Raw genomic sequence first — 114,608 nt, forward strand, 5'->3', positions numbered from 1 at the left:
GTGCTCGGCCTCTGGGACCAGCTCTCCGCGCACTGGGGACCGGCCCGGGACGTACGCCCGAACCAGCCGTTGCTGGCGACCGGGGCGACCCCGGCCATCGCGCCCGACCCGCACGTGCGTCCGGTCCGGCCGGGCGAGGTGGACCTGCTCTTTCCGGCGGCGGTGGCGATGTACACCGAGGAAGTGGGCGTCTCGCCGCTGGCGGAGGATGGCGGTCGCAGCTACCGGCGCCGGGTGGCCGACCTGGTCCGGTCGCGGCGGGCGTACGCCCGCGTCGTCGACGGTCAGGTGGTCTTCAAGGCCGAACTCGCGGTCGTGACCCGGCGTACCGCGCAGATCCAGGGCGTCTGGGTGGCGCCCGCCTGGCGCGGGCGGGGGATCGCCGCCGCGGCCATGGCCGCTGTGGTCTCGGACGCGCTGACCCGGGTCGCCCCGACCGTCAGCCTGTACGTCAACGACTACAACGTGCCGGCCCGCCGGGTGTACGAGCGCTGCGGCTTCCGTCCGGTCGGTACCTTCGCCACCATCCTGTTCTGAGCCGTCGTCCTGTTCTGGGCCGTTGCCCTGTTCTGAGCGACCGTCCGGGTCCGGCCACCATTGCGGTCCCGGCCGCGTACGGGGCCGGCTCGGTCGTTCACGTGCCGATCCCGTTCGCCATCGGCTGATGCTGGCAAAGCAGCTCCAAAGACTGCTTACTTCCGCCAAGCTGACAAGCAGGGCAAATGTGAATCCGCTGCCACGGTGGTGGGTCGGCGGGGTCGGCTAGGCCAGGAGGTAGACGTGTCAACGAGACTTCGTGCCGCCGTGCGCGTGACCAGCGCGCTGCTCGTGGCCGGGCTCGCCGTCGCCGGCTGCGGCGGCGGCGACGACAAGGACGGCGGGAGCGGCACCGCGACCGGCAACGCGAACGTCAACGACGGCTTCAAAATCGGCCTGCTGCTGCCCGAGTCGAAGACCACCCGGTACGAGACCTTCGACCGGCCGCTGATCCAGGCCAAGCTCGGCGAACTCTGCCCCAAGTGCCAGGTGCTCTACCAGAACGCCGACCAGGATCCGGCCAAGCAGCAGTCACAGGCCGAGGCGATGCTGACCCAGGGCATCAAGGTGATGATCCTCGACCCGGTCGACGCCAAGGCGGCCGGCGCGATCGTGAACAACGCCCAGGCGCAGAAGGTGCCGGTGGTGTCGTACGACCGGCTCGCCTCCGGGCCGGTCAGCTTCTACGTCTCCTTCGACAACCGCCGGGTCGGGATGGTGCAGGGGCAGGCGCTGCTGGACCAGTTGAGTGCGAACGGGCAGGACCCGAAACGCGGCGACATCGTCATGATCAACGGTTCGCCGACCGACCCGAACGCCGCCGACTTCAAGGCCGGGGCCCATTCCGTACTGGACGGAAAGGTCAACATCGGCAACGAGTTCGACACCCCGGACTGGTCCCCGGACCGGGCTCAGCAGGAGATGGACCAGGCGATCACCGCGATCGGACGGGACCGGGTGATCGGGGTCTACGCGGCGAACGACGGCATGGCCGGTGGTGCCATCGCCTCCATGAAGGGTGCCGGATTCGGTACGCCGTTGCCGCCGGTCACCGGACAGGACGCGGAACTCGCCGGGGTCCAGCGAATCGTCTCCGGTGACCAGTTCATGACCGTGTTCAAGTCGATCAAACCCGAGGCGGACGTCGCCGGCCAGATGGCGATCGACGCGGCGACCGGGAAGGACTTCACCGCCCAGTCGACCACCATGCGCAACAACGGGACCAAGGACGTCGCCTCGGTGCTGCTGGAACCGGTTGCGGTGACCAAGAGCAACATCAAGGACACGGTGATCAAGGACGGGTTCTACACCGCGGCGCAGATCTGCACCGGCGCGTTCGCCCAGCCCTGCGCGGCCGCCGGAATCTCCTGACCGGCCGGGCGGCCAGCATGATCGTCCGGGATCACCTCGTGATCGCCGCCGGGCGGTCGCCGGTGCCGGGTCGCCGGATCGCCACGGACAACTCCTGATTTTCGCAGGCGTCTCCTGATCTGAAACGGGGTGAGGGCGGTGGCCGACACACCGGTGCTCGCCATGTCGGGCATCTCCAAGCGGTTCGGCGCGGTGGAAGCGCTCGCCGACGTCGGGCTCGATGTCTACCCCGGCGAGGTGGTCGCGCTGGTCGGCGACAACGGCGCCGGTAAGTCGACGCTGATCAAGGTGATCGCTGGCGTCAATCCCGCCGACAGCGGGGAGATTCGCTGGCAGGGCAGGCCGGTGCAGATCACCAAGCCGGCCGACGCCACCGGGCTCGGCATCGCCACCGTCTACCAGGACCTCGCCCTCTGCGACAACCTCGACGTCGTGGCCAACCTGTACCTCGGCCGCGAACTGACCCGGAGCCTGGTGATCGACGAGATTGCGATGGAACGGCGGGCCAGGGAACTGCTGGTCAGCCTCTCGGTGAAGATCCCCTCCGTGCGGCTGCCGGCCGCCGGGCTCTCCGGTGGTCAGCGGCAGTCCGTCGCCATCGCCCGCTCGCTGCTCGGCGACCCGAAGCTGGTGCTGCTCGACGAGCCCACGGCCGCGCTCGGGGTGGCCCAGACCGCCGAGGTGCTGGACCTGATCGAACGGCTCAAGCAACGGGGTCTCGGCGTACTCCTGATCAGCCACAACCTGGCCGACGTCAAGGCGGTCGCGGACCGGGTGGTGGTGCTGCGGCTCGGTCGCAACGCCGGGATCTTCGACCAGCGGCGGACCAGCCAGGAGGAGATCGTCCAGGCCATCACCGGTGCGCTCGACAACGCGGTGACCCGGCGCCGGGCCCGCTCGGCGGCGACCGGCGGCGGTGGGCTGGCCGGCGCGCCGGAACCCGGCGCCACGGCGACCGGCGCCACCGAGCCCGGCTCGACTCCGGCTGGTTCCACCGGGCCCGGCTCGCCCGCGTCTGGTTCCGGGCCGGGTGGCACGGGCGGGCCGGCTGGCACGGGCGGGCCGGCTGGCACGGACGGCGGGGCCGACTCCCCCAAACCGGAGGAGCGGACGTGACACGGCGGGAGGTCTCGGCATGAGTACGGCGACCACGAGCCCGGAGCCGCCCGCTGGGGACGGCCTCCAACACCCGGCCGACCAGGGGGCGTCCGGACCGCTGGACGTGATCCGGCGCCGGTTGCGCGGTGGCGAACTCGGTGCCTGGCCGGTGGTGATCGGCCTGATCGTCATCTGGGCGGTCTTCCAGTCGCTCAACGACGCCTTCCTCAGCCCGCAGAACCTGTCCAACCTCGCGTTGCAGATCGCCGCCACCGGCACGATCAGCGTCGGTATCGTGCTGGTCCTGCTGCTCGGCGAGATCGACCTGTCGGTCGGCTCGGTGGCCGGCGTGGCCGCCGCGCTGCTGGCCGTACTGAGTGTGCGCAACAGTTGGGGCGATGTGGCGGCGATCATCGTCGCCGTACTGTTCGGCATCCTGATCGGCATCTTCCAGGGCAGCATCTTCGCCCGGCTCGGCGTACCGGCGTTCATCGTCACCCTGGCCGGAAACATCGGCTGGCAGGGTTTGCAGCTCTACCTGCTCAGCCCGGAGGGGACGATCAACCTTCCGTACACGGGTCTGATCGGCGGACTGACCCACACCAACCTGGACGAGATCTCGGGCTGGGTGATCGGCGCGGTCGCGGTGACCGTCTACGCCGCGGCGGTGCTGGTGGACACCCGGCGCCGGATCAAGGCCGGACTCCCGACCCGGGGTGTGCTGGCCTCGCTGCTGCGGGTGCTCGGGCTGGCGGTGCTGATCTTCGCCGCGGTCGGCGTACTCAATGCCTGGCAGGGCGTACCCGTGGCGTTGTTGATCTTCGTTGGTCTGGTGATCCTGGTCGACCTGGTGCTCCGCCGGACCCGGTACGGCCGGAGCATCTTCGCCGTCGGCGGCAACGTCGAGGCGGCGCGCCGGGCCGGCATCAACGTCTCGCTGATCCGGATCTCGGTCTTCGCCCTCTCCTCCGCCTTCGCCGCTTTCGGCGGAGTGCTGACCGCCTCGCGCGGGTTCTCCGCCGGCCAGTCCACCGGGGCCGCCGACACCCTGCTCATCGCGATCGCCGCCGCCGTCATCGGCGGGGTGAGCCTCTTCGGGGGCCGGGGCTCGACCTACGGCGCGCTGCTCGGCAGCCTGGTGCTCGGGTCGATCACCTCGGGCATGTTCCTGCTCCAGCTCAACTCGTCGGTACGTTTCATGATCACTGCCGGGGTGCTGCTGGCCGCGGTCATCCTCGACTCCCTCTCCCGCCGGGGTCGCCGGACCACCGGCCGAGGCTGAGCACCGCCGAAGGTGTTTGGAAGGGCCCCTTCCTCTACGGAATCCGATAACAAGGGGCCCTTCCTTACCTCCCGGAGGGGGGTGGTGGCGGGGGTGGGGCGGCGCTGCTGGAACTGGCCGCCAGCGTGCTGGTGATCAACCAGAGCGCGATCACCCCGAGCAGCGCCCGCTCGACCACCCCGACCAGTGTCGACCGGCCGACAGTCAGCATCGCCACCCCGATCGTCGCGGAGAGCGGGAGAGCCAGCGCCACCCCGACCAGGCCGAGTCGGCGCAGCAGCGGTGACACCTCGGCGGACCAGGCCACCATCAGCATGGCGAAGACCACGCACGCGACCGCCGCGATGCTGGCGCTGCCGTGCACCAGGCCGGCGGCGGTGGTCGGTTCGAACGGCGGGAGCGGACAACCGGCGCTGCACGGGACCGAGGCGGACAGGCCCGTACCGGCGGCGCCCGCGGCGAGCAGCCCGGCCGCCGGACGCAGCACCTGGACCAGTGCGGTGGCGAAGAGGAGCAGGGCGACGGCCACCCCGAGAACCCCGAGCCGGTACGCGGTGACGTACCCGCTGGCGCCCACGCCGGCCTCGCTGACGTACCCGGTCAGGGCGGAGGTGGGGCCGACGACGACGGCGAGGGTCACGGTGACCGTGCCCGCCAGCACGCAGGCCGCGGCGCCGCGCGCGACCATGGTCCGGCGCATGGGAACAAACTATCCCCGGCGTCCCGGCCGCCGCCGGTGAGCCCGACAGTGGATCGTTATGCTGCCCGGCGTGACAGTGGCATATCTCGTTTCCGGTGTCCGTACCCCGATCGGCCGGTACGCCGGCGCACTCGCCGGGGTACGCCCGGACGACCTCGCGGCGCACGTGATCCGGGAACTCGTGGCCCGTCACCCGGACGTCGACTGGACGGCGGTGGACGACGTGGTGCTTGGCTGCGCCAACCAGGCCGGCGAGGACAACCGCAACGTGGCCCGGATGGCGACCCTGCTCGCCGGTCTCCCGGAAAGCGTGCCCGGCACCACGGTCAACCGCCTCTGCGGATCGGGCCTCGACGCGATCGGGATCGCCGCCCGCGCCGTCATCGCCGGTGAGGCAGACCTCGTGCTGGCCGGCGGGGTGGAGAGCATGAGCCGCGCCCCGTTCGTGCAGCCGAAGGCGACCACCCCCTACTCCCGCGCGGCCGAGATCTACGACACCACCCTGGGCTGGCGCTTCGTCAACCCGCTGATGCAGCGCGGCTGGGGCACCGACGCGATGCCGGAGACGGCCGAGAACGTGGCCGCCGAGTACGGCGTCGACCGGGCGGCACAGGACGCGTTCGCCCTCCGGTCCCAGCAGCGGGCCGCCCGCGCGCAGGCCAGTGGCCGGTTGGCCGAGGAGATCGTGCCGATCGAGGTTCCGGCCGGTCGTCGGGAGACCCGGCTGGTCACGCTCGACGAGCACCCACGGGAGACGACGATCGAGCGGCTCGCGGCACTGCCGACGCCGTTCCGGGACGGCGGCACGGTGACCGCCGGCAACTCCTCCGGGGTCAACGACGGTGCCGCGGCGGTGTTGGTCGCCAGCGCCGAGGCGGTCCGGCGGTACGGGCTGACCCCGCTGGCCCGGATCACCGGATCGGCGGCCGTCGGGGTGCCGCCCCGGGTGATGGGGATCGGTCCGGTGCCGGCCACCAGGCGGCTGCTCGACCGGCTCGGCCTCACCCTGGGCGAGGTCGACGTGGTCGAACTGAACGAGGCGTTCGCCGCCCAGGCGGTGGCGGTCCTGCGGGAACTGGGGCTGCCGGAGGACGCCGAGCACGTCAACCCGAACGGTGGGGCGATCGCGCTCGGGCACCCGCTCGGTGCCAGCGGTGCCCGGCTGGCGTTGACCGCCGCGCTGGAACTGCGACACCGGGGAGCACGGCGGGCGCTCTGCGCGATGTGCATCGGGGTCGGTCAGGGAATCGCGCTGATGCTCGAGGCGGCGGACCAGCCACCAAGGGGCTGAGCGTCGCGGTGGACCGGCACCGAAGGGCTGAGCGTACGGACTTTTGGTGGGGCCACGGGCGGCCCGTCCACGCGTATGCTCGATGGCTCCACGGGCCGGTCGGGGACCGGCGGAACGAGCTGAGGCGGACCATGCAACTGCCTGACGAACTTCGCCCGGAGGTAGATCCGTCCACTGGGGACGCCGAGCCGGCGCTTGCCGGCGACCGGGTGGACCACCCGGAACAGCTCGGCGGGTAGCGGTGCCGGCCCCCGTCCCACCGACCAGCGGCGAGGAGTTCAGCCGGGCCGGTGTGCAGCGGTACGCACAGCAGTGGGCCGCCGCGATGGCCCGTCTCGGCTTCGTGCCGATGAGTGGCGCCGAGACCGAGCGGCTGCTCGCCGTACACGCGGTGCGCCTGGCGCAGGCGTTGCTCGCCGAGCCGTTCAGCGCCGACCCGGCCGACGACGTGGGCCGGGAACTGGTCGGTGCGCACCTCACCGACCCGGCCATGCTTGACTGGTCGGTCCGCGCCCTCGGCGCCGGGTTCGCCAACGCGGTCCTGCCCGAGCAGCCCGATTCACCGGCGGTACGGCACCGGATCGCCCGGTTGCAGGGCGGCCTGGCGGCCGGCTTCGCGCGGGCGCTGCGCGAGCTGACCTTCAGCCAGCAGGAGCGGATCAGCCGGTCGGCCTGGCAGGCACGGGACGAGACCGAGCAGGCGTTGCGGGACAGTGAGGCGCGGTTCCGGGCGGTTTTCTCCGGCGCCGCGCTCGGCATCGGCATCGCCGACACCAGCGGCCGGATCATCGACCTCAACCAGGTCTTCGCCGAGATGCTCGGTTACGCCGTCACCGAGCTGCGTGACCGGCAGGTGACCGAGTTCTGCCACCCGGAGGACGTCGGGCCGTTGGCCGAGCTCTACCAGGAGCTGGTTGAGGGCAAGCGGGAGGCGGCCCGGGTCGAGAAGCGCTACCGCCGCAAGGACGGCAGCGTCGTCTGGACCGACCTGGCGCTCTCCCTCATCCGGCACGACGACGGCCGGCCCAGGTTCGTCGTGGCCATGGTCGAGGACATCACCCAACGGTACGAGCTCCAGCAGCGGCTGCGCTTCCAGGCGCTGCACGACCCGCTGACCGGGCTGCCGAACCGTACCCTCTTCTTCGATCGACTGGCGGCGGTCTTCGCCGACGGCAAACCGACCGACCGGGTCGGCCTCTGCTTCCTCGACCTCGACGGCTTCAAGGCGATCAACGACAGTCTCGGACACGACCTCGGCGACCGGCTGCTGGTGGTGGTGGCGCAACGGTTGGCCGCGTCGGTCTCCGCCCGGGGTCACCTGGTGGCCCGGATGGGTGGCGACGAGTTCGTCATCCTGGTTGAGCGCAGCGATGGCCCGGACGAGGTGGTCGACGTGGCGAAGGCGGCGCTGTCCACCGTGGCCGAGCCGGTGCAGGTGGGGGACCAGCAGCTCGAGGTCTCGGCGAGCATCGGCCTGGTCGAGGGGCCGCTCGCCGACACCTGCCCGACCGATTTGATGAAGGCCGCCGACGCCACCCTCTACTGGGCCAAGGCGGACGGCCGGGGGCGGTGGGCGGTGTACGACGCCGAGCGGGGTGCCCGGGACAACGCCCGCGCGGGGCTCGCCGCGGTGTTGCCGGCCGCCCTGGAGCGTGGCGAGTTCACCGTGGACTACCAGCCGATCGTGGCGTTGACCGACGGCTCGTTGCGCGCGGTCGAGGCGCTGGTCCGATGGCGGCATCCGGAGCTGGGACTGCTCGGCCCGGACCAGTTCATCGGGCTGGCCGAGGAGACCGGTCTGATCATCCGGCTCGGCCGGTGGGTGCTGCACCAGGCGTGCGCGTACGGCAGTCGCTGGCGGCGCGAGTTCCCCGACACCCGACTCGTGGTCAGCGTCAACCTGGCCGTACGGCAGGCGAACGACCCGGGTGTGGTCGACATGGTCGCCGAGGTGCTGCGGGACACCGGGTTCCCGGCCGAACTGCTCCAACTCGAAATCACCGAGAGCGCGGTCATGGCCACCGGCGGCGAGCCGGTACGTTCGCTGCGCCGACTCGCCGCGCTCGGCGTACGCCTCGCCATCGACGACTTCGGCACCGGCTACTCGAACCTGGCGTACCTGCGGCGGCTGCCGATCCACTCGCTCAAGCTCGCCGCCCCGTTCGTCGAGGGGATCCGGTCCGGTGACGCGCTCGCCCTGGTCGACGAGCGGATCGTGGACGCACTGGTCCGGCTGGCGCACGCGCTGGGCCTGTCGGTGACAGCGGAGGCGGTGGAGACGGCCAGGCAGGCCGACCGGTTGCGGGCGCTGAACTGCGACACCGGGCAGGGGCTCTTCTACGGTGCGCCGGTGGCGGCCGAGGGCATCACCGCGCGGCTACGCGAAACCGCCCCGGGTAGGGCAGGCTGACCGGGTGGATCTGATGGACACCGATTCCCTCGTCACCCTCGTCGCCGGGCTGCTCATCGTCGCCGGCATCGTCGGCGTGCTCATGCCGGTGCTCCCGGCCCTTCCGCTCTGCTGGGGCGGGGTGCTGCTCTGGGCGATCTTCGACGACGCCGGCTTGGGCAGGTGGGTGGTGCTCGGGATCGCCACCGCGTTGACCCTGATCGGCACCGTGATCAAGTACGCCTGGCCGGGCCGGAACCTGAAACGGACCGGGGTGCCGAACAGCACTCTGCTCGCCGGTGGCGTACTCGGCCTGGTGGGGTTCTTCGTGGTGCCGGTGGTGGGCCTGATCGGCGGGTTCGTACTCGGGGTGTGGCTGGCCGAGCGGTTGCGCCTGGGCGATTCGCGGCTCGCCTGGCCGTCCACCAAGGACGCGCTCAAGGCGGCCGGCCTGGCCATGCTGGTCGAACTCGGCGTCGGTCTCGCCATCGCCCTGACCTGGGTGATCGGTCTGGCGGTCGTCTGACGTCCCGCTGTCGCGGGCAGGCGAGCCGGACCCCGGGTGGCGTTCGGGGCGGCACGGTGATGGTGGGTGCGACGACGCGGGACGGGCGTTGGCACGGCGACGCCGTGCGGGAGAGAGGTGACCGCGTCCCGCGCCGTCGCGTACGCCGGGTCGTCCGAGGACCCGACGTGGGCCCGGGTGTACCGGGCGGCGCGGGTGACCGGTGGCCGCCGCCCCGGCATGTCCACCAGGATGCGCCGCCCTCCGCTGGTTCGGCAACGCGATTACCCCGGCGGCGGCGATCATCGGGGTGGCCGCCCGGTCCGCCTGCCGGGAACGGGACCACAGGTCGCGTACCGGACATGTCACCATCGCGTGATGGGGAAGATATACCCGGGAATCGACGCCCGACTTCGTGACTTCATCCAGGCACAGCCGATGTTCTTCGTGGCCACCGCGCCCTCCGGGCCGGACGGCCATGTCAATCTCAGCCCGAAGGGCATGAGCGGCACCTTCACGATTCTCGGCACCGACCGGGTGGCGTACCTCGACTACCTGGGCAGCGGCGCGGAAACCCTCGCGCATCTGCGGCAGAACGGTCGGATAACGATCATGTTCTGCGCCTTCGACGGGCCGCCGAAGGTGCTCCGGCTGCACGGTCGCGGTGACGCCGTACTGGTCGACGACCCGCGCTGCGCCGCACTGCTGGACGCCTTTCCCGAGGCGCCCGATCTGCACGCGCTACGGTCCGTCATCACCGTCGAGGTCGAACGGGTCAGCGACTCCTGCGGCTTCGCGGTGCCACTGATGAGTTACCAGGGGGACCGCGACCTACTCATCCAGGCGCATTCCCGGCGCGGCCCGACCGAACTGGCCGAATACCGGGCCAGCCGCAACAGCACCAGCATCGACGGGCTGCCGGTCCTCTCCTGACCGGTCGGCCTCCCGGCCAACTCACCTCGGTCAACGCGTTACGGCGCTGGTCGGATCGGGTACATGGGCGGGCACGGTGAGAGGGCGCGAGGGCACCCCCACGCACCCACCGAAGCGGGAGGCGAAATGAGTTCGGGCCCGGCGACAGACGGCAGGTGGCGGCACGCCCGCCCGGTGTACGGGCTGCGGCAGGTCGCCGACGAGGCCGACCTGGTGGCGGGCGGCGACTGGTACGACGCGGTCACTCGCGGTGACGGCCATCTGGTGCTGGTGGTGGGTGAGGTCCTCGACACCGGCGTGCTCGCGATGGCCGCGATGGGTCAGCTCCGTACGGCGTTGCTGGCCCACCTCCTCGCCGGCGTCCCTCCCGGATCCGCCCTCACCCGCCTCAACCACCAGTTCGGCCACGCCCGTCGCCGGTGGGACGCGATCGTGCTCTGTCTCCAGTTCGACCCGGGCACCGGGCAGCTCTGCTACGCCAGTGCCGGACATCCGTCGCCGCTCTGCCTCGGCCCCGAAGGGCAGATCGACCTGCTGCACCGGCAACCGCTCGGCCCCCCGGTCGGGGAGCGGTCGGACACCAGCTACGAGACGGTCGAGACCCGTCTGGCGTCCGGGGCGCGACTGCTGTTCCACCAGCCCAACCAGGTCCCGACGCACTCCACCGTCAGGGCGGGGGGCCGTCGTGGCCCGGTCCCCGGGAGCCCCGGTCAGGTCGCGAGTGACCTCGTCACCCGGCAGGAGGGTGGGGGGCCGGTCGCGGCGATTCCGCACGGGCCGGCCGAGGAGGAGATCGAGGAACTGGTCCAGGTCCGTTTTGTCCAGGCACCGCGCCGCCCCCGGGCCGAGGACGTGGCAGTTCTGCTGCTCGCCGACACCGCCCCCGAGCGCCTCGCCCTGCGCCTGCCGGCGGATCCGACCCGACTGGCCGCACTGCGCAAGCGGCTGGTCGATTTCCTCACCGTGCACGGGGTGGGCGAGCCCGATCTGTTCGATCTGGTCGTCGCGGTCTCCGAGGCGGCGGCCAACGCGATCGAGCACCCCGTGTCGCCCGCCGAGCGGAGCATCACCGTCGAGGTGACGGTCGCCGACGGCACGGTGGTGGCGACCGTACGCGACAGCGGCCAGTGGCGGGAGTCCGACGACGACCCGGGGTTCCGCGGCCGGGGACTGGCGCTGATCCGGGCGCTCGGTGAGCTGAGCGTCCAACGCACCTCGGCGGGAACCGAGGTCACCTTCTGGCGGCGGTTGGCCAACTGATTCCGCTCGCGGGCCGGCCCGACGGGGCCGGAGCGACGTACGTGCGACCGTGCTGCCGGCGCCGCTCGTGGCGGGGTGTCACGGTGCGGTGAGCGCTCCAGGGCCCGGCGATAGGCTGGACGTCATGACCGTCCGCGCACCCCTCACCCCAGGCACGCTCTCGCCGTGGCGGCCGGTGCCGCCGCACATCGCGCGACCGGAATACGTCGGCAAGACGCGCCCCAGGCAGTGGCGCGGGTCGCACGTCCAGACGGCGGAGACGATCGAGAAGATGCGGGTCGCCGGCCGGCTCGCGGCCCAGGCCACCCAGCTCGCCGGTGAACACTGCAAGCCGGGCGTCACCACCGACGAGATCGACCGCGTGGTGCACGAGTTCCTCGTCGACCATGGCGCGTACCCGTCGACCCTCGGCTACCGGGGCTTTCCCAAGTCCTGCTGCACCAGCCTGAACGAGGTCATCTGCCACGGCATCCCGGACTCCACGGTGCTGGAGGACGGCGACATCATCAACGTCGACGTCACCGCCTTCGTCGACGGCGTACACGGCGACACCGACGCCACGTTCTGCGTCGGCGCGGTGGACGAGTCCGCGCGGCTGCTGGTGGAGCGGACCCACGAGGCGATGATGCGGGGGATCAAGGCGGTCGCTCCCGGTCGCCAGATCAACGTCATCGGTCGGGTGATCGAGTCCTACGCCCGCCGCTTCGGCTACGGCGTCGTACGCGACTTCACCGGCCACGGCATCGGCGAGACCTTCCACAGCGGGCTCTACGTGCCGCACTACGACAGCCCCCGGCCGACCGACGTGATGGAGCCCGGGATGACCTTCACCATCGAACCGATGATCACGCTCGGCACGCACGAGTACGACATGTGGGCCGACGGCTGGACGGTGGTGACCAAGGACCGGCGCTGGACGGCCCAGTTCGAACACACGATCCTGGTCACCGAGGACGGTCACGAGATCCTCACCCTGCCATGACCGACGTGCCCGCGGCAGTTCGCGAGGACCATCACGCCGACGTCTCCGGCGGTTGGCTGCGCCCGGCGGTCTTCGGCGCGATGGACGGTCTGGTCACCAACATCGCGTTGATCGCCGGTGTCGGCGGTGGTGGCGTCACGCCGCACACCATCGTGGTGACCGGCGTGGCCGGCCTGGTCGCCGGTGCGATCTCGATGGGGCTCGGTGAGTACACCAGCGTCCGGTCGCAGAACGAGCAGTTGGCCGCCGAGGTCGCCAAGGAGCGGCGCGAGTTGGAGCGCCACCCGGAGGCGGAGGCGCGGGAGCTGGCCGACAGCTGGGTACGGCGCGGCCTGCCCCGGGAACTCGCCGAGCAGGTCGCCGTCGCGCTGGGGAACAACCCGGACGAGGCGCTGCGGGTGCACGTACGCGAGGAACTGGGTGTCGACCCGGACGAGCAGCCCAGCCCGTGGACCGCCGCGATCCTCTCGCTGGTCTGCTTCTCGATCGGTGCCCTGGTGCCGTTGCTCACCTATCTGGTGGGCTTCACCAGCCTCTGGTTGGCGCTCGGCGTCGGCGCGCTGGGGCTCTTCGTGGCCGGTGCGCTGGTCGCCCGGTTCACCAACCGCCCGTGGTGGATGAGCGGTGGCCGGCAACTGCTGCTCGGGATGGCGGCGGCGCTGGTCACGTACCTGGTGGGGCGGTTGATCGGGCTGGGCGGTCCGCTCGGCTGATCCGCGATCCCTGGCGGCGGGGTTCAGGGCCGCCGGGGGTCGGTTCCGCCCGGCTCGGCGGCCCCGTCCGGAGCCAGTCGGAAGATCCGGATGTCGCGTCCGCCGGCCCGCTCCACATAGGTCTGGTAGGCCGGCCACTCCGCCAGGAGCAGCCGCCAGAGACGCTCCCGTTCGGCTCCCTGCGCCAGGGTGGACCGGACCGGAATCCGGGTCCCGTCGAGGGTGACCGTGGCGGACGGGTCGGCGAGCAGGTTGAGTGACCAGGCCGGGTGCTGGGTCTGACCCCAGTTGGACCCGATCACCACGTACGCCTCGCCGTCGCGTACGTAGAGCAGGGGATTGCTGCGCGGCTGCCCGGAACGGCGACCCGTGGTGGTGATGATCAGCGACGGGGCGATGCCGAGTGCCACCACCCGGCCCTTGGTCAGTCGGCCGATCAGCCGATCGAGCGGCACGACGAACCGGACGGTCCGGGCGAACCAGCGCCGGTGGCTGAACCGGCGGGCGATCGTACCTAGTGCGGACATCGTGCCAGTGTGCCGGGAATCATAGAAAAGAACAGCCCCGCGCCGTTACGGCTGTTCGGCGCCGGCTGTCGGGGCCGACGGAGCGGTCAGGCTCTCCGCGCAGTGGTCCAGCCAACGGATCTCGGCCTCGGTCTGGAAGATCATCGCATCGAGCACCAGCCGTCCGGAGACGTTCTCCGTCGAGGTCTCCCGGACCTTGCGCCGGACGAACTCCTGCAACGCCCGTTTGGTCGCCGCGCGCTGGGTGCTCACCACCGTGGCGACGTCGACGCCGGGCGTGGCGAGTGCCAGTGCCAGCTTGATCGTCAATTCGTCGCGGGGCCGGTCGGTGTGGTTGACCGCGGTGTCGAACCAGGAGGCGAGCGCCCTCCGCCCGGCCTCGGTGATCTGGTACGGGCGCTGCCCCGCCTCGTGTTCGGGTAGGGCGCGGACGAGTCCGTCCCGGACGAGGCGGCCGAGGGTGGTGTAGACCTGACCGATGTTGAGCGGCCAGGCGGCCCCGATCGAATCCTCGAAGGCGGAACGGAGCTGGTAGCCGTACATCGGCCCGCGTTCGAGCAGGGCGAGCAGGCCGTAGCGGATGGACACGGCTACCGAGTATGTATACCCGGTATCCCGCTGGCAACTCGGCAGCGGGAGGGCCGCTGACAGGTCAGGCCGGGCGCCCCGGGAAGGCCACCGTGACCGGGTTGATCCCGGCGCTACGCCGCCAGCGGGTGGCCCGTACCGCGCAGTCGGTCAGCGCGTCGAGGGCCCGCTCGCGCTCCGCCCCGGTGGTCCCGGCGAGCGCCGCGCGCCAGATCCCGGCGGTACGTTCCTCGATCTCCACCGCCAACCGCACCGCCGCCGCCGCGTCGGTCACCGGGAACGGCAGCTCGTAGCTGGCCGCGGCGGCCGGGGCCTTACCCCCGCCCGTGGTCAGGAGCAGCACGAGGGCGTCGCGCCGGGTCCGGTGCGCGGCCTCGGCGGCGCGGGCGTCGGTCGCGGCGGCACCCTTGAGCCGCACCCCGATCGGCCCGTACGCGAAGATCGCCGCGTACTCGGCGGTGAGTGCCGCCTCCAGCGCCGCGCTCATCGGAGCACCTCCAGGTGGGTGGCACGGGCCGCGGCGATCGAGCCGAGCAGGGCGGCCCGCTCCGGGGGTGCGTCGAGGCAGGCCTTGGCCATGGTCTGCCGCCCCTCGGTCTCGGCCGCGCGCAGCAACGCCAGGGTGGCTTTCTGGTCCCCGGTGGCGGGGGCGGAGGGTTCCCCGGTCGCGCCGGGGGTCGCGGCGCCGTTCGGCAGTGTGGTGCGGGTCACCCGCGCGAGTTCCTCGGCATGCGCGCGATGGGCCTGCGCGACCGGGCCGAGCCGATCGGCCAGCTCTGGAAAGGCGACCACCGCGGCGTCGTACCGGCCGGCGAGGTCGAGCGCGTTGGTCACCAGTACGGCGAGCGGATCGGGTGGTGGCGGCACCTGCTCGTCGTCGAAGAGGCCGCACGCGCCCAGTGACCCGGCTCCGGTGGCCAGCGCCACCAGCCCGACCGCACGCATGACGTCGCGTCGGGACCGTCCCCGTACGCGCGAGTTTGGATTCGTGTCCGCGGTCCGCACCGGCCAAGTCAACACCATGGGCGCTGCGGCCCGAGCGCAAGGCCGGCACCCAGCGCCGGGGCCCGGTCGGTGCGCCGCCCGGCTCGCCGGTCGGCCCGCGCGTTACGCTCTGCGCAGCCGCCGGGCGCGTCTTCGCCCGGTGGCGCACTGGCATGGCTGCCCGGACGGGCCGCCGACGATTCGGAAAGGGGTGCGGATATGACGCAGCGTGGCCGTGCCGCCAGCCGGTCGACGGCCGCTCCACGGTCTGGCGAACGCCGGGCCGCAGAGCGCCCGCGGGGTGATCTTACGGCTCGCCGGGCCCGGTTGCGGGCGGTGATCGAGCCGGTGGTGACCGCCGCCGGTTACGACCTGGAGGACGTCTCGGTCTCCCGGGCCGGCCGCCGGCACGTGGTCCGGATCATCGTGGACGGCGACAGCGGGATCAACCTCGACGCGGTCGCCGACATCTCCCGGGCCATCTCGGCGGCGCTCGACCTGGCCGAGGAGTCCGGTGGCGACCTGGTCGCCGGCGAGTACCAGCTCGAGGTCAGCTCCCCTGGAGTGGACCGACCGCTGACCCTGCCCCGGCACTGGCGGCGCAACGTCGGACGACTGGTCAAGGTCACCGCGACCGGGGCCGGACAGCCCGCACCGGAGCAGCGCTCGCCGGAGGCGGCGTCGGAGTCCCGGCGCTCCGCCGAGCGGCAGATCACCGGGCGGGTGGTCGCCGCCGACGACGAGTGGGTCCGGTTCGACCTGGACGGGCGTACGACCGAATGGGCGTACGCGGACCTGGGCCCGGGCCGGGTGCAGGTGGAGTTCAGCCGCCTCGAAGAGGTGGCGGACGAGGACCTGGCCGAGTTCGACGACGACCAGGACGACGAGGACGACGAGGACGACGACCAGCCGGAGACGCTGGCCGGGAACCTGCCCGAAACCGACGACACTGACGACGAAGATGTGGAGGGCGAGGAGAGGTGAACATCGACCTCGCGGCACTGCGCGCTCTGGAGCGCGAGCGGGAGATCCCGTTCGACACGATCCTCGCGGCGATCGAGACCGCGTTGCTGACCGCTTACCGGCACACCGAGGGCGCGGAGACGCATGCCCGGGTCGAGATCGACCGCAAGACCGGGGCCGCCCTGGTCTACGCCCAGGAGGTCAACGAGGAGGGTGTCGTCGGCCGGGAGTGGGACGACACTCCGCACGACTTCGGCCGCATCGCCGCCATGACGGCGAAGCAGGTGATCCTGCAGCGTCTGCGCGAGGCGACCGACGAGGTTCACTTCGGTGAGTACGTCGGCCGCGAGGGTGACCTGGTCACCGGCGTGGTCCAGGCGCACGAGGGGCGGGCCGAGAAGGGGATCGTCAGCGTCGACCTGGGCAAGCTGGAAGCGGTGCTGCCCCAGCCCGAGCAGGTGCCGGGCGAGATCTACGAACACGGCCAGCGGCTGCGCTGCGTGGTCGTCCACGTGGCAAAGGGCTTCCGTGGGCCGCAGATCACCCTCTCCCGGTCGCACCCGAACCTGGTGAAGAAGCTCTTCGCCCTGGAAGTGCCGGAGATCGCGGACGGCACCGTGGAGATCGCGGCGATCGCCCGTGAGGCAGGTCACCGTACGAAGATCGCGGTGCGGTCGACCGTGCCGGGCGTCAACGCCAAGGGTGCCTGTATCGGGCCGATGGGTCAGCGGGTCCGCGCGGTGATGAGCGAGCTGCACGGCGAAAAGATCGACATCATCGACTGGTCCGACGATCCGGCCAACTTCGTCGGAAACGCGTTGTCGCCGGCCAAGGCGCTGCGGGTGGAGGTCGTCGACCTGGCCGCCCGGGCCGCCCGGGTGACCGTGCCGGATTTCCAGCTTTCGCTGGCGATCGGCCGGGAGGGGCAGAATGCCCGGTTGGCAGCCCGGTTGACCGGTTGGCGGATCGACATCCGGCCGGACAACGAGCAGGTGGGTAGCCCGGCGCCGACCGGTGCGCGGGGCGCTGCTGATCACGTGACCGAGCCGGGCGGAGCGATCTCGGCCGGGTAGGGGTAGACTTTCCCAGTGGTACGACATGCGTGGCCGGAGCGCACCTGTGTGGGCTGTCGGCGACGTGCGCCGGCTGGAGAGCTGCTGCGGATCATTGCGGTCGGCGACGGGGTTGGTCACAATCTCCGACCTGATCCGGCCCGCAGACTGCCGGGTCGGGGAGCGCACCTGCACCCAGATCCGGCGTGTCTCGCGCTGGCACAGCGGCGGCGCGCCTTCGGGCGGGCCCTGCGTGTCTCTGGTGTCCCGGATACCGGGGCGGTGGCCGAGCACATCAATGCGTCAACCAGTACGTCCGGCAATCCGGCCGGGCGAGGGTCGCAAGCAAGGTAGGACGACTTACATGAGCACACGATGAAGTCCCAGAAATGACCAGGCTTCAAGTGCACGAGTGAGGTCGTTGCGGGTACTGCCCGCACGACCTCGGAGTGAGGAGTGCAGTGGCAGGCAAGGCCCGCGTACACGAGCTGGCAAAAGAGCTCGGGGTCGAAAGTAAGACCGTTCTCGCCAAGTTGAAGGAAATGGGCGAGTTCGTGAAGTCCGCGTCGAGCACGGTCGAGGCGCCCGTCGCCCGCCGGTTGCGCGGCGCGTTCGTCGCGTCGTCGAACTCCGCGGCTCCGGCCGCACCGGCGACCCCAGCCCCTTCCGCGGCCCCGGCGGCCACCCCTGGGCCCACCGCCCCGGGTGAGCCGAGGGTTTCCGCGAAGCCCATGCCGCCCCGGCGGCCCACCGCGCCTCCGGCAGCCCGGCCGAAGGGACCCGTTCCGGGTCCGCCTCAGCCGGCAGCCCCGGCGCCGGCTGCCAAGCCGGCGAGTGCGCACGACATCGAGGTAGCGGCCGCGGAGGCGCGTGCCGCCGCCCTCAAGGCGGAGCAGGAGGCGGCTGTCAAGGCCGCTCAGGCCGCCCGTCAGCAGCAGCGCGACGCCCCGCGCCGGGAACCCCCGGCCGAGGGTGGCGCGCAGACCAGCCGTCCGCGGCCGGGTCCGAACGCGGTGCCGCCGCGTCCGGGCTCCCCGGCGGCGCGGCCGGCGAACCCGGGTGCTCCGGCGCCCGGCCGGCCCGGTCCCGGCGGTCGTCCGCCGGCACGTAGCGGCGGCAACAACCCGTTCGGGATCACCCCCGGTGGTCAGCGACCGGCAGCCCCGGGTGGGCCCCGGCCCAACCCGGCGTCGATGCCGCCGCGTCCGAGCCCGGCTTCCATGCCGCCTCGGCCGAGCCCGGCTTCCATGCCGACGCAGCGTCCCGGTCGTCCCGGTGGCGGCCCCGGCCGTCCGGGTGGTCCCGGTGGTGCCGGCGCGGGTCGTCCCGGTGGCGGCGGCGCTGGCGGTGGCTTCCGTGGCGGTCCCGGTGGCGGCGGCGGTGGCGGTGGCTTCCGTGGCGGTCCCGGTGGCGGCGGCGGTGGCGGTGGCTTCCGTCCGGGCGGTGGCGGTGGCGCCCCCGGTGGTGGCGGTTACCGAGGTGGCCCCGGTGGCGGGGCGCCGGCCGGTGCGGGCGCTGGTGGCGCCGGCCGTCCGGGTGGTGGCGGTCGTGGCCGTGGCGGCGGTGCCGCGGGTGCCTTCGGGCGTCCGGGGGGCAAGCCGACCCGTGGCCGCAAGTCCAAGAAGCAGCGCAGACAAGAGTTCGACAACCTGTCCGCGCCGACCATGAGCTCGGGTGCGCCCCGGGGTCAGGGCCAGGCCGTACGGCTGTCGCGCGGTGCCTCGCTGTCGGACTTCGCCGACCGGATCAACGCCAACCCCGGTTCGCTGGTCCAGGAGATGTTCAACCTGGGCGAGATGGTCACGGCGACCCAGTCCTGCTCGGACGAGACCCTGTTGCTCCTGGGTGAGCACCTCGGCTTCGACGTGCAGATCGTCAGCCCCGAGGACGAGGACCGCGCCCTGCTGGCGCAGTTCAACATCGACCTCGACGCCGAGATCGACGCCGACCGGCTGGTCACCCGCCCGCCGGTGGTGACCGTCATGGGTCACGTCGACCACGGTAAGACCAAGCTGCTGGACGCGATCCGCAAGACCAACATGGTCGCGGGCGAGGCCGGTGGCATCACCCAGCACATCGGTGCCTACCAGGTGCGGGTTCCGCACGACGGCTCCGAGCGGGCGTTGACCTTCATCGACACCCCGGGTCACGAGGCGTTCACCGCCATGCGTGCCCGTGGTGCCCAGGTGACGGACATCGTGGTGCTGGTGGTCGCGGCCGACGACGGCGTGATGCCGCAGACCATCGAGGCGCTCAACCACGCCAAGGCGGCGGATGTGCCGATCGTGGTCGCGGTGAACAAGGTCGACAAGCCGGAAGCGAACCCGGACAAGGTTCGCCAGCAGCTGACCGAGTACGGCCTGGTCGCCGAGGAGTACGGCGGCGAGACCATGTTCGTCAACGTGGCGGCGAAGCCGGGCATCGGCATCGACGAGCTGCTCGAGGCGATCCTGCTGACCGCCGACGCGTCGCTGGAGCTGACCGCTCCGATCGACGGGCCGGCGCAGGGTGTCGCGGTCGAGGCGCACCTGGACAAGGGTCGCGGTGCGGTGGCCACGGTGCTGGTGCAGAAGGGCACCCTGCGGGCCGGCGACTCGATCGTCGCCGGTGGGGCGCACGGACGCGTCCGGGCGATGCTCGACGAGAACGGCAACCAGGTCGCCGAGGCCGGACCGGCGCGTCCGGTCATGGTGCTCGGTCTGACCGCGGTGCCCAGTGCCGGGGACACGTTCCTGGCCGCTGCGGACGACCGTACGGTGCGCCAGATCGCGGAGCAGCGGCAGGCACGGCGGCGGGCGGCGAGCTTCGCCAACTCCCGTGGTCGGGCCACTCTTGAGACGCTCATGGAGCAGATCAAGGAGGGCGAGAAGACCTCGCTCAACCTCATCCTCAAGGGCGATGTCTCCGGTTCCGTGGAGGCCCTGGAGGACGCGCTGTTCAAGCTGGACATCCCCGAGGAGGTTCAGCTCAAGATCCTCGACCGTGGCGTCGGTGCCATCACGGAAAGCAACGTGATGCTGGCGAGCGCGTCGGCCGAGGCGGCGACGATCATCGGCTTCAACGTGCGGGCCTCGAACAAGGTTCGCGAGATCGCCGACCGCGAGGGTGTGGAGATCCGGTACTACACCGTGATCTACCAGGCCATCGAGGAGATCGACGCGGCGCTCAAGGGTCTGCTCAAGCCGGAGTACGAAGAGGTCGAGCTCGGCAGCGCGGAGATCCGCGATGTGTTCCGGTCCTCCAAGATCGGTAACATCTCCGGTTGTATCGTCCGCTCGGGGGTCATCCGGCGTAACGCCAAGGCCCGCCTGCTGCGCGACGGGGCGGTCGTGGCGGACAACCTCACGATCAGCTCGCTCAAGCGGTTCAAGGACGACGCGACCGAGGTGCGCGAAGGCTTCGAATGCGGTCTCACCCTGGGCAACTACAACAACGTCCAGGTTGGCGACATCATCGAGACCTTCGAGATGCGGGAGAAGACCCGCGCCTGACAGATAGCTCCAAATGATCAAGGGGTTTACGCCCAGGTGGCGTAAACCCCTTGATCATGCGGGGTGTCCGGGCGGTATCGTCGGCTCGATGTTTACCGGAACCGCTCTTTTTGACGTACTGCTGCCGGGGGATTCCCGGTCGCTGAAGGCGAAGCGCGCCTATGTTCGGCCGATCCTGGCCGCCCTACGCCGGTTCGAGATCTCGGTCGCCGAGGTGGGCGCGCTCGAACTGCACGGGCGGGCACAGATCGCGGTCGCCGTGGTCGCCGCCGAGGCTGGACACGTCGGCGAGGTGCTCGACAACTGCGAGCGCCTGGTCGCCGGACGGCCCGAGATCGAGTTGCTCTCCGTGCGGCGTCGGCTGCACGGCGAGGACGACTGATCGGGGCCCGTGGGTCAGCCCACGAGAGCGCCGCCGCCGGGTCACCGCCCTCGGGTCACGCCCGGGAGCGCTCCGGCGGGTGGCGCAGGTAATGTTCAAAAGTCGGCCGGTGGCCGCTGGTGGCGCGTCCGCGCGCCGCCGGTGGAGACCGGGAGTTGGTATGCCGTGGAGGTGCGGGAAATGTCGGACCCAGCCAAGGTGCGCCGGCACGCTGAGCGTGTCCGGGAGTTGGTGGCTTCCGTGGTGCGTACCCAGATCAAGGATCCCCGGCTCGGCATGATCACAATCACCGATGCCCGGATCACCGCGGACCTGCGGGACGCTACGGTGTTCTACACCGTTCTCGGTGACGCCACCGAACAGGCATCCACCGCTGCCGCGCTGGAAAGCGCCAAGGGCCTGCTGCGCAGCACCGTCGGCAAGGCCCTGGGGCTGCGGCACTCGCCGACGCTGACCTTTGTTCTCGACAACGTCCAGGACCAGGTCAAGCACATCGACGACCTGCTCGCCGTGGCGCGCAGCGCGGACGCTGAGGTGCAACGGCGGGCGGCCAGCGCCGAGTACGCCGGCGAAGCGCAGCCCTACAAGCTTGACGAGGACGAGGACGAGGACGACGAGGACGGGCCCGACGACGAGGACGAGCCGGCGGCCGATGCCGGTGACCGGCGTTGACCGGCCCGGCGCTGGCCCAGTCACCGGCTGACGCCGGTCCGTCCGGTGCCGACTGGGCGGCGGCGGTCGCGGCCGTACGCGCCCTTCCGGCAGACGGGCGGGTGCTGCTCATCTGCCACGTCAACCCGGACGGGGACGCGCTCGGCAGCATGCTCGGCTGTGCGCTCGGCCTGCGTCGGATGGGTCTACGGCAGCTCCAGGCGACCTTCCCCGGGCCGCCCGGAGTGGCCGAACCGTTCCGTGGCCTGCCCGGCCTCGACCTGCTGGTCCCGGCCGCCGACGCCTGGACCGATCCCGACCTGGTGCTCTGCTTCGACGCGGCGAGCGTCTCCCGGATCGGTGATCTCGCCGATCGGCTGGACCGGGCCGGCGAGGTGGTGGTGCTCGACCACCACGCCTCGAACACCCGTTTCGGTCGGATCCACCTGGTCGATCCGTTCGCGGCGGCCACCTCGGTGGTGGTGGAGGGCCTGCTCGATCGGCTGGACGTCCCGCTCGACCGGGAGATCGCCGAGTGCCTCTACGTCGCGTTGACCACAGACACCGGCTCGTTCCGGTTCGCGATGACCACGCCGGCCGTACACGAGATGGCCGCGCGGATGCTGGCGACCGGGCTCCGTCCGGAGGAGATCTCCCGTCGGGTCTTCGACACCCGCCCCTTCGGCGCGGTCCGTCTCTACGGTGACGTGCTGGGCCGGGCCGAACTCGAACCGGAGGCCGCCGGCGGACTCGGCCTGGTATGGACCTACGCCACCCTGGACGACCTGGCCCGACACGGACAGCCGGCGTACGTGCTGGAGGCCCTGATCGACTCGGTGCGCTGCACCGCCGAGGCCGACGTGAGTTGTGTGCTGAAGCAGGTCGCCGAGTCGGAGTGGGCGGTGTCGATGCGGAGCAAGGGCCCGGTGGACGTGAGCCGGGTGGCGGTGGCGCTCGGCGGTGGCGGCCACCGGTTGGCGGCGGGTTTCACCGGCCGTGGCTCCGCGAACGACATCATCGCCGCGATCCGGACCGAACTCGACCGGGTGCTGGCCGAGCCGGAGTAACGACCCGGGACGGAGCAGGGGCCTGACCCGGCGCGGGTTGAGGCCCGGCTGTCCGGGAGGGCGCCGGGGCCACGAGATCGGGACAAGCCGGGGGAGTGACGCACTTCCGGCTCTCTGTGACCGCGGGCACAATCGGAAGATGGAGCAGCCCTCGGAAATAGCCGTCGAACTGCCACGTGCCTGGGACAAACCAGTCGTTACCCTCCCGGTCCTCGCCTGCCTGTCGCTGGTCGGCGGTCAGTTGCACTCGTTCTCGCTCTCGGCGAATCTCTTCACGCTCGGCACCGGTGGAGCGCTGATCTGGCTCGGACTCACCAATCGGCTGCCACGCCGCCCACACTCCGGCCGTCCGATGCCCGGCACCGTCTGGTGGGTGCTGCCGGTGGCGGTCTTCGCAGTGTTCGAGGGGGCGACCTTCGTGCTCGGCTCCGGTGACGACTTTCCCACCTTCTCCCGCCTCGCCGATCCACTGCTGAACGACGAACTGATCCGCTCGGCCGCGTATTTCGGCTGGCTGGCGGCGTTCTGGGCGTTGGTACGCCGATGAGCGCGACCAGGATGCTCGCGATCGGCGGCTTCGTGCTGGCCTTCGCCCTGCTCGCCGCTCTGGAGTGGGCGGCCCGACGGGAGGATTCCCGGATCCCGACCCTGGGTGACGTCTGCGCCGCCGTGATGCGGTACGAGGTCGGCCGTGTCCCGGTGGGCCGAATCGGCCTGTTCGGGTTCTGGTGGTGGGTGGGCTGGCACTTCTTCGCACGCTGACACCGCAGGTCACGGCTTCGTACCGTTCCGTATCGCGGGAATGGTGCACAGGATGTGGACCTGAACGATAGCTTGGTTTTGTGATGCGTACGACGGTGCCCGACCGGACACCGTCCGCCTCCAGGGTCAACCGACCCGGGCTCACGCTGCCCTGACCAACCCGTCCGGCGATCCCGGAGGGCGTCCGTGGCATCAGCAGAACCCGTACGCGACCAGCCGCACCTCGAGCGGTTCGGCGCACCCTGGAAAAGGAGCCCTCCCATGGCGACCAAGACGGCGAAGAGCAAGCAGGAGACCACCGACGAGGCGCGTGAGCAGGCGCGACGTGCCCTGCAGACGTCGATGGACACCCGCCAGTGACGTACCCGGCGATCCTCGGTTGACGGCCGAGCCGCAGTTCTCGGCCGCCAGCCGATCGCCGTACCTCCCGTTCTGCTCCGACCGGAGTGCCTTGGACACCCGCTCGGTTGGTAAGCCCAGCAACACGTTGCGCTCCTTACGTTGATCGTGCCAGGATCAGCCGCGATGAGCAGCCTCACCGCCCCCGGCCCACCCGCGCCACCGGTCTCCTCGCGCCGGATCGCCCAGCTCGCCGTACCGGCCCTGGTCGTCCTCGCCGCCGAACCCCTCTACGTGCTGGTCGACACCGCCGTGGTGGGTCACCTCAATCGGGTGCCGCTGGCCGGGCTCGCGGTGGGCGGCACGGTCCTCACCCTGATCGTCTGGCTCGGCACGGTCACCGCCTACGGCACCACCGGCCGGTCCGCCCGCCGGTTCGGGGCTGGCGACCGGGCCGCAGCCGTCGCCGAGGGCGTACAGGCGTCGTGGCTGGCCCTCGGCGTCGGCGTACTGCTCCTGTTGCTGGCGCAGGTCGGCGCCACGCCGCTGGCCCGGCTCCTCGCCGGCGACGACCCCGAGGTGGCCGCCGCGGCCGCGCAGTGGCTGCGGATCGCCACCCTCGGAGCCCCCGGGTTGCTGCTCGCCGCCGCCGGCAACGGCTGGCTCCGGGGGGTGCAGGACACCCGTCGCCCGCTGTACTTCGTGCTCGGCCCGAACGTGCTCTCGGCCGCGCTCTGCCCACTGCTGGTCTACCCCGCCGGGCTCGGCCTCGCCGGCAGCGCGGTCGCGAACGTGGTCGCCCAGACCATCGGCGGTCTGCTCTTCGTCGGCGCGCTGGTCGCCGAGCGGGTGTCGCTGCGGCCCCGACCGAAGATGATCACCGATCAGCTCGTACTCGGTCGGGATCTGCTGGTCCGTGGCGCCGCCTTCCAGGTCAGTTTCCTGTCGGCCACCGCGGTGGCCGCCCGGTTCGGTGCCGCGTCGGTCGCCGCGCACCAGATCGCCCTGCAACTCTGGTTCTTCACCGCCCTCGCCCTGGACGCCCTGGCCATCGCCGCGCAGGCACTGGTCGGCGCCGCCCTCGGCGCCGGTGACGTGGCCGGGGCGCGGGCGATGGCCCGTCGGTTCGCCCTGACCGGCCTGGGTTGCGGGATCGTCTTCGCCCTGCTGGTCGCCGCCGGAACCCCGGTGGTGCCGTCCTGGTTCAGTGCCGACCCCCAGGTACGTGAACAGGCGCTGACCGCCTGGCCGTGGTTCGTCGCCATGCAGCCACTGGCCGGCGTCGTCTTCGCCCTGGACGGGGTCCTGATCGGCGCGGGCGACCTGCGGTTCCTGCGCAACCTCACCATCGTCGGCTCGGTCTGCGCCTTCCTGCCGGCGATCTGGTTGGCGTACGCGTTCGACCTGGGGCTCGGTGGCATCTGGGCCGGACTCTCGCTCTTCGTACTGGTACGCCTGGTCGGCCTGCTGCTCCGGCTGCGCTCCGGCGCCTGGGCGGTGGCCGGCGCCACCCGCTGAACGGCGCCCGGGCGGTGGGGGTGCCACCCGGGCAACGGCGCCCGGGCGGTGGCGGGTACGACCCGGCGTGGCCGGCCGGCCGGCGTCTGGCAGGCTTGGCGGTCGTGAGCGTGGACGGTCTGATCGTGGTGGACAAGCCGGGCGGCATGACGTCGCATGACGTGGTCGCACGGATCCGGAGGTTCGCCCGGACCCGGCGGGTCGGGCACGGCGGCACCCTGGATCCGATGGCGACCGGAGTGCTGGTGATCGGCGTCGGTCGGGCGACCCGGCTGCTGACGTACGTGATCGGGGCGGGCAAGCGCTACACCGCCACGATCCGGCTCGGCCAGTCGACCGTGACCGACGACGCCGAGGGGGACGTGGTCACCGAGAGCTCGGCCGTTGGGCTGACCGACGACGGGATCCGTGCGGGGTTGCTCCCGCTGACCGGTGAGATCGACCAGGTGCCGAGCGCGGTCAGTGCGATCAAGGTCAACGGGGAGCGGGCGTACAAGCGGGTCCGGGACGGGGAGGCGGTCACCCTCGCCGCCCGTCGGGTGACCATCTCCCGACTCGACCTGTTGGAGATCCGGCGACCCGCCCCCGACCTGGTCGACCTCGACGTCGACGTGACCTGCTCGTCCGGGACGTACATCCGGGCCATCGCCCGGGACCTGGGTGCCGCGCTCGGCGTCGGCGGGCACCTCACCGCGCTGCGCCGTACCGCCGTCGGGGGATTCGACCTGGCCGAGGCGGTGACCCTGGACGAGTTGGCCGAACGGGAACCGGACACCGTGGTCAACCTGCCGGTCGACGCGGCCGCCCGGCGGTTCTTCGCGTCCCGGCAGGCGGACGCGGCCGAGGCGAAGGTGCTCTCGCACGGTGGCCCGCTCGACCCGGCCGGCATCGTCGGGCCGTACGCGGTCTTCGACCCGGACGGCGGGTTGATCGCTATCGTCAGCGAACGGGACGGCCGGGCGCGGGCGGAGATCGTGCTCGCGCCGGCCTGACCGGGGGCGGGGTCGTCGACCGAGGGTCGCGGGCGTAGGAGCGGAAAGGGAAACGCATGCAGCGTTGGCGGGGGAACGACGGAGTGCCGGGCGGCTGGGGCCGGTCGGTGGTCACCATCGGTGTCTTCGACGGTGTCCACCAGGGGCATCAGGCGATCATCGGGTACGCGGTGAAGCGCGCCCGGAACCTCGGCGTGCAGTCGGTGGTGGTCACCTTCGATCCGCACCCCGCCGAGGTGGTGCGCCCCGGCTCGCATCCGGCGGTGCTGACCGAGCCGAGCCGGAAGGCTGAACTGATCGAGTCGCTCGGCGTCGACGTGCTCTGGGTGGTGCCGTTCACCCCCGACTTCTCCCGGCTGACCGCCGAGGCGTTCGTACACAACGTGCTGGTGGAGAACCTGCACGCCGCGCTGGTGGTGGTAGGGGAGAACTTCCGTTTCGGGCACCGGGCCGCCGGTGACGTGGTGCTGCTGGAACGGCTCGGCCGTACCTTCGGGTTCGGGGTGGAGGGGGCGCCGCTGGTCGCCGTTGACGACACGGTCTTCTCCTCGACGTACATCCGGGCCTGTGTCGCGGCCGGGGACGTGACCGCCGCGGCGGCCGCGCTCGGCCGCCCGCACCGGCTCGACGGTGTGGTGGTCCGGGGCGACCAGCGGGGGCGGGAGATCGGCTTTCCGACCGCCAACCTGCTCTGCCACCGTCACGCCGCGGTGCCGGCGGACGGGATCTACGCGGCCCGCTTGATCCGTCACCGGGGTCGCGCGGGCCACGCGCCGGAGGTCCTGCCGGCGGCGGTCTCGATCGGCACCAACCCGACCTTCAACGGTCGGGAACGGCGGATCGAGGCGTACGTGCTCGACTTCGAGGGCGACCTGTACGGGGAGCGGCTCGCGCTGGACTTCGTGGCCCGGTTGCGGGAGACCCGCCAGTACGACGGGGTCGAGCCGTTGGTGGCGCAGATGCACGAGGACGTCGCCCAGACCCGCCAGGTGCTCGGCTGAGCCGGCTGCGCCGCTGCCGCCGAGCCCTGCCCGTCCGGCGGGTGTGCCGGTTCCGGGCCTGATCACGGCGGGTCCGCACGGCCCTTCGGGGGGTTGACGGCCCACGGGCTGGTAATGTGGCGGAGACGTCGGGTCACCGACGAGGGTCCTCGCGCGCCTGCACGACGCCGCGGGAGCGAGGGTTACTACTGAAACCCACCAGAACAGGGAGAAAATGGCGCTCGATCAGGAAGCCAAGAGCAAGATCCGGCAGGAATACGCGACCGTCGAGGGCGACACCGGTTCGCCGGAGGTCCAGGTCGCGGTCCTCACCAAGCGCATCGCCGACCTCACCGAGCACCTGAAGGTGCACAAGCACGACCACCACAGCCGTCGTGGTCTGCTGCTGCTGGTCGGCCGTCGTCGCCGGCTGCTCAACTACATGCAGAAGAAGGACATCAGCCGCTACCGGACGCTCATCGAGCGGCTCGGCCTGCGGAGGTGACTGAGCGGGGGAGTGGTGCACGGCCGGGTCGAACCCGGCGACGCCCGCTCCCCCGACCCGTCACCAACGAATAACCGGGGCCAGCGCGACCACCCAGCGGGAGCGGGTCGGCACCGGTCCTCGGTAGTGGCCCCCGGGCGCCCGGCACGAGCCGGCACCCCGGGCGCTTCGATCGAAGACCGGCCGTTCGAACAGTTCCCCGATGCCTTCCGGGCGTGCGCCGGGACGTACCGACGCACCGGGCGGTCGTGAGCCCCACGACCGAAGGAGTGCAACACACTCATGACCGAGCAGAACAAACTCGGCAACGAGCAGAGCAAGGCCGTGATCGACAACGGTGCGTTCGGCACCCGTGAGATCACTTTCTCCACCGGCCGGCTGGCCCGCCAGGCCGCCGGATCCGTACTCGCCCAGCTCGGCGAGACGGTGGTTCTCTCCACCACCACCGCGGGCAAGCAGCCCAAGGAGCAGTTCGACTTCTTCCCGCTCACCGTCGACGTCGAGGAGCGGATGTACGCCGCGGGCCGGATCCCCGGCTCGTTCTTCCGCCGCGAGGGTCGCCCGAGCGAGGACGCGATCCTCACCTGCCGCCTGATCGACCGGCCGCTGCGCCCGTCCTTCGTCAAGGGGCTGCGCAACGAGGTCCAGGTCGTCGAGACCGTGCTCGCGCTCGACCCGCAGCACCCGTACGACGTCGTCGCGATCAACGCGGCGTCGCTCTCCACCAAGCTCTCCGGGCTGCCGTTCTCCGGCCCGATCGGGGCGACCCGGATGGCCCACATCGACGGCCAGTGGGTTGCCTTCCCGACCCACGAGGAGCTGGCCCGGGCCACCTTCGACATGGTCGTGGCCGGCCGCACGCTGCCGGACGGCGACGTCGCCATCATGATGGTCGAGGCCGAGGCGACCGAGCACACCGTGGCGCTCGTCGCCGGCGGTGCGATCGCCCCGACCGAGGAGGTCGTGGCGAGCGGCCTGGAGGCCGCCAAGCCGGCCATCCGCGAACTGTGCCGCGCGCAGAGCGAGCTGGCCGAGGTCGCGGCGAAGCCGGTGGCCGAGTTCCCGGTGTTCCTGGACTACGCCGACGACGTCTTCACCGCCGTTGCCGCCGTGGCCCGCGGTGAGGTCGCCGAGGCGCTCCGGATCGCTCCGAAGGCCGAGCGTGAGGAAGCCCTGGACCGGATCAAGGACCGGGTACGCGAGCAGCTCGCCGCCGACTACGAGGGGCGCGAGCGTGAGATCAGCGCCGCCTTCCGGTCGCTGACCAAGTCCGAGGTGCGGGCCCGGGTGCTGCGCGAGCAGGTCCGGATCGACGGCCGTGGACCGCGCGACATCCGGCCGCTGACCGCCGAGATCCAGGTGCTGCCCCGGGTGCACGGTTCGGCGCTGTTCGAGCGCGGCGAGACGCAGATCCTCGGCGTCACCACGCTCAACATGCTCCGGATGGAGCAGGCGCTGGACACCCTCTCCCCGGAGAAGTCCAAGCGCTACATGCACAACTACAACTTCCCGCCGTACTCGACCGGTGAGACCGGCCGGGTCGGTGCGCCGAAGCGCCGCGAGATCGGCCACGGGGCGTTGGCCGAGCGGGCCCTCATCCCGGTGCTGCCCGCGCGGGAGGAGTTCCCGTACGCCATCCGTCAGGTCTCCGAGGCGCTCGGCTCGAACGGCTCGACCAGCATGGGTTCGGTCTGCGCGTCCACCCTGGCGCTGCTCAGCGCCGGTGTGCCGCTCAAGGCGCCGGTCGCCGGCATCGCGATGGGCCTGATCTCGGACGAGGTCGACGGCAAGACCCAGTACGTGACGCTGACCGACATCCTCGGAGCCGAGGACGCCTTCGGTGACATGGACTTCAAGGTCGCCGGTACGCCGGAGTTCGTCACGGCGCTGCAACTCGACACCAAGCTCGACGGCATCCCGTCGGACGTGCTGGCCGCCGCGTTGCAGCAGGCGAACGAGGCCCGCACCAAGATCCTCGACGTGATGCAGGCGGCGATCGAGGGTCCGGCCACCATGTCGGACTACGCGCCTCGGGTCACCACGGTGAAGATCCCGGTCGACAAGATCGGCATGGTGATCGGGCCGAAGGGCCAGACCATCAACGCGATCCAGGACGAGACCGGCGCCGAGATCTCGATCGAGGACGACGGCACGATCTACGTCGGCGCGACCAACGGCCCGTCGGCCGAGGCCGCGGTGGAGCGGATCAACGCGATCGCGAACCCGACGCTGCCGAAGGTCGGGGACAAGTTCCTCGGCACCGTGGTGAAGACCGCCGCGTTCGGCGCCTTCGTCTCGTTGCTGCCCGGCCGCGACGGCCTGCTGCACATCTCGAAGGTCGGCGATGGCAAGCGGGTCGAGCGGGTCGAGGACTTCCTGAACGTCGGCGACAAGGTCGAGGTGTCGATCGCCGACATCGACGCCCGCGGCAAGATCTACCTGGACAAGGTGCGGCCCGAGGGCGAAGAGGAGCCGGCCGACGCCGGTGCCGAGCGTCCGGCCACCCGTGACCGGGGCGACCGGGGCCCGCGTGACCGCGGCGACCGGGACCGCGCCGACCGGGGCCCGAGCCGCGGTGACAGCGGCGAGGGCGGCGGCGAGGGTGGTGGCGGCGAACGTCGTCGCCGCGACCGCCGCAGCTGATCCACAGGTTCAACCGGGCCGTGTCCTGTCGATCACCTCGATCGGCAGGGCACGGCCTGTCCATCTCCGTCAAACTAGGAGCCCTGGCCTCTTGAAGCGGGATACGCAACCACCATCTCTGCTGACCGGGCGGGGCCACCGCCGGCCCGCCGACGTACCCGGCTCGGGCACCGCGCACCGGGCGGTGACCCGTACGCTCAGCGCCGACCCGTTGGGTGGCACCGTGCGTCGTACCGTCCTGCCGAGCGGGCTGCGTGTCCTCACCGAGGCGATCCCGACGGTGCGCAGCGTCTCGTTCGGCATCTGGGTGGGGGTCGGTTCCCGGGACGAGACCGGGGCCTCCTCCGGTGTCTCGCACTTCCTGGAGCACCTGCTCTTCAAGGGCACCAACAAGCGGGGCGCGCTGGAGATCTCGGCCGAGATCGAGGCGGTGGGCGGCGAGACGAACGCCTTCACCACCAAGGAGTACACCTGCTACTACGCCCGGGTGCTCGACCAGGACCTGCCGCTCGCCATCGACGTCATGTGCGACCTGGTCGCCGACTCGGTGCTCGATCCCGCAGACGTGGAGACCGAGCGTGGGGTGATCCTCGAAGAGATCGCCATGCATGACGACGAGCCCGGTGACGAGGTGCACGACCTCTTCGCCACCGCCATCTACGGCGACCACCCGCTCGGCCGGCTGATCTCGGGTACCGAGGAGACCATCTCCCCGATGACCCGCCGGCAGATCCAGAGCTTCTACAAGCGGCGTTACACCGCGCCGAACATCGTGATCGCCGCCGCCGGCAATCTCGACCACGCGGCCGTGGTCAAGCTGGTCCGCCAGGCGCTGCGGGGCACTCCGCTGGACACCCCGGCGGCGGAGCCGGCGGCACCCCGGGCGGCCACGCCCGCGGCGCGGACCAGGGCCGGTCGTACCGTGGTCGAGCACAAGGAGAGCGAGCAGGCGCACGTGGTGCTCGGCAGCGCGGGCATCGGCCGGGTCGACGAGCGGCGGTTCGCGCTCGGCGTACTCAACAACGTGCTCGGCGGCGGCATGTCCAGCCGGCTCTTCCAGGAGATCCGCGAACAGCGGGGACTGGCCTACTCGGTCTACTCCTACGCCAGCCAGTACGCCGACAGCGGCCTCTTCGCCGTCTACGCCGGCTGCGCGCCGGGCAAGGTCGAGGAGGTGCTCGGACTGGTCCGCGCGGAGCTGGCGACGGTTGCCGCGCAGGGTGTCACCGAGGGTGAGCTGGCCCGGGGCAAGGGCATGGCGAAGGGCTCGTACGTGCTCGGCCTGGAGGACACCGGTTCCCGGATGAGCCGGCTGGCCAAGGGCGAGCTGCTCTACGGCGACCTGCTCTCGGTCGACCAGCTGCTGGCCCGGGTCGACGCGGTGACCGCCGAGGAGGTCAACACGCTCGCCGCCGACCTGCTCGCCCGGCCGATGTCGCTCGCGGTCGTCGGCCCGTTCGGCGAGGACGACTTCACCACGCCTGTTGCCTGAGCGGGTGAGCGGGCGCCCGGCGTACGGGCGGCCTGGGACGTCCCGGGATGTGCCCACGTCGGGTGGGATAGGTTGTGCCCCGTGAGTGACGGACTTGAAGCACTGGCCGAGACGTCGACGGAGCCGCTCCGGGTCGGGGTGCTGGGCGCCCGGGGCCGGATGGGCATCGAGGTGTGCAAGGCGGTCGACGCCGCCGACGACCTCGAACTGGTAGCGATGATCGACCAGGGTGACTGGCTGTTCAACGCCTCGGACGCCGGTGCCGAGGTGGTCGTCGACTTCACCACCCCCGACGTGGTGATGGACAACCTGCACTGGTGTGTCGACCAGGGGATCAGCGTTGTCGTCGGCACCAGCGGCTTCACCGAGCAGCGGCTCGAACGGGTGCGTACCTGGCTGTCGCACAAGCCGGGGGTCGGTGTGGTCATCGCGCCGAACTTCGGCATCGGCGCGGTGCTGATGATGCAGTTCGCCGCGCGCGCGGCCCGGTACTTCGAGTCGGCCGAGGTGATCGAGCAGCACCACCCGAAGAAGCTCGACGCGCCGAGCGGTACCGCCACGCACACCGCGCGGTTGATCGCCCAGGCACGGGCCGAGGCCGGTCTGGCCGGGATGCCCGACGCGACCAAGGACGAGGTGCCGGGTGCGCGCGGGGCCGACATCGACGGGGTACGGGTGCACGCGGTCCGCGCCACCGGCCTGGTCGCGCACCAGGAGGTGCTCTTCGGTACGACCGGCGAGACGCTGACCATCCGGCACGACTCGTACGACCGGGCGTCGTTCATGCCGGGCGTGCTGCTCGCCGTCCGGTCGGTGACCCGCCGTCCGGGTCTCACCATCGGTCTGGACGCCCTGCTCGACTGAGCGGTAGGAAGGCCAGCCACTCTTTCCGTACGTCCGCTGTCCCGGCCCCGGTCGACCCGGTGCCGGGACAGCGCTCGTTCGCGTGCCTACTGCTCCCGTACGAGCGTGAGGCCGGCGGGGAGCCCGGTGACGGTGGCGGCACCGGTCCGGTCCACCTGGACGTCGACCGGGGTGCCGGCGATCCGGAGCCGCTGGGCGTCGACCGCGCCGAGTGGGGCACCGGCCAGCGGGCGGAGCCGTACCGTGCCGGCGGGCACGTCCGGGTAGAGCCCGACCGCCGCCTGGAGCAGCGCGACCGCGGCGGTCGCGGCCCATGCCTGCGGTTGGCAGGCCGCCGGGTACGGCACCGGCCGGCCGACGGTGGCCCGGTCGTCGCCGCCGAACAGTTCCGGCAGCCGGTAGTCGAACGCCTCGGCGGCGCTGAGCAGTCCCTCGGCGAGTTCCGCCGCCGGGGCGGTGAATCCCTCCCGGGCCAGGCCGGCGATGACGATGGCGGTGTCGTGGGACCAGATCGAGCCGCAGTGGTAGGAGAGCGGGCTGAAGCCGCCGTCCCGCGCGGACATGGTGCGCAGCCCGTATCCGCCGGCCAGACCGGGGGTGGCCAGGGCCTCGGCGACCTGGGCGGATTCCGCCGGGGTGAGCAGTCCGGTGCCGAGCAGGTGGCCGATGTTGCTGGTCAACGCGTCGACGGGGCGTTTGTCGCGGTCCAGCGCCAGGGCGGGGTGTGGGCCGTCGGGGCCGTCGACCCAGAACCGGCTGCGGAACCGTTGCGCGAGGGTGTCGGCGTAGTCGAGCCAGCGGTCGGCGCCGGGCCGGCCGAAGGCGTTGAGCAGGGCGGCGCCGTTTGTCGCCGCCTGGTACGCGTAACCCTGCACCTCGGCGAGGGCGATCGGGGCCTGGGCGAGGGAGCCGTCCCGGAACCGGACCGAGTCGAAGGAGTCCTTCCAGCCCTGGTTGGCCAGTCCCCGGCCGCTGGTGTCGACGTACTCGACGAATCCGTCTCCGTCGGCGTCGGCGTGTTCGGCGAGCCAGCGTAGCGCTGCCTCCAGGTGCGGTAGCAGGTCGGTGACCTGGTCCTCGGCGAGTCCCCAGCGCCAGGCGTCGTGCAGCAGGCTGACCCAGAGCATGGTCGCGTCGACCGTGCCGTAGTAGGCGGCGGGCAGTCGTAGGCCGTCGCCGACCACGGTGAACTCGTGCCGGCGCAGCTCGTGCATGATCTTGCCGGGGGCCTCGCCGGAGTCGGGGTCGATCCGGGTGCCCTGCCGGCGGGCGAGCACCCGGAGCGTGCTGGCCGCCAGGTCGGTGCCGAGCGGCAGCATCATCCTGGCCGCCCAGAGGCTGTCCCGGCCGAACAGGGTGAGGAACCAGGGCACCCCGGCGCCGAGGAAGACATCGTGCGGGGCGGCGGTTTCGGCGAGCCGCAGTCCGCGCAGGTCGTTGAGGGAGCGGTCGAGCAGCCGGGTGAGGCGCCGGTCGTCGGCGCGTACCTCCGGGCGGGACCAGGCGGGTTCGGCCGGCGGGGTGACAACCACGGCCCGTGGGTCGTCGACCAGCAGCCGCCAGCGCAGCACCGTCGAGGTGCGCGGTGCCAGCCGTACCGGCCAGGAGAGCCGGGCGAACCCGTCGACCACTGTGGCGTCCTCGCCGGTGACCACGACGGTGGTTCCGTCGGCGGACCAGGTGAGCTGGCCCGGTTCGCCGCTCTTCGGTTCCAGGTCGGTGGTGGCGCCGCCGGATTTGACCACCTCGATCGGGGCCAGGTCGCAGCCGAGGTCCAGGGTGATCTCCGCCTGGACCGGTGCGGTGGCGGTGGAGGCGACGTGGATCTCCTCGACGAGTCCGCGCGGGGTCATCCGGCGGATCCGGTCGATCCGTACGGTCGGGTCGGGGGTGGGGTCGCCGAGCCAGCGGATCAGGGAGACGAACCGGGCGCCGTGGGGTCCGTCGGTGTGGTGGCTGATCGCCTCGGGCTCACGGCCGTCGACGAGCAGCTCGGCGCGGGCGAGGACGCGGGCGTCGGCGTGGAACACGCCCTGTACGCCGGCTGGCCGGATCTGGCCGTCGGGGGCGCTCAGCGTGCTGGTGGGAGCCAGGACGACGCCGACGAGGTCGTGCAGCAACGGTTGCAGGTGGCGGTTGGCGTTGGTCACGAGCGGCTCCTGAGCGGGGCGGGGCTGAGCGGGGGCGGTGCGGGGGGAGGGGCTTGACGAACCCTTGACAGATCGTTGTGGGCGGTGCAACATGCGAAACATTCCAGAAACTTGAACGATCCAATAATGCCCCATCAGAGTTTGAACGTTCAAGACGGGAGGAGGGATTTATGGCGCAGAAAGTGACGATCGCGACGGTGGCCCGCCAGGCCGGGGTCAGTCGTCAGACCGTCTCGAACGTGATCCACACTCCCGAGATCGTCCGCGAGGAGACCCGGGAGCGGGTCCGGGCGGCGATCACGGCCCTCGGCTACCGGGCAAGTCAGGCGGCCCGGCAGATGCGTACCGGCCGGTCCCAACTGATCGCGGTCCGGATCGAGCCGACCCGCGACGGGATCAACGGCTCCGTGCTCGACCGCTTCCTGCACGGGCTCACCGAGGCGGCCGGCGAGGCCGGCTACCGGGTGATGCTCTACACCGCCACGGACGCGGCGAACGAGATCGCCACCTACGACGACCTGCTCGGCGCGTACGACCTGGACGCGTTCGTGCTCACCGGCACCGACCACGGAGACGTACGGACCGCCTGGCTGGCCGAGCGGAAGGTGCCCTTCGTCACCTTCGGTCGGTCCTGGGACGCGCCGGAACGCTATCCCTGGGTCGACGTCGACGGTGCCGCCGGCACCGCTGCCGCCACCGCCCATCTAGTTACACAAGGTCACCAACGGATAGCCTTCATTGGCTGGCCGGCGGGTTCCGGGGTGGGTGACAACCGCCGTGCTGGCTGGGCGTCGGCCGTCTCGGCGACCGGTGTCGATCCGGCCGAGCTCAATCGGGAGACGCCGGACGGTATTACGCAGGGTGAGGAGGTGGCCCGCCAGTTGCTGGAGCTGAAGCTGCCGCCGACCGCCCTGGTCTGCGCCAGCGACTCACTGGCGCTCGGCGCCCTCCAGGCGGTACGGGACCGGGGAGCAGCCGTAGCGGTCACCGGCTTCGACGACACCCCGGTCGCCCAGGCGATCGGACTGACCAGTGTCAGTCAGCCACTGGCCCAGGCCGCGGCGAGCTGCGTCGACCTGCTCGCCGCCGTGCTCGACGGGGGCGGTGTGGACGGCGCCGGCGACCCGGGTGGCGGCCCCGCCCAGGTGCTGCTCACGCCGTCGCTGGTGGTCCGGCAGTCAGGCTGACCGCCGGCCCGGTGTCGACACCCTGGCCTACTCGGGCCACGCCGATCGGCTCCACCGGCGGCAGACCGCACCGACAAGTTCGTACCGCACTGACAAGTCGTACTTCGCACCAGGAGTAATCCCACCCCCACCAGGAGAGATCGAGATGGCACCACGATTCATCCGGCGTACGGCCGTGGCGGGCATCGCCGCGGCGACCCTGTTCAGCGCCTCCGCCTGCGGCGGCGGCTTCGACGACGGCGGGTCCGAGAGCCCCCAGAGCAGCGGGCCGGCCTCGTTGCAGATCCTGATCGGGTCGTCCGGCGCGGCCGAGACCAAGGCGGTACAGGACGCGGCTGCCGCGTGGGCCAGCGGTTCCGGTAACACCGCGACCGTCACCCCGGCACAGGACCTCACCCAGCAGCTCGGGCAGGCACTCGCCGGGGGCACCCCGCCGGACGTCTTCTACGTCGACGCCGGTCGTTTCGCCGACTACGCCAGCGTCGGGGCGCTCGAACCGTACGGGGAAAAGCTCTCCGACAAGGACGACTTCTACGACAGCCTGCGGACCACCTTCACCTACGACGGCAAGTTCTACTGCGCGCCGAAGGACTTCTCCACCCTGGCCCTGGAGATCAACACCGAACAGTGGACCAAGGCCGGGTTGACCGACGCCGACATCCCGACCACCTGGGAGCAGCTCACCGCCACCGCGCAGAAGATCAAGGCGAAGGGGATCGTCCCGCTCGTGATCGGCGACACCCGGGACCGGGTCGGCGCGTTCCTCACCCAGGCGGGCGGCTGGATCACCAGCGCCGACGGCAAGCAGGCGACCGCCGACAGCCCGGAGAACCTCCAGGCCCTGGAGTACGTCAAGAGCCTGCTCGCGGGTGGGCTCGCGCAGTACCCGAAGCAGCTCGACGCCGGCTGGGCCGGCGAGGCGTTCGGCAAGGGCAAGGTGGCGATGACGATCGAGGGCAACTGGATCAAGGGCGGCCTGCAGAACGACTACCCGAACGTCAAGTACTCGGTGCACCCGCTGCCGGCGGGCCCGAAGGGCAAGGGCACGCTCTCCTTCACCAACTGCTGGGGCATCGCCGCCAAGAGCAAGTACAAGGACCAGGCGATCAAGTTCGTCGAGGCGATGACCAGCGTCGACCAGCAGATGACCTTCGCCAAGGCGTTCGGTGTGATGCCGTCGCGTGAGTCGGCCCGGGACCAGTACACCCAGGCGTTCCCGGCCGACAAGCCGTTCATCGACGGCGCCGATTACGCCCACGGCCCGGTGAACGCCCCGAAGATGGACAGCGTCCTGGCCGACTTCGACGCCCAGCTCTCGGCTCTGGCCAGCACCGACCCGAAGACCATCCTGCAGAACCTGCAGAAGAACACCGCGGCCAACCTCGCCGGCTGAGCCCGAAGGAAGGGCCCCTTGTTATCGGATTCCGTTGTACAAGGGGCCCTTCCTTACCACCCGCAGTGAATTTCCCACCCCGAAAAGCAGTGAATTTCCCACCCCGAAAAGAGGAAGCATGGCTTCCGGAGTGCTGGCCACCTCCAGCCGCCCCGACGAATCCGGCCGCCCCGACGAATCCGGCCGATCCGGTCGGCGGGGTCGTCCCCGCGGCGGTACGCGTGGTGGTATCCGTGGCAACGAGCGGATCGCCGGCTGGGTCTTCGTCGCCCCGGTCGTGGTGATCCTCGGTCTGTTCCTGCTGCTGCCGATTCTGATGGCCTTCTGGGTGAGCCTGACCTCCTGGAACGGCCAGGGCAGCCCGTTCACCGGCAAGGTCCCGTTTGTCGGCGTGGACAACTACGCCCACCTCTTCACCCAGGACGGGTTGGCCCGCCGGGACTTCATGACCTCGATGCGGAACAACCTGTACTACGTGGCGATCGTCGTACCGGTGCAGACCGCGCTCGCCCTCGGCCTCGCGCTCGTGGTGAACCACCGGATGCTCAAGGGCAAGTCGTTCTTCCGGACCGCGTTCTACTTTCCGTCGGTGACCAGTTCGGTCGCGATCAGCGTGGTCTTCCTCTTCCTGTTCGCGAACTCCGGGGCGATCAACGGGCTGCTCGGCATCTTCGGGATCAACGGGCCGCAGTGGTTCTCCGACTCCCGGGGCGTGCTGCACCTCTTCCTCGGGCTGTTCGGGGTGGACCAGCCGCCGGCCGCGCTCACCGCAGGTGGGCCGTTCGGCCTCAGTTGGTGGGACTGGCTGGCCGGGCCGAGCGTGGCGCTGACCGCGATCATCGCGCTGGTCGTCTGGACCACCTCGGGCACCTTCATGCTGATGTTCCTCGCCGCGCTCCAGGGGGTGCCGGTGGCGTTGGAGGAGGCGAGCGTGCTGGACGGCACGAGTCGCTGGCAGCGGCTGCGCTACCTGACCCTGCCGATGATCAGGCCCACCCTCTTCCTGGTGCTGACCCTCGGCCTGATCGGGTCGTGGCAGGTCTTCGACCAGATCTACGTGATGAGCCAGGGCAATCCGGCCAAGACCACGCTCACCCCGGCCTACCTTTCGTACCGCACCGCGTTCCGGGACTTCGACTACGGCAACGGCGCGGCGATCTCCTTCGTCCTGTTCCTGATCATCATCGTGCTGACCCTGGCGCAGCGGCGGTTGATGCGCGACCGGGACTCGGTTCGCTCGCACCGCTGGTTCCGCCGGTCCGAACGGAGTTCGTGAAATGGCCGTCGTGACCGAACCGCCCCGGGAACGTACGCCGGCAGGAGCCGTCGCCCCCGGGCGCCGTACGCCGCGCACCCTGGCGACCAGCTTCGTCGGGTACGCCATCCTGATCTTCTTCGCGCTGGTCTTCCTCTACCCGTTCGTGATCCAGACGGCGAGTTCGTTCAAGAGCGAGCCGGACGCGGCGGCGAACCCGCTCTCCCCGGTGCCCCACCCGGTGCGGTGGGATGGCTTCCAGCACATCTTCGAGGGGACCAACTTCCCGCTCTGGCTGGGCAACTCGCTGCTGGTCACGGTCGTGGTCACGATCGGCCGGATCTTTCTCGACTCGCTCGCCGGTTACGCCCTGGCCCGACTGCGGTTCCCGGGCCGGTCGGGGGTCTTCGCCGCCGTGGTGGCGGTGATGGCCGTTCCCGGGGTGGTGCTGCTGATCCCGAAGTTCCTGGTGCTGAACCAGTTCGGCATCTACAACACGTACACGGCGCTGATCGTGCCGTTGCTGGTGGACGCCGCCGGGGTCTTCATCATGAAACAGTTCTTCGAGTCGGTGCCGGTCAGCGTCGAGGAGGCGGCCCGGATCGACGGCGCGGGGGTGTTCCGTACGTTCTGGTCCGTGGTGCTGCCGAGCGCCCGGCCGGCCCTGATCACGCTGACCATCCTCTCCTTCCAGGGCTCCTGGAACGAGTTTCCGCACACCCTGGTCGCGGTCCAGGACCCGAGCCTGTTCACCCTGCCGCGTGGGCTCGCCGACCTGGTCAGCGGCTCGCTCGGGGTGGGTACGCAGTACCCGTTGAAGCTCGGCGCCGCGCTGCTCGCCACCATCCCGGTGGCGATCATCTTCGTGGTCTTCCAGCGCTACTTCGTCCGCGACGCCAACCAGGGCGCCGACAAGGGCTGACCGACCGGTACGGGCCCCGAAGTCAGCGGTTCACCCAGCCGGCGTCGGGGTCCCGTTCAGCTGGTGGCGGGACCCGACACGGCGTCGGGGTCCGGGGCGGCGTCGGGGTCCGGGGCGGCGCCGACGGCCACGTGCAGGCGCAACTGGGGCACCAGCATGTCGTCCACGTCCAGCGCCCGGCTCGCCCCGTCCGGCTCCCAACCGGTGCTGGTCAGGAACGCCCGGGTTGCCGGGTCGCCGTCGAAGGCCCAGGCGACCGCCGTACCGAAGCCGTCCTCACGCCACAGGTCGACGCTGGCCGCCAGCAACCGACTGCCGTGCCCTCGACGGCCCCAGCGTGGCTCGACCAGCAGGTCGGTCACCGCGACCACCTCCGGGCCGAGGGCGTCCGCTGGTTCGTCCGGGGCGAGGGACTGCTCGTCCGCCGGTCCGGATGCGGCAAAACCCACCAGATACGATTGTTCGGCCTGCTCGATCGCGACCAGCACCCGATGCTGACCGGACGGCGGTGCCTCGATCGCGGCGCTCCACCGCTTGCCGAGCCACCCCTCGTCCAACCGTTCGAGCACGTGCTTGGGGAGCAACCGGCGATAGGCGACCCGCCAGGTCGCGAGCTGAATGCGTGCGATTTCGGCGGCGTCGGATGGACGCGCCGGGCGGACGTACCCGAGAGCCATGAACGGTGAGCGTACGGACGCGAGGGAGACGACGGTGGCGCAGGGTGCCTTCCGGCAGACCCGGTACCAGGTGCTCTTCGTGATCGCGTTGGCGGTGCTGGTCGCCGCCTTCCTCTCGGTCGCGGCGGTCGGGCACGGTTTCTTCGACCTGAAGGTCTACTCCGGTGCCCTGCACTACTGGGCCCGTGAGGGAGGCGAGATCTACGACTGGCTGAAGCCGAACAGCAAGTACGGCTTCACCTATCCGCCGTTCGCGGCGCTGCTGATGCTCCCGCTCGCGTACCTGCCGTTCCTCCTCTCGACGGTGCTCAGCGTGGCCCTCACCGCCCTGGTCAGCGTGCTGCTGCTCTGGTGGCTGGTCGACCCCGTCGCCCGCCGGACGGGCTGGACCCGTTGGTTCGCGCTGGCGGTGGCGGTCTGCCTGGCGGCGGCGTTCGAGCCGATGCGTGAGACGGTCGACTTCGGTCAGGTCAACATGCTGCTGCTGGTGCTGGTCGCGGCCGACCTGCTCTGGCTGGTCCGCCCCGGGTACGCGGCACCGGGGCAGGTCGTGCCCGGCCACGCGCTGCCGGGACGTCCACCGGTCGGCCGGCGGGACCCGGCCCGCTACCGGCGCTGGGCCGGGGTGGGGATCGGCCTCGCCACCGCGATCAAGCTCACCCCGGGCATCTTCATCGTCTACCTGCTGGTGACCGGCCGGTGGCGGGCGGCCGTGACGGCGAGCGGTACCGCCGCCGTGGCCACGCTGATCGCGGCGGCGGTGGCGCCCGACGCCTCCCGTGAGTTCTGGACCACCGCGCTCTGGGACACCGACCGGGTGGGCGAGTTGGCGTTCATCTCCAATCAGTCACTTCAGGGTGTGGTTGCCCGGCTCGATCCGGCCGACCCGAGCGCCCTGGCCTGGCTGGTGCTGGTGGTCGCCGCGCTGGTGGTCTGGGCCTGGCGGGTGCGGTCTGCGGTCGCCGCCGGGGACGAGGTGGCCGGGTTGGCGTTGACCGGGGTGCTCGGCGCGTTGGTCAGCCCGGTGACCTGGGTGCACCACCTGGTCTGGCTGATCCCGGCGCTGGTGCTGGTGGTCGACCACGGGGTCGCCGCGTCCGTCGGCAGCCGCCGGCGACGTGGCCTGCTGGCCTTCGCGATCATCGCGTACGGGGTGCTCTGCAGCCGCCTGGTCTGGCTCTGGGAGCACGACTCCACCGGTGTGGGCGGCTTCCTCGGCAGCAACGCCTACGTCTGGGTCAGCATCGCCCTGCTGGTCGGGATGCCGATCGGCAACCGGTTCCGGTCGGCCGCACCGGCTCGCCCGACACCGGAGGCCGGGCCCGGTGCGGTGGCCGGCGGTGGACCCGGATCAGGGCGCACCGAGGCGGGTGGCGTAGCGGAGCTCGATCAGCCCGAGCGGCGGCCGTCCCCCGGTCCGGTGGATCTCGTACGTCGACCGCTCGCCGTCGGTGACTAGTCCGGCCCGTTCGTAGAAGCGGCGGGCCCGTTCGTTCTCCGCCAGCACCCAGAGCCGGATGTCCCGCCAGCCCCGTCCGGTCAGCCCGGTCAGCCCGGCGCTCATCAGCTCCCGGCCGACCCCGGTACCCCAGTGCGCCGGGTCGACGTACATGGTGAGGATCTCGCCGTACGTGTGGTCGAGGTCGTCCCGGTCCTGGTTGTTGCGGTACGGCCCGAAGGTGGTGAAGCCGATCACCGTGCCGTCCCGTTCCGCCAACAGGGTGGTGAACGGGTGGTCCGGTTCGGCGGTGCCGACGTCGCGTCGCCGCTGCGCCCACGCCTGGATGTTCAGCCGGGCCAGCACCTCATCCGGCATGATCCCCGCGTACCCGGCCTGCCAGGTGCGTACGTGCACGCTCGCCACCGCCTCGGCGTCGGCGGGTTCCTCGGGTCGGATGGTCAGCACGTCTCCGTTCTAACCCCTGCCGGGCGGCGAGTCCAGCTCATCCGCCCCCGCCGCCGCCGTGTTAGGAAGGGGCCCTTGTACTACCGAAAGCGATAACAGGGGGCCCTTCCTTTCCCGGGGTGTGTCGGAGGGGTGGTTAGGGTTCCGGGGTGGGTGTTTCGGAATCTTTGTCGTTGGGGCAGGCTCGGCGGGTGGCGCTTGCCGCCCAGGGGTTCGCCGATCCCATGCCGACCGGTGTGCCGACCCTGCGCCATCTGCGTCGGGTGCTCGACCGGGTCGGGCTGATCCAGATGGACTCGGTCAACGTGTTGCAGCGTGCCCACTACCTGCCGCTCTACAGCCGGCTCGGCCCCTATCCGACCGGCCTGCTGGACCGGGCCGCCTATCAGCCGCCCCGGGAGTTGTTCGAATACTGGGGGCACGAGGCGTCGCTGGTTCCGGTCGACCTGCACCCGGCGCTGCGCTGGCGGATGGCGGCGGCCCGGGACGAGGCCTGGGGCGGGATGCGCCGGATCGCGCAGGAGCAGCCGCAGTTGGTCGCCTGGGTCCGCGACGAGGTACGTGACCGAGGGCCGCTGACCGCCGCCGAGATCGAGCACGACGCACCCCGGCAGACCGGCAACTGGGGCTGGAACTGGTCGGAGGTGAAGCGGGCGCTGGAGTTCCTGTTCTGGGCCGGTGAGGTTGCCGCGGCCAGCCGGACCAACTCCTTCGCCCGCCGCTACGACCTGCCCGAGCGGGTGCTGCCCCCGGCGGTGGTGGGGGCGCCGACGCCGGCTCCGGCGGACGCGTACCGGCGGTTGGTGTCGATCGCCGCCCGGTCGCTTGGCGTGGCCGCCGAACCGGAGCTGCGGGACTACTTCCGGTTGCCGGTGGCGGCGGCGCGGGTGGCGGTGGCCGAACTGGTCGAGGCGGGCGAGCTGCGCCCGGTGGCGGTGCAGGGCTGGCGCGCGCCGGCGTACCTGCACGCCGAGGCCCGGGTGCCCCGGTGGATCCGGGCCAGCACCCTGGTCAGCCCCTTCGACCCGCTGATCTGGGAGCGGGCCCGGACCGAGCGGTTGTTCGACCTCAGCTACCGGATCGAGATCTACGTTCCGGCGCCGCAGCGGGTGTACGGCTACTACGTGCTGCCGTTCCTGCAGGGGGAGCGGTTCACCGCCCGGGTCGACCTGAAGGCCGACCGGAAGGCCGGTGTGCTGCTGGTGCCGGCGGCCTGGTTGGAGCCGGGGGCCGATCCGGCGGACACCGCCGTGGCGCTCGCGGCCGAGCTGCGCCGGCTTGCCGGCTGGCTCAACCTGAGTGCGGTGGCGCCGCCCGTCGCGGGAGATCTTGCCGGCCCGCTCGCCGCCGCGTTGGCAAGCACCATCGGTGTACGGTGAGTTCGGCCGATGCGACGAGTGGGGTGGCGATGACGAGCGCCGGTGGATCGACGATGCCGCCCGCCGAGCCTGCCTTTCCGGGGGAAGTCGCGCCGCATCCGGGGGAGCCGGTCTACGAGGTGGCGCGGCCCGACCGGATCACCCGTTTCTTCGATCGGATCGCCACCCGGTCCCCGCGCTGGCTGGCCCCGATCGCCCTGCTCGCCTGCTTCGGTGGCGCGGTCGGTTACACCCTCTACGCCGACCCCACCCGCAGCGCCCCGGACGCGGCTCCGACCTGCCTGCTGAAGTTGACCACCGGTCTCGACTGTCCCGGCTGCGGCGGCACCCGCGCGTTCTGGTATCTGCTCCACGGCGACCTACCGGCCGCCGCCCGGCACCACATCCTCTTTGTCTTCGCCGTCCCCTTTGTTGTCTACCTCTACGTGGCCTGGGCCTCGAAGCAGCTCTTCGGTTGGCGGCTGCCCCGGTTGACCGTGGGGCCGATGGCGATCGGGGTGTTCCTCGGCGCCTGGATGGCATTTTCGGTGCTGCGCAACCTGCCCTGGGCCCCGTTCACCTGGTTCTACGTCTGACCCGCCGGCCCCATCCGCCACTGCTGTAGCCGGGGCAACTAGAGTCCCTGGAATGCCGGAAATCGTGTCGCCGCAGGTCAAGCTCATCGCGTGGACTCAGTTCGAGGCGCCGGAGGAGGTGCCCTGGTCCACCGACGCGGACGGCGGCCAGGCGCTCGCCGAGTTCGCCGGCCGGGCCTGCTACCAGTCCTGGCGCAAGCCCAACCCGGCTACCGCGACGAACGCCGGTTATCTCGCCCACATCCTCGAGGTCGGCCACCTCTCCGTGCTGGAGCACGGCAGCGTGACGTTCTACTTCACCGGGGTGTCCCGGTCGTTCACCCACGAGCTGATCCGGCACCGGCACTTCTCGTACTCGCAGCTCTCCCAGCGTTACGTCCCGGAGCGGGACGCCGCGGTGGTGGCGCCGGCGGCCATCGCCGAGGACCCGGAGCTGCACAAGCGGTTCGTCGAGGCGACCGAGGCGAGCGTACGGGCGTACAACGACCTGTTGGAGGGGCTGGAGCAGCGCTTCGCCGACGTGGAGAACCCGACGCTGCGGCGCAAGCAGGCCCGGCAGGCGGCGCGTGCGGTGCTGCCGAACGCCACCGAGACCAGGATCGTCGTCACCGGCAACTACCGCGCCTGGCGGCATTTCGTGGCGATGCGTGCCACCGAGCATGCGGATGTGGAGATTCGCGAGCTGGCGGTGGAATGCCTCCGGCAGCTCCAGCGGGTGGCACCGAACGTCTTCGCCGACTTCACCATCAGCACCCTGCCCGACGGCAGTGAGGTGGCGGCCAGTCCGTACGCCCAGCAGTCCTGAACGTGGGTCGGCAGCGGGGACGGGACCGAGCAGCGACTTCCCCGGTGGCCGGGGGTTGGGCGTCCGATAGGTTAGCGGTATGACGCACGACCACCCTGCCGCCGCCGACCGGGCGGTATCCCGTCCCTTCGGGCGACTGCTCACGGCCATGGTCACGCCGTTCACCCCGGACGGCTCGCTGGACCTCGACGGCGCGGCCCGGCTCGCCACCTATCTGGTGGACGAGCAGGCCAACGACGCTCTCGTGATCAGTGGCACCACCGGCGAGTCGCCCACCACCACCGACGCGGAGAAGGAACAGCTGCTGCGCGCGGTGGTGGAGGCCGTCGGCGACCGCGCGAAGGTGGTCGCCGGGGTCGGCACCAACGACACCCGGCACACCATCGAGCTGGCCGTCTCGGCCGAGAAGGCCGGCGCGCACGGTCTGCTGGTGGTGACGCCGTACTACAGCAAGCCGCCCCAGTCGGGGCTGCTGCGGCACTTCACCTCGGTCGCGGACGCCACCGGGTTGCCGGTGATGCTCTACGACATCCCGCATCGCAGCGGGGTGCCGATCGCCACCGAGACGCTGGTGCGGTTGGCCGAGCATGACCGGATTGTCGGTGTCAAGGACGCGAAGGGCGATCTGACCGCGACCTCCTGGGTGACCAGCCGGACGGACCTGGCCGTCTACTCCGGCGAGGACTCGCTCACCCTGGCTTCGCTCGCGGTCGGCGGGGTCGGTCTGGTCGGCACCTCCACACACTTCACCGGTGCGCTGGCGAAGCAGATGATCGAGGCGTACGACCGCGGCGACAACGCGACGGCGCTGCTCCTGCACCGCCGGTTGCTGCCGCTGTTTACCGGCATCTTCCGGACCCAGGGCACCATCCTGGTGAAGGCGGGCCTCGCCGCGTCGGGTCGGCCGGCCGGTCCGGTCCGGCCGCCGCTGGTCGACGCGACCGAGGCGGAGCTGGCGCAGCTCCGGGTCGACTGTGCGGACGCCGGTCTGGAGTTGCCGGCATGAGTGGGTCAGTCAGTAAGGTCGGCGACATGGGCAAGTTGAACAGTGAGGCGGCGGTTGTGGTCGAGCGCGACGAGGCGGTGGCATGAGCCAGCCGCAAGCGCGGGAGTTGGAGTTGCCCCCACCGCTGCCGGTGGGTGGGCTGCGGGTGATACCGCTGGGCGGTCTGGGCGCGATCGGGCGCAACATGACCGTCTTCGAGTACGACGGCAAGCTGTTGGTGGTCGACTGCGGGGTGCTCTTCCCCGATGTCGAGCAGCCCGGTGTCGACCTGATCCTGCCCGACTTCGCACCGATCCTCGATCGGCTGGAGGACGTGCAGGCGATCGTGTTGACACACGGGCACGAGGACCACATCGGCGCGGTGCCGTACCTGCTCGCCCACAAGCCGGACATTCCGCTGGTCGGCTCGCAGTTCACCCTCGCGCTGGTGGAGGCGAAGCTCGCCGAGCGGCGGATCGAGCCGTACACGCTCACCGTCCGGGAGGGGGCGCGGGAGCGGCTGGGGCCGTTCGAGTGTGAGTTCTTCGCGGTCAACCACTCGATTCCGGACGCGCTCGCGGTCGCTGTCCGTACCCCGGCCGGCCTGGTGCTGCACACCGGTGACTTCAAGATGGACCAGCTCCCGTTGGACGGGCGGCTGACCGACCTGGCCGGTTTCGCCCGGCTCGGCGCCGAGGGCGTCGACCTGCTCCTCTCCGACTCGACGAACGCGGAGATCCCCGGCTTCGTCACCCCGGAGCGGGAGATCGGCCCGGTGCTCGGTTCGATCTTCGGCAAGGCGCGTGGTCGGATCATCGTGGCGTCGTTCGCCTCGCACGTGCACCGGGTGCAGCAGGTGCTGGACGCGGCCACCGAGTACAACCGCAAGGTGGCCCTGATCGGCCGCTCGATGGTGCGCAACATGGGCATCGCCCGCGACCTCGGGTTGTTGCAGATCCCGCCGGGCCTGGTGGTCGGGCTGGACGAGGCGACCACCCTGCCGCCGGACCAGATCGTGCTGATGTCCACCGGTTCGCAGGGCGAGCCGATGAGTGCGCTGGGCCGGATGGCGACGGGTGATCACCGGCACATCACGATCGCGCCCGGCGACACCGTCGTGCTGGCCAGTTCGCTGGTGCCGGGGAACGAGACCTCGGTCTACCGCGTGATCAACCGCCTCTCCCGGGCCGGTGCGACGGTGATCCACAAGGACGTGGCGAAGGTGCACGTCTCCGGTCACGCGCCCGCTGGCGAGCTGCTCTACCTGCTCAACGTGGTGCGGCCGAGCAACCTGTTGCCGGTGCACGGCGAATGGCGGCACCTGCGGGCGCACGCCCGGCTGGGCATCGAGTCCGGCGTCGCCCCCGACCGGGTGGTGCTCTGCGAGGACGGCGACGTGGTCGACCTGGTCGAGGGACGGGCGTCGTTGGTCGGTCACGTGAAGAGCCGGTACGTCTACGTCGACGGCCTGGCCGTCGGTGACGTGGGGGAGTCGCTCCTCACCGAGCGGCGGATGCTCGGCGACGGTGGTTTCATCGCCGCGACCGTGGTGATCGACTCGGTCACCGGCAAGGTCGTCGGCGGTCCGACCGTCTCCGCGAAGGGCTTCTCCGACGACCCGGAGGCGTTCAACCCGGTGATCCCGCTGATCACCGAGGCGCTGAGCCGGGCCGCGACCGACGGCATCACCGATCCGCACCAGTTGCAGCAGATCGTTCGCCGTACGGTCGGGCGCTGGGTGAACGACGCGTACCGCCGCCGGCCGATGATCGTGCCGAACGTGGTCGAGGTCTGACCGCAGTCAGCTCGGGATCCGGTGTGCCGAGGCCGATGGCCCGTCACACCGGATCCGGTTGCGCCCCGGCGGCGCGTCGGGCCCGGTTGCCCAGTTCCCGTAGGTGGTCCACCAGTTCCGGCGGCTCGTGCACCTGGAACTCACAGCCGAGCCTGAGCAGCCGCGCCGCCAGCCACTCCAGGGTGTCGGCGTGCCCGTGCAGCCGGCAGCTCCGTTCGTCGACCGGTTCCACTTCACCGGCGGCCGTGCCGAGCCGGACGGTGACCTGTTCGGCCGGCAGGTGCAGGGTCGCCCTCACCCGGTAGGTGGGGGCCAGGGAGTACATCCTGCGGGTGACGAAGGCGGCGGCGTCCGGATCGGGCGGTTCGCGCGGTGGCACCCGTACCCCGGTCGATCGTGGCTCGTCGATCCGGTCGACCCGGAAGATCCGCCAGTCGGCGCGCTCGTTGTCGTACGCCAGCAGATACCAGCGGCGCCCGGCCGACACCAGCCGGTACGGCTCGACTAGCCGTCGACTCGCCTCTCCCGTCACCGAGCGGTAGTCGAAACGTACCCGCTCGTGGGCGGCGACCGCCGAGGCGAGCACCGTCAGGGTCTGCGGGTCGACGTTCGTCCCGTCCTCGCTGAACATCGGCACGGGGGCGGCGGCGAACGTGCCCACCCGGTGCCGTAGCCGGGACGGCAGCACCTGGGCCACCTTGGCCAGGGCCCGTACGGATGCTTCTTCGATGCCGTCCACCGGGTGCCCGGCGGCGATCCGCAGTCCGACCGCGATCGCCACCGCCTCCTCGTCGTCGAGCAGCAGCGGTGGCATGGCCTTGCCGGCGGCGAGCCGGTAGCCGCCGGTGGCGCCGAGGGTCGCCTGTACCGGATAGCCCAGCTCACGGAGGCGGTCGACGTCGCGACGGACGGTACGGGGGCTGACCCGCAGCCGTGCGGCCAACTCGCTGCCGGGCCATTCGCGCGGGGTCTGCAACAGCGAGAGCAGCTTGAGCAGCCGGCCGGGGGTGTTGCTCACGGTTCCCAGTCTGCCCGGCAATGGGGACAGGTTCTGGCCTAGATGGCTCGTAGCGTCGAGCGGGCCGGGGGGAATGTGCCCGCCTCCCGGCCCGCTCGACGGTCCACGAGGAGCAGCATGAGCAACCAGATCCGCCCGTTCCGTATCGAAATTCCGCAGGCCGACCTGGACGATCTGGCCGACCGGCTGTCCCGGGTCCGGTGGCCCGGTCAACTGCCCGGCGAGGACTGGCGTCGGGGCGTGCCGGTGGCCTACCTCAGGGAGTTGGCCGGCTACTGGCGCGACGGTTACGACTGGCGCGGGCAGGAGTCGCGGCTGAACGGGTTTCCCCAGTTCATGACGGAGATCGACGGGCAGGACATCCATTTCCTGCACGTACGTTCCGAGGTGCCGGGCGCACTGCCGCTCCTGCTCACCCATGGCTGGCCCAACTCCTTCGTGGAGTTCGTCGAGCTGATCGGCCGGCTCACCGACCCGGGTGCGTACGGTGCCGATCCGGGCGACGCGTTCCACGTGGTCGTACCCTCGGTGCCCGGTTTCGGGTTCTCCGCTCCGCCGCGCGGGACCGGTTTCACCGTCGCGCGGGTGGCCGGGATCTGGGCGGAGCTGATGCGCCGCCTTGGGTACGAGCGCTACGGCACCCAGGGCGGTGACCTGGGCGCGTACGTCGCTCCGGCGGTGGCGCGGGTCGCCCCGGAACAGGTGGTCGGGGTGTACGTGATCAGCGGGCTCGGTTTCCCGACGGAGGAGGACCTGCCCACCATGACCGAGGACGAACGGGTCGCCTTCGCCGATCTCCAGACACAGGACTGGATGAACGGCGTCGACCACCACGCGCTGCTGCGCGCGGCGCCGCAGACCTTCGCGTACGGATGGCACGACTCCCCGGTGGGCGCGTTGGCCTGGATGACCCAGAAGTTCAAGGAGTTCTCCGTCACCGGGGAGTTGCCGGATCGGACGATCGACCGGGACCTGCTGCTGACCAACGTGAGTCTCTACTGGCTCACCGGCACCTTCGGGTCGTCGTCCTGGCCGATGTACGACAGCACCGGTTTCGGCTGGCCGGAGGGGCAGAAGGCGGTGCCGACGGGTGTCTACAGTGGCCCGCCGGGGTTCCGCCGGCTGGCCGAGCGGGACAACACGATCGTGCACTGGCCGCAGGGGAACCCCGGTGGTCACCATTTTGTGGCGATGGAGCAGCCCGATCACGTCGCCGCCGACCTGCGTACGTTCTTCGCACCGCTCCGCTGAGTGCCGCTGCCGCGCCTGAGCCCGGACGGGTTCGGGCTCGGCGGTCAGTCGCCGCCGAACCAGCCCGGTACGTCCAGCGGAAAGCCCTCCGGGTGAGTGTGCGCAGGTCGGACTCGAATTCCCGGAAGCGGTCCGGGCCGAGGGTCCGTGCCCAGCGGGAGCGGAGTTCGTCGAAGACGCGCGCTGACCGGACCAGGGAGTCGACACCGCGTTCGGTGAGGCGTACGACCTTGCGGCGGGCGGTGCCGACCTGCGGCGTGGCGGACGGGGACAAGTTGGTGCCGGCCTGGGTGGTCTAGCGAGCGTCACCGCGTGCCGGCCGCCGGGCCGTCGGTGGGCCCGGTCGGCTCCGGGTTCCGGCTGGTCCGTGCCATGCTGGTTGCCGTGACACGAGAGGACCTGGTCCGGCTGCGCCGGGCCCGTGACCTGATCAACCGGGAGTACGCCCGGCCGCTCGACGTACCCGCGCTTGCCCGGGACGCGCTGATGTCGACCGGTCACTTCTCCCGCAGCTTCCGTGCCGCCTTCGGCGAGACGCCGTACAGCTACCTGATGACCCGACGGATCGAGCGTGCCAAGGCGCTGCTGCGCCGGGGTGACCTGAGCGTCACCGAGGTCTGCATCGCCGTCGGCTTCTCCTCTCTCGGATCGTTCAGCTCCCGCTTCACCGAACTGGTCGGGGAGACGCCCAGCGCCTACCGGGCCCGCAACCACGGCGCCGCCGCGTCCATCCCGGCCTGTTTCGTCAAGATCGGCACCAGGCCGGTCAGGGATGGGAAGGCACCGCAACTGTCCGGCACGTAGCGTGACCCGCATGGGCATCGCACTCACCTACTGCTTCATCGCCGTCGACGACCACGAGAAGGCGCTCGCGTTCTACCGGGACGCGGTTGGTCTGGAGGTGCGCAACGACGTCGGCTACGAGGGCATGCGCTGGGTCACCGTCGCCGCGCCGGGCCAGGATGCCCAGATCGTGCTGGAGCCGCCGGGGATGGACCCGGACGCGTCGCCCGCCGATCGGGAGACGATCGCGGACCTGATGGCCAAGGGGCTGATGCGCGGGGTCGTGTTCACCGTCGACGACTGTGACGCCACCTTCGAGCGGATCAGGGCCAGTGGCGCCGAGGTCCTCCAGGAACCGATGGACCAGCCGTACGGCGTACGCGACTGCGCCTTCCGGGACCCGGCCGGCAACCTCGTACGCTTCAACCAGCAGCCGAATCCGTAGATGGGGGCAACCGTCAGCGAAGGCCGGGTACCTGAACTCCTCCCTGGGGCTGTGTGGGATCTCGCCGGGGAAACCTCCGTCTGGCCGACCGCGCTCACGCTTGCGGAACGGTCCGGATTCACGCTCTGGGGTGGCAACCTTCCGGATGGCTCGGACCGCCTGTTGGCCATGGGCCAACAGATCCTCGTGTTCTCCTCGCTCGGCCCGTTGCGTCGGTTCGTGACTCGCACGTCCTATGACTTCTCCGCCGTCTTCCCGGGATTCGCCGAGTTCAGGGACAGGATCGCCCACGTGTGGCCCGAATGGTCGGGGGAGTTGGCGGAGGAAGAGCTCGATCGCCTCGATCTGCGGTCCGTGTTGGACGCGATCGTGATCGGCGAGGCGCATGTGTCGCCGTACGCGGGGAACGTGTTCGACTGCCTGAACCTGCTCTACGACCTGTCCGTGCAGTTCCCGACGGTCGAGGGACTCGCCTCGGCGGCGGACACCGGCGCGTTGAAGGATCTGTACCGGGTGATCTGGGGCGAGGTGGATCCTCAGGTCCTGGACTACGCCGAATGTGAGCGGCAGTTCAGGCTGGCGCTGGAGTTGGTGGAGGGCCTTGTCCGATGGGTCGACCCGAAGGAGACCGACCTGATCGGATGACCGGTCTGACCGGCATCGGTCGGCGTTCCCGGTCGACCGGTCCTCGTAGGACCGTGCGAGGCTAGTCCGGGTCGGGCAGCAGGCCCTCTTCCCGAAGTTGCGCGGAGTGAGCCTCCGGCGGGGGATCCGGGTCGTAGTCCGACGGGCGAGGTGGCTCCGGCCCGTCGGGTCCGAAGCGGAGCAGGATGACGATCCTGGTGACCCGGAACCGTCGGTTGAGCACGCAGACCTCGTTGGCCCGACTGGCGTCGAGGTCGTCGGCGGCCTTCGCGTACGCGGCGGCCTCCGCCTCGGTGGGACTGCCGATTTTCGGGATCAGGTAACGGAAGTTGAAGGTGATCAGGTCACGGGCGGCCTGTGGCGAGCCGACCGCTCGGGTGTCCGGTTGCCAGTGTCCGTCGACGTACTCGGCCACCGCGTACTCGGTGGGGAGGAAGACCCCGTCCGGGTGGGTGCGTACGGCGCGGCGGCTGTCGGCGTACACGTCCGGGGGAACGCTCGCCTTGGCGTAGTGCGAGGGGAGCAGGTTCACCTTGAGCAGGCCGTGTGCCACCCCGGTCGGCACCCGTGGATTGACGACCAGTCCCTCGCTGCCCCGGGGCGCCTCGCGAGCCGCCCCGGGTCCCTTCGGGTCGGGGTCGGTCGGTCGGGGCGGCTCGGGTCCGTCGGCTCCGAACGCGGCGAAGGTGTCGGCCCGGATGATCCGGTAGTGGCGTCCGGCGACGGACAGCTCGTCGACCTTCTCCCAGTCCAGGATCTGCCCGGCGGCGGTGAGTTCCTCGGCCTCGGCGGGGTCGACGTCTTCCAGGAGGCGTTCCCGGAAGCGGTACGCGAGGCTGTCCCTGGCCGCCTGCGGGGTGTGCTCCTCGAGGCTGCTGATGCGCCAGCCGCCGTCGCCGAGGTCCTCGGCGTGGCCGAAGAGTGGTCCGCCCAGCCGTAGGTTCGGATAGGTCCGGGCCCGTCGGGCGGCGTCCTCCTCGGTGACCGCCGCGACCGGATCGTCGGATCGCACGACCCTGATCACTGTCTCGCGCGCCGTCCGCGCCTCATCGTCACGCACGCAACACAGTATGTAGTGGATGGGGGCCGGCCACCAGCACCTGTTTCCGCAGCGAACCACTATTCGACGACACCTAATAGCTGCTACTATGCGTCGCATGATAGTTGAGGGGAGAGCGCCGGCCGGCGACGCCGACCGGCAGACCCAACTGTTGCGCGGCGCCCTCGACATGTGCCTGCTCGCGTTGCTGGCCAAGGAGCCGGCGCACGGCTACGAACTGGTTCGGCGGATCGACGACGCCGGGTTCGAGGCGGTCGGCTACGGCACCATCTACCCGCTACTGACCCGCATGCGGCGCCTCGGCCTGGTCGCCGACGAGTTGCAGGCGAGCCCGAGCGGGCCGCCGCGCAAGGTCTACGCGCTGACCGACGAGGGCCGGTCCCGGCTGCGCACGTGGAGCCGACAGTGGACGGACTTCGTCCAGACCGTCAACGCCACCCTCACCGAAGCCGTCCCTCCGAGCCCGAGGAGCTGACCGTGCCGAGCAGCAACGGCCCCAGCGTGGAAGAGACCCTGGCGACCGCCGATCGCGAGTGGCGCACGCGCGGCGTCAACCACCGCGACCGGGCCGCCCTCGCCGCCGACCTCCGGCTCGACCTGGAGGCCGCCGCCGCCGACGGCGTCACTCCCGAGCAGCTTCTCGGCCCGGACGTACGCGGCTTCGCCCGACGCCTCGCCGACGAGGCGGGAGTGGTGCACGTCCCGCGCGCATATCGCAGGCTGCTTCTCACCGCCCTGGCCGGCACGGTGCCAGGCGTACTGGCGGGCTACGTCTTCATCGTCGTGATCTACCAGGTTCTCGTGTCGACCTTCGACCTGCGACGAGACCTGGAGGTGCCGCTCGTGGTCGGGCTCCTCGCCTACTACGGCACCGCGGCCGCGCTGGTGATCGGCGGGGCCCTCGTGGCCGTACGGGTGCGGATGCGGGAGGTGCCGCGAATCGGTCGCACGGTGGCGGCGATGAGCCTGCTGCTGCCGCTGGCCGGCGTGGCGATCACACCGGTCACGATGGGATTCGCCAGATTGACCGACTACGCCTCCACGGCGCCGGTGCTGCTGATCGAAGTGGCCCTGGTCCTGTCCGCGCTCGCCGGGGCGACGGTGCTGGCCCGCTGGTGGGCACTGCGGGAACGGGGCGTGACCGGTGCCGCGCCGGGCCGCCTGGTCGACGGTGGATCCCTCACCGGCTGAGTCCCCGTACCCAGGATTTCGGGGCCGTTCGCCGCATAGCCTGGCCTGCGGAGGCGGACATGGGCTATCGGTTGCTGACCACGGTGATCCTGGTGGTGCACTTCGGGTTCCTGGCCTACCTGCTGCTGGGCGGGTTCGTGGCCTGGCGTTGGCGCTGGACGATCTGGCCGCACCTGGCCGCCGCCGGCTGGGGGATGACCGTCGTCGTGGGCAAGGTGGTCTGCCCGCTCACCCACGCCGAGCACTGGTCCCGACGGCGGGCCGGTGAGACCGGCGCCGCCACCACGCAGGGATTCATCGACCGGTACGTCGAAGGCGTGATCTATCCGGAACAGTTCACCGCCCTGGCCCAACTCCTGCTCGCGCTCACGGTCGCCGCCTCCTGGGCCGGCTTCCTCCGCCCCCTCCTCCGACCCTCACCCGAACACCCCCCACGTCGTCGATTATGAAGTTGACGCGGTCGAGGGGCTGGATTCCGGCGCCAACTTCATGATCAACGGGGAGAGAGAGTCAGGGCAGGTCGGCGACCGCGTCGGCGAGGGCGGCGCCGGGGCCGATGGTGGCGTTGACCAGAGCGGCGAGCTGTGACGCGCTGACACCGTGTTCCAGGTCGGTGGTGACCTCACCGGCGATGATCAGTTCCCCCTCGCCGGTGTCGTGCACGTACGCCTTCGGCAGCAGGCGGTCGTGGTTCCAGGAGTTGCAGAACTCGTACGCCTCGGTCAACCGGTCCGCCGGCAGCCGCCGCTCGACGATGATCCGCGCGTGCAGGATCTCCTTCGCCTCGCCGAGCTGCTCGAACTGGATCAGGGTCTTGCCCCACTGGACGCCGACCGTGCCGTCGTCGTAGAGCAGATAGTGGTCCACCCGCCCTTCCAGCTCACGGACGATCGCCTCCATCCGCAGCGGCGCCACCAGGTCCTGCCGCGACCCCGGCGGCAGCGCGTCGGGCATCGCCCAGTCGTCCGGCGGCTCGTCCACCGGCAGGGTGACCTCCGCGTCGATCGGCCGCTCGGCGAGCCAGGCGGCCATCCGACCGGACTGGTGGCTGGAGCCGTTGCGGGCGTCGAAGCGGCCGGCGAGTTCCTGCGCCGTGGCCAGCAGTTGCGCGCCGAGCGCGGAGACGGAGAGGTCGGTCGCGGGCCGGTCGCCGTACTCCGGGCGGTGGATCGACATCTCGACCCCGGCCTCGGCGGCGAGCCGGCAGACCAGCGCACCGGCGGCCGCGAACTCCATCGCGGACGAATCGTCGTACGGCCGGTCCAGCCAGCCCAGGTGGGTGCCGAGAATCTCCAACCCGCGCTCGTGCAGGCCGGACAGCGCGCAGAAGCGCAGGTGCTCGGCGAGGAACGGGAACGCGTCCCGTTCGTGCCGGTGCCGGCGGTACGCCCGTACGTGCGCCTGTGCCGCCTCGTCGTACCGGCCCAGCCGCAGGTACGCGACGAGCACCGTGGTCAGCGCCTTCTCCGGTTGCTCGGCGCAACCGAGCGTGCCGGCGAGCACCGGTTCGACGGTGCGTACCGCCTCCTCCCACTCGCCCCAACCGGCCAGCAGTTCGGCCTGGCGGGACGGGTCGCAACCGGCGCAGTCGCTGTTCTCGTCCCGGCGGGCACCCTGCCAGCGGGTCAGCCACTGGCGGGCCTGCGCCTCGTCGCCGAGGTGGTCGGCGATCCGGCAGCGCAGGTTGTACACGGCCTGGAGGCTGCGTCCCTGCGCGCGGAACCGCCGCTCCAGGTCGTCCATGGCCGCCTGGGTCTGGGCCAGTCCCACCCGGGGGGTGCTGCGCAGCGCGGCGATCGCCCACTTGTGGTACCAGCGCAGCATCTCCGCGTCCCAGTCGTCGAAGAGCGACGGGTCGCGGTCGAACGCGGCCAGGCACCAGCTGAACGGCGGCAGCATCCGCCACCGTTCGGTGTGGTTGTTGTACGCGTCGATCAGCGCGAACCGGGCGTCGAAGCCGAGCCGTACGTCCGCGGCGGCGTCCGCGTGCGCCACGATCCGCTCCAGTTCGGCGATCTTGCCGTCGCCGTCGGGCAGTTCGCGAGCCTCCTCCAGCGCTTCGATCAACTCGCTCTGCTCGCTCATGGCATCTCCTCGGGGGGTGGGTCCGCCGCTCCGGTGCCGCCACCGGCCGGCGGGCCGGCGAACGCGCGGTCGAGCAGCGCGAGAAACGAGCGGTTCAGGGCGGCGGTGTCGACCGCCCGCAGCGGGTGGTGGCCGGCGAGCAGTGCCTGCCCGTACAGCGCCTCGATGCCGTGCCGCAGGGTGGCGCCGGGCGGGCCGGCGCTCATCCGCCGGATCAGCGGGTGTCGCCAGTTGAGGACCAGTTCCGGCCGGTGCTCGATCTCCACCTCGGCGAAGGCGGAGAGCACGTCGGACCAGAGGTCGTCCGCCTGGGCCAGGTCGCGCGCGACCGCGTCCTGGTCGTGGGCCTGCCGACTCATCACATAGAGCGCCGGTACGGTGACCGGCTCGAACTGCCGGATCAGCGGTACGCAGCCGAACTCGACGAGTACGTCCCGGGCCACCCGCAGGAAGCCGGCGAGTTCCGCCTCCAGTTCCGCCGGCAACGCCTCCAGTCGGGCGGCCAACTCGCCGGGATCGAGTCGCCGTACGGTGATCGACCGGTCGATCCGGGGCAGCCGCTCGAGGATCTCCGTGTCGTACGCGTACCCGGCGTTGACCAACGGGGTGCCGGCGGCGCTGGCGATCGCGGCCAGCGCGCGGAACTCGTCGACGGTCTCCGCGTAGCGCAGCACCGGTGCGTTCCGCCGGAACGCGCGCAGGGTCATCGTGCCCCGGCTGGTCTCGAACGGCAGCCCGGCGTCGACCAGACGCAGCATCTCGTCGTCGCGGACCGCGAGCGCCTTCACCCCGAGGTGGTGCACCCGCAGGAAGGCGGCGAGCCGGTCCGGGTGCCGCACCGAGAGGTCCAGCAACCAGTCCCGGATCTGCGCGCCGAGCGACTCCCGTACGCGGGAGAGCAGGTCGTCGTCGTAGAGCCCCTCACGGCTGGCGGTCGGGCGCAGTACCGAGGTGTCCACCACACAACGGACGAAGAACGCCCACTCCGGCACCAGCCCGGCGGCGTTTTCGCTGAGCAGCATCCGTTTCAGGTAGACCCGGTGGCCGGCCGGCCCGACCCCGCTCGCGGTCGGCAGCACAAAGCCGACACCGACCAGCCCGGCCTCCGGCACCCGCAGGTCGATCACGTCCATCGGCCGGCTGCCGAGTAGTCGGGTGCCGTGGTCGAGCAGTGCGAGGCGACGTACCTCCGGGTCGTCCTCGATCTCCCAGGGCGCCCGCGGCTCGGTCAGCCGCAGCTCGGCGGTCTCGGGAGCCTGCCGTACCACCTCGACGTCGAGCAGGTGCCCGTACGCCTGGACCAGGTCGCGGACCTGGTCCGGGGCGAACCAGTGCGCGCTGCCGGCCCGGGGCCGCAGCACCACCGTGGTGCCGACCGACGACCGGGCGTCGTCGTCGACCTCGACCAGGTAGCGCCCGTCGGCGTGACCGGTCCAGCGGACCGCCGGGGTGCCGGTGACCGAGCGGGTGAGCACCTCGATGGTGTCGGCCACCATGAAGCAGGAGAGCAGGCCGATGCCGAACTGGCCGAGGAAGTCCTGCCGGGCGAAGCCGAGTTCGTCGCGTTTGGAGGTACGCCCGACGCTGGCCAGGAAGGTGTGCACCTCGGGCTCGGTCAGCCCGACCCCGTTGTCGTGGACCCGGAGCGTGCCGTCGGCCTCGATCTCGAACACCACCCGGCCCGGCTCCGCCTCCGGGTCCGCCTCCGGGGCCAACGCCCGCCGGGCGGTGATCGCGTCCGCGGCGTTCTGGAGCAGCTCGCGGGCGTACACCCGGGGGCTGCTGTAGAGATGCTGGCTGAGCAGGTCGACCACACCGCGCAGGTCGACCCGGAACCGCTGTTCCATGAGGGGATCCCGCGTGGTCAGGGTCGCAGCTTGGCGACCGATTCGGACATGGCGCAGCCGGTCGAGATGCCGCAGTTGATGAGCTGGTCGAGCTGGTGCACCGTGACGCCCTGGGTCAGGCTCGCGGTCACCTCACCGCAGACCCGCGCGCTGCCGTCGTCGTCGACGTGCACGTACGTCTTGGGCCACAACTGCTCGTGGTTCCAGGTGTTGCAGAACGAGTACAGCTCCGGCACCTGTTCGATCGGGAACGTCGTCGCCGCCATCGTGCGGACCTGGAGCACCTGGCCCTCCGGACCGGCCCGGAAGAAGTAGATGAGGTTCTCCTCCCAACGGCCGACCAGGTCACCGTCGCTGTCGCTGTAGAAGGAGAAGTCGCGGGCGCTCAGCACCGCCGCGATGAGGTCGTTGGTCAGCGGTTGCAGGGTCTGCAACTGACCCGCCACGACGGCTTCCTCCGAGCTGTGCCCGGATCCCGGCGATGACATGCGACGTCCTCCCGTACGGCGAGATGGGCTGGTCGGTCTGCCCGTGATGTTAGGCGGGTCACGCGTCTCGGCATAACAGGGCCGGACCGTGTGCGGACACGACCGGTAAAAGCGCGGATATCCGCGACGGCAGGGCTAACGTGTGTCCTTATGGCGGGCCGTACCCCTCAGGCGAATCGGCGCCGAAGCGGGTCGTCCACGCGCGGCGCCGCCAACAGTCGTACCCGTCAGAAGGCCGCTTCCCGGCAGCCGGCGAAGGGACGTGCGGCGAGCCGACGTCCGGCCCGCACCCCACCGACGGTCTACCTGGGCCGGGCCGTCAACGCGATGTGGATGGGGCTGGCACACAGCGTCGGCTGGGCGGTCCGTGCCGCCGGCCGGCAGGCGGCCACCGCCCGCGACCTCGACCCGGAGCACCGCCGGGACGGTGCCGGCCTGTTCCTGCTGGGACTCTCCATCCTCACCGCCGTCGCGGTCTGGTTCTCCTCCGCCGGCCCGCTCGGCACCCGGCTGGCCGACACCATCCGGCTCTTCCTCGGCGCGATCTCCGTGGTGCTGCCGATCCTGCTGCTGATCGGCGCGGTCCGGCTGATGCGTACGCCCACCGAGTCCGAACACCAGGGCCGGGGGCTGGTCGGCTGGTCGGCGCTGATCCTCGGCACCGGCGGGCTGCTGCACATCGGTCACCACCCGGTGAACAACCTCGAACGTGACTACGCCGGTGGGCTGGTCGGTGCCGCCATCGGGCGGACCCTGGAGGACGCGGTCACCCCCTGGGTCGCGGTTCCGCTCCTGGTCCTGTTGGTGCTCTTCGGACTGCTGGTGGTCACCGCGACACCGATCAACAAGATTCCCGAGCGGTTGGGGCTGCTCGCCGAGGCGGTCACCGGGCGGTCCACCGGCTACGCCGACGACGAGGAGGAGGCCGACGAGGACGAGGCGCCCGCCCGTCGCCGCCCGGCCCGGCGTCGTACCGGCAGCCGGGCCGGGACCGTCGGGGAACCGGAGGGGTACGGCGAGGAGGAGTTCGCCGAGGAGCCGCCGCCGCTGCCGCGTAAGTCGCCCGCGAAGGTGCCCGCCGCGCGCAAGGTCGCCGAGCCGCCCGAGCACTCGCCCGTACCGACCCGGGCCGAGCAGTTGGCCATCACCGGCCTGGCCGGCGACTACATCCTGCCGCCGACGAACCTGTTGCGTGGTGGCAGCGCGCCGAAGACCCGGAGCAAGGCCAACGACGAGGTGATCGCCGCGCTCACCGGTGTCTTCGACCAGTTCGATGTGGACGCCGCGGTGACCGGGTTCACCCGGGGCCCGACCGTCACCCGTTACGAGGTCGAGCTCGGGCACGGGGTGAAGGTGGAGCGGATCACCCAGCTCTCCCGCAACATCGCGTACGCGGTGAAGTCCCCGGACGTACGGATCCTGAGCCCGATCCCGGGCAAGAGCGCGGTCGGGGTGGAGATTCCGAACAGCGACCGGGAGGATGTGGCGCTCGGCGACGTACTCCGTTCACGGGCCGCGACCAGCGACCACCATCCGATGGTGGTCGCGCTCGGCAAGGACATCGAGGGTGGCTACGTGGTGGCCAACCTGGCCAAGATGCCGCACATCCTGATCGCCGGGGCGACCGGCGCGGGCAAGTCCTCCTGCCTCAACTCGCTGCTCGTCTCCATCCTCAGCCGGGCCACCCCGGACGAGGTGCGGTTGCTGCTGATCGACCCGAAGCGGGTCGAGATGACCAGCTACGAGGGGATCCCGCACCTGGTCACGCCGATCGTGACCAACCCGAAGAAGGCGGCCGACTCGCTGGACTGGGTCGTCCGCGAGATGGACATGCGCTACGACGACCTCGCCGCCGCCGGGGTACGCCACATCGACGACTACAACCGCAAGGTACGGGCCGGGCAGATCAAGCCGCCGCCCGGCAGCGAGCGGGAGATCCGGCCGTACCCGTACCTGCTGGTGATCGTGGACGAGCTGGCCGACCTGATGATGGTGGCGCCCCGCGACGTCGAGGACTCGGTGGTCCGGATCACCCAGCTCGCCCGTGCCGCCGGCATCCACCTGGTGCTCGCCACCCAGCGCCCGTCGGTCGACGTGGTGACCGGTCTGATCAAGGCGAACGTGCCGTCCCGGCTCGCCTTCGCCACCTCCTCGCTGGCCGACTCCCGGGTCATCCTGGACCAGCCCGGGGCGGAGAAGCTGATCGGCCGGGGCGACGGGCTCTTCCTGCCGATGGGTGCCTCGAAACCGGTCCGGATCCAGGGCGCCTGGGTCAACGAGTCCGAGATCAGCGACATCGTCAAGTTCTGCAAGGACCAGCGCGAACCGGAGTTCCGGTCGGACGTACTGGCCCCGGCGAAGGACCCGAAGAAGAAGGTCGACGAGGAGATCGGCGACGACCTGGAGTTGTTGGTCCAGGCGATCGAGTTGGTCGTCACCTCGCAGTTCGGCTCCACCTCGATGCTGCAGCGCAAGCTCCGGGTCGGTTTCGCCAAGGCCGGTCGGCTGATGGACCTGATGGAGACCCGGGGGATCGTCGGTCCCTCGGAGGGCTCCAAGGCCCGGGACGTGCTGGTCAAGCCGGACGAGCTGGAAGAGGCGCTGGTCGGGGTCCGGGGCGGCGGGGACGACGACTGAGCCGCGCCCCCGCCGACTGTCGGACGGACCGGGTCAGCCCGCCTCGGAGGGGTGGTCGGGGCGTCGGCGCAGCGCCTGGGCCAGTGAGATCACCGAGACGATCGTCCAGGTCCCCTCCAGGAGCAGGAACCCCCAGGAGCGTTCGGTCGCGGCGAGCACCGCGAGGATGCCGGCGCCCACGGTGTTGAGCAGGAGATAGCGGACGGAGTGCGGGTCCATCCGGCGCAGTTGGCTGCCGGCGAAGGCGGCCAGGATCAGCAGGGCGCCGAGAACCTCGATCAGATCAGTTGTGGTCATCACCGTCTGCGCGCCGTCTTTGCCGGGCCGGGTACGGCACGCGCTCGTCCGGGGGGGACACCATCGCGCCCACCTGCGGCTCAGTCTAGCCAGCCGGGACAGGGCCACCAGAGTGTGTGGTACACCTCTCCCAGTCACACTTGACCTCAACCGGGGTTCAACTATCAGGATGCAGATCATGACTCTGCTCTTCACCGACACCGAGGTGGCCGACCGGCTCGACGCACCCACCGCGGTCGAGGCGATGCGCGAGGCACTGCTCGCCGCGTACGCGGGTCGGCTGGTCGCACCGCCCCGGGCCTCCGCGCCACTGCGCGGCGGTCGCGTCGTCACCACCGCCGGGCAGCTGGACGACGAGTGGTACGGGTTCCGCTCCTACGACACCTTCGGCCACGCCGAGGCGGAGCAGCTCGTGGTCCTGCACGACGGCCGTTCGGGACGGATCCGGGCGATCGCGGTCGGCGAGGAGATCGGGTCCCGGCGTACCGGCGCGATCGGTGGGGTGGCGGTGGACGCGCTGGCCCGCCCCGACGCCGCCACGGTCGGGGTGCTCGGCGCCGGGCGGCAGGCCTGGACCCAGCTCTGGGCGACCGCGGCGGTACGCCCGCTGCGCGAGGTGGCCGTCTACTGCCGTACGCCCTCGGTCCGGGACGCCTTCGCCGCCCGGGTGGAGGCGGAGCTCGGGATCAGCGCGACCGCGGTGAGCAGCGCCCGCGCGGCCGTACGCGAGCGGGATGTGGTGCTGGTCGCCACCGACAGCGTCACTCCGGTGCTCGACCCGGCCGACCTGGCCCCCGGTGCCCACGTCAACGTCGTCGGCTTCAAACAGCAGGGGCGCGCGGAGTTCGGTCCCGACCTGCTCGACCGGGCCGGAGTGCTGGTCACGGACTCGCCGGCACAGGCGATGGACTACCAGCCGCCGATGCTCGCCGCGTTGGCGCCGTACGTCGACCGGCTGCACCACCTCGGCGCTGTGCTCGCTGGCGCGGTCCCCGGCCGGACCGGTGCCGACCAGGTGACGCTCTTCTGCTTGGTGGGTCTGGCCGGCACGGAGGTCCTCCTGCTCGACCGGCTGGCCCGGGTCGCGGCCCGGCGGCCGTAGCCCCCTGCGGCGGGCGTCGGCGGTGTAGCGCCCGCCGCCCTCGCGGAGCGGCCCGGTACCCTCGGATGGTGTCTGCTACTTCCCCTTCCTCGACCGCCGGCCGTCGGGTCGCGTTGCTCACTCTCGGCTGTGCCCGTAACGAGGTCGACTCGGAGGAGTTGGCGGCCCGGCTGAACGCCGACGGTTGGCAGGTGACCACGGACGGCGAAGGCGCCGACGTGGTGCTCGTCAACACCTGCGGCTTCGTGGAGAAGGCGAAGCAGGACTCGATCGAGACCCTGCTCGCCGCCGCCGACACCGGTGCGAAGGTGGTCGCCGCCGGCTGCATGGCCGAGCGGTACGGCCGCGAACTCGCCGACAGCCTGCCGGAGGCGGGCGCGGTGCTCAGCTTCGACGACTACCCGGACATCTCCGCCCGGCTCAACGCGGTGCTCGCCGGTGAGCAGGTCACCGCGCACACCCCCAGGGACCGACGTGAACTGCTGCCGCTGACCCCGGTCGCCCGGCACGGCAGCGGCGTCTCGGTCCCCGGCCACGCACAGACCCGCCCGGCCGGTGGTGACCTGGTCGCCGACGAGCACACCCCCGCGCACCTGCGTCCGGTGCTGCGCCACCGGCTCGCCAGCGGCCCGGTCGCCTCGCTGAAGCTCGCCAGCGGCTGCGACCGCCGCTGCGCGTTCTGCGCGATCCCGGCATTCCGGGGCGCGTTCGTCTCCCGTCCGCCGGAAGAGCTGCTGGCCGAGGCGGAGTGGCTGGCCCGCACGGGCGTACGCGAGCTGGTGCTGGTCAGCGAGAACTCCACCTCGTACGGCAAGGATCTCGGCGATCCCCGGCTGCTGGAGAAGCTGCTGCCGCAGCTCGCCGCGGTCACCGGGATCGTCCGGGTACGCGCGAGCTACCTCCAGCCGGCGGAGACCCGACCCGGCCTGGTCGAGACGATCGCCACCACCCCCGGTGTCGCCGCCTACTTCGACCTCTCGTTCCAGCACTCCAGCGAGCCGGTGCTGCGCCGGATGCGGCGTTTCGGATCCACCGCCCGATTCCTGGAGCTGCTCGGCTCGGCCCGGGACCTGGCCCCGGCGGCCGGCGCCCGGAGCAACTTCATCGTGGGCTTCCCCGGTGAGACCCGGGGCGACGTGGACGAGCTGGTCCGCTTCTTCTCCGAGGCCCGGCTCGACGCGATCGGCATGTTCGACTACAGCGACGAGGACGGCACCGAGGCCGCCGGCCTGTCCGGCAAGGTCTCCGCCGCCACGATCAAGCGCCGGTACGACCGGCTGAGCGCGCTCGCCGACGAACTCTGCTCCCAGCGGGCCGAGGAACGTCTCGGCTCGACCGTGGAGGTGCTGGTCGACTCGATCGACGGTGGCCTGGTGGAGGGGCGCGCCGAACACCAGGCGCCCGAGGTGGACGGTTCGACCACCCTGGTGGCACCGGAGCACGGCGACGTCGACCTGGCCGCCCTGCGCCCCGGCGACCTGGTCCGCGCCACCGTCACCGGCACCGAGGGGGTGGACCTGCTCGCCGTACCGGTCGAACTGATCTCGGCGGCGGCCGGTCCGCCGAACGGCGCGAGGTGACCGCGTGACCGAGGCGTCGGAGCCTGCCCCGGCCGCCATCGCGAAGCCGGTGCCCGTCGTCAACGCCGCCAACGCGCTCACCGCCCTGAGGCTGGCCCTGGTGCCGGTCTTCGTGGCGCTGGTGATCGCCTCGGCGATGACGCACCCGGCCTGGCGGATCGCCGCCACCCTCACCTTCGCCTTCGCCTCGGCGACGGACCTGCTCGACGGGTGGATCGCCCGCCGGTTCAAGCTGGTCACGGCGGTCGGTAAGGTGGCCGACCCGATCGCCGACAAGGCGTTGACCGGTGCCGCCCTGGTCCTGCTCTCCTGGTACGACCTGCTGCCCTGGTGGGTGACGCTGCTCATCCTGGCCCGGGAGTTCGGCGTCACGCTGATCCGGTTCTGGGTGATCCGGTTCGGGGTGATCGCGGCCAGCCGGGGCGGCAAGGCCAAGACCGCGCTGCAGATCCTCGCCATCGTCTGGTACCTCTGGCCGGTGCCGTCCGGGGTGACCTGGGTCGGTCCGTGGATCATGGGTATAGCGCTGGTGGTGACAGTGATCACCGGGCTCGACTACGTGGTACGGGCGCTGCGCCTGCGGCGCCGGACCGGCTGATCGTCGGCGGGGCCCGGTCGGGTCCCGGCGAGGGGACGGATGCCGTCACCGGAGCCGGCCGGCGGAGGTTGGGCGAGGCAGTGAGCGAGGAGGCGGGATGACGGACGGTGTCGAGGCACGGGTCGCGGCCACCGAGGCGGCGGCGGTGGTGCACCCGCTGGCCGAGCGGGGCCAGACCCTGGCCGTGGTGGAGTCGCTCACCGGTGGCCTGCTGGCGGCCACGATCGTCGACATCGCCGGGGTGAGCGGCGTGTTCCGGGGCGGCCTGGTGGTCTACGCCACCGACCTCAAAGCGTCGCTGGCGGGCGTACCGGGCGACCTGCTCGACGAGCGGGGACCGGTGGACCCGGACGTGGCGTTGGCACTGGCCGAGGGGGGCCGTCGGCGCTGCATGGCCGACTGGTGCCTGGCCACCACCGGAGTGGCCGGACCGGAGCCGCAGAACGGTCGGCCGGTGGGGCTCGTCTACGTCGCGCTCGCCGGACCGGTGGGCGGGCGGGTACGCGAACTGCGGCTCGACGGTAGCCGTACCCAGATCCGGAGCAACGCGGTGACCGGGGCGTTGCGGCTCCTCGCGGAGGAGTTGCAGGGCGTACAACCACCGGCGGTACGCGGGTGATCGGGGTCACCGCCGGCGCGATTGGGCCGGTCGTCCGGAATCCGGACCGGCGGGGTGGGATGTCGCACGGGCCGGCAACGGGTACGGTTGCGGGAAGGCTCCGGCAGCGGTCGGGGTCGGGGGTCGGAGTCGCTCCACGCGGCAACACGCTGACTGCCGCCGGAGGTACGGTCCCACGTCAGGGGGAGGTGCGATGGTCCTGCTACGCCGGGTGATCGGTGACGCACTGCGTGCTCGCCGGCAGGGACAACACCGCACTCTGCGCGAGGTCTCCTCTGCGGCCAACGTGAGCCTCGGATATCTCTCCGAGATCGAGCGGGGCCAGAAGGAGGCGTCGAGCGAGCTGCTCGCCGCGATCTGTGACGCCCTCGGTGCCCGCCTCTCCGAACTGCTCCGCGAGGTCAGCGACACCGTCGCGCTCGGCGAGCAGGTCTCCGGGGTGCTCGCTCCGGTCCAGGAACGGTCGACCGTCGACGTACCGGCCCGTACCGTGCTGACCGATTCGGCAGTGCGCACGGTGACCGAGTCCGGCGTTCGGCAGGTGGCGACCGACGGCAACGTGTCGGTCTCGGTCCGGCAGGACTCGCCACTCAAGGCCACCCTGCGGACCACCCGCCGGGTCCGGTCCAACACCGACCGGGGTCGCGAGGTTGTCCGCGCCGCCTGAGCGCCACTCGGCACCCTCCGCTCCGCACCTGGTAAGCCGTGCGGCCGTGTGATGTTCGGTGCGCTTTCCTCGGCGTACCGTTGCAGTTCCAGCGGTGTCTCCGGCCGGTGTCCCAGCGGTTGTCTGCCGGTGTGGCGCCGGACTGGGACGATGGGGATCGTGCCGCGTGGTCGGCCGGTGCAGACCGGTCGGCGGCCCGGCCGCCGACCGTAGCCGATGACACCGAGGGGATAACGCGAAGATGGCGAGCCCGTTCGTCAAGGGATGGCGCTACCTGATGGCGCTGTTCGGCGCCAAGATCGATGAGCACGCCGACCCGAAGGTGCAGATCCAGCAGGCCATCGAGGAGGCCCAGCGTCAGCACCAGGCGCTGGTCCAGCAGGCCGCGGCGGTCATCGGCAACCAGCACCAGCTTGAGATGCGGCTCTCCCGGCAGATGTCCGAGGTCGAGCGGTTGCAGGGGATGGCGCGTCAGGCGCTGGTCCTCGCCGACCGCTCCCGGGCCGCCGGTGACGAGCCGGAAGCGGTGAAGTACGAGCAGACCGCGCAGACCCTCGCCGCTCAACTGGTCTCCGCCGAGCAGGCGACCGAGGACCTGAAGACCCTGCACGACCAGGCGTTGGGCGCTGCCGGCCAGGCCCGTCGGGCGGTCGAGAACAACAGCATGATCCTTCAGCAGAAGCTGGCCGAGCGGACCAAGCTGCTCAGCCAGCTCGAGCAGGCCAAGATGCAGGAGAGCGTCGCCAAGTCGATCGAGTCGATGACGAACCTCACCGCGCCGGGCGCGACCCCCTCGCTGGACGAGGTCCGGGAAAAGATCGAGCGCCGGTACGCGAACGCCATGGGCCGCGCCGAACTCGCCGGTAACTCGGTCGAGGGCCGGATGCTGGAGGTGCAGAAGAGCAGCCTCGACATGGCCGGCTCGGCCCGGTTGGAGCAGATCCGGGCCAGCATGGCCGGGGAGCAGCTCGGCGGCAAGCCGCAGCCCGCGCTCGACCAGAACACCCGGACGGCGGACGACGCCGGGGTGGCCCGGCTCGACGAGATCCGGGCGAGCCTGGCCCGGGAGAAGTCCGCCGGGGACCAGAGCACCGCCAGCTGACACCTGTCCCGGGGCCAGACACGGAAAGGGCAGCGGATGGCCGACCAGCGAGCGCGTTACTTCCGGCGGCTGCGCAAGCTGCGCCGCTCCGCCCGTTCATGGAGCGTCTTCGCCAGCGGACTGGGCGGCGCCGCGGTCATCCTCACCCCGTACGAGGGGTTGGGTCTGCCGGACGCGGCCTGGGTCGCCGGTAGCGGCGCCGCCGCGGCGCTGGCCCTCTGGCGCTGGTCCGACCTGCGGACGCTGAGGGCCCAACCGGCACCGGCACCGCCCGATCCGGCGCTCGCGGCCGAGCAGGCCCGCGCCCGGCTGGTCGCGGCCGTGGAACGGCTCCCCGCCGGACGCGGGGCAGTGGCCGAGGTACGCCGGCAGAGGACCCGGATCGCGCTGCGCGGTTCGGCGGCGGCGGCCCCCTGGGAGCGGCTGAACCGGGCCTCGTCGGCGATGACCGGGCTCGCCGGACGGCTACCGGCGCCGGCCGAGCCGGCGGTGGTCGAGGCGGCCGCCGCCGAGCAGTCGCTGCTCGACCTCGCGCACCGGGTGGCGAGCCTGGAGAAGACCACCCGGTTCGCACCCGAGGAGTCCCGCCCGGGACTCGAGGCGGCGCACCGCAACCTGCTCCAGCAGCTCGACCGGGGCGTCGGCGCGTACGAGGCACTGGTCGTGGCGGCCGCCGGTTACCTGGCCGAGGACTTCCGGTCGGCCGGCGAGCATCCGGCCGCCACCCGGCTCACCGAGGCGACCGACCTGCTGCGCGGTATCGCCGCCGGTCTCGCCCAGCTACGGGACATGGGCGACCCGAGCCGCGCGCCGTACTGAGCGGCGTCAGTCCGGCGGTGGAACCACCACCGGTGTGGTGAAGGCGGAGGCGCCGATCGCGTTGAAGGCCTGGATCCGCCAGTGGTAGACGGTCTCGGGGGCCAGCCCGGTGTTCGTGAACGAACGGGCCGTACCGGCGATGGTGAAGCTGGTCAGGCCGGTGCTGAAAGACGGATCGGTGGCCCGTTGCAGGGTGAAGCCGCTGACCACGCTGCCGGCGCTCTCGAACCAGCTCACCTTCACGCTGACCGAGTCCGGCGCCGACATGCTGGCGGTCGCGGTCAGGCTGTGCGGCACCGCCGGCGTGGTCGGCACGGTCACCACCGACACCGTCGACCAGGGTGACGGAGCACCCAGGTAACTGGTCCGGACCCGGTGGTAGTAGGTGGTGTTCGGTGTCACCGTGCCGTCGGTGTACGCGCTGGTCACCGGCCCGGAGGCGGTGACCAGGCCGCTGGTGAAGGTCGGGTTCACCGCACGTTGGATCTCCACGTCGGTGGCGAACGACCGGTTCCGCCAGGCCAGGTCGACCCGGACCGGGGCGGACGGGGCGACCGAGGCGGTCAGGCCGCTCGGGGCGATCAGGCGTACCACCGCCGAGGCGGTGTTCGACCAGCCGGAGTAGGCGACCGCCGTCTCCGTACGGACCCGGTAGTAGTACGTCGTCCCCGGCGTGACGGTGGAGTCGCTGCTGGTGCTGACCCCGGCGGGCAGGGCGAACGTGGTGACGCCGCTGGTGAAGCCGGCGTTGGTGGCCCGCTCGACGAGGTGGTTCGTGGCCACCGGGCGGGTCGCGTTGTTGGTCCAGGCGAGCGTGATCGCCGGCGGTACGGTCGGCGACCCGGGTGCGGCCGTCGCGGTGAGCCCGGTCGGCTGGGCCGGGGAGACCCGCAGCACCAGCGGACGGCTCAGTTCGCTGCCCTCGTGGCCGACCAGGTGACCCTGCCAGGCGTACTCCCAACCGAAGTTGACGATCTGGTTGGTCACCACCGCGGGCTCCCCGGTACGCGGGTTGACCTGGGTGAGACCGGTGGTCGTACCGGCCGGGCGGGTGGGGTCGAGCAGCCGTACGCTGTCGCCGACCTTGAACGGCAGCGGGTCCGGCAGAACCGGCCGGAGGGCCAGGATGGTGTCCTCCAGCGGGTTCATCCGGATCGTCTCCTTCCAGCCCAGCTCGTTCGGGTCCGGCGGCCGGATCGCGCCGTCCCAGCCGACCCGGTTGATCACCTGCACCACCAGGTGGTGGAAGTGGATGGCGTGGGTGCTGGCGCCGTTGTGGGTGACCTTCCAGATCTGGGTCCCGTCACCCGGGGCGCCGATCGGGATCGACGGATCGGCCGGGGCCAGGATCTCGGTCGGCGGGTCGACGTACGCCAGCGGTGTGGTGGTCTGGACCAACGAGCTGACCTTCGGCAGTTCCACACCGAGGGTGGCGTTCATCCGGCCGTACTCGGGCTCGAAAAGTTCCTGGATCGCCTTGGCGCGCAGCGGGAGCGTGACCGGACCGGTTCGGCCCGCAGGGGTGAACGTGATGGTGTTGCTGTGGATCGGCACGTACGTGTTCTTCGCCGTACGGGTGCCGAACGCGTTGTCGTACGCCGGCTGCGGCACGATCGGCGGCGGCTGGCTGTCGCCGTACGCCCGGGGCAGGCGTGCCCGCAGGGCGTCCAGGTCGTAGGGCGGCTCCGGGACACCGTCGACCTGGAACTGGAGCAGGGTTCGGGTGTTCGGTCCGTAGCCGGGCTGGGTGCTCGGGGCGCCGCCGGCCGAGGTCCGGTCCGGGGCGCCGGTGTAGTAGTCGTACCGGCTGTCGAAGGCCGGCATCGGCGCAGGGCAGTCGTTGTAGAGGATGATTTTCGAACCGGACGGTACGGCGGAGAAGTCGACGATCACGTCGGCCCGCTCGCCCGGGCCGAGCAGCAGCGCGTGCGCGGAGACGTTGAGCGCGGCGATGTCCCGCCGGTTGTAGACGTAGTTGATCGGCTGGTTCGGCACCACCGCCACCTCGGGCAGCAGTCCACCCTCGGTGCCGATCTGGATCCACTCGGGGCCGACCCGTTTCGGATCCGGCACACCGCCGGGCCGCCCGTCCGTGGGCCAGGTCGGCGGGTGGTCCGGGTTCGGGATCGCCTCGACCATCGGCACCTCACCGGAGCCGGCGTCGCCGAGACTGCCGTCGGCGTGCCACATCGGGCCGTCCGAGGCCGCGTGGTAGAGCTGGAGGTTGAGGCTGCGGTCGTTGCAGGCGTTCAGGATCCGGAACCGGTACGCCTTCGGCTTCACCCGCACGTACGGGTAGGCGCAGCCGTTGACCAGCGGGGTGTCCAGGAACGCCTCCGGCACCACCGACGGGTTCGGCGTACCGGGCATCACCGGGGGCTGCCACGGCGAGGTCTCCGGGGCGTAGTGCGGGTTCGGCACCGGGCCGTGGACGGTGCCGGTGTACGGCGGCCAGAACCACGGCCCGTAGTCCCAGCGCCCCATCGGGTTGGTGCCGGACTCGTTGTACGGGTTCTGGTTCGGCATGTAGACGTGCGGGTACCAGAGGCTGCCACGCCCGCCCCAGTGCTCCCGGTCCCAGGTGGGGTCCTCCGCCTCCAGTTGGGCGCTGCCCGGTACGAAGGTCTTGTCCTGGATCACCAGGGGGATCTCGGCCGCGGGGATGATCCCCTCGTCGACCAGTTGCCGCTCCACCTCGTCCCGGAGCAGGTAGAGGCCGAGCTGACCGGAGTAGACGGTCAACCGGGCGATGCCGAGGGTGTGGTCGTGGTACCAGAGCATCCGTCCGGCGGCCTGGTTCGGGTAGTACAGCGTCACCGCCCCCGGCCCCGGTTCGGCCATGTCCGGCACGTACGCCAGGCTGGTGCCGGTCGGGTACGAGGTCGTCTCGCCGGCCGGGGTCAGCCACTGGTCAGGTCCACCGTTGCTGGTCCACGGGGTGGACGCGCCGTGCAGGTGCAGGGCCGCCCGGTTCTGCGGGTACGGTTCGGTGCCGCCGAGCGGGCCGGTTCCGGCGCCGCGTACGGTCGGGTCCACCGGCAGTGGCAGCAGTCCCGCCGCTCCGGTCGGGAGCCGGTTGACGAACTTGACCCGGACCGGCCGGTCCCGCTGCGCGACGATCACCGGTCCCAGGTGGTACGGCCGGCTGGGCGGGTGGATGGTGTTGCGGCCGAACGCGTCGGTGCCGTTGTTGAGCTGACGGTAGCCGCGTAGCCGGGTGGGGCCGAGGTCCCGGTGCAGTTGCTGGGAGAACTGCTCCAGTCCGATCTCGTAGTAGTCGCAGCCGGGGTAGCTCACGGTGTCCGGTGTCGCGACCGGCAGGAAGCTGCCGAGGTCGTTGGCGTGGGCGGCGCCGACACCGGGCAGCGAGTCGACGAATTTCCGTATCCCGGTGCCGGGTATGACGTGTCCGGCGGGATCGAGCCGGGGCAGGGGGCTGTTCGCGTAGTTGGGGACGAAGCCGAAGTAGTCCGGGGTGGGCAGCGGTGCCGGCAGCGTCGCCGTCGCCGTCGCCGGTGCCGGTGTCTGTTGTGGGATGCCCGGCCGGGTCTCCTCGGTGGCCTGGTCCGGCGTGTCGAGCGGGGTGTTCTCGGCCTGTTTCGCCCGGCGGGCCAGACGGTGCGCCGCGAGTCTCTTGAACATGACCATGCTCCCTCCCCGGATGCCTGCCCGGCCGGGGTCGCAGGGTCCGGTCGAGCCGATCAGATGGTCATCGCTGACGATCCGTAAGCAACTAACCTCACTAAGCGATGGTTGGATACGGCCAGCTCAGCGTCAGGTTCGTTCGGGGTCGTACCGTCCGGACCGGTGGTCCGGACGGTGTGCCGTGCGGCCCGGGCAGGCGCTCCGGACGGGGTGTGCCGGGGAAAACGTGGTTCAGCGGTTCCGGTCCGGGGCGGGCTGGCAACGGGGGCACCAGTAGGTGACCCGTTCGCCCTGCTCGGCCTTCTCTACCAGCATGCCGCAGCGGCGGCAGGGCTGCCCACGGCGACCGTAGACGTAGGTGGTTTGTCCGCGGTGCACCGACCCGGTGGTGCTCTGGGTCCAACGGCCACGGTTCGCGGCGAGCAGCCGCTGGGCCAGGGCCACCACCGAGGGCAGGTCCGGTACGGCGTTCACCGGCGTCCACGGGTGTACGCCGCGCAGGTAGAGCACCTCCGACTTGTAGAGGTTGCCCACCCCGGCGAGGTTCGACTGATCGAGCAGCGCCTCGGCGATGCTCGTGTCGGGGTGGGCGGCGAGGCGACGTACCGCCTCGGTCGGGTCCCAGTCCGGGCCGAGCAGGTCGGGGCCGAGTCGCCCGACCAGTTCGTCCTCCCGGGCGGTGGGGAGCAGGGCGACCTCGTGCAGGTGGTATCCGACGGCGATCGCGTCGGCCGTACGCAGCACCAGCCGGATCAGGTGCGCCGGGCGGGCGGCCCAGCGCGCGCCCGGCGGGTAGACCCGCCAGGCGCCGTCCATCCGCAGGTGCGAGTGCAGGGTGAGCCGCTGCGCGTCGGTGGGGTCGGCGAGGCGGAGCAGGATGTGCTTGCCCCGGCTGACCGCCTCCCGGACGGTCCAGCCGACCAGGTCGGTGCCGGCGAGCTGCGGCACCCGGAAGTCGGTGGCGGTGAGCCGGCCGCCGGCCAGCGCGCGGTGCAGCGCGCGGGCGGTGTTCCAGACGGTGTCGCCTTCGGGCACTCCTGCATCCTGCCCCTCAATGCCTGGTCAGGGCTGCTCTTCCGGCCGGGGAGCACGCACCATGTCCTGGTAGCGGGGGTGGCTGGCGCCGTAGATGGCGAAGTTCAGCCTGGCGTGGGAAAGGCTCAGATCACCGTTGGGCCCGTCCGGCACCACCGCGTCATCGGCCTCGTGCTGGCCGTCGTTCGTCCAGAAGCAGACCGGACAGGTCCCACCTTCTCCGGTGAAAAAGCCACAGCATGGACATGCTTTTACGTCGATTGAATGCTTCCCCACCGGACAAGCATTCCACAGTGGCCCACCTGTCGCAGCTTTGTGTCCGCGATGCGGAAATAGATCAGCTAGCGTCCGTAATCCTCAGCACCTGCCCCTTAACCAGCGAAAGCGTGGCATCGGCCCGACCGCCGTTCACCGCCACGGCGGCCTGACCAGCGGAGTCCCCGAAAACCACCAGAGCCCCGACCGGAACATCACCGAAGGTCACTGCCTGATGGGCGGGAAGGCCCTGCACCCGCAGGCGCGGCCCGAGCGCGGTGAGCGCGGCGGCCGGCGCGGCGAGCTGCACGTTGCCGAAGTGGTCGATCGAGAGGACCTCGGCGGTGAGCCAGCCCGGCCCGGCGGCGACCACCGGTTCGGGCAGCCGTACCAGCTCGGCCGGGTCGACCGCCGGCCCGGCCTCGTCGGGGTCGGCACCGAGCGCCAGCCGGGCGGCGACCGGGGCGAAGACGTCCCGGCCGTGGAAGGTGGCGGAGACCCGGGGAGCCAGCCACCGCGGATTGGTCAACTCCACGGCGCCCTCGATGCCGCCGAGTGCCTGCGCCGCCCAGGGCAGGAGCCCGTTGTCCGGACCGACCAGCAACCCGTCGGGACAGCGCAGAGCGACCCCGCGTCGGCTGGTCCCCACGCCCGGGTCGACCACCGCCACGTGCACCGCCGCCGGCAGCGCCCCGACCGTCTGGGCCAGCACCGCGGCGCCCCGGCGGATGTCCCCCGGCGGCACCAGGTGGGTCACGTCGAGCACCCTCACGGCGGGCGCGAGCCGGGCGATCGCCCCGTGGCAGGCGGCCACGAAGCCGTCCGCGAGTCCGTAGTCCGTGGTCAGGCTGATCCATTCATAGCCGGGCATGACCAGCACGTTAGCCGTGCCGGCACCCGATCCGACCCGGCGGTCCGCGCACCGGTCCCGGGACGGGGCTGGCAAGCTGGGCGGATGCGATTGGTCATCTTCACCGAGCCGCAGGAGGGCGCGTCGTACCAGGACCTGCTCCGGGTGGCGCGGCACACGTCCGACTGTGGCTACGACGGCTTCTTCCGGTCCGATCACTACCTGGTGATGAACGGGGACGGGTTGCCCGGCCCGACCGACGCCTGGCTGACCCTGGCCGGGCTCGCCGTGCAGACCGAACGGATCCGGCTCGGCACCCTGGTCACCTCGGCCACCTTCCGGCTGCCCGGCCCGTTGGCGATCTCGGTCGCCCAGGTGGACGAGATGAGCGGCGGCCGGGTCGAACTGGGCCTGGGCAGCGGCTGGTTCGAGGCCGAGCACCGCGCGTACGGCATCCCGTTCCCGCCGCTCGGCGAGCGGTTCGACCGGCTCACCGAACAGCTCGAGGTGATCACCGGCCTCTGGGGGACACCGGTGGGGGAGACCTTCACCTATCGGGGCGGCTACTACGACATCTACGACTCGCCCGCGCTGCCGAAGCCGGTGCAGCACCCGGGTCCGCCGATCATCGTCGGCGGCACCGGCCGGAAGCGGACCCCGATGCTCGCCGCCCGTTTCGCGGACGAGTACAACGTGCCGTTCGCGTCGGCCGAGGTGGCGGCGAAGCACTTCGCGGCGGTGGTCGAGGCGTGTGAGCGGATCGGTCGGGACGCCGCCGGGCGGGCCCCGCTGACGCTCTCCGCGGCGGTCACCGTGGTCTGCGGGCGCAACGACGCCGAGGTGCGCCGCCGGGCCGACGCGATCGGCCGGAACCTGGACGAGCTGCGCGCCGGTCCCGGCGTGGTCGGCACCCCCGGCGAGGTGGTGGAGCAACTGCAGGAGTACGCCAAGGGCGGCGCCTCCCGCTTCTTCCTCCAGTTCCTCGACCTCAGCGACCTGGACCAACTGGACCTGATCGCGGCCGAGGTGGCCCCGCAGCTCTGAGGCCACGCGCCCACATCCGGGTCACCAAATCCGGGTCGGTCACGGCTCCAGGAGTTGGTGACCCGGATGTCAGTGGTCGGCCGGCGTACGGACGGCCTCGTCGGGGGCGAGCGGGACCTGCGCAACGGTCCGGCCCGGCAGCACGATCTCGCGTACGGCGAGATAGACCGCCCGTACGGCGAGTGTCCGCTCGACCTCGTCCAGGATCGGGGCGAAGAACTGCCGCCGGTGCTCCACATCGCTCATCGAGGTGACCGCGAAGTACATGCTGCCGAAGCCGGCGAGCAGGGCGGCGTTGCGTAGCAGGGCGAGCGGCACCGGGAGTCCCTCGGCGAGCATGGCCGGTGGCTCGCCGATCCACTGCTCGGCGGTCTCCGGCTGCACCACGATCAGGCCGAGCAGGAGGAAGAAGGCGAAGAGTCCGACCCCGACGACCAGCGCCTGCACCAGTTGCCGGGTGGCGAGCATGAGCAGCAGGTTGCCGACCTGGCGACCGTGCAGCGGCACCGGTCGCAGTGGCCCGTCCGGGGCGACCTCCTCGATCGGCAGGCTCGCCAGCGGCGTTCGCTGGCAGGAGGAGGAGAGCCGTTCCCGGCTCAGGTCCTGTTCCACCCGGCCGATCTCGTCGCGCAGCCGCCCGGCGGCGGCCAGTACGGTCACCGCGGTGAAGAGCGTGAGCACCAGCCCCAGCCGGTACCAGGGCAGCCGGTTCATCGCCTGCCAGAGTTCGCCGGTGAAGAAGAAGAACAGGGTCACGAAGAGCAGCAGCGGCAGCGCTCTTCCCTGCAACCGGACGCTGTTGCGCATGTCCTCGACCGCGTGCCGGATGGCCCGGCGCAGCAGTGGCACCACGCCGTAGCTGGTGGCCAGCCAGGAGGCGACCAGCAGCAGGGCGAACGCGGTCACCGAGGTGATGGTGATGCTGGCCCGGCCGTCGTGCAGCCAGAGCGCGAGCGGCGGTACGGCGATCGGTACGACCGCGTACGCCACCAGGACCGTGATCATGGCGGGGCGGGAGAAGTGGGGCAGTCGGCGGCCGAACCGGGTCAGCGCGGACCAGCCGGCCAGCCCCGCCGCGACCAGGACCGAGAGGAGGACCCAGGCGATGGTCCCGTCGAGCGCCCAGAGGATCACCCAACCGAGGTCGGCCACCACGACCAGGGCGAGGAAGGGCAGCATCCGGGGGAGGACGTGCCGGTCGAAGTCGTAGCCGGCGATCATCTGCGGCACGCCGTGGCGTACGAACCAGCGCTCGGTCTGGCGTACCAGGGCACGGGAGGCGGTGATCGGCACCCGGCTGATCCTGCCAGATCCGCGCCCGGCGGCGCTCAGTCGCCGACCGGGGCAGGTGCCGGGCCGGCGTCGACGAAGACGAACGCGGTTCCGGTGGTCGGCGTGCCCGGTGGGGTCAGGGCGAAGCCGGGGGCCCGGCCGGGTTCGGTGCTGACCGAGATGGCGCGCCCGTCCACGGTGAGCCCGAATGTAGGCCGTCCCTGGGGGTCGGTTCCGGCGAACGTGGTCCGGACGTCCTGGGCCGGGTTGCCGGCGTCACAGGGGGCCACCACCAGTCGGGCGTCGCGGCGGTCGGTGGCGACACAGAGCGGTTCGCCGCCGTCGGCCGACACCGCCGTACGCAGGTGGTGGCGGGTCTTCGCGGTGTCCACCGGGACGAGCACGAAGAACTCCCAGTCGCCGGTGTCGGCGCTGGCCGGGTAGGCCCCGATGGTGTCGTCGGCGGAGACGCTCAGCGCCGGCGGTTCCTCGCCGGGTGCCACACCCACCACCATGACCTGCCGGTCGGCGCCGGGCAGGCCCCCCGGTGGAGCACTGCTCGCCGTCGGCTCGCCGTCGATGCCGCCCACGTTGCCGACCGCCGGGGTGGTGGGGACGGGCGTCGGTGTCGGCCGGCTGCTGGGTGTGCCGGCGCCGCATCCGCTGAGCAGGATCGACATGACGGTGGTCGCGCCGGCCAGCCCGACACTGTGGATGGCGTACCGGTGTCTGGTCATCCTGGTTCACTCCTTCACGCGTCGATGTCCTCACCAGTGTCCCGTGGACATCGGTGACATGCCCGCCGTGCCGGGTCGGATCGGCGCGCCGCCGCTGTCGGAGAGGACGACCGGTCGGGTGTGGCGCTGCTATGGTCCTCGTGACACCACTTGAACCGGTTACACCGATGGAGGTGCTCATGAGTACGCGTATCCAGGTGGCCTTCGACGCGGCCGACCCGCACACGCTGGCCCGGTTCTGGGCCGAGGCGCTGCGGTACCAGCAGGAGGACCACAGCGCACTGGTCGCGCAACTGCTCGCCGGTGGCCTGCTGAAGGAGACCGAGGTGATCGAGATCGACGGCCGGCGGGCGTTCCGGGACGTGGCTACCTGCGTCGACGTCGACGGCGTCGGCCCCCGCCTCTTCTTCCAACGGGTGCCCGAGCCGAAGACCGCCAAGAACCGGGTCCACCTCGACCTGCAGGTCGGTGCGGCGGAGGCGCCGGCCGAGGTGGAGCGCCTGGTCGCCCTCGGCGCCACGGTCGCCTGGACCACGTCCGACCGTGGGCCGACCACCACCACCCTGCTCGACCCGGAGGGCAACGAACTCTGTGTGAGCTGAGCCGTCCGGTGCGGGTGCGGTTCAGCGCCGGTCGGCCGGTTCCCCGTCCTCGTCCTCGATCCGGATGCCGAGCGCTCCCGCAAGGGTGTACGACAACGCGATCAGGTCCTGCCGCGCGACGATCGCGCCGGCCAGGCTGGTCACCCCGCCGATCCCGGCCAGCGAGCAGTTCGCGAACCGGGTGCCGGTCAGCTTGGCCTGGCTGAACTGCGCACCGGTCAGGTCGCAGTCGGTGAACCGTACGCCGCTCAGGTCCGCGTTCTGGAAGTCCGCGCGGGCCAGGTTGCACCCCTCGAACGTCACCGCGTGGAAGTCGGTGAACCGGAACGACGAGAGGTCCAGCCGGCACTGGGAGAACATCACGTCCCGCAGCGAGCCGTTGATCCAGTGCACGCCCGTCATCCGCGCGGTCGCGATTCCTACCCGTAGCAGGGCCGACCGCTCCACCCGCAGGTTCGCCAGGTTCGAACTCTCCACCAGGCAGTCGGCGAACCTCGCCGCGTCGAGCCGGGTCCCGCTCAGGTTGGTGCCCCTGAACCGGCACTGCTCGAACTCCACCGCGTCCGCCGACCGGTCGGAGAGGTCCAGGTCCAGGAAATCCAACCGGCGGAAGGACGCCTCGTGGTCGAGGTCGTGGTCGGCGACGGTGGCCGCTTCGAGCGACGCCGGGCGTCTCGGCTCCACCGGAGCCCGGTTCCGGGACGGGCCGTTGCCGCGGCGTACCGACTGTGTGGGCATCCGCGCACGCTAACCCAGCCGGGCCGGTACACCCACGTCGGCGGGGAGGGTACGGCCCGCCGTCGACCGGGTAAGACCCGACGCATGACGTACTCCGTTGGTGGTGTGCCGGTCCGGTCGGGCCGCGACGTGTCCCTGCCCGCCCGGCCGGTGGTGCGGCGGTGACCAGGGTCGCGGTGATCGCACACAAGAAGAAGACGCTCGACGGCGGGCTCGGCGAGCTGCGTCGGCGCCTCACCGACTCCGGCGTCGGCGACCTGCTCTGGTACGAGGTGCCGAAGAGCCGAAAGGCACCGAAGAAGGTGCGCAAGGCGGTACGCGAGGGCGCGGAGCTGGTGCTCGTCTGGGGCGGGGACGGCATGGTCCAGCACTGCGTGGACGCGCTCGCCGGGTGGGACGGGGCCATCGCCATCATTCCCGCCGGTACGGCCAACCTGCTCGCCACCAATCTCGGCGTGCCGCAGGATCTCGAGCGGGCGGTCCGGATCGCGCTGCACGGCGAGCGTCGCCGGCTCGACCTCGGCCGGGTCAACGGCGAGCACTTCGCGGTGATGGCCGGTGCCGGTTTCGACGCGGAAATGATCTCGGATGCCGACCGGAAGCTCAAGGACGAGATGGGCAAGCTCGCCTACGTCTGGACCGGCCTGCGGCACGTACGGGACAAGGCGGTGCCGGTGCGGATCCGGGTCGACGGGGAGAAGTGGTTCAAGGGTACGGCGAGCTGCGTGCTGCTCGGCAACGTCAGCACCATCACCGGTGGTATCGAGGCGTTCGACGACGCGCGACCGGACAACGGTCGGCTGGAGGTCGGTGTGGCGACCGGGGAGGGGATGCTCGACTGGGCCCGTACCCTCGGCCGGATGGCGGTCGGCCGGACCGACCGCTCGCCGCTGGTGGAGACCGTCCAGGCGCGCCGGGTCGACATCCGGTTCGACGAACCGACGACGTACGAGCTGGACGGCGGCGCGGTCGGCACCAGTAGGCGGCTGAAGGCCCGGGTGGTGCCCGGCGCGATCACGGTCTGCGTACCGGGCCCGGACGCTCCGGGAGACGGTGACGTTGATGCCGGCGGGGCGTCCGGCGCGGCCTCCTAGGGTCTGCGTCGAAGTCGCGCGGAGCCGTTTGGCGATCGCGGCGATCCGTACGGTGCCGGTAGCGGGCGGCAGGCTTGTCGACGGACTCGTGGGTCCGGGCCGATCGGCCCGGACCCACGATCGGTGACGACGGTCAGGAGACGGTGCCGGGCTGGGCCGAGATGAGCGTCTGGGTCCACCCGCTCGGGTCGATCACGCCGGTGGAGGTGATGTCGGCTCCGTCGAAGTCGTAGGGGTCGAGGTCGATGTAGTGGTTCATCGACGTGGGCTGGTGCCCGAAGTAGACCCCGCCACCCGGCGAGACCAGGTTGGTGAAGGCCTGCCAGGTGGATTCGCGGAGGTCACTTCCGGTCCAGTCCCCGGGTCCGTCGATTCGGTAGGAACGGAGCCGGCCGTCCGCGACGGTGCCGAGCAGCCAGTCTGGGCCGGCCGCGGTAAGGGTCTTGAGGCCGAAGCCGTCGGCGATCGTGACGTAGCCGGTGATGTCGGTGATCTCCGGTTTGGTGGCGGTGACGGTGTAACGGCGGAGCACGCCGTCGGCGATGCCGTAGAGGTGACCACTGCCGTCGTAGGTGAGCAGGTCGTGGCTCCAGCCGCTGTCGGCGAGTCGGGTCGGCGTTCGGAACGTCACGGTGCCGTCGTTGGTGCCGATGTCGACGCGCCAGAGTTCGTTGGCGGTGGAGGTGAACAGGATGGTGTTGTAGTCGAGGGTGGCCATGGCGCGCGGGGCGAACGGCAACGGTGTCTCGGAGCGCGAGGCACCGCGGATACGGTCACCGGTGGCGGCCTCGACGGCGGTGAACGTCAGCCGGCCGTCGGCGAGTACGCCGTAGATGTTGGCGTTACCGCGTACGCCGTCGGTGACGTTGTTGTACTTCAGGCCCCGGAACCCCTCCGACTCGTACCAGGAGCGGCTCTTGACCACCCGGCGTCCCTCCAGGCCGGGCTGGTACTCCTCGTAGACCCACATCTGGGTCCGCGACGAGTCCACCCACTTCTCGAACAGGGCCACGTGGCCGTACGACACACCGAGAATCGCGTCACCGGGCAGCAGCTCACCCAGGCTGTCCAGCCACGTGGTGTCGCCGAAGGTAGCCAGGGTCCGGGTCGAGCGGTCCCCGCCACCACTCTTCGGCAGGTGCCACGCCATCGACACGAAGCCGGAGCAGTCCGGCCGGTACGGGTGTCCATCCTGATCCGGCTTCTGGTCGGCTTGGTTCTGGCTGTAGATCGCGCCGTACCGGTCGATCCACCAGCGGGCCCGGGCGAGCACCTCGTCCCGGGTGATCTGCCCGCCGACCGATGACGCGGCCTGGGCCGGCGTGGGTGCGGCCGTGATCGTGTCGACGGCCACGACAGTCAGGCCGAGAGTGGCCGCGGCGAGCACGCTGGTCGCCGTTGCGATGATCCTCTGAGGGACGATTCTCTGGAGCAGGGATTTGGGCACTGTGCGATTCCGTTCTCGTCGGAGCGGTTCCTGACCGAGAGTGTTTGTGGGATCGCTCCAAACGCCCTTCAGGCCGTCTGCAACAAAACTTGCAGCGTCTGTCGGTCGTTCGCATCACGGCCGCCCGCTGCCCTGGACGGTCCTGTCGACGGTCCACGAAGGGTCGACCGGATCGTCGACGTCCGGCGGGCTGCCGCGAGCCCGGTACGCGGTTAGACCGGTCCGCTCACTGTTGCGCGTCCTCCGGCTTCCGGTCCGGCGTCGAGATGCCCCCGGCGTCGGGTGGAGCCGCGTGGGGGCCGAGGATCGCGGTGAGGCCGTGGCTGTAGACCTCGCTGGGAACCGCCTCGGGATCGATCAGGTGCTGGAAGGCGACCCCGATGTCGAGTGCGGTCATCAGGGCGGCGAGCTGCTCGGCGGGGATCGGCGGCTGGTCCCCGAGCCGTTCGGTGATCTCCTTGGCGTTGGTCTGCCGGACCGCCCGTAGCCACTGCGCGATCGACTCCCGGGCCTGCGGGGTACGCATCCCGTAGAGCCAGAACTCGACCACCGCCATGGCGAACCGCCGTACCTCGGGCAGCGGCAGGTTGGTGTCGTAGTCGGTGCCGAGGTGGCGCAGCCAGCCGGCGAACGAGACGTCCGGCTCGGCCGGCGACCCGGCGTACGCCGGGTGTGCATCGGTGAGTCGTCGTTCGAGGATCGCCGCCACGAGGCCGCTCTTGCCCTCGAAGTTGGCATAGATGGCGCCCTTGGTGACCCCTGCCTCGGTGGCGACCTCGTCGAGCGAGGTCCGGTGGATGCCGCGCTCGCCGAAGAGCGTCTCCGCCGCGTCCAGCAGTTGCTGGCGGGTGCGTTGTTGCTGCTGCGCCCGGGTCAGTCGATCGCTCATGTGCTGATCCTGTCACACCTCCGACGGTTGACATACCAACGGGTATCCGGATACTCGACGGTATCCAAATACCGATCGGTATGTGAAGGAGTGGTGTCGATGCTGCACGTCGCGTACCTGACGAAGATCTACCGAGGTGGGGTCCGCGCCAACGACGACCTCTCCCTCGACGTGGGCGAAGGCGAGGTGCTCGGACTGCTCGGGCACAACGGGGCCGGCAAGACCACCCTGCTCAGTCAGGTCGCCGGCCTGGTCCGGCCGACCTCGGGAACGCTGCTGCTGGCGGGCCGCGACCCGGTCGCCCACCCGGCGTACGCACGCCAGGTCTGCTCCGTCCAACTCCAGTCACAGGCACCGCTGACCGGCGTCAGTCCACGCCAGGCGATCGAGGTCCTGGGGCGGATCCGTGGCGGAGCGCGGCAACACGTACGGCAGCGCACCGCCGCGCTCCTCGCCGCGCTCGACATCGCCGAGTGGGCCGACGTACCGGGGGAGCGGCTCTCCGGCGGCATCCGTCGGCTCACCGCGTTCTGCATGGCGGTGGTCGAGCCGGGACGGCTGGTGATGCTCGACGAGCCGACGAACGACGTCGACCCGGTCCGCCGCCGCCTGCTCTGGCAGCAGGTACGCGACCTCGCCGACAACGGCTGCGCGGTCATCCTGGTCACCCACAACGTCGCCGAAGCCGAGCGGAGCGTGGACCGGGTGGTGGTCCTCGACCACGGGCGGACCCTGGCCACCGGCACCCCCGCCGAACTACGCGACCGGGCCACCGCCGAACTGCGGTTGGAACTGACCCTCACTCCCGGGCTGCCGCCGCCCGAGCCGCCCGACTGGGCCGGTGCCGGCACCCTGACCGGCCGCCGTTTCCTGCTCCCGATCGCCACGGACCACACCGAACCAGCGGTCGCCTGGGCACTGCGCCTGCGCGCTGCCGGAACCATCACCCAGTTCGCCCTGCATCCGGCCAGCCTCGAAGACGTCTACGTGGGTCTGACCAGCGCCAGTGAGGAGGCCGGCGATGCGGCACTGGTCGCGTAGCTACCTGCTCCTGTTGTGCTGGAGCGCGATCCGGCTCCGGCACACCCTGCCGCTGATGGTGATTATCCAGACCATGCTGGCGGTCGGCATCGTGATCGGCTTCTCGTTCCTGGTGCCCACGATGGACCAGCAGACCGCCCTCTACCTGTCGACCGGGGCGCCCACCCTCGGACTGATCACCGTCGGCATGGTGCTCGCCCCGCAACTCGTCGCGGAGGCGAAAACGGCCGGGACCTTCGACTACAACCGCACGCTCCCGGTGCCACGCTCGACGATCCTCGCGGCAGATCTCAGCATCTGGCTGCTCAGTGCCCTGCCCGGTCTGGTCCTGGCGCTGTTCACCGCGACGCTCCGGTTCGACATCACCCTGGACGTCAGCCCGCTGGTCGTGGTGGCGGTCCTCCTCGTCGCCCTGACCGCGACCGCGATCGGGTACGCGATCGCCTACGCCACCTCCCCGACGGTCGCCAACCTGATCGCCCAACTGATCGTCTTCGTGTCCCTGATGTTCTCCCCGGTCAACTTCCCGGCCGACCGACTGCCCGAATGGCTGCGGGCCGTACACCAGGTGCTGCCGTTCCAGTACATGGCCGAAGCGGTACGGGACACGCTCGCCGTACCGACCGACGGGATCAGTACGGCACCGTTCGCCGTACTCGCCGGCTGGTGCCTGCTCGGCCTGACCGTCACCATGCGGATCATGACCCGGCGAGGGTGAACCGGACCGGGGGAACCCGGCGTGGGTCAGGACCCCGCCGGGTCGGCCGGAGCCGGTAACGGCGCGACGATCAGGACCGGGTTCCCGTCCGGGTCGGCGACGTACGCGGCCCGCTCGTGCCACGGCTGGTCCGTCGGCTCGAACAGCACCGGCACGCCGGCCAGGCGCAGTTCCGCCACCGCCTCGTCCACATCGTCGGTGTAGACGCACACCTCGATCCGCCGGCCGTTGTCGGCACCCCGGGGCAGGCCGTGCAAGCCATTCCCGTCGGCTCTGCCGAAGGCGAACTGCATCGAGTCAAGAGCGAGTACGACGAACTCCGGTGAACCGCTCGAGGATTCGGGAAAACGGTACGACTCGGTGAATCCGAGCCGCTCCCGGTAGAAGGCGGTGAGCCTGACCAGATCGTCACTGAGGATGATCGGAAATGGGCCGCGGAAGGCAACCGACATGCCGCGACCCTAGGCGGAACCGGGCAGACCGGCAAGAATGCCGTGCCGTACGCCCCTCGCGCCGTTCATGCCCTTGGTTGACCTGTAGCAGCGCGTACGCGGCCCGCCGGGTCAGCCACGTAGGCGCAGACCGCGTGGGGTGGCACGGAAACCGGCGGCGGTGAGCGCCGCCGCCAGCGGTGAGGAGTGCACCGCCTCGCCGTCGGCCCGCTCCACCGACAGGGCGCCGAGCGCCCCGGAGTGCACCGCGTCGGCGAGCGCCTTGGCCGCCAGGCGCAGCGACTCCTCATTGTCGGTGAAGGAGAGCAGGGTACGGCCACCGCGTTCGACGTACAGGGCCAGTCCACCAGCGACCAGGATGACCAGCGCACCGGCCTTGCGCCCGGCCCGGTGCCCGCTCGTACCGCGCTCGCCGTCACCGGTGTCGACCACCCGTTCCGGCCAGGGCAGGGCCGCGCCGTACGGGTTGGCCGGGTCGGTCGCGGCGAGCACCACCGCCGCCCCAGCCGACCGGCGACGGCCATCGTCCGGCTCGGCCAGCGCACGCAGCCGGTCCACCGCCCCCGGTACGGCGAACTGGGCCGCGCCGAGTCCCTCGACGAAGTAGCCGCGCCGGGCCGCACCCCGTTCCTCCATCGCCACCAGCACCGGGTAGACGGCGGCGAAGCCACCGGTCACGCCCTCGGCGGCGACCGCGCCCCGGGTCACCAGTCCGTGCCGTTCCAACAGCAGGTCGGCCAGCGCCGCGGCCCGCCGGGTGGGGTCGGTGTCCCGCTCGGGGAGGCGGGACCAGCGGCCGGCGACCGCCGGCGGGCCGCCCCGGGCCGGCAGCACCGGCCGCCCCGGGCGCCGGTAGCGGGTGCGGGGAGCACCGGGGCGGGCCCGGTGCGCACCCCGTCCGCCGAGCAGTGCCCGCAGCGGGGCGATGGTGTCGTTGGTGAGCCAGCCGGCCCAGGCGAGTTCCCAGACGGCGGCGACCAGCGGATCGTCGTCCGTGGCGCCGACCCGGTCGGCCAACGCCCGGAAGAAGAGCGCCTGCCCGTCGCCGAGTGCGTCGAGCACCGCCTGGTGCAGCGGGGTGAGGGCGACTGCCGGGTCGGGTGCCGGCAGCAGCAGCGGTGCCGCGTCCGCGTACGCGAGGCTGACCCAACCGTCGGCGCCGCCGATCGCCCCGGTTCCGGCCCAGGTCACCTCGCCGCTGGCGCAGAGTTCGTCCAGGTACGCCGGGGAGTAGTCGGCGACCCGGGCGGGCAGGATCAGGCTCTCCAGGGCGGAGGCGGGTACGGCGACGCCCTGCAACTGTTCGATCGCGGCGGCGACCGCCTCCACGCCCCGGGCGTTGCCGCCGACCTGCTGCCAGCGAGGCAGGAAGGTGGCCAGGGTCCGGGGCGGCACCGGTTCGATCTCCCGCCGCAACGCGGCCAGGGAGCGGCGCCGGAGCAGCCGCAGCACCTCGGCTCCGCACCACTCGGTGCCGGTGCCGTTGGGCGAGAACTCGCCGGAGACCACCTGTCCGGTCGCCGCGAGTCGGCGCAGCGCCTGCTCCACCACGAAGACACCGAGCCCGAACCGGGCGGCGCAGGTGGCCGCCGCGAACGGACCGTGCGTACGGGCGAACCGGGCGACCAGGTCGCCGAGCGGGTCGACGACCGGCTCCAGGTACGCCTGCGCGACACCGACCGGCAGCGCCACCCCGAGCGCGTCCCGGAACCGGCCGGCGTCCTCGACCCCGATCCAGCGCTCCGTACCGGCGATCCGGACCCGCAGAACCCGCCGGCTCGCCTCCAGTTCGGTCAGCCACTCCGGTTGGGCACCGCGTTCGACCAGCTCGGCCTCGCTGCGGTCGCCGAGGAGCCGGAGCAGTTCGACCAGGTCCTCGGCGTCACGCGGACGGCGTTGCTCGGTCAGCCACTGCAACTGTCGCTCGGTCTCGGCGACCACCCCGGGGTCCAGCAGTTCCCGTAGGTCGACACGGCCGAGCAGTTCGCCGAGCAGGGCCGAGTCGAGGGCGAGCGCGGCGGCCCGGCGTTCGGCCAGCGGCGCGTCGCCCTCGTAGAGGAAGGCGCCGACGTAACCGAAGAGCAGTGAGCGGGCGAACGGCGACGGTTGGGTGGTCTCCACCTCGACCAGCCGGATCTTCCGGGCGGCCAGGTCGCGCATCAGCCCGACCAGCGCCGGTACGTCGAAGACGTCCTGGAGGCATTCGCGGGCCGCTTCCAGGGTGATCGGGAAGTCGGCGTACTCGCGGGCCACGTCGAGTAGCTGCGCGGCGCGTTGCCGCTGCTGCCAGAGGGGTTGCCGGCGACGCGGGTCGCGTCGGGGCAGCAGCAGGGCCCGGGCGGCGCACTCCCGGAACCGGGCGGCGAACATGGCCGAGCCGCCCACCGCCTCCTGCACCAGTTGCCCGATCTCGTCCGGGTCGAAGCCGACCAGGTCCGCTCCGGGCGGCTCGTCGGCGGTGTCGGGCAGCCGCACCACGATGCCGTCGTCGCTCGGTACGACCTGGGCGTCCACCCCGTACCGTTCGGCCAGCCGACGGCCGATGGCGAGCGCCCAGGGGCCGTTGACCCGGGCACCGAGGACGGAGTGCACGGTCAGCCGCCAGTCGCCGAGTTCGTCGCGGAAGCGCTCGACCAGGACGGTCCGGTCGTCGGGCAGTGCCCGGGTCGCCTCGCGTTGTTCGCGCAGGTACGCGATCAGGTTGCCGGCCGCCCAGGCGTCCAGCCCGCCCTCGCGCAGGCTCGCGGCGGCCGTCTCGTCGTCCTGGCGTACCAGGGCGCGGAGTCGGGCGCCGATGGCCCGGCCCAGTTCGATCGGGCGGCCGAGGCTGTCGCCCTTCCAGAACGGCATCCGGGCGGCCTGCCCGGGGGCGGGGGAGACCAGCACCCGGTCCGGGGTGATGTCCTCGATCCGCCAGGAGGAGGAGCCGAGGAGGAAGACGTCACCGATGCGCGACTCGTAGACCATCTCCTCGTCCAGCTCGCCGACCCGGGCGGCTCGTTCGGCCCCGGCGAGGAAGACCCCGAACAGGCCCCGGTCGGGGATGGTGCCGCCGCTGGTGACGGCGAGCCGTTGGGCGCCGGGGCGGCCGGTGAGCAGGTCGGTGCCCCGGTCCCAGACCAGCCGGGGTCGCAGTTCGGCGAAGGCGGTCGACGGGTAGCGCCCGGAGAGCATGTCCAGCACCGCGTGCAGGGCGGAGTCGGGCAGTTCGGCGAAGGGCGCGGCGCGGCGGACCAGGGCGGCGAGGTCGGGCAGCCGCCACTCGTCCAGCGCGACCATCGCGATGATCTGCTGGGCCAGTACGTCCAGTGGGTTGCGCGGGTAGTGCAGTTCCTCGATCGCCCCGTCGCCCATCCGTTGCGCGACCACCGCGCAGGAGATCAGGTCGCCGCGGTGCTTGGGGAAGACGACTCCCCGGGAGACCGCGCCGACCTGGTGTCCGGCCCGGCCGACCCGTTGCAGGCCGGCGGCGACGCTCGGGGGTGCCTCGATCTGCACCACCAGGTCGACGGCGCCCATGTCGATGCCGAGTTCCAGGCTGGAGGTGGCGACCACGGCCGGAAGCTGCCCGCTCTTGAGCGCCTCCTCGATGTGTTTGCGTTCCTCTCGCGAGACGCTGCCGTGGTGGGCGCGGGCGATCACCGGTGGGGCGCCGGTGGCCGCGCCGGACTGGGCCATGATCTCCGCTGGCAGCCGCTCGGCCGGCGCGGCGGGGGTGGTGCGGGGCGGCCCGGCGGGGAACGCGGGCGGGTCAGCGGTCGGTCCGTCGGCCGGGGTGGGTGGCGCGGCGGCCTGCTCGGCGGCGAGTTCGTTGAGTCGGGCGCAGAAGCGTTCCGCACCGCGCCGGGAGTTGGTGAAGACGATGGTCGAGTGGTGGGCCTGGATCAGTGCGAAGACCCGTTCCTCGACCGCCGGCCAGATCGAGGCGCGGCGGGGGGTGCCGAGTTCTTCGTCGGTTTGTGGATCGCGTTCGTCGAGCCGGGTCATGTCCTCGACCGGGACCTCGACGGTCACCTCGATGGTCTTCGGGGTGCGGGGCTGCACCACGTCCACGGGTCGGGCCCCGGCGAGGAAGCGGGCGGTGGCGTCGATCGGGCGGACCGTGGCGGAGAGCCCGATCCGCTGGGCCGGTCGGGGCAGCAGCGCGTCGAGGCGTTCGAGGGAGAGCGCCAGGTGGGCGCCGCGTTTGGTGGCGGCGACCGCGTGCACCTCGTCGACGATCACCGTCTGCACCCCGCGCAGGGAGTCCCGGGCGGCCGAGGTCAGCAGCAGGAAGAGCGACTCGGGGGTGGTGATGAGGATGTCCGGTGGGACACGCGCGAACGCCCGCCGCTCGTCGGCCGGGGTGTCACCGGTACGCATCCCCACGGTGATCTCGGGCGGGGGGAGTCCCAGTCGGGTGGCGGCCTGCCGGATGCCGGCGAGCGGGGTGCGCAGGTTGCGCTCGACGTCGACGGCGAGCGCCTTCAACGGGCTGACGTAGAGCACCCGGCAGCGGTGCCGGGGATCGTCCGGGAGTGGGCCACGGGCCAGTTGGTCCAGGGACCAGAGGAAGGCGGCGAGGGTCTTGCCGGATCCGGTCGGCGCGACGACGAGGGCGTTGCGGCCGGCGCCGACCGAACGCCAGGCCCCGGCCTGGGCCGGGGTGGGTGCGGCGAACGCGGCGGCGAACCATTCCCGCGTCGCCACCCCGAACTGTTCCAGCACCTCGGCCATGCGGCCAATCCTGCCCGGTCGCTACGACAATCGACGTGCGGCCGTGGCGGGTTGTCGGAGTTGTACCCTTAAAGACTGCTTCCTACGTTAAGTGTCACTTAACTGCTTGCTGGCGGAGTGCGACATAAAGTAATTTCTCCGGCAACCCGAGGTCGGTACGGGAGGGGCCGGATGACCGCCGAACAGCACGGCACCAGGCAGGATGCCGAGCGCGCCACGCATCGTGGGACCGATGTGCTGATCCGTAAGGTCGACGGCCACCTGGCCGCGCTCCGGCTCGGGCTGCGCGGCGCCGATCTCGAACTCGCCGAGCGGGTCGGCGCCTGTCTGCGCGTACTGGTGCTCGACACCGCCCAGGCCAGTGCGGCCGACCGGGCCCAGGTACGCGCCGCGGTGCACTACTTCGTCCTGCGCCGTGAGGGGCGTGGCCCCCTCGTGCCGGTCCGCTCCCTGGCCGCGGCGCAGCACCTGGTCAACCGGGTCGTGCTCCAACTCGGCCGACCCGACCTGCTGATCGGCTCCACATCGGACTGACCGGACGGTGGCGGGCGTACCCGGTAGGCCGGCTGCTCGTCGCTGTCCTGGTCACCCTGCTGTCACTGGTCGCGGTACACGGCGCGGGTTCGGCCGACACCCCGGCCGGCGCCCTGGCCGCCCCGCACGCCTCCATCGGCGCCGCGCTGCACCAGGCCCACTCGGCGCTCGGCCGGGAGGACCAGGAGACCGGCTCGCGCCGATCGGCCGTACCCGGGGTGAACCTGCGGGAACTGCCGCCGCCCGCCCCGGAGCTGCTCGCCGTGGCCGTCGCGACGGTCGCCGCGCCGAACGTCCCGGCGGTCGCCGAGGCGCCGAGCGGGGTGGGCCAGGCCGAGCCGAGGGCACGGACCGTACCGGGGCCGTCCAGCCGCGCCCCGCCGGCCTGATCCCGACCGGCACCACCGCGACCGCGTCCCCCGGCTGATCGCCGTCTGGTGGGCCCGGTCCGCACCGGCTCACCCTCGTTCCCTTCCGGGTACGTCGATCCGCCCGGGCCACCCGCCCGGACCGGTCGGCGCGCTACCCGTACGTGAACTTTGGGCCGACTTTCGTTATTCGCCGGCATTATCGCTATTTCGACCGTCTGACCCCCTGTAGCCACAGACCCTTGGACAAGGGCCTGCGATGACCTCTACCTGGAGAACGCATGCTGGTGCTGCTGAGCCTCCACCTCGCGCTGGCGCTGATCGCGCCACTGCTCGTCCGTTGGTGGGGTCGCCGCGCCTGCTACCCGCTGGCGCTCGCCCCGGCGGCCACCTTCGGCTGGGCGGTGGCGCAGACCGGTACGGTCCGCGACGGCGGCTCGGTGACCGAGACGTACGGCTGGGTCAGCCAACTCCACCTGGAACTGGCGCTGCGCGTCGACACGCTCTCCTGGCTGATGCTCCTCCTGGTCGGCGGAGTCGGCGCGCTGGTGCTGGTCTACTGCGCCCACTACTTCGCCGCCGACTCCCCGGGACTCGGCCGCTTCGCCGCCACCTTCGTCGGCTTCGCCGGTGCCATGCTCGGTCTGGTCGTCACCGACAACCTGGTCCTGCTCTACGTCTTCTGGGAACTGACCACGGTCTGCTCCTACCTCCTGATCGGTCAGCACCCGGAGAAGTGGGCCAGCCGTCGGGCCGCCTCCCAGGCCCTCGTCGTCACCAGCGTCGGCGGACTCGCCATGCTGATCGGCCTGATCATGCTGGGCGAGCACGCCGGCACGTACCGGATCTCCGAACTGGGCGACGCGCCGCTGCCGACCGGCGGCTCCCTCACCGCCGTCGTGGTGCTGATCCTGGTCGGCGCGTTGACCAAGTCGGCGATCTTCCCGGTCAGCTTCTGGCTGCCGGCGGCGATGGCCGCCCCCACCCCGGTCAGCGCCTACCTGCACGCGGCGGCCATGGTCAAGGCCGGCGTCTACCTGGTCGCACTGCTCGCCCCGCTGTTGGCCACCGCCACACCCTGGCGGCCGATGACGCTCGTGGCCGGGATTGTCACCATGCTCGCCGGGGGCTGGGCCGCGCTGCGCCAGACCGACCTGAAGCTGCTGCTGGCGTACGGCACGGTCAGCCAACTGGGACTGCTGTTCATCCTCACCGGTGCGGGGACCCGGGACGCCGCCCTGGCCGGCACCGCGATGCTGCTCGCCCACGCCCTGTTCAAGTCGGCGCTCTTCCTCGTCGTCGGCATCGTCGACCACGGCGCCGGCACCCGCGAACTGCCCTCGCTCTCCGGGCTCTGGCGACGGATGCCGCTGGTCTGCGCCGCCGCCGTACTCGCCGCCGCGTCGATGGCCGGGCTGCCGCCGCTGATCGGTTTCGTCGCGAAGGAGGCGTTGTTCGAGGCGTTCCGGCACAACCCGCTCCTGCTCGCCACCCTGGTCGCCGGCGCCACCCTGACCGTCGCCTACAGCCTGCGCTTCCTCTGGGGCGCGTTCGCCGGCAAGACCGGCCAGCCGCCGACCCCGACCCGACCGGTGGCGCCGACCATGCTCGCCCCGGTCGCACTGCTCGCCCTGGCCGGGCTGGTGACGGGAGTGCTGGCCGGGCCGGTCGACATCCTGCTCGTCCCGTACGCCGGGCGGTTCGGCCCGGGGAAGTACCACCTCGGGATCTGGCACGGGCCCGGCCTGGCGGTCGGCCTGTCCCTCCTCGCGCTCGTCGGCGGCGGGCTGCTCTTCGCGTTGCGCGACCGGTTGGCGCCGATCATCACCCGGCTGCACTCCCCGTTCGACGGTGCGGCCGCGTACGAGCGGATCACGTACTGGCTGGACCGGGTCGCGGTGGAGGTCACCGGCGCCACCCAGCGCGGCTCGCTGCCGCAGTACCTCGGCACCATCCTGGTGGTCCTGGTGGTCGTCCCGGGAGGCGCGCTGCTGCTCGGCAGCCCCTGGCCGGAACGGATCACGCTCTGGCAGAGCCCGGTGCAGTTGGTGATCGCCGGGGTGCTCGCCACCGCCGCCATACTCACCGTCCGGGCCCGCCGCAGGCTCACCGCGATGATCCTGGTCGGGGTCACCGGTTACGGCACCGCGATGATGTTCGTCCTCAACGGCGCGCCCGATCTCGCGCTCACCCAGTTCCTCGTCGAGACCGTCTCGATCGTGATGTTCGTCCTGGTCCTGCGCCGGCTCCCGGCCAACTTCTCGGCCCGGCCGCTGCGCCGCAGCAGGTGGCTGCGGGTCGCCATCGGTACGGCGGTCGGGCTGGTCATGACCGGACTAGCGCTCGCCGCGGCCGGCGGCCGGCAGGCGGTGCCGATCTCGGTCGACTTCGCCGAACTCGCCGTCTCGTACGGTCACGGCCGCAACATCGTCAACGTGACCCTGGTCGACATCCGGGCCTGGGACACGATGGGCGAGATCGCGGTGCTGGTGGTGGCGGCGACCGGGGTGGCGAGCCTGATCTTCCAGCGACCCCGGGCCGGTCCCGGCCCACGCCGGCCGAATGTGGGTCGACGTGCACACAGCCGCTCGGACCGTCGACGGGAACGGGTCTGGCTCCGGGCCGGACCGACGCTGCGGGACCGCCGCCGTTCGATCGTCTTCGAGGTGGTCACCCGGCTGATCTTCCACACCATCGTGCTCTTCTCGCTCTACCTGGTCTTCTCCGGGCACAACGCACCCGGCGGCGGGTTCAGCGGCGGGCTGGTCGCCGGGCTGGCCCTCGCCGTGCGCTACTTCGCCGGCGGCCGGTACGAGTTGGACGAGGCGGCGCCGGTCGACGCCGGCCTGGTGCTCGGCGCCGGGCTCTTCGTCTCGGTCGGCGCCGGTGTCCTGGCCCTGCTGCTCGGCGTCGACGTGCTGCAGAGCGCCGTGGTCGACCTGGTCCTGCCGGTGGTCGGCGAGGTGCACCTGGTCACGTCGCTCTTCTTCGACCTCGGCGTCTACCTGATCGTGGTCGGCCTGGTGCTGGACGTCCTGCGCAGCCTCGGCGCCGAGGTGGACCGGCAGATCGAGGCCGGAATTGGACCGGAAACGGAGCTGGAACCCTTGCGTGAGCGGGAGCTGACATGATCCCCAACCTGGTACAGGCGTTGGCTGTCGGCGTGCTCTTCGGCGCGGGCGTCACCCTCCTGCTGGAACGCAGCCTGACCCGGGTACTGCTCGGCGTCATCATGCTCGGCAACGGGGTCAACCTGCTCATCCTGCTCGGCGGTCGGTCCGGGGATCCGCCGATCGTCGGGGTTGTGCCGGAGGCGGCGATGAGCGACCCGCTGCCCCAGGCGATGGTGCTCACCGCGATCGTGATCACCCTCGGCATCACCGCGTTCCTGCTGGCGGTCGCGTACCGCAGTTGGCAGTTGTTCGGGCACGACGAGGTCCAGGACGACCTGGAGGACCAGCGGATCATGGTGCTCGCCGAGCGGGACGAGGTGACCGGCGCGGACGAGCGGGTCGCGGATGCGGACGACGGCCCCGATCCGGAGCAGGTGCCGGGCCCGGCAGGTCCGTTCACCCGCCCGGACCCCGCCAATCCCGGCGGCACTGGGCCCGCCCCGGCCGATGGCCGGCCGCCGGCTGGTCCGCGCCGCTCCGGAGGCGCCCGATGAGGCACCTGGTTCCGTTGCCGGTGGTCGTCCCGCTGCTGGCCGCCGCGTTGACCCTGGTCCTGGCCCGCTACCCGGTCATCCAGCGGATGGTCAGCGTCACCGCGCTCGCCGGTACGCTCGCCGTCGCGATCGTGCTGCTGGTGCTCGCCACCAGGGAGGGCCCGCTGGTGGTGTACATCGGCGGCTGGCCGGCGCCGGTCGGCATCGTGCTCGTCGCCGACCAGCTCTCCGCGCTGATGCTGGTGGTCTCCGCCGCGGTGACCCTCTGCGTGCTGCTCTACTCCATCGGCGAGGGTCGGGCGGACGGGCACGAGGCGAGCCCGGTGACCATCTACCACCCGACGTACCTGGTCCTGACCGCTGGCGTGACCAACGCCTTCCTCTCCGGGGACCTGTTCAACCTCTTCGTCGGCTTCGAGATGCTGCTGGCCGCGAGCTACGTACTCATCACCCTGAGCGGGACCGGGGTGCGGATCCGTGGCGGTACGACGTACGTGGTGGTCAGCCTCCTCTCCTCGATGATCTTTCTCAGCGCGATCGGGCTGATCTACGCCGCCACCGGCACGCTCAACCTGGCCCAACTCGCCGGCCGGCTCGACGCCCTCCCGGCGGAACTCCGGCTGGTCCTGCACCTGATGCTGCTGCTCGCCTTCGGGATCAAGGCGGCGGTCTTCCCTCTCTCGGCCTGGCTGCCGGACAGCTACCCGACCGCACCGGCCCCGGTCACCGCGGTCTTCGCCGGCCTGCTCACCAAGGTCGGCGTCTACGCGATCATCCGTACCGAGACGCTGCTCTTCCCGGACGGGCAGGTGGACGACCTGCTGCTGATCGTCGCTCTGCTCACCATGGTGATCGGCATTCTCGGCGCGGTGGCCCAGTCGGACATCAAACGGCTGCTCTCCTTCACCCTGCTCAGCCACATCGGATACATGATTTTCGGGGTGGCGCTGACCTCGCTGGCCGGGCTCTCCGGGGCGATCTTCTACGTGGTGCACCACATCACCGTGCAGACCACCCTCTTCCTCGCCACCGGCCTGGTCGAGCGGCGCGGCGGCAGCACCAACCTCGACCGGCTGGGCGGGCTGGCCCGGGTGGCGCCGCTACTCGGCATCCTGTTCCTCGTACCCGCGCTCAACCTCGCCGGCATACCGCCCTTCTCCGGCTTCCTCGGCAAGCTCGGCCTGCTCCAGGCCGGGATCGCCGCCGGGGGTCTGCTGCCCTGGCTGCTGGTGATCGGCGGCACCCTCACCAGCCTGCTGACCCTCTACGCGACGATGAAGGTCTGGAACCTCGCCTTCTGGCGGGCACCCCGACTCGCCGACCCGGACGCGCCGGCCCGGCTGTCGCCGATCATGGTGGGGGCCACCCTCGCCCTGGTCGCGCTCGGCGTCGGGCTCACCGTGGTCGCCGGGCCGCTCTACCGGATCAGCACCGACGCGGCGGACGACCTGAGACAACGTACGCCGTACGTGGAGGCGGTCTTCCCGGTGAGTGTCCGATGAGCGCCCCACCTCCAGCCACCACCGGCCGGGCGGTGACGAGCCGGGGCCGGTGGCGCGACCAACTCGTCACCGTGATCTGGCTGGTGCTGGTCTGGAACCTGCTGTGGGGGGAGTTCACCTGGGGGAACGTGCTCGGCGGCACGCTGGTGGCGCTGGTCGTACTGATCTTCTTCCCGCTGCCCCGGGTGACCTTCGACGGTCGGATCCGGCCGGTCGCGGTGCTCCGTTTCGTCGGCCGGTTCCTCTTCGAGCTGGTCACCGCGAGCTGCCAGGTCGCCCTCGTCGCGGTACGGCCGGGTGCGGCACCGCGCAGCGCGATCATCGCCGTACCGCTGCGGGTGGGGTCGGACCTGAACCTGGCGCTCACCGCCGAGGCACTCTCCCTGGTCCCGGGCACCCTCATCGTCGAGGCGGTACGCAGCACCGGCACGCTCTACGTACACGTGCTCGACGTACGCGACACGGTCGACGTCGAGCGGGCCCGGCGGGACGTACTCGCCCTGGAACGAAGGATCATCCGGGCCACCGGGTCCGCCGCCGAACTGCGCCTGGTGAACGCTCCGGGCCCGTTCTCCGACCCGCCCGTTCCCGGCCCGCCCGCTCCCGGCCCGTCACCGCACGGGCCGGCGTCCGGCGAACCACCGACCGAACGTACCGATGAAGGAGCGTCCGAATGACCGTCGTCGTCGTGATCGTCACCGCGCTGCTCAGCGCCGCGGCGCTGCTGGCCCTGTTCCGGATCGTGCGCGGACCGTCCCTGCTGGACCGGGTGGTCGCCACCGACCTGCTGCTGGCCATCATCGTCGGCGCGGTCGGCACCGAGGCCGCGGTCAACCGGCACGCGACCACCCTGCCGATCCTGGTGGTCCTCGCCATCCTCGGCTTCGCCACCTCGGTCGTCGTGGTCCGGTTCGCCGCCCGGGAGGACTCGTGACCGCGACGGACATGCTCTCGGGAGCCTTCATGGTCGCCGGAGCACTGCTCAGCCTCGCCGCCGGGATCGGCGTGGTGCGCTTCCCGGACGTGCTCTCCCGGATGCACGCGGCGACCAAGCCGCAGATCCTCGGGCTGCTGCTGATCCTGATCGGAGTGGGGTTGCGGCTGCGTACCGGTGCGGAGGTCGCCACCCTGGTCCTGGTCGGCGTGTTCCAGTTGGCGACCGCGCCGGTGGCCGCCCAGATGGTGGGGCGGGCGGCCTACCGCTCCGGCCGCCACCGTCCGGACCTGCTGGTGGTGGACGAACTCGCCGACGCCGCACCCACCACCCCCGACTCGTAAGGAAGGGCCCCCTGTTATCGGATTCGGTAGAGGAAGGGGCCCTTCCTAACCGGTGGGCGGGGTGGGACGAGAGGGCGTCCCAATTTGGGGCAGGTGGGGATTTGGGCATGGACGTATTGCCGCCGTGCGACCGGATCGCGAACCTACCCAGTGGTGATCGTCGATGTTGTTAGGCGATCGGCTCCGGTGTCGGCCCACCGGCGTACCCGGAGCGAGCCGACCCCTCAACCCTGGAGGACATGTGAGATCCCGCCTGCTCCGCGCCGTCGGCGTCCCCGCCCTGGTCGTCGCCGCGGCGCTCGCGTCGACCGGTGCCGCCCCGTACGCGTCGGCGACCTCGGCCGCCGTCGGGGGCCCGGTCGGCGTACTCGCCGCGCCGGACATCCCGCTGGCCAACGTGAAGGCACACCTGACCCAACTCCAGTCGATCGCCACCGCCAACGGCGGCAACCGGGCGCACGGGCGCCCCGGCTACCTCGCCTCGATCAACTACGTCCGGGCACAACTGGACGCGGTCGGCTTCACCACCTCGGTGCAGTCGTTCACCTACAGCGGGGCGACCGGCTACAACCTGATCGCGGACTGGCCCGGCGGTGACCCGTCCAACGTACTGATGACCGGGGCGCACCTCGACAGCGTCACCGCGGGACCGGGCATCAACGACAACGGCTCGGGCTCGGCGGCGATCCTGGAAGTTGCGCTCGCGGTGGCGCGGGCGAACCTCACCCCGGCGAAGCATCTGCGTTTCGGCTGGTGGGGCGCGGAGGAGCTGGGGCTGCGCGGGTCGCAGTACTACGTCAACAACCTGCCGGCCGCGGAGCGTACGCGGATCAAGCAGTACCTCAACTTCGACATGGTCGGCTCGCCCAACGCCGGCTACTTCGTGTACGACGGGGACAACTCCGACGGTGTCGGCTCGGGCCCCGGGCCGGCCGGCTCGGCGCAGATCGAGCAGACCATCCAGGCGTACTTCACCTCGATCGGGGTGCCGACCCGGGGCACCGACTTCGACGGCCGCAGCGACTACGGGCCGTTCATCGCGGTCGGCATTCCGGCCGGCGGCACCTTCACCGGCGCCGAGGGCATCAAGTCCAGCGCCCAGGCCACGCTCTGGGGCGGGACGGCGGGCAGCGCCTTCGACCCCTGCTACCACCGGGCCTGTGACACCAGCACCAACATCAACGACACCGCGCTCAACCGGAACGCCGACGCGATCGCGTACACGGTCTGGGAACTGGCCGCGACCGCCCCGCCGCCGGGCACCACGGTCTACAGCGACACCTTCGAGACCGCGACCGGGTGGACCGCGAACCCCGCCGGGACGGACACCGCCACCCTCGGCCAGTGGGTCCGCGCCGACCCGGCGGCGACCAGTTCCGGTGTCGCCACCCAGCTCGGCACCACGGTCAGCGGCACGTTCGACCTGGTGACCGGCCCGCTCGCCGGCGCCAGCGCGGGGGATCACGACCTCGACGGCGGGGTCAGCAGCGTCCAGTCGCCGTCGATCAGCCTGCCGGGCAGCGGCACCCTGACGCTGTCGTTCTCCTGGTACCTGGCCCACCTCAACAACGCCAGCAGCGCGGACTACCTGCGGGTACGGGTGGTCGGCGGGAGTACGTCGACGGTGCTCAACGTGACCGGCGCCGCTACCAACCGGGCGGCCGCGTGGCAGAGCGCGAGCGTCAACGTCTCCGGGTTCGCCGGGCAGAGCGTACGGATCCTGGTCGACGCGGCGGACGCCAGCGGTGCCAGCCTGGTCGAGGCGGCCGTGGATGATGTGAAGATCGTCCAGAGCTGATCCCGGCACCGGGTGCCCGGACACCGTACGGGTCCGGGTGCCCGGTGCGGACCGTTCTCCAGCACTCTGCCGTTTATCGTGCTTTATGCACCGGACCGAGTGGCAGGGGTTCGGCTGAATACCCGGCCCACCCCGATAAACTGTCGGCATGATCGACTCCTCTGCCCAGGAGGGCAGTAGTAGCCAGCCGGGACAGACCCGGCATTTCTCATACCGACCGGCGAACCGGGGAGCCCTGAGCCCTCCGTGTTGATCGCGATCGGCCTTCTCCTGATCATCGTGCTCACTGCCGCGACGGGTTACTTCGTCGCCCAGGAGTTCGGTTACGTCGCGGTCGACCGCGGCAAACTCAAACAACTCGCCGACGCGGGAGACGCCTCGGCCGCCCGCGCCCTCAAGGTCACCGGACGGCTCTCCTTCATGCTCTCCGGCGCCCAACTCGGCATCACCCTGACCGCCCTGCTCGTCGGTTACGTCGCCGAGCCCTTCCTCGGCGACGGACTCGCCGACCTGTTCGGGGTCACCGGCGTACCGGAGGGCATCAGCATGCCGCTCTCCGTCGTGCTCGCCCTGGTCATCGCCACCGTCGTACAGATGGTCCTCGGCGAACTGGCGCCGAAGAACCTCGCCATCGCCCGTGCCGAGATGCTGGCGATGAAGCTCAGCCGCTCGACCGTGATCTACCTGACCATCGCCGGACCGGCGATCCGGCTCTTCGACGCCGCCGCCACCCGGCTGCTGCGTCGGGTCGGCATCGAACCGATCGAGGAACTGCCCAGCGGTGCGACCCCGGAGGACCTCGAACAGATCATCGCCGAGTCACGCGAGGAGGGGCAGCTCGACGCGGCCATGTCGACCCTGCTCGACCGGGGGCTGGATTTCCGCCAGCTCACCGCCGCCGAGGCGATGGTGCCCCGGGTGGCGGTGCACACCGTACAGGCCAACGAACCGGTCAGCCGCCTGGTCGAGCTGCTCGACACCGGCCACTCCCGGTTCCCCGTACGCGGCACCGAGGGCGTCGACGACGTGGTCGGGGTCGCCGGCATCTCCGACGTACTCGGGGTGCCACCGGAGCGGCGGGCCACCACCATGGTCGCCGAGGTCGCCGTACCCCCGTTGCTGGTCCCCACCACGCTGCCGCTGCCGACGGTGCTGGACCGGCTCCGGTCCGGGCACCGCCAGCTCGCCTGCGTGGTCGACGAGTACGGCGGCTTCGCCGGTGTGATCACGCTGGAGGACATCGCCGAGGAGCTGGTCGGGCCGATCCGGGACGAGGACGACCCGCCCGAGCCGACCCCCGTTCGACAGCCGGACGGCTCCTGGGTGGTGCCCGCCCGCTGGCGGATCGACGAGGTTGCCGACAGCACCGGCATCGCCCTGCCCGAGGCTCCCGAGTACGACACCCTCTCCGGGCTCGTGATGCGGGAGCTGGGTCGGGTGCCGGAGGTCGGTGACCGGCTGGAGATCAACCTGTCGGCCGAATCCGAACACCCGCGCCCGCAGCAGCCGAGGGCACTGGTCGAGGTGCTCGCGGTCGACCGGCACGTCGCCGACTCGGTCCGGCTGGCCGTGGTCGCCGGGCACAGCGCGCGCGGCGCCGGCTCCGAGCACCCCGAGGTGACCGCATGAGTACGACCTGGGCACTGCTCATCTCCATCCTGTTGCTCGCGTTGAACGGCTTCTTCGTGGCGGCCGAGTTCGCGCTGGTCGCAAGCAAGCGCTACCGCCTGGAACAGGCGGCCGCCTCCGGTGGCCGTGCCGCCAAGGCGGCCCTGGACGGGGTACGCGAACTGGGGCTGATGCTCGCCGGGGCGCAGCTCGGCATCACCGTCTGCACGCTGGGGCTCGGTGCGCTCGCCGAACCGGCGATCGAACACCTGGTCAGCCCGGTGCTCGGCGCGGTCGGTCTGCCCGAGGCACCGAGTCACGTGATCGCCCTGCTCTTCGCGCTGCTGCTGGTGACGTTCCTGCACCTGGTCGTCGGTGAGATGGCGCCGAAGTCGTGGGCGATCACCGACGCCGAGCGCTCCGCGGTGCTGCTGGCGTTGCCGTTCCGCGGCTTCGCCCGGGTGGCCCGCCCGGTGCTCACCGCCCTGAACGGGCTCGCCAACGCGACCCTGCGGCTGGTGAAGGTACGACCGCAGGACCAGTTGGCCCAGGTGCACGGGCCGGAGGAACTGCGGATGCTGCTGGAACAGTCGGCCGAGCACGGGTTGCTCGCCGCCGACCAGCAGCAACTACTCACCAGCATGCTGGAGTTGCAGGGCACCACGGTGGCCGACGTGATGGAGCCGGTCGACCGGATCGTCTCGGTGCGCCTGGACGACAGCGCGGACCGGATCGAGGCGGTGAGCCGGGACAGTGGCCGGTCCCGGCTGGCCGTACTGGACCGGCCGGGTGTGGTGGCCGGGATGGTGCACGTGCGCGAGGCGGTACGCGCCACCACGGCCGGCCGGCCGGCGACGGCGGGGGAGCTGATGACCCCGGTGTTCAGTCTCGCCGCCACCGCGACGGTGACCGAGGCGGTGGCCGCCATGCGGGCCCGCCAGGCGCAACTGGCGCTGGTCACCGACCGGGCCGGGATCGGCCGGCCGGTCGGCTTCGTGGCCCTGGAGGATCTCCTGGAGGAGGTCATCGGGGAGTTCGACGACGAGACCGATCCCGTCCCCCGAGGCCGCCGACTCCGCTGAAGCCACGCCGGCTGGGCCGCTCGGCACGGTGTAAGGAAGGGCCCCTTGTTATCGGATTCCGATAACAAGGGGCCCTTCCTTACCCGCTGGGGGAGGATCGGGAATGTGTCAGCGGATGCGGGGTTCGCCGTCCGTACCGTGCTGACCAATCCGAGCACCCGTCCCGGGCTGCTCCTGCCGGGGCGGGTCACCATCGTCGGCGGCAGCGAGGCGGTGCCGGTCGATCACGTGGTGGTCGGCCTGGTCACCCGGGCCGAACCGGCCGACGGCGGCGACGGTTACGTCGACGTGGAGTTCGGTCGGGTGCCGGTCGCCGGGGCGGTGGTGCTGGCACCGGGGGAGTGTCGGGCGGTCACCTTCGCCGCACCCATGCCCTGGGAACTGCCGGTCACCGTGGTCGACGGCCGTCCCCGGCTCAACCTGCCGATGGATCTGCGGACGGAGGTGGCTCTCGGCCCGTGCCTGGACCGGGGCGGCCTGAGCCGGATCTTCGTCCATCCACTGCCGGCCCAGGAGCGGATCCTGGAGATGTTCGGCGAACTGGGCTTCACCCTGCGTCAGGTCGGGTTGCAGCAGGGGACCCTGCCCGGGGTCGAGCAGACCCTGCCGTTCCACCAGAAGATCGGCTACTGGGCGGCACCGCTCTACGGTGGTCCGTTCTCCGAGATCGAACTGACCTTTCTGGCCAGCGCCGAGCAGTTGCAGGTGGTCTTCGTCCTGGACCGCCGGCTCGCGCTCGCCGGGGCGAGCCATGTGAGCCTGACCCGGTTCCGGGTCCGGCACGCCGACGTCGACCAGCTCAACTGGGCCAGGGTGGTGGACAGCTGGGTACGCCACGCGGTGGCCCGGCACGCCGCGGTCCGCTCCGGCGCCCAGGATGGTCCACCGCTGCCCGAGTCGGTCAACACCTCCCGGCCGCCGGACCTGCCGCCGGAGGGCGAGGGTATTTCCGGCACCGCTGGCGGCGAGGGCGGCATCTGATCCGCCCTCGCCGACGGCTGGCGGTGGTTCAGCCCGCGCTGGCGGTGGTTCAGCCCGTTGGCGGTGGTTCAGCCCGCGCTGGCGGTGGCGAGTTTCAGGCCGAAGCCGAGGAACAGCACCCCGACGCCGCTGGTCACCGCCGCGGCCAACCGCCGCCGCCTGCGGAACTGGGCCGCCAGGTAGGTGCCGGTGAGGATCAGCACGGTCAGGTAGAGCACGCTGGCGACCTGCGCGATCAGCCCGAGCAGCAGGAACGACAACGCCGGGTAGGAGTAGGTCGGGTCGACGAACTGGATGAAGAACGAGATGAAGAAGAGGATCGCCTTCGGGTTGAGCAGGCTGATCACGGCGGCCCGCCGGAACGGGCTGCGGGACGTGGCCGGCTCGGCCGAGTCGATCAGCCGGGGTGCCGACGGGTCGTTGCGGGACCGCCAGCGCCGCCATGCGCCGCGCAGCATGGTCAGCCCGACATAACCGAGGTACGCCGCACCGCCGTACTTGATCACCATGAAGATCGGCGGGTACGCCTGGAGCAGCGAGGCCACACCGGCGGCGGAGAGCACCATCAGCACCGTGTCGCCGAGGAACACCCCAGCCGCCGCCTGGTAGCCGACCCGGATGCCGCGTTTGGCGGCGGTGGAGAGCACGAAGAGCGAGTTCGGCCCGGGCAGCAGCACGATGGCGACGGTGCCCAGCACGTAGGTCCAGATGTCGGTGATCCCCAGCACGGGCGCCATCATCGCGCTTCCGGTGCTGTCCGGCGAAGCATTTCCTGGAGCGTGATCTGTGCCTTCGGCCACTCGTCGGCGGTCATCGCGTACAGCACGGTGTCCCGCCACGAGCCGTCGGGCCGCTGCCGATGGCGCCGCAGCACCCCTTCGCGCTGGGCGCCGAGTCGTTCGATCGCCCGCTGTGAGCGGATGTTACGGATGTCGGTGTGCCAGGCGACCCGTTCCGCCCCCAGTTCCTCGAAGGCGCGGGTGAGCAACAGCAGCTTCGCCTCGGTGTTGATTCCGGTACGCCAGTGCGCCCGCCCCAGGAAGGTGTGCCCGATCGAGACAGCCCGGCGGGGCTCGTCGATCTCGTAGTAGGAGGTGCTGCCGACGATCTCGCCGGTCCGGGTGCAGCGCTGTACCCAGGGCACCCGCTGGCCGGTGTGGTGGGCGCGGAGCGCCTCCGCGACGATCGCGGCCAGTTCGTCACGGTGCCGGGGGCGCGGGTGAGCGAGGTGGCGCCAGACCTCTTCGTCGTCGGTGGCCTGGTGGAGTTCGTCGGTGTGGGCGGGGTCGAGCGGTTCCAGTCGGACGTGGGTGCCGGTCATGGTGGCCGGGGTGTGCCAGGGCGAGCGGGGTGGGCGCAGGTAGTCGGGGATCGGTGCGCTGACTCCGGCGTCCGGCTCGGGTGGGCCGGGCACCGTCCGCAGCGGCACCACCCCGGCCCAGTACGGCAGGGCGTAGTCCTCGGGTTCGTCGACCACGGGGCCGACCCGGGCCCGGACCGAGACCTCGCGTAGCGGCAGGGCGAGCACCGCGGTCTCGGCGAGTTCCTTCCTGGTCGGCGGTCGGCTCTGCGCCGCCCGGCCCCGGCCCACCCGCTCGACCAGCGCGGTCATCGCGGCCTGCTTCTCCGCCTCGTCGGTGACGAGGTGCGCGGTGCCGTGCGCGATGACCGAGCGGTAGTTGGCGCTGTGGTGGAACTGGGAACGGCCGTAGACCAGTCCGTCCAGCAGCGTGACGCTGAGGCAGACCGGGAGCCCGGCCGGTCCCCGGGCGGCGAGCAGGGGTCGGCTGCCGGTGGAGCCGTGCAGGTAGACCGTCTCGCCGACGCGGACGTGCAGGGTCGGCAGTACCCGGGGTTCGCCGTCAACGGTGAAGGCCAGTGCGCAGTGGTACGCCTCGTCCAGGATCTCGTGCGCGGTGGCCTGCTGGTAGTCCATCCGGTTCCGGCCTCGGCTGGCGGTGGTCCGTTCCGTCTGCTGGTACACCTGGCGCCTCCGCGATTGTTCTAGTACAGTCTGCTGACTGTGGCAGCACATTATCAGGTCGAGGGTGGTACGGCAGCAGAGATTTCAGCCAGCGTGGAAACCGGCGTACGCACCGGTGCGCTTGCCCCGGGCGTCGCCCTGCCGTCGGTGCGGGCCCTCGCCGAACGCCTCGCGGTCAGCCCGGGCACCGTGGCCAAGGCGTACCAGGCGCTGCGCCAGCGCGGACTGGTGGAGACGGCCGGACGGCACGGCACCCGGATCCGGCACCGCCCACCGGTCGCCGCCGCCCGTTCGGCGCTGCGGGTGCCGCCGGCCGCCGGCGCGCTCGACCTCTCCACCGGTGAACCCGACCACCGGCTGCTTCCCTCGCTCGGCCCGCACCTGGCGGACCTCGCCGTCACCACCGGTGACCCGATCGGCTACGCCGACGCGGGTGTCCTGCCCGAGCTGGTCCGGCTCGCCAGCCGGCGACTGGCGGCCGACGGCGTGCCGACGGATGCGATCACCGCGACCAACGGGGCCCTCGACGGAATCGAGCGGCTGCTCACCGCCCATCTGAGCCCCGGTGACCCGGTCGGAGTCGAGGATCCCGGCTGGGCCAACCTGCTCGATCTGGTCGCCGCGCTGGGGCTACGACCGGTCGGGGTGCCGGTCGACGACCACGGCCCCACCCCAACCGGCGTACGGGCCGCGCTCGCCGTCGGCGTACGCGCCCTCGTGGTCACCAGCCGGGCACAGAACCCGACCGGTGCGGCCGTCACCGCCGACCGGGCGACGGAACTGCGCGAACTGCTCCGGGCCCGGCCCGACCTGCTGCTGATCGAGGACGACCACGCCGCCGAACTCGCCCAGGTGCCGCTGCACAGCCTCGCCGGAACGACCCGGAGCTGGGCCTTCGTCCGGTCGGTCAGCAAGCCGTACGGCCCCGACCTGCGCCTGGCCGTGCTCGCCGGGGACGAGGCGACCGTCGCCCGGGTGGCCGGTCGGATGCGGGTCGGTGCGGGCTGGGTCTCCACCCTCCTGCAACGGCTCGCGATCCGGCTCTGGCGGGACCCGGCGGTGGGTGTCCAGGTGCGCGCTGCGGGGGAGAGCTACCAGCGCCGCCGCCAGGCACTCCGGACGGCGCTGGCACGGCGCGGCGTGACCAGTCATGGCGAGACCGGGATCAACGTCTGGCTGCCGGTGCCGGACGAGACCCGCGCGGTCGCCGGGCTCCGGGACGCCGGGTACGCGGTCGCACCCGGCTCGCTCTACCGGCTCGGCACCGGCCCGGCCGTCCGGATCACCATCAGCCCGCTCACCGACGACGACATCGAGCCGCTCGCCGACGCGCTGCTGCGGGCGACCACCGTCGGCGTACCGTCCCCGTTCGGCGCCTGAGGCACGGTCCCGCGCAGGCGAGCGGGGCGCCGGGCAGCGGTCCGGCCGACCGGTGGGGACGGCGGGGCGGGTGGGGGGAGTGACCGTGCCGGAACGGGGTAGGAGAGCATCCATGGCGCAGACCCGGACCGCCCCCGGCGCACAGGAGTTCATCCCGCCCGGCGTACGTAGCCTGACCGCGCTGCGCGAGGCCGCCGCCTCCTGCCGGGGCTGTGAGCTGTACGTCGACACCACCCAGACGGTCTTCGGGCGGGGTGCCGTACGCGCTCCGGTGGTGATGATCGGTGAGCAGCCCGGCGACATCGAGGACCGGGAGGGGGTGCCGTTCGTCGGCCCGGCCGGGAAGGTGCTGCGCCGCGCGGTCGACGACGCCGGACTGGAGCCGCGCCAGCTCTACCTGAGCAACGCGGTGAAGCACTTTCGGCACACGGTGCGGGGCAAACGGCGGCTGCACCAGACCCCGGACCAGGTGCACATCGTCGCCTGCCGGCCCTGGTTGGTCGCCGAGTTCGCCCTGCTGCGCCCGCAGGTGATCGTGGTGCTCGGGGCGATCGCGGCGAAGGCGCTGCTCGGCCCGTCGTTCCGGGTGACCAGGGAGCGCGGGGTGCTGCTGCCATGGCCGGAGTCGGCCCAGCGCCCGGCTGACTTCACCCGGCCGCCGGCCGCCGCGAACGGACGGGTCGGGCCGGTGGAACCGACCCGACTGCTGGCCACCATCCACCCGTCGGCGGTGCTGCGCGCCGACGACCGGGAGGACGCGTACGCCGGTCTGGTCGCCGACCTGACCGTGGTCGCCGGGGCGCTGGCCGCCTGAACTCCGCCGTACGTCGGCCGGTTGGGTTCGGCGATCCGGTCCATCCGGTCGAGCGGTGTGCGGATCGGGGTGTGCCCGCTCGGCCGGGCACCGAACCGGTGCCGGGCGGTGCCGTGCGGGTCGTCGTCGCGTCCGTTCGCGGTGGCGGTGCCGATGGCGCTAGCGTTGGCGACCGCGTCCGGTGGTGGCGCGGTGGTGCCGGCGGTGGAGCCGGGCCCGGACGCGAGGGGGTTGTACCGGTGCGGCTGACGGACTTCTGGGAGCGGCTGGAGCAGGTGTTCGGCCGGGCGTACGCGACCAGCATCGCCGCTGATCAGGTGCTGTCCCAGTTGGGCGGCCGGACGGTCCGGCAGGCGCTCGCCGAGGGCGAGGAGACGGTGGTCGTGTGGCGCGCGGTGGTCGCCGCGTACCCCGATCGAGTGCCGGCCCGACTACGCTGAGCTGCTGTTATGTCAATGCGGCGTGTCGTGCATGCTGTCGTACACCTGTTCGGCTATTGTCCACAGCTGGGTGCTCGTCCACAGCTCACGGCCGGTCGGCTGTTTTCTGTCGGACCTAGCGCCTAGCGTGTCCGCGTGACGAAAAGTTCAGCAAAGACGCCGGCGAAGGCAGGGGTGGCAACCATGGCGCCAGGACCTGACCGGGAGAAGGCACTAGACCTTGCTCTCGCTCAGATCGACAAGCAGTTCGGCAAGGGCTCGGTGATGCGACTTGGCGAACGGCCGGTCGTGCAGACCGCGGTCATCCCGACCGGCTCGATCGCGCTCGACGTGGCACTTGGTGTCGGGGGTCTGCCCCGGGGCCGGGTGATCGAGATCTACGGACCAGAGAGCAGCGGTAAGACCACCGTGGCGCTGCACGCGGTGGCCAGTGCGCAGCGGGCCGGCGGCATCGCCGCCTTCATCGACGCCGAGCACGCGCTCGACCCGGAATACGCCAAGGCGCTCGGGGTCGACACGGACGCGATGCTGGTCTCCCAGCCGGACACCGGTGAGCAGGCCCTGGAGATCGCGGACATGCTGATCCGCTCCGGCGCGCTGGACGTCATCGTGATCGACTCGGTGGCCGCACTCGTGCCCCGGGCCGAGATCGAGGGCGAGATGGGCGACAGTCACGTCGGCCTCCAGGCCCGGTTGATGAGCCAGGCGCTGCGGAAGATCACCGGTGTTCTCAACAACACCGGCACCACCGCGATCTTCATCAACCAGCTCCGGGAGAAGATCGGCGTCATGTTCGGCAGCCCGGAGACCACCACCGGTGGTCGGGCGCTGAAGTTCTACGCGTCGGTCCGGCTCGACGTGCGCCGGATCGAGAGCCTCAAGGACGGCACCGACGTGGTCGGTAACCGGACCAGGGTCAAGGTGGTGAAGAACAAGGTCGCCGCGCCGTTCAAGCAGGCCGAGTTCGACATCATGTACGGCAAGGGCATCTCCCGCGAGGGCTCGCTGATCGACGTCGGGGTGGAGCAGTCGATCATCCGCAAGTCCGGCGCCTGGTACACGTACGACGGCGACCAGCTCGGCCAGGGCAAGGAGAAGGCCCGGGAGTTCCTCAAGGAGAACCCGGACGTGGCCGCCGAGATCGAGAAGAAGATCCTGGAGAAGCTCGGTGTCGGTGTCAGCCCGAGCGACGCCGCCGGCGGGCCGGAGCTGCCGCCGGTGGACTTCTGACCGACCGCTGAACTCCACTCCTCATCGTGGCAGGACGACGTGGTGCCCGGTCGGGGCGCGGCTGGGATGCCGCACCACCCCGATCGGGCGGTAGCACTGTGGGGCGTTCGCGGCGGGGCCGTACCGCGAACGCCGATTCGACCGGGGACGGCGGCGATCCGACCGCTCCCGACCCCAACGGCTGGTCCGAGGACGAGCGGGGCTGGCCCGACGGCAGCACACTGGCGTCGGCCTCCGACCCGTCCGGTGCCGGTGATTCCGGCAGCGGTTCCGGGCAACCGGTGAGCGGTGGCCGCCGGCGTGGTCGGGGCCGGGACGACTCCGCCCCGGTTCCGCCCCGAGACGAGGCGGAGCTGGCCCGGGAGATCTGCCTGCGCCAGCTCGCCGTGCGTCCGCGTACCCGGGCGGAGCTGGCCGGCGCGCTGAGCCGGCGGGGGATCAGTGAGGAGATCGCCCACCAGGTGCTCGACCGCTACGACGAGGTCGGCATCATCGACGACGCCGCCTTCGCCCGTGCCTGGGTCACCAGCCGTCATCAGGGGCGAGGGCTGGCTCGCCGGGCTCTCGCCAACGAGTTGCGCCAGCGCGGTGTCGACCGTGACATCGCCTCCGAGGCGCTCGGTGAGTTGGACGAGACGACCGAGGAGGACACTGCCCGCGCCCTGGTGGAGCGGAAACTGCGCACCGCCCGGGGCACGCCGGAGGCGGTGTTCCGGCGCCTGGTGGGCATGCTCGCCCGTAAGGGCTATCCGCCGGGGGTGGCGATCCGGGCGGTGAAGGACGCTCTTGCCGCACAGAGCGCGGAGGCGGCCGAGTTCGCCGAGTACATCGACCCGGACGCGTTGGCCGACGCCGAGTCGGAGCTGGACCGGGGCGCCCGCGTGGAGGACCCGCCCGGTTGACGGTCGAGGTGCCGCCCGGCGGCCTGGCTCGTCCGGGTATGCCCGACCCTTCATGAGCTGCGGGTAGGCATCCGTGTGCCGTACGTCCGACTCATGCTGGATCATGAGTCCTTGACCGAAGGGCACCTCGCGACCTAGCCTCGCGTTACAGGTGAGACTGCCCGACCATTGCAGGCTAAACGCACAACATAGATCGCGTAACAGTACGGCATCACTTTGGCCAGTTCAGGGGCCAGATAGGCCGTTACCGGACAGGCCGGTCCGGTGACGGCGCACACGGTTTTCGGCCCCCGGCGGTGTACCCCAACACACCGCCGATGGAGCCTATCCTCGGCCAGCCGCCTCGGTCGGGCGTCTCAACAGCCGTAGGGCGCGTGACCAGGAGGGCGACCCTCCGGCGCCGGGACGGTGAGGGGAGGCGGCCATGACCGGGCGCGGGGACATCGGGTTGAGTCGCTGTGAGGCGTCGGCATGAGCGCGCTTGAGTGGGGGCTGCTCGCCGCGATCGCGGTGCTGGCCGCCCTCGTACTGACCGGACTGGTCCTGGGGGCTCGGGCGCTGCGCCGGCTCGGTGTCATAGGCGCCGGTCCGACCACCGACGACTCCGCCTTCGTCGCGGAGAAAGATCGTCAGGAGCAGTCGCTGGCGGCGCTGCGGTCAGCGGCCGACGAGGCGTACTCGACGGTGGACGCGGCCAAGTCGGCCGCCGCCGCGGCACGGGCCGAGGCCGCCGCCGCCAAGGCCGAGGCGAGCGCCGCGCGGGCCGAGGCACGCCGGGTCCTGGACGCGGCCCGGGTCGAGGCGGACACCGTGCTCGACCGGGCACACCGCCAGGCGGAGGCCGACGCCGAGCAGGTACGGACCGCGGCACGGCGCAGTGGCGAGCGGGAGATCGCGTCGCTCGCGGCCACCACGAAGGAACAGGCCGTCGAGGTCGAGCGGCGGGCCCAGCGGATGGACGAGCGCGAGCGGCTGCACACCGAGGAGGTCGAGCGGCTGGCCGAGCGGGAACGCCGGCTGACCACCGCCGCCGCCGACCTGAGCAGTCGCGAGGCCGCACTCGGCGTCCGGGAGGCGGCGCTCGCCGAGGCGGAGGAGCAACGTCGCCGGGAGATGGAGCGGATCGCCGGGCTGACCGCCGATGCTGCCCGGGGTGAGCTGGTCGAGTCGATCGAGGGGCAGGCCAAGCGCGAGGCGGCGATCCTGATCCGCGACATCGAGGCCGACGCGCGTAACACCGCCGACCAGCGGGCCCGGCACATCGTCGTCGACGCCATCCAGCGGGTCGCCAGTGAGCAGACCGCGGAGAGCGTGGTCAGCGTGCTGCACCTGCCGGGCGACGAGATGAAGGGTCGGATCATCGGGCGGGAGGGGCGCAACATCCGTGCCTTCGAATCCGTCACCGGGGTCAACCTGATCATCGACGACACCCCCGAGGCGGTCCTGCTCTCCTGCTTCGACCCGGTACGCCGGGAGATCGGCCGGCTCACCCTGGAGAAGCTGGTGCTGGACGGCCGGATCCACCCGCACCGGATCGAGGAGGTCTTCGAGACCGCCCGGCACGAGGTGGAGCGGCTCTGCCAGCGGGCCGCCGAGGACGCGCTGGTCGAAGTTGGAATCACCGAGATCCACCCGGAACTCGTCACCCTGCTCGGCCGGTTGCGCTACCGGACGTCGTACGGACAGAACGTGCTCAAGCACCTCGTCGAGACCGCGCACATCGCCGGGATCATGGCCGCTGAGCTGCGCCTGGACGCGCCCACGATCAAGCGCTGCGCGTTCCTGCACGACATCGGCAAGGCGCTCACCCACGAGGTGGAGGGGAGCCACGCGCTGATCGGCGCCGACCTGGCCCGTAAGTACGGGGAGTCGGAGGAGGTTGTGCACGCGATCGAGGCGCACCACAACGAGGTGCAGCCGCAGACCATCGAGGCTGTTCTCACCCAGGCGTCGGACGCCTGTTCCGGTGGTCGGCCGGGCGCCCGCCGGGAGAGCCTGGAGGCGTACGTCAAGCGGCTCGAACGGATCGAGGAGATCGCCGGCGGCAAGTCGGGCGTGGAGAAGGTCTTCGCGATGCAGGCGGGCCGGGAGATCCGGGTGATGGTGAAGCCGGACGACGTCGACGACATCGGTGCGGCGGTGCTGGCCCGCGACGTGGCGAAGCAGATCGAGGAGGAGCTGACCTACCCGGGTCAGATCCGGGTCACCGTCGTACGCGAGTCCCGGGTGACCGAGATCGCCCGTTGACCGTGCCGGGGCTTCCCGCTCCGGCGCTGGTCCTCCACCCGTCGAGCCCGTGATCGATTCCATGGGCGGTGTACGAGAACGTCCCCGCCGGGATCGCATGGCTGCTCTCCTGGCGGGGACGCCTGGTCGATCTGGGGCCGTCTCCCACTGCCCTGGGCTCTCTCTACCGCCCTGGGCCTGCCGGCTCTCTGTCCCCTACTAAGGGGTGCCGCCACCGGCGCTCGCCTGGGCGATCAGTGCGGTGGCCGGCGGGTTCTGCGCCGGGGTGTTGGCCGTCTTCCGACCACGCGCCAGCCGGCGCTGTACGTACTGGGCCAGCTTGGACAGGGAGTAGTTCACCACGATGAACATCACCGCGATGATCACGTAGGTCTGGATCGGGTTGCTCAGTACGCCGATGATCTGCTTGGCGATGTTGAGGGTGTCCTCGTAGGCGATGATGAAGCCCAGGGACGTGTCCTTGAGGACCACCACGAGCTGGCTGATCAGCGCCGGCAGCATGACGCGGAACGCCTGCGGCAGCAGGATCATCCGGGTGGTCTGCAACGGTGACAGGCCGATCGCGGCGGCTGCCTCCGCCTGACCGCCCGGCAGGCCCTCCATGCCGGACCGGAGGATCTCCGCGATCACCACCATGTTGTAGATGGTGAGGCCGATGACGAGGTACCAGAGGGTGTCGAAGCTGACGCCGAACTCGGGCAGACCGCGCGCGACGAAGAAGATGGTGAGAACCACCGGGAGTCCACGGAACACCTCGACGCAGACCCGGGTGATGGCGGAGAGCAGGGTGCTCAGCCCGCGCAGCAGGTACGACAGTGGCGTGCTCAGACCGGTGAACCGGCGGCGGGCCAGGCTCTTGAGCTGGATCCTCAGGATCGCCAGCAGCGTGCCGAGCACGAGCGAGGAGAGGATCGAGAGCGCGGCGGCGACCAGGGTCTGGCGGAAGCCGAAGCCGAGCCGGTCCCAGACCTGGCTGAAGTTCTCGTTGCCGGGGTCGATGAGCGGACCCCAGAGTTCCATCGACAACTGGCCCTTCTGGTCCAGCGGCCGGTAGATCAGGAAGTAGGCGGCGAGCAGCAGCGCGATGCCGACCGCGATGCTGCTGATCCAGGTGATCCTCCGCTGGCGGGGGCCCGGGACGTCGTAGAGGACGCTCGTCTGGCCGCTCATCGGGCCACCGCCTGACGCTTCTCCAGCCGGTCGAGAAGGGCGCCGAGGGGGACGGTCATGATGAGGTATCCGATCGAGATGCCGATGGCGACGGGGATGAACGCGAAGCCCTCGGCCGACGTGAGCTGGTCGGCGGACTGGGCGAGGTCGCCGACCACCCCGAAGAAGCCGGCCAGCGCCGAGTTCTTGATCATGGCGATGATGACCGAGCCGAGCGGCACCGTCGCGGCCTTCCATGCCTGGGGCAGCACCACGTGGCGCAGGTTCTGGCTGAAGGTCAGCCCCAGCGACCGGGCGGCCTCGGCCTGACCCGCCGAGACCGCGTTGACCCCGGAACGCAGCGCCTCGCAGACGAACGCCGCCGTGTAGAGCACGAGAGCGATGAGCGCGAAGCGGAAGTACGGCAGGTCCGTGCCGAGCCGCGTGAACAGCGAGTCGAGCAGGGGGATGCGCAGGAAGTCCGCGTTCGAGCCGAGTGCCGGCAGACCGAAGGCCGAGAAGAACATGACCACGGTCAGCGGCAGGTTTCGGAAGACCGTCACGTACGCGGTGCCGACCGCGCGCAGCGGGGGCACCGGCGAGATGCGGAAGACCGCCACGATGGCGCCCAGGATCAGGGCGCCGATCGCGGCGAGGAGACAGATCTGGAGGGTGACCCAGAAGCCACCCGCGAACACGTCGAAATTCTCGATCAGTACATCCACGTGTTTGCCTTCCCGCCCACTCTCCAGATCCGTCAGGTGTCCTAGTAGCGGTTCAGCGTGGGGGCGGTGCCGAGGGTGGCGCCGAACTTGCCGGCGGTGTCATCCCAGGCCTTCTTCCAGCGGCCGTCCGCGAAGATCTTCTCGAGCGTGTCGTTGATGAAGTTGCGGAAGTCGGTGTCTTCCTTCTTCACGCCGATGCCGTACGGCTCCTTGGTGAAGTTGTCGCCGGCCATCTTGAACGACGCCTCGTCCTTGGCGATGTAGCCGAGCAGGATCACGTTGTCGGTGGTGACCGCGTCGACCTGGGAACCCTTGAGGGCGTCCCGGCACTTGTCGTAGGTGTCGAAGAGCACGACCTGGCTCACGATGTCCTTGACGTGCTTCTTGATCTCCTCGGCCGGGGTCGAGCCGGTGACCGAGCAGACCTTCTTGGTGCCGTCGGCGAACGAGCCCGGACCGGTGATCGCGGTCTCGTTCTTGCGGACCATGATGTTCTGTCCGGCCTCGTAGTACGGGCCGGCGAACGCGATCCGCTCCTTGCGCTTGTCGTTGATCGTGTACGTGGCGGCGACCAGGTCGACGTTGCTGTTGACGATCACGTCCTCGCGTACCTTGGACGGCGCCTCGACGTACTCGATCTTGTCGGCCGGGATACCGAGCTCGCTGGCGATGAGCTTCGCGATCTCGACGTCGAAGCCCTCGGGCTTGCCCGAGAGACCCTTCAGACCGAAGCCCGGCTGGTCGAACTTGGTGCCGACGGTGAGCTTCTGCGCCTTGTTGAGCTTCTCCATGGTGCTGCCGGCCGCGAACGACTTGGCGGCACCGTCACCGGTGCCGCTGCCCGCGTCGTCTCCCCCGCCACAGGCGGCGAGGCTCACCGACAGGGCGGCGACGGCGGCGAGCGCCGCCATACGCTTGATACGCATCTTTTCGTTTCTCCTTCTTCGACGACGGAGCCCGCCGGGTCCGACGCGCCCCACAGTGGACACCTAGTGCGTCAGGATCTTCGACAGGAAGTCCTTGGCCCGCTCGCTGCGAGGATTGGCGAAAAACTCGGTCGGGGGAGCGTCCTCGACGAGCTGCCCGTCGGCCATGAAGATGACCCGGTTGGCGGCGTGCCGGGCGAAGCCCATCTCGTGGGTCACCACGACCATCGTCATCCCGTCCCGGGCGAGTGACGTCATCACGTCCAGCACCTCGCCGACCATCTCCGGGTCGAGCGCGCTGGTCGGTTCGTCGAAGAGCATCGCCTTGGGCTGCATCGCCAGGGCCCGTGCGATCGCCACCCGCTGCTGCTGCCCACCGGAGAGCTGCGCGGGGTACTTGTCGGCCTGGTTCGCGATGCCCACCCGGTCCAGCAGTGCCAGGGCACGCTCCCGTGCGGCGGCCGGCTTCTCCTTGCGTACCTTCACCGGGCCGAGCGTGACGTTCTCCAGGATCGTCTTGTGCGCGAAGAGGTTGAAGGACTGGAACACCATGCCGACCTCGCTGCGCAGCCGGGCCAGGGCCTTGCCCTCGGCCGGCAACGGCTCGCCGTCGAAGACGATGGTGCCCGAGTTGATCGGCTCCAGGCGGTTGATCGCCCGGCAGAGCGTCGACTTACCGGAGCCGGACGGCCCGATCACGACGACCACCTCGCCGCGACTGACCGAGAGGTTCACGTCGTGCAGCACATGGAGCGGGCCGAACCATTTGTTGACCCCGTCAAGCTTGATGAGCGGTTGGTCGGTCGCCGCGGTCATGCCCCCACCCGTCTGGTCTGTGGCCCCAACTGTGAGCCCCAGTCTGCTTTGGTTACGCAACTGTAGGGGACCTGACGTGCGGCGACGCAAACGATCTGGTCACGGGGCGATAACACGATCTGGACCGGCGTACGTGCCGCTGGGCTCACCTGGTCCGCTTGCGACAGCGGGCGTACCAGCTCTGGGCTGCGGAAACAGTCGCGAACGCAGGCCCCGGGTGCGGGTGGACGCCGCTTCGGGTGGTCAACCCGCTCCGGTCTGTCAATTAAAAGGATCACTCTCGCCGCGAAACTGTTCCCGTCCACCGTGGTCCGAGCCCTCTCGGGGACCGCCCGGCGTCTCGGCCCCTTGATTCGGGTACGTCGATCCGTCTGGAGCCGGTCGACCGGGGTGGACGGCCCAGCCCGGTGTCAGAAAACCTACTGCTACCGCTGGAATACGCTAAGTGAGTGCGGGGCGAAATCCAGAGCGGTAGAGTGTCACCACTCGATTACGGATGGTAGTGGGATAGGCGGATT

104 protein-coding genes, 3 pseudogenes and 1 riboswitch (1 of these 108 only partly in view) are annotated in these 114,608 nt (G+C 71.2%); of the genes and pseudogenes, 76 read left to right on the forward strand and 31 right to left on the reverse strand.

All coding sequences use genetic code 11. The annotated features are described in order from the left end of the window. From BDK92_RS25645 to BDK92_RS25660, 4 genes and pseudogenes are all read left to right on the forward strand, one after another. A protein-coding gene (locus tag BDK92_RS25645) for a GNAT family N-acetyltransferase (protein ID WP_121162572.1) crosses the window boundary here: on the forward strand, positions 1-537 show its 3' portion. Its footprint begins 303 nt before the window's first position; only the last 537 of its 840 coding nucleotides appear in the window; its start codon lies beyond the left edge, outside the window; its stop codon occupies positions 535-537. 243 nt (positions 538-780) lie between these two features. Further along, positions 781-1,908: a sugar ABC transporter substrate-binding protein gene (locus BDK92_RS25650; protein WP_246017240.1), complete on the forward strand. Its 1,128-nt coding sequence runs from the start codon at positions 781-783 to the stop codon at positions 1,906-1,908. Positions 1,909-2,046: 138 nt separating this feature from the next. Continuing rightward, positions 2,047-2,877 (forward strand): annotated as a pseudogene (locus BDK92_RS25655) (ATP-binding cassette domain-containing protein); the annotation flags it as partial. A 166-nt stretch (positions 2,878-3,043) separates the two neighbouring features. Beyond that, a complete protein-coding gene (locus BDK92_RS25660; RefSeq protein ID WP_121159006.1) occupies positions 3,044-4,288 on the forward strand; it encodes a sugar ABC transporter permease in 1,245 nt (414 codons plus the stop codon). Between the two features lie 64 nt (positions 4,289-4,352). Here BDK92_RS25660 and BDK92_RS25665 read toward each other — a convergent pair whose 3' ends face one another. After that, on the reverse strand, positions 4,353-4,988 hold the full coding sequence (locus BDK92_RS25665; RefSeq protein ID WP_121159007.1) for a DUF998 domain-containing protein: 636 nt from the start codon (positions 4,986-4,988) through the stop codon (positions 4,353-4,355). Positions 4,989-5,058: 70 nt separating this feature from the next. Here BDK92_RS25665 and pcaF point away from each other — a divergent pair, with 70 nt between their 5' ends. From pcaF to BDK92_RS25700, 7 genes are all read left to right on the forward strand, one after another. Next, positions 5,059-6,279 carry a 3-oxoadipyl-CoA thiolase gene (pcaF, locus tag BDK92_RS25670; protein WP_121162573.1) on the forward strand — a complete coding sequence of 407 codons (1,221 nt, stop codon included), beginning with the start codon at positions 5,059-5,061 and terminating at the stop codon, positions 6,277-6,279. A gap of 241 nt (positions 6,280-6,520) precedes the next feature. Next, on the forward strand, positions 6,521-8,689 hold the full coding sequence (locus BDK92_RS25675) for a putative bifunctional diguanylate cyclase/phosphodiesterase (RefSeq protein ID WP_246017242.1): 2,169 nt from the start codon (positions 6,521-6,523) through the stop codon (positions 8,687-8,689). A 13-nt stretch (positions 8,690-8,702) separates the two neighbouring features. Next, positions 8,703-9,194 (forward strand): DUF456 domain-containing protein, encoded by a 492-nt coding sequence (locus BDK92_RS25680; RefSeq protein WP_425462258.1) that lies wholly within the window; start codon positions 8,703-8,705, stop codon positions 9,192-9,194. Positions 9,195-9,551: 357 nt separating this feature from the next. Further along, the gene (locus tag BDK92_RS25685; RefSeq protein WP_121159009.1) at positions 9,552-10,106 is read left to right on the forward strand and encodes a pyridoxamine 5'-phosphate oxidase family protein; all 555 of its coding nucleotides are present in this window, start codon (positions 9,552-9,554) and stop codon (positions 10,104-10,106) included. 126 nt (positions 10,107-10,232) lie between these two features. Beyond that, positions 10,233-11,366 (forward strand): ATP-binding SpoIIE family protein phosphatase, encoded by a 1,134-nt coding sequence (locus BDK92_RS25690; RefSeq protein ID WP_170208684.1) that lies wholly within the window; start codon positions 10,233-10,235, stop codon positions 11,364-11,366. 124 nt (positions 11,367-11,490) lie between these two features. Beyond that, a complete protein-coding gene (gene map / locus BDK92_RS25695) occupies positions 11,491-12,348 on the forward strand; it encodes a type I methionyl aminopeptidase (RefSeq protein ID WP_121159011.1) in 858 nt (285 codons plus the stop codon). Continuing rightward, complete coding sequence (locus BDK92_RS25700; RefSeq protein ID WP_121159012.1) at positions 12,345-13,061, forward strand: VIT1/CCC1 transporter family protein; 717 nt, start codon at positions 12,345-12,347, stop codon at positions 13,059-13,061. The genes map and BDK92_RS25700 overlap by 4 nt, the downstream gene beginning before the upstream one ends. A gap of 23 nt (positions 13,062-13,084) precedes the next feature. On the opposite strand, the gene BDK92_RS25705 is transcribed toward BDK92_RS25700, so the two are convergent. The 4 genes from BDK92_RS25705 to BDK92_RS25720 all read right to left on the reverse strand — a co-directional run bounded on the left by BDK92_RS25705 (position 13,085) and on the right by BDK92_RS25720 (position 15,121). After that, complete coding sequence (locus BDK92_RS25705; protein ID WP_121159013.1) at positions 13,085-13,588, reverse strand: nitroreductase family deazaflavin-dependent oxidoreductase; 504 nt, start codon at positions 13,586-13,588, stop codon at positions 13,085-13,087. Between the two features lie 45 nt (positions 13,589-13,633). Beyond that, a complete protein-coding gene (locus BDK92_RS25710; RefSeq protein ID WP_121159014.1) occupies positions 13,634-14,176 on the reverse strand; it encodes a PadR family transcriptional regulator in 543 nt (180 codons plus the stop codon). A 64-nt stretch (positions 14,177-14,240) separates the two neighbouring features. Next, positions 14,241-14,663 (reverse strand): ferritin-like domain-containing protein, encoded by a 423-nt coding sequence (locus tag BDK92_RS25715; RefSeq protein ID WP_121159015.1) that lies wholly within the window; start codon positions 14,661-14,663, stop codon positions 14,241-14,243. Then, positions 14,660-15,121 carry a hypothetical protein gene (locus BDK92_RS25720; protein WP_121159016.1) on the reverse strand — a complete coding sequence of 154 codons (462 nt, stop codon included), beginning with the start codon at positions 15,119-15,121 and terminating at the stop codon, positions 14,660-14,662. Before BDK92_RS25720 ends, BDK92_RS25715 begins: the two co-directional genes overlap by 4 nt. A gap of 258 nt (positions 15,122-15,379) precedes the next feature. Here BDK92_RS25720 and rimP point away from each other — a divergent pair, with 258 nt between their 5' ends. The 16 genes from rimP (at position 15,380) to dapB (ending at position 32,861) form a co-directional block, all read left to right on the forward strand. Further along, positions 15,380-16,144, forward strand: a complete 765-nt coding sequence (rimP, locus tag BDK92_RS25725) for a ribosome maturation factor RimP (RefSeq protein ID WP_121159017.1) — start codon at positions 15,380-15,382, stop codon at positions 16,142-16,144. Next, a complete protein-coding gene (nusA, locus tag BDK92_RS25730; RefSeq protein WP_121159018.1) occupies positions 16,141-17,196 on the forward strand; it encodes a transcription termination factor NusA in 1,056 nt (351 codons plus the stop codon). Before rimP ends, nusA begins: the two co-directional genes overlap by 4 nt. Before the next feature lie 48 nt (positions 17,197-17,244). Then, the gene (locus BDK92_RS25735) at positions 17,245-17,529 is read left to right on the forward strand and encodes a YlxR family protein (RefSeq protein ID WP_246017575.1); all 285 of its coding nucleotides are present in this window, start codon (positions 17,245-17,247) and stop codon (positions 17,527-17,529) included. A 107-nt stretch (positions 17,530-17,636) separates the two neighbouring features. After that, the gene (gene infB, locus BDK92_RS25740) at positions 17,637-20,666 is read left to right on the forward strand and encodes a translation initiation factor IF-2 (RefSeq protein ID WP_121159020.1); all 3,030 of its coding nucleotides are present in this window, start codon (positions 17,637-17,639) and stop codon (positions 20,664-20,666) included. A gap of 88 nt (positions 20,667-20,754) precedes the next feature. Continuing rightward, positions 20,755-21,048, forward strand: a complete 294-nt coding sequence (locus BDK92_RS25745) for a DUF503 domain-containing protein (RefSeq protein ID WP_121159021.1) — start codon at positions 20,755-20,757, stop codon at positions 21,046-21,048. Between the two features lie 180 nt (positions 21,049-21,228). Continuing rightward, complete coding sequence (rbfA, locus tag BDK92_RS25750; protein WP_121159022.1) at positions 21,229-21,720, forward strand: 30S ribosome-binding factor RbfA; 492 nt, start codon at positions 21,229-21,231, stop codon at positions 21,718-21,720. Continuing rightward, complete coding sequence (locus BDK92_RS25755) at positions 21,717-22,766, forward strand: DHH family phosphoesterase (protein ID WP_246017243.1); 1,050 nt, start codon at positions 21,717-21,719, stop codon at positions 22,764-22,766. The genes rbfA and BDK92_RS25755 overlap by 4 nt, the downstream gene beginning before the upstream one ends. 139 nt (positions 22,767-22,905) lie before the next feature. Further along, complete coding sequence (locus BDK92_RS25760) at positions 22,906-23,313, forward strand: hypothetical protein (RefSeq protein ID WP_121159023.1); 408 nt, start codon at positions 22,906-22,908, stop codon at positions 23,311-23,313. Further along, on the forward strand, positions 23,310-23,528 hold the full coding sequence (locus tag BDK92_RS25765; RefSeq protein WP_121159024.1) for a DUF6186 family protein: 219 nt from the start codon (positions 23,310-23,312) through the stop codon (positions 23,526-23,528). The genes BDK92_RS25760 and BDK92_RS25765 overlap by 4 nt, the downstream gene beginning before the upstream one ends. 525 nt (positions 23,529-24,053) lie before the next feature. Beyond that, entirely contained in the window at positions 24,054-25,385 is a 1,332-nt protein-coding gene (locus BDK92_RS25770; protein WP_121159025.1) for an MATE family efflux transporter, read from the forward strand. Between the two features lie 104 nt (positions 25,386-25,489). After that, a complete protein-coding gene (gene truB, locus BDK92_RS25775) occupies positions 25,490-26,377 on the forward strand; it encodes a tRNA pseudouridine(55) synthase TruB (protein ID WP_121162576.1) in 888 nt (295 codons plus the stop codon). A gap of 56 nt (positions 26,378-26,433) precedes the next feature. Further along, the gene (locus BDK92_RS25780; protein ID WP_121159026.1) at positions 26,434-27,378 is read left to right on the forward strand and encodes a bifunctional riboflavin kinase/FAD synthetase; all 945 of its coding nucleotides are present in this window, start codon (positions 26,434-26,436) and stop codon (positions 27,376-27,378) included. A 214-nt stretch (positions 27,379-27,592) separates the two neighbouring features. Further along, positions 27,593-27,862, forward strand: a complete 270-nt coding sequence (gene rpsO / locus BDK92_RS25785) for a 30S ribosomal protein S15 (protein WP_121159027.1) — start codon at positions 27,593-27,595, stop codon at positions 27,860-27,862. A gap of 282 nt (positions 27,863-28,144) precedes the next feature. After that, entirely contained in the window at positions 28,145-30,505 is a 2,361-nt protein-coding gene (locus tag BDK92_RS25790; RefSeq protein ID WP_121159028.1) for a polyribonucleotide nucleotidyltransferase, read from the forward strand. A gap of 121 nt (positions 30,506-30,626) precedes the next feature. Continuing rightward, a complete protein-coding gene (locus tag BDK92_RS25795; RefSeq protein WP_425462317.1) occupies positions 30,627-31,997 on the forward strand; it encodes a M16 family metallopeptidase in 1,371 nt (456 codons plus the stop codon). A gap of 102 nt (positions 31,998-32,099) precedes the next feature. Beyond that, positions 32,100-32,861, forward strand: a complete 762-nt coding sequence (dapB, locus tag BDK92_RS25800) for a 4-hydroxy-tetrahydrodipicolinate reductase (protein ID WP_281278701.1) — start codon at positions 32,100-32,102, stop codon at positions 32,859-32,861. Between the two features lie 86 nt (positions 32,862-32,947). Here the strand turns inward: dapB and BDK92_RS25805 are convergent, their stop codons facing one another. Beyond that, the gene (locus BDK92_RS25805) at positions 32,948-35,011 is read right to left on the reverse strand and encodes an amylo-alpha-1,6-glucosidase (protein WP_246017244.1); all 2,064 of its coding nucleotides are present in this window, start codon (positions 35,009-35,011) and stop codon (positions 32,948-32,950) included. A gap of 170 nt (positions 35,012-35,181) precedes the next feature. On the opposite strand from BDK92_RS25805, the gene BDK92_RS25810 reads away from it, so the two are divergent. From BDK92_RS25810 to BDK92_RS25825, 4 genes are all read left to right on the forward strand, one after another. Continuing rightward, positions 35,182-36,198 carry a LacI family DNA-binding transcriptional regulator gene (locus BDK92_RS25810; protein ID WP_121159030.1) on the forward strand — a complete coding sequence of 339 codons (1,017 nt, stop codon included), beginning with the start codon at positions 35,182-35,184 and terminating at the stop codon, positions 36,196-36,198. A gap of 145 nt (positions 36,199-36,343) precedes the next feature. Then, positions 36,344-37,591 carry a sugar ABC transporter substrate-binding protein gene (locus BDK92_RS25815; protein ID WP_121159031.1) on the forward strand — a complete coding sequence of 416 codons (1,248 nt, stop codon included), beginning with the start codon at positions 36,344-36,346 and terminating at the stop codon, positions 37,589-37,591. A 118-nt stretch (positions 37,592-37,709) separates the two neighbouring features. Further along, positions 37,710-38,867: a carbohydrate ABC transporter permease gene (locus BDK92_RS25820; protein ID WP_121159032.1), complete on the forward strand. Its 1,158-nt coding sequence runs from the start codon at positions 37,710-37,712 to the stop codon at positions 38,865-38,867. A 1-nt stretch (position 38,868) separates the two neighbouring features. Beyond that, entirely contained in the window at positions 38,869-39,768 is a 900-nt protein-coding gene (locus BDK92_RS25825; RefSeq protein WP_121159033.1) for a carbohydrate ABC transporter permease, read from the forward strand. Positions 39,769-39,824: 56 nt separating this feature from the next. Here BDK92_RS25825 and BDK92_RS25830 read toward each other — a convergent pair whose 3' ends face one another. Next, a complete protein-coding gene (locus BDK92_RS25830) occupies positions 39,825-40,445 on the reverse strand; it encodes a GNAT family N-acetyltransferase (RefSeq protein WP_121159034.1) in 621 nt (206 codons plus the stop codon). Positions 40,446-40,479: 34 nt separating this feature from the next. On the opposite strand from BDK92_RS25830, the gene BDK92_RS25835 reads away from it, so the two are divergent. After that, complete coding sequence (locus BDK92_RS25835; protein WP_121162579.1) at positions 40,480-41,904, forward strand: glycosyltransferase 87 family protein; 1,425 nt, start codon at positions 40,480-40,482, stop codon at positions 41,902-41,904. Here the strand turns inward: BDK92_RS25835 and BDK92_RS25840 are convergent. After that, positions 41,797-42,351 carry a GNAT family N-acetyltransferase gene (locus BDK92_RS25840; protein WP_121159035.1) on the reverse strand — a complete coding sequence of 185 codons (555 nt, stop codon included), beginning with the start codon at positions 42,349-42,351 and terminating at the stop codon, positions 41,797-41,799. The two genes, BDK92_RS25835 and BDK92_RS25840, sit on opposite strands and share 108 nt — an antisense overlap. A gap of 149 nt (positions 42,352-42,500) precedes the next feature. On the opposite strand from BDK92_RS25840, the gene BDK92_RS25845 reads away from it, so the two are divergent. The 5 genes from BDK92_RS25845 to BDK92_RS25865 all read left to right on the forward strand — a co-directional run bounded on the left by BDK92_RS25845 (position 42,501) and on the right by BDK92_RS25865 (position 47,890). Further along, positions 42,501-43,730, forward strand: a complete 1,230-nt coding sequence (locus BDK92_RS25845) for a winged helix-turn-helix domain-containing protein (protein WP_121159036.1) — start codon at positions 42,501-42,503, stop codon at positions 43,728-43,730. Between the two features lie 29 nt (positions 43,731-43,759). Further along, a complete protein-coding gene (locus BDK92_RS25850; RefSeq protein ID WP_121162580.1) occupies positions 43,760-44,305 on the forward strand; it encodes a DUF2752 domain-containing protein in 546 nt (181 codons plus the stop codon). A gap of 52 nt (positions 44,306-44,357) precedes the next feature. Next, complete coding sequence (gene thyX / locus BDK92_RS25855) at positions 44,358-45,110, forward strand: FAD-dependent thymidylate synthase (protein ID WP_211349371.1); 753 nt, start codon at positions 44,358-44,360, stop codon at positions 45,108-45,110. A 79-nt stretch (positions 45,111-45,189) separates the two neighbouring features. Further along, the gene (gene dapA, locus BDK92_RS25860; protein ID WP_121159037.1) at positions 45,190-46,116 is read left to right on the forward strand and encodes a 4-hydroxy-tetrahydrodipicolinate synthase; all 927 of its coding nucleotides are present in this window, start codon (positions 45,190-45,192) and stop codon (positions 46,114-46,116) included. Between the two features lie 82 nt (positions 46,117-46,198). Continuing rightward, complete coding sequence (locus tag BDK92_RS25865; protein ID WP_121159038.1) at positions 46,199-47,890, forward strand: ribonuclease J; 1,692 nt, start codon at positions 46,199-46,201, stop codon at positions 47,888-47,890. Positions 47,891-47,933: 43 nt separating this feature from the next. Here the strand turns inward: BDK92_RS25865 and BDK92_RS25870 are convergent, their stop codons facing one another. Beyond that, complete coding sequence (locus tag BDK92_RS25870) at positions 47,934-48,908, reverse strand: helix-turn-helix transcriptional regulator (protein WP_121159039.1); 975 nt, start codon at positions 48,906-48,908, stop codon at positions 47,934-47,936. Between the two features lie 117 nt (positions 48,909-49,025). On the opposite strand from BDK92_RS25870, the gene BDK92_RS25875 reads away from it, so the two are divergent. The 4 genes from BDK92_RS25875 (at position 49,026) to BDK92_RS25895 (ending at position 52,032) form a co-directional block, all read left to right on the forward strand. Further along, the gene (locus BDK92_RS25875) at positions 49,026-50,159 is read left to right on the forward strand and encodes an epoxide hydrolase family protein (RefSeq protein WP_121159040.1); all 1,134 of its coding nucleotides are present in this window, start codon (positions 49,026-49,028) and stop codon (positions 50,157-50,159) included. 372 nt (positions 50,160-50,531) lie between these two features. Then, positions 50,532-50,963, forward strand: coding sequence for a helix-turn-helix domain-containing protein (locus tag BDK92_RS25885; protein WP_170208879.1), 432 nt, complete (start codon positions 50,532-50,534; stop codon positions 50,961-50,963). Between the two features lie 10 nt (positions 50,964-50,973). After that, a complete protein-coding gene (locus BDK92_RS25890) occupies positions 50,974-51,387 on the forward strand; it encodes a VOC family protein (protein WP_121159041.1) in 414 nt (137 codons plus the stop codon). A gap of 168 nt (positions 51,388-51,555) precedes the next feature. Continuing rightward, positions 51,556-52,032: a hypothetical protein gene (locus tag BDK92_RS25895; protein WP_147457115.1), complete on the forward strand. Its 477-nt coding sequence runs from the start codon at positions 51,556-51,558 to the stop codon at positions 52,030-52,032. Positions 52,033-52,093: 61 nt separating this feature from the next. Here BDK92_RS25895 and BDK92_RS25900 read toward each other — a convergent pair whose 3' ends face one another. Beyond that, entirely contained in the window at positions 52,094-53,092 is a 999-nt protein-coding gene (locus BDK92_RS25900; protein ID WP_246017245.1) for a DUF5954 family protein, read from the reverse strand. Between the two features lie 97 nt (positions 53,093-53,189). Here BDK92_RS25900 and BDK92_RS25905 point away from each other — a divergent pair, with 97 nt between their 5' ends. From BDK92_RS25905 to BDK92_RS25915, 3 genes are read left to right on the forward strand one after another with little or no spacing between them, the layout of a single operon-like run. After that, a complete protein-coding gene (locus BDK92_RS25905) occupies positions 53,190-53,567 on the forward strand; it encodes a PadR family transcriptional regulator (protein WP_121159044.1) in 378 nt (125 codons plus the stop codon). A gap of 2 nt (positions 53,568-53,569) precedes the next feature. Next, positions 53,570-54,283 carry a hypothetical protein gene (locus BDK92_RS25910; protein ID WP_121159045.1) on the forward strand — a complete coding sequence of 238 codons (714 nt, stop codon included), beginning with the start codon at positions 53,570-53,572 and terminating at the stop codon, positions 54,281-54,283. Between the two features lie 59 nt (positions 54,284-54,342). Continuing rightward, the gene (locus BDK92_RS25915) at positions 54,343-54,732 is read left to right on the forward strand and encodes a DUF2784 domain-containing protein (protein WP_121159046.1); all 390 of its coding nucleotides are present in this window, start codon (positions 54,343-54,345) and stop codon (positions 54,730-54,732) included. Positions 54,733-54,793: 61 nt separating this feature from the next. Here BDK92_RS25915 and BDK92_RS25920 read toward each other — a convergent pair whose 3' ends face one another. From BDK92_RS25920 to BDK92_RS25930, 3 genes are read right to left on the reverse strand one after another with little or no spacing between them, the layout of a single operon-like run. Beyond that, a complete protein-coding gene (locus BDK92_RS25920; protein ID WP_121159047.1) occupies positions 54,794-56,368 on the reverse strand; it encodes a type III secretion system chaperone family protein in 1,575 nt (524 codons plus the stop codon). Beyond that, the gene (locus BDK92_RS25925; protein WP_121159048.1) at positions 56,365-58,215 is read right to left on the reverse strand and encodes an HSP90 family protein; all 1,851 of its coding nucleotides are present in this window, start codon (positions 58,213-58,215) and stop codon (positions 56,365-56,367) included. The genes BDK92_RS25920 and BDK92_RS25925 overlap by 4 nt, the downstream gene beginning before the upstream one ends. Before the next feature lie 17 nt (positions 58,216-58,232). Then, complete coding sequence (locus tag BDK92_RS25930; protein WP_121159049.1) at positions 58,233-58,703, reverse strand: type III secretion system chaperone family protein; 471 nt, start codon at positions 58,701-58,703, stop codon at positions 58,233-58,235. Positions 58,704-59,036: 333 nt separating this feature from the next. On the opposite strand from BDK92_RS25930, the pseudogene BDK92_RS41245 reads away from it, so the two are divergent. Both BDK92_RS41245 and BDK92_RS41250 read left to right on the forward strand, forming a co-directional pair. Continuing rightward, a pseudogene (locus BDK92_RS41245) lies at positions 59,037-59,510 on the forward strand (DNA translocase FtsK 4TM domain-containing protein); the annotation flags it as partial. A 234-nt stretch (positions 59,511-59,744) separates the two neighbouring features. Next, positions 59,745-61,340: pseudogene (locus tag BDK92_RS41250) on the forward strand (DNA translocase FtsK); the annotation flags it as partial. A gap of 33 nt (positions 61,341-61,373) precedes the next feature. Here BDK92_RS41250 and BDK92_RS25940 read toward each other — a convergent pair. After that, positions 61,374-61,637 carry a CBU_0592 family membrane protein gene (locus BDK92_RS25940; protein ID WP_121159051.1) on the reverse strand — a complete coding sequence of 88 codons (264 nt, stop codon included), beginning with the start codon at positions 61,635-61,637 and terminating at the stop codon, positions 61,374-61,376. Between the two features lie 7 nt (positions 61,638-61,644). After that, positions 61,645-61,712, reverse strand: a riboswitch (guanidine-III (ykkC-III) riboswitch). Between the two features lie 103 nt (positions 61,713-61,815). Between BDK92_RS25940 and BDK92_RS25945 the strand changes: the two genes are divergently transcribed. The 7 genes from BDK92_RS25945 (at position 61,816) to pspM (ending at position 68,124) form a co-directional block, all read left to right on the forward strand. Beyond that, positions 61,816-62,739: an ornithine cyclodeaminase family protein gene (locus BDK92_RS25945; protein WP_121162583.1), complete on the forward strand. Its 924-nt coding sequence runs from the start codon at positions 61,816-61,818 to the stop codon at positions 62,737-62,739. Between the two features lie 65 nt (positions 62,740-62,804). Further along, positions 62,805-64,319, forward strand: coding sequence for a 30S ribosomal protein S12 methylthiotransferase RimO (gene rimO, locus BDK92_RS25950; RefSeq protein ID WP_121159052.1), 1,515 nt, complete (start codon positions 62,805-62,807; stop codon positions 64,317-64,319). A gap of 4 nt (positions 64,320-64,323) precedes the next feature. Next, entirely contained in the window at positions 64,324-64,917 is a 594-nt protein-coding gene (gene pgsA / locus BDK92_RS25955; protein ID WP_121159053.1) for a CDP-diacylglycerol--glycerol-3-phosphate 3-phosphatidyltransferase, read from the forward strand. Between the two features lie 97 nt (positions 64,918-65,014). Further along, positions 65,015-65,536: a CinA family protein gene (locus tag BDK92_RS25960; RefSeq protein WP_121159054.1), complete on the forward strand. Its 522-nt coding sequence runs from the start codon at positions 65,015-65,017 to the stop codon at positions 65,534-65,536. Positions 65,537-65,729: 193 nt separating this feature from the next. Next, the gene (locus tag BDK92_RS25965) at positions 65,730-66,203 is read left to right on the forward strand and encodes a helix-turn-helix domain-containing protein (protein ID WP_121159055.1); all 474 of its coding nucleotides are present in this window, start codon (positions 65,730-65,732) and stop codon (positions 66,201-66,203) included. A 241-nt stretch (positions 66,204-66,444) separates the two neighbouring features. Further along, a complete protein-coding gene (locus BDK92_RS25970; protein ID WP_121159056.1) occupies positions 66,445-67,305 on the forward strand; it encodes a PspA/IM30 family protein in 861 nt (286 codons plus the stop codon). A 36-nt stretch (positions 67,306-67,341) separates the two neighbouring features. Beyond that, the gene (gene pspM, locus BDK92_RS25975) at positions 67,342-68,124 is read left to right on the forward strand and encodes a phage shock envelope stress response protein PspM (RefSeq protein ID WP_121159057.1); all 783 of its coding nucleotides are present in this window, start codon (positions 67,342-67,344) and stop codon (positions 68,122-68,124) included. A 6-nt stretch (positions 68,125-68,130) separates the two neighbouring features. Here the strand turns inward: pspM and BDK92_RS25980 are convergent, their stop codons facing one another. The 4 genes from BDK92_RS25980 to BDK92_RS25995 form a co-directional block, all read right to left on the reverse strand. Further along, positions 68,131-71,772, reverse strand: coding sequence for a fibronectin type III domain-containing protein (locus BDK92_RS25980; protein ID WP_425462259.1), 3,642 nt, complete (start codon positions 71,770-71,772; stop codon positions 68,131-68,133). A gap of 228 nt (positions 71,773-72,000) precedes the next feature. Next, on the reverse strand, positions 72,001-72,804 hold the full coding sequence (locus BDK92_RS25985) for a zinc finger domain-containing protein (protein WP_121159058.1): 804 nt from the start codon (positions 72,802-72,804) through the stop codon (positions 72,001-72,003). A 27-nt stretch (positions 72,805-72,831) separates the two neighbouring features. Beyond that, positions 72,832-73,080 (reverse strand): CPCC family cysteine-rich protein, encoded by a 249-nt coding sequence (locus tag BDK92_RS25990; RefSeq protein ID WP_246017246.1) that lies wholly within the window; start codon positions 73,078-73,080, stop codon positions 72,832-72,834. Positions 73,081-73,141: 61 nt separating this feature from the next. Beyond that, complete coding sequence (locus tag BDK92_RS25995; RefSeq protein ID WP_121162586.1) at positions 73,142-73,930, reverse strand: SAM hydrolase/SAM-dependent halogenase family protein; 789 nt, start codon at positions 73,928-73,930, stop codon at positions 73,142-73,144. 84 nt (positions 73,931-74,014) lie between these two features. On the opposite strand from BDK92_RS25995, the gene BDK92_RS26000 reads away from it, so the two are divergent. Further along, positions 74,015-74,953 (forward strand): LLM class F420-dependent oxidoreductase, encoded by a 939-nt coding sequence (locus tag BDK92_RS26000; protein WP_121159059.1) that lies wholly within the window; start codon positions 74,015-74,017, stop codon positions 74,951-74,953. 69 nt (positions 74,954-75,022) lie between these two features. On the opposite strand, the gene BDK92_RS26005 is transcribed toward BDK92_RS26000, so the two are convergent. Together BDK92_RS26005 and BDK92_RS26010 are read right to left on the reverse strand one after the other, a co-directional pair. Beyond that, on the reverse strand, positions 75,023-76,246 hold the full coding sequence (locus tag BDK92_RS26005; protein WP_121159060.1) for an MFS transporter: 1,224 nt from the start codon (positions 76,244-76,246) through the stop codon (positions 75,023-75,025). A gap of 35 nt (positions 76,247-76,281) precedes the next feature. Then, entirely contained in the window at positions 76,282-76,962 is a 681-nt protein-coding gene (locus tag BDK92_RS26010) for a hypothetical protein (protein ID WP_121159061.1), read from the reverse strand. 179 nt (positions 76,963-77,141) lie between these two features. On the opposite strand from BDK92_RS26010, the gene BDK92_RS26015 reads away from it, so the two are divergent. Next, positions 77,142-77,564 carry a VOC family protein gene (locus tag BDK92_RS26015; RefSeq protein WP_121162587.1) on the forward strand — a complete coding sequence of 141 codons (423 nt, stop codon included), beginning with the start codon at positions 77,142-77,144 and terminating at the stop codon, positions 77,562-77,564. A gap of 21 nt (positions 77,565-77,585) precedes the next feature. On the opposite strand, the gene BDK92_RS26020 is transcribed toward BDK92_RS26015, so the two are convergent. Then, the gene (locus BDK92_RS26020; RefSeq protein WP_121159062.1) at positions 77,586-78,302 is read right to left on the reverse strand and encodes a pentapeptide repeat-containing protein; all 717 of its coding nucleotides are present in this window, start codon (positions 78,300-78,302) and stop codon (positions 77,586-77,588) included. A 161-nt stretch (positions 78,303-78,463) separates the two neighbouring features. Here BDK92_RS26020 and BDK92_RS26025 point away from each other — a divergent pair, with 161 nt between their 5' ends. Then, positions 78,464-79,396, forward strand: coding sequence for a diacylglycerol/lipid kinase family protein (locus tag BDK92_RS26025; RefSeq protein ID WP_246017247.1), 933 nt, complete (start codon positions 78,464-78,466; stop codon positions 79,394-79,396). A 133-nt stretch (positions 79,397-79,529) separates the two neighbouring features. Here BDK92_RS26025 and BDK92_RS26030 read toward each other — a convergent pair whose 3' ends face one another. Together BDK92_RS26030 and BDK92_RS26035 are read right to left on the reverse strand one after the other, a co-directional pair. Continuing rightward, entirely contained in the window at positions 79,530-80,843 is a 1,314-nt protein-coding gene (locus tag BDK92_RS26030) for an NlpC/P60 family protein (RefSeq protein WP_147457116.1), read from the reverse strand. 226 nt (positions 80,844-81,069) lie between these two features. Next, positions 81,070-81,732, reverse strand: coding sequence for a TetR/AcrR family transcriptional regulator (locus tag BDK92_RS26035; RefSeq protein WP_121159064.1), 663 nt, complete (start codon positions 81,730-81,732; stop codon positions 81,070-81,072). Positions 81,733-81,831: 99 nt separating this feature from the next. Here BDK92_RS26035 and BDK92_RS26040 point away from each other — a divergent pair, with 99 nt between their 5' ends. Both BDK92_RS26040 and BDK92_RS26045 read left to right on the forward strand, forming a co-directional pair. Beyond that, complete coding sequence (locus tag BDK92_RS26040; protein WP_121162589.1) at positions 81,832-82,773, forward strand: ABC transporter ATP-binding protein; 942 nt, start codon at positions 81,832-81,834, stop codon at positions 82,771-82,773. Continuing rightward, on the forward strand, positions 82,754-83,491 hold the full coding sequence (locus tag BDK92_RS26045) for an ABC transporter permease (RefSeq protein WP_121159065.1): 738 nt from the start codon (positions 82,754-82,756) through the stop codon (positions 83,489-83,491). Before BDK92_RS26040 ends, BDK92_RS26045 begins: the two co-directional genes overlap by 20 nt. Positions 83,492-83,517: 26 nt before the next feature. On the opposite strand, the gene BDK92_RS26050 is transcribed toward BDK92_RS26045, so the two are convergent. After that, positions 83,518-83,943, reverse strand: coding sequence for a VOC family protein (locus BDK92_RS26050; RefSeq protein WP_121159066.1), 426 nt, complete (start codon positions 83,941-83,943; stop codon positions 83,518-83,520). Positions 83,944-84,054: 111 nt separating this feature from the next. Continuing rightward, positions 84,055-88,659 carry an ATP-dependent helicase gene (locus BDK92_RS26055; protein WP_121159067.1) on the reverse strand — a complete coding sequence of 1,535 codons (4,605 nt, stop codon included), beginning with the start codon at positions 88,657-88,659 and terminating at the stop codon, positions 84,055-84,057. A gap of 171 nt (positions 88,660-88,830) precedes the next feature. Here BDK92_RS26055 and BDK92_RS26060 point away from each other — a divergent pair, with 171 nt between their 5' ends. The 12 genes from BDK92_RS26060 to BDK92_RS26110 all read left to right on the forward strand — a co-directional run bounded on the left by BDK92_RS26060 (position 88,831) and on the right by BDK92_RS26110 (position 101,477). Beyond that, positions 88,831-89,193 (forward strand): hypothetical protein, encoded by a 363-nt coding sequence (locus BDK92_RS26060; RefSeq protein WP_121159068.1) that lies wholly within the window; start codon positions 88,831-88,833, stop codon positions 89,191-89,193. A 218-nt stretch (positions 89,194-89,411) separates the two neighbouring features. Further along, on the forward strand, positions 89,412-89,582 hold the full coding sequence (locus BDK92_RS39165) for a hypothetical protein (protein WP_170208685.1): 171 nt from the start codon (positions 89,412-89,414) through the stop codon (positions 89,580-89,582). 260 nt (positions 89,583-89,842) lie between these two features. After that, the gene (locus BDK92_RS26065; protein ID WP_121159069.1) at positions 89,843-92,692 is read left to right on the forward strand and encodes a Na+/H+ antiporter subunit A; all 2,850 of its coding nucleotides are present in this window, start codon (positions 89,843-89,845) and stop codon (positions 92,690-92,692) included. After that, positions 92,689-93,228 (forward strand): Na(+)/H(+) antiporter subunit C, encoded by a 540-nt coding sequence (locus BDK92_RS26070; RefSeq protein ID WP_121159070.1) that lies wholly within the window; start codon positions 92,689-92,691, stop codon positions 93,226-93,228. Before BDK92_RS26065 ends, BDK92_RS26070 begins: the two co-directional genes overlap by 4 nt. After that, positions 93,225-94,730, forward strand: coding sequence for a Na+/H+ antiporter subunit D (locus BDK92_RS26075; RefSeq protein ID WP_121159071.1), 1,506 nt, complete (start codon positions 93,225-93,227; stop codon positions 94,728-94,730). The genes BDK92_RS26070 and BDK92_RS26075 overlap by 4 nt, the downstream gene beginning before the upstream one ends. Further along, complete coding sequence (locus BDK92_RS26080) at positions 94,727-95,407, forward strand: Na+/H+ antiporter subunit E (RefSeq protein ID WP_121159072.1); 681 nt, start codon at positions 94,727-94,729, stop codon at positions 95,405-95,407. Before BDK92_RS26075 ends, BDK92_RS26080 begins: the two co-directional genes overlap by 4 nt. Then, positions 95,404-95,664 carry an MrpF/PhaF family protein gene (locus BDK92_RS26085; protein WP_121159073.1) on the forward strand — a complete coding sequence of 87 codons (261 nt, stop codon included), beginning with the start codon at positions 95,404-95,406 and terminating at the stop codon, positions 95,662-95,664. The genes BDK92_RS26080 and BDK92_RS26085 overlap by 4 nt, the downstream gene beginning before the upstream one ends. Before the next feature lie 11 nt (positions 95,665-95,675). Beyond that, positions 95,676-96,008, forward strand: a complete 333-nt coding sequence (gene mnhG / locus BDK92_RS26090; RefSeq protein ID WP_121162590.1) for a monovalent cation/H(+) antiporter subunit G — start codon at positions 95,676-95,678, stop codon at positions 96,006-96,008. Between the two features lie 241 nt (positions 96,009-96,249). Continuing rightward, positions 96,250-97,806, forward strand: a complete 1,557-nt coding sequence (locus BDK92_RS26095; RefSeq protein WP_246017248.1) for a M28 family peptidase — start codon at positions 96,250-96,252, stop codon at positions 97,804-97,806. Positions 97,807-98,052: 246 nt separating this feature from the next. After that, positions 98,053-99,435 (forward strand): hemolysin family protein, encoded by a 1,383-nt coding sequence (locus tag BDK92_RS26100; protein ID WP_121159075.1) that lies wholly within the window; start codon positions 98,053-98,055, stop codon positions 99,433-99,435. Further along, positions 99,432-100,496: a hemolysin family protein gene (locus tag BDK92_RS26105; protein WP_121159076.1), complete on the forward strand. Its 1,065-nt coding sequence runs from the start codon at positions 99,432-99,434 to the stop codon at positions 100,494-100,496. Before BDK92_RS26100 ends, BDK92_RS26105 begins: the two co-directional genes overlap by 4 nt. Positions 100,497-100,592: 96 nt before the next feature. Next, complete coding sequence (locus tag BDK92_RS26110) at positions 100,593-101,477, forward strand: sporulation protein (protein WP_121162591.1); 885 nt, start codon at positions 100,593-100,595, stop codon at positions 101,475-101,477. 68 nt (positions 101,478-101,545) lie between these two features. On the opposite strand, the gene leuE is transcribed toward BDK92_RS26110, so the two are convergent. Both leuE and BDK92_RS26120 read right to left on the reverse strand, forming a co-directional pair. Then, positions 101,546-102,217 carry a leucine efflux protein LeuE gene (leuE, locus tag BDK92_RS26115; RefSeq protein WP_121159077.1) on the reverse strand — a complete coding sequence of 224 codons (672 nt, stop codon included), beginning with the start codon at positions 102,215-102,217 and terminating at the stop codon, positions 101,546-101,548. Continuing rightward, positions 102,214-103,461 (reverse strand): bifunctional pyridoxamine 5'-phosphate oxidase family protein/GNAT family N-acetyltransferase, encoded by a 1,248-nt coding sequence (locus tag BDK92_RS26120; RefSeq protein ID WP_121159078.1) that lies wholly within the window; start codon positions 103,459-103,461, stop codon positions 102,214-102,216. Before BDK92_RS26120 ends, leuE begins: the two co-directional genes overlap by 4 nt. A gap of 39 nt (positions 103,462-103,500) precedes the next feature. On the opposite strand from BDK92_RS26120, the gene BDK92_RS26125 reads away from it, so the two are divergent. The 6 genes from BDK92_RS26125 (at position 103,501) to rny (ending at position 110,474) form a co-directional block, all read left to right on the forward strand. After that, positions 103,501-104,841, forward strand: a complete 1,341-nt coding sequence (locus tag BDK92_RS26125; RefSeq protein ID WP_121159079.1) for an aminotransferase class I/II-fold pyridoxal phosphate-dependent enzyme — start codon at positions 103,501-103,503, stop codon at positions 104,839-104,841. A gap of 112 nt (positions 104,842-104,953) precedes the next feature. Further along, on the forward strand, positions 104,954-105,655 hold the full coding sequence (locus BDK92_RS26130; RefSeq protein WP_121159080.1) for a UdgX family uracil-DNA binding protein: 702 nt from the start codon (positions 104,954-104,956) through the stop codon (positions 105,653-105,655). Between the two features lie 239 nt (positions 105,656-105,894). Next, entirely contained in the window at positions 105,895-106,095 is a 201-nt protein-coding gene (locus BDK92_RS26140) for a DUF3046 domain-containing protein (protein WP_121159082.1), read from the forward strand. A gap of 183 nt (positions 106,096-106,278) precedes the next feature. Beyond that, on the forward strand, positions 106,279-107,325 hold the full coding sequence (gene recA / locus BDK92_RS26145; RefSeq protein ID WP_121159083.1) for a recombinase RecA: 1,047 nt from the start codon (positions 106,279-106,281) through the stop codon (positions 107,323-107,325). Positions 107,326-107,606: 281 nt separating this feature from the next. Beyond that, on the forward strand, positions 107,607-108,227 hold the full coding sequence (locus BDK92_RS26150; protein ID WP_425462318.1) for a regulatory protein RecX: 621 nt from the start codon (positions 107,607-107,609) through the stop codon (positions 108,225-108,227). A gap of 471 nt (positions 108,228-108,698) precedes the next feature. Further along, entirely contained in the window at positions 108,699-110,474 is a 1,776-nt protein-coding gene (rny, locus tag BDK92_RS26155; protein WP_121159084.1) for a ribonuclease Y, read from the forward strand. Between the two features lie 198 nt (positions 110,475-110,672). On the opposite strand, the gene BDK92_RS26160 is transcribed toward rny, so the two are convergent. The 4 genes from BDK92_RS26160 to BDK92_RS26175 form a co-directional block, all read right to left on the reverse strand. Continuing rightward, positions 110,673-111,644 (reverse strand): amino acid ABC transporter permease, encoded by a 972-nt coding sequence (locus BDK92_RS26160; protein WP_121159085.1) that lies wholly within the window; start codon positions 111,642-111,644, stop codon positions 110,673-110,675. Further along, complete coding sequence (locus BDK92_RS26165) at positions 111,641-112,348, reverse strand: amino acid ABC transporter permease (protein WP_121159086.1); 708 nt, start codon at positions 112,346-112,348, stop codon at positions 111,641-111,643. The genes BDK92_RS26160 and BDK92_RS26165 overlap by 4 nt, the downstream gene beginning before the upstream one ends. 41 nt (positions 112,349-112,389) lie before the next feature. Next, on the reverse strand, positions 112,390-113,274 hold the full coding sequence (locus BDK92_RS26170; RefSeq protein WP_121159087.1) for a glutamate ABC transporter substrate-binding protein: 885 nt from the start codon (positions 113,272-113,274) through the stop codon (positions 112,390-112,392). A 63-nt stretch (positions 113,275-113,337) separates the two neighbouring features. Beyond that, entirely contained in the window at positions 113,338-114,090 is a 753-nt protein-coding gene (locus BDK92_RS26175; protein WP_121159088.1) for an amino acid ABC transporter ATP-binding protein, read from the reverse strand. Between the last annotated feature and the right edge of the window lie 518 nt (positions 114,091-114,608).

Origin of the sequence: Micromonospora pisi (assembly GCF_003633685.1) — a bacterium.
In the GTDB taxonomy this organism is placed as follows: domain Bacteria; phylum Actinomycetota; class Actinomycetes; order Mycobacteriales; family Micromonosporaceae; genus Micromonospora_G; species Micromonospora_G pisi.

Coding starts and splice junctions, on each gene's coding strand:
- BDK92_RS25660 (WP_121159006.1), top strand. CDS start 3,044: ATGAGTACGGCGACCACGAGCCCGGAGCCGCCCGCTGGGGACGGCCTC.
- BDK92_RS25665 (WP_121159007.1), bottom strand. CDS start 4,988: ATGCGCCGGACCATGGTCGCGCGCGGCGCCGCGGCCTGCGTGCTGGCG.
- BDK92_RS25680 (WP_425462258.1), top strand. CDS start 8,703: ATGGACACCGATTCCCTCGTCACCCTCGTCGCCGGGCTGCTCATCGTC.
- BDK92_RS25685 (WP_121159009.1), top strand. CDS start 9,552: ATGGGGAAGATATACCCGGGAATCGACGCCCGACTTCGTGACTTCATC.
- BDK92_RS25690 (WP_170208684.1), top strand. CDS start 10,233: ATGAGTTCGGGCCCGGCGACAGACGGCAGGTGGCGGCACGCCCGCCCG.
- map (WP_121159011.1), top strand. CDS start 11,491: ATGACCGTCCGCGCACCCCTCACCCCAGGCACGCTCTCGCCGTGGCGG.
- BDK92_RS25700 (WP_121159012.1), top strand. CDS start 12,345: ATGACCGACGTGCCCGCGGCAGTTCGCGAGGACCATCACGCCGACGTC.
- BDK92_RS25705 (WP_121159013.1), bottom strand. CDS start 13,588: ATGTCCGCACTAGGTACGATCGCCCGCCGGTTCAGCCACCGGCGCTGG.
- BDK92_RS25715 (WP_121159015.1), bottom strand. CDS start 14,663: ATGAGCGCGGCGCTGGAGGCGGCACTCACCGCCGAGTACGCGGCGATC.
- BDK92_RS25720 (WP_121159016.1), bottom strand. CDS start 15,121: ATGCGTGCGGTCGGGCTGGTGGCGCTGGCCACCGGAGCCGGGTCACTG.
- rimP (WP_121159017.1), top strand. CDS start 15,380: ATGACGCAGCGTGGCCGTGCCGCCAGCCGGTCGACGGCCGCTCCACGG.
- BDK92_RS25745 (WP_121159021.1), top strand. CDS start 20,755: ATGTTTACCGGAACCGCTCTTTTTGACGTACTGCTGCCGGGGGATTCC.
- rbfA (WP_121159022.1), top strand. CDS start 21,229: ATGTCGGACCCAGCCAAGGTGCGCCGGCACGCTGAGCGTGTCCGGGAG.
- BDK92_RS25760 (WP_121159023.1), top strand. CDS start 22,906: ATGGAGCAGCCCTCGGAAATAGCCGTCGAACTGCCACGTGCCTGGGAC.
- BDK92_RS25765 (WP_121159024.1), top strand. CDS start 23,310: ATGAGCGCGACCAGGATGCTCGCGATCGGCGGCTTCGTGCTGGCCTTC.
- BDK92_RS25770 (WP_121159025.1), top strand. CDS start 24,054: ATGAGCAGCCTCACCGCCCCCGGCCCACCCGCGCCACCGGTCTCCTCG.
- BDK92_RS25780 (WP_121159026.1), top strand. CDS start 26,434: ATGCAGCGTTGGCGGGGGAACGACGGAGTGCCGGGCGGCTGGGGCCGG.
- rpsO (WP_121159027.1), top strand. CDS start 27,593: ATGGCGCTCGATCAGGAAGCCAAGAGCAAGATCCGGCAGGAATACGCG.
- BDK92_RS25790 (WP_121159028.1), top strand. CDS start 28,145: ATGACCGAGCAGAACAAACTCGGCAACGAGCAGAGCAAGGCCGTGATC.
- BDK92_RS25810 (WP_121159030.1), top strand. CDS start 35,182: ATGGCGCAGAAAGTGACGATCGCGACGGTGGCCCGCCAGGCCGGGGTC.
- BDK92_RS25815 (WP_121159031.1), top strand. CDS start 36,344: ATGGCACCACGATTCATCCGGCGTACGGCCGTGGCGGGCATCGCCGCG.
- BDK92_RS25820 (WP_121159032.1), top strand. CDS start 37,710: ATGGCTTCCGGAGTGCTGGCCACCTCCAGCCGCCCCGACGAATCCGGC.
- BDK92_RS25825 (WP_121159033.1), top strand. CDS start 38,869: ATGGCCGTCGTGACCGAACCGCCCCGGGAACGTACGCCGGCAGGAGCC.
- BDK92_RS25830 (WP_121159034.1), bottom strand. CDS start 40,445: ATGGCTCTCGGGTACGTCCGCCCGGCGCGTCCATCCGACGCCGCCGAA.
- BDK92_RS25850 (WP_121162580.1), top strand. CDS start 43,760: ATGACGAGCGCCGGTGGATCGACGATGCCGCCCGCCGAGCCTGCCTTT.
- thyX (WP_211349371.1), top strand. CDS start 44,358: ATGCCGGAAATCGTGTCGCCGCAGGTCAAGCTCATCGCGTGGACTCAG.
- dapA (WP_121159037.1), top strand. CDS start 45,190: ATGACGCACGACCACCCTGCCGCCGCCGACCGGGCGGTATCCCGTCCC.
- BDK92_RS25865 (WP_121159038.1), top strand. CDS start 46,199: ATGAGCCAGCCGCAAGCGCGGGAGTTGGAGTTGCCCCCACCGCTGCCG.
- BDK92_RS25875 (WP_121159040.1), top strand. CDS start 49,026: ATGAGCAACCAGATCCGCCCGTTCCGTATCGAAATTCCGCAGGCCGAC.
- BDK92_RS25885 (WP_170208879.1), top strand. CDS start 50,532: ATGCTGGTTGCCGTGACACGAGAGGACCTGGTCCGGCTGCGCCGGGCC.
- BDK92_RS25890 (WP_121159041.1), top strand. CDS start 50,974: ATGGGCATCGCACTCACCTACTGCTTCATCGCCGTCGACGACCACGAG.
- BDK92_RS25895 (WP_147457115.1), top strand. CDS start 51,556: ATGGGCCAACAGATCCTCGTGTTCTCCTCGCTCGGCCCGTTGCGTCGG.
- BDK92_RS25905 (WP_121159044.1), top strand. CDS start 53,190: ATGATAGTTGAGGGGAGAGCGCCGGCCGGCGACGCCGACCGGCAGACC.
- BDK92_RS25915 (WP_121159046.1), top strand. CDS start 54,343: ATGGGCTATCGGTTGCTGACCACGGTGATCCTGGTGGTGCACTTCGGG.
- BDK92_RS25920 (WP_121159047.1), bottom strand. CDS start 56,368: ATGAGCGAGCAGAGCGAGTTGATCGAAGCGCTGGAGGAGGCTCGCGAA.
- BDK92_RS25925 (WP_121159048.1), bottom strand. CDS start 58,215: ATGGAACAGCGGTTCCGGGTCGACCTGCGCGGTGTGGTCGACCTGCTC.
- BDK92_RS25930 (WP_121159049.1), bottom strand. CDS start 58,703: ATGTCATCGCCGGGATCCGGGCACAGCTCGGAGGAAGCCGTCGTGGCG.
- BDK92_RS25940 (WP_121159051.1), bottom strand. CDS start 61,637: ATGACCACAACTGATCTGATCGAGGTTCTCGGCGCCCTGCTGATCCTG.
- BDK92_RS25945 (WP_121162583.1), top strand. CDS start 61,816: ATGACTCTGCTCTTCACCGACACCGAGGTGGCCGACCGGCTCGACGCA.
- rimO (WP_121159052.1), top strand. CDS start 62,805: ATGGTGTCTGCTACTTCCCCTTCCTCGACCGCCGGCCGTCGGGTCGCG.
- BDK92_RS25960 (WP_121159054.1), top strand. CDS start 65,015: ATGACGGACGGTGTCGAGGCACGGGTCGCGGCCACCGAGGCGGCGGCG.
- BDK92_RS25965 (WP_121159055.1), top strand. CDS start 65,730: ATGGTCCTGCTACGCCGGGTGATCGGTGACGCACTGCGTGCTCGCCGG.
- BDK92_RS25970 (WP_121159056.1), top strand. CDS start 66,445: ATGGCGAGCCCGTTCGTCAAGGGATGGCGCTACCTGATGGCGCTGTTC.
- pspM (WP_121159057.1), top strand. CDS start 67,342: ATGGCCGACCAGCGAGCGCGTTACTTCCGGCGGCTGCGCAAGCTGCGC.
- BDK92_RS25980 (WP_425462259.1), bottom strand. CDS start 71,772: ATGGTCATGTTCAAGAGACTCGCGGCGCACCGTCTGGCCCGCCGGGCG.
- BDK92_RS25995 (WP_121162586.1), bottom strand. CDS start 73,930: ATGCCCGGCTATGAATGGATCAGCCTGACCACGGACTACGGACTCGCG.
- BDK92_RS26000 (WP_121159059.1), top strand. CDS start 74,015: ATGCGATTGGTCATCTTCACCGAGCCGCAGGAGGGCGCGTCGTACCAG.
- BDK92_RS26010 (WP_121159061.1), bottom strand. CDS start 76,962: ATGACCAGACACCGGTACGCCATCCACAGTGTCGGGCTGGCCGGCGCG.
- BDK92_RS26015 (WP_121162587.1), top strand. CDS start 77,142: ATGAGTACGCGTATCCAGGTGGCCTTCGACGCGGCCGACCCGCACACG.
- BDK92_RS26020 (WP_121159062.1), bottom strand. CDS start 78,302: ATGCCCACACAGTCGGTACGCCGCGGCAACGGCCCGTCCCGGAACCGG.
- BDK92_RS26035 (WP_121159064.1), bottom strand. CDS start 81,732: ATGAGCGATCGACTGACCCGGGCGCAGCAGCAACAACGCACCCGCCAG.
- BDK92_RS26040 (WP_121162589.1), top strand. CDS start 81,832: ATGCTGCACGTCGCGTACCTGACGAAGATCTACCGAGGTGGGGTCCGC.
- BDK92_RS26045 (WP_121159065.1), top strand. CDS start 82,754: ATGCGGCACTGGTCGCGTAGCTACCTGCTCCTGTTGTGCTGGAGCGCG.
- BDK92_RS26050 (WP_121159066.1), bottom strand. CDS start 83,943: ATGTCGGTTGCCTTCCGCGGCCCATTTCCGATCATCCTCAGTGACGAT.
- BDK92_RS26055 (WP_121159067.1), bottom strand. CDS start 88,659: ATGGCCGAGGTGCTGGAACAGTTCGGGGTGGCGACGCGGGAATGGTTC.
- BDK92_RS26060 (WP_121159068.1), top strand. CDS start 88,831: ATGACCGCCGAACAGCACGGCACCAGGCAGGATGCCGAGCGCGCCACG.
- BDK92_RS26065 (WP_121159069.1), top strand. CDS start 89,843: ATGCTGGTGCTGCTGAGCCTCCACCTCGCGCTGGCGCTGATCGCGCCA.
- BDK92_RS26070 (WP_121159070.1), top strand. CDS start 92,689: ATGATCCCCAACCTGGTACAGGCGTTGGCTGTCGGCGTGCTCTTCGGC.
- BDK92_RS26075 (WP_121159071.1), top strand. CDS start 93,225: ATGAGGCACCTGGTTCCGTTGCCGGTGGTCGTCCCGCTGCTGGCCGCC.
- BDK92_RS26080 (WP_121159072.1), top strand. CDS start 94,727: ATGAGCGCCCCACCTCCAGCCACCACCGGCCGGGCGGTGACGAGCCGG.
- BDK92_RS26085 (WP_121159073.1), top strand. CDS start 95,404: ATGACCGTCGTCGTCGTGATCGTCACCGCGCTGCTCAGCGCCGCGGCG.
- mnhG (WP_121162590.1), top strand. CDS start 95,676: ATGCTCTCGGGAGCCTTCATGGTCGCCGGAGCACTGCTCAGCCTCGCC.
- BDK92_RS26105 (WP_121159076.1), top strand. CDS start 99,432: ATGAGTACGACCTGGGCACTGCTCATCTCCATCCTGTTGCTCGCGTTG.
- leuE (WP_121159077.1), bottom strand. CDS start 102,217: ATGATGGCGCCCGTGCTGGGGATCACCGACATCTGGACCTACGTGCTG.
- BDK92_RS26130 (WP_121159080.1), top strand. CDS start 104,954: ATGGCGCAGACCCGGACCGCCCCCGGCGCACAGGAGTTCATCCCGCCC.
- recA (WP_121159083.1), top strand. CDS start 106,279: ATGGCGCCAGGACCTGACCGGGAGAAGGCACTAGACCTTGCTCTCGCT.
- rny (WP_121159084.1), top strand. CDS start 108,699: ATGAGCGCGCTTGAGTGGGGGCTGCTCGCCGCGATCGCGGTGCTGGCC.
- BDK92_RS26160 (WP_121159085.1), bottom strand. CDS start 111,644: ATGAGCGGCCAGACGAGCGTCCTCTACGACGTCCCGGGCCCCCGCCAG.
- BDK92_RS26170 (WP_121159087.1), bottom strand. CDS start 113,274: ATGCGTATCAAGCGTATGGCGGCGCTCGCCGCCGTCGCCGCCCTGTCG.
- BDK92_RS26175 (WP_121159088.1), bottom strand. CDS start 114,090: ATGACCGCGGCGACCGACCAACCGCTCATCAAGCTTGACGGGGTCAAC.